Raw genomic sequence first — 115,343 nt, 5'->3', positions numbered from 1 at the left:
TTTACCGCCAATTTATGCTTGTGTCAATGCAATTACTGCATTAATATTGGTGTTAGCATTCATTGCTGTTCAAAATAAAAAAATAAAACTACATGAGCGTTTAATAAAAGTAGCCATTGGGCTTTCAGTGCTGTTTTTATTAATGTACATAGTGTATCATATAACCAGTGATTCTACAAAGTTTGGTGGAGAAGGTTCTATAAAATATCTGTATTATTTTATTTTAATAACACACATAATACTATCTGTAGCTGTCATTCCTTTTGTACTTATTACTTATGTTAGAGCCATAACAAATAACATTGAAAAGCATAAAAAAATAGCAAAAATAACATTTCCTTTATGGTTATATGTTGCAGTAACAGGCGTTGTTGTTTACATTATGATTTCGCCTTACTATTAATACATTTAATTAAATGAAGCGAACTACTATTTTATATATAACATTCTTATTCTTTTTTATAAAAAGTAATGCACAATGCGCCATGTGTAGAGCGGTTTTAGAAAGTGAAGAAACAAAAAGTGTTGCCGAGGGTATTAATGATGGTATTGTATACTTAATGGCAATACCATATGTACTTGTTGGAGGTATTATTTTTGTTATTTATAAGAAATTCAGAACGTTAAAAAAATAATAAAAACTTTTTAGCACGGTTTTTGTAACATTTCTTTGTGTTGGTAGTCTAATTTTTAAGTGCGCTAATAACACCATAACCAATCAAGAAATGTTAGAAATAAAAAACTTGCACAAATCCTATCCCATTGGAGATTCTAGTTTACACGTTTTAAAAGGCATTAATCTTTCTGTAAAAGAGGGCGAAATGGTAGCAATTATGGGGTCTTCGGGCTCAGGTAAATCTACACTTTTAAATATTATTGGTATGCTAGATGAAGCAGATTCAGGAGACTATATTCTTGATGAACTTCCAATTAAAAACCTTACCGAAAAAAAAGCAGCTGTTTACCGTAATAAGTTTTTAGGGTTTATTTTTCAATCTTTCAATCTTATAAATTATAAAAATGCCCTAGAAAATGTGGCTTTACCACTTTATTATCAGGGTATGAAGCGTAAACAACGACAAGAGAAAGCCTTGTTTCATTTAGAAAAAGTAGGGTTGGCAGATTGGGCACATCATTTACCAAAAGAACTTTCAGGCGGACAAAAACAACGTGTAGCCATTGCACGTGCTTTAGCAGCAAACCCTAAACTACTATTGGCCGATGAGCCAACAGGAGCTTTAGATACTGCAACATCTCATGAAATTATGGCGTTTATTCAGCAGTTAAATGACGAAGGAAAAACCATTTTAATGGTTACACATGAAGAAGATATTGCAAGTATGTGCAAACGTATTGTTAGGCTAAAAGATGGCGTAATAATGGAAGATAAACCAGTAACACAAGTTAGAGCTAGCCAATATGTTTGATTTAGACCTTTGGAGAGAAATATTTCAAAGTATTAACAAAAACAGAACCCGTAGTTTACTCTCTGGGTTTACAATAGCATTTGCTATTTTGCTTTTTGCCATATTGTTTGGTATAGCAAACGGGTTGCAAAACACATTTAAAGAGGCATTTGGTTCTGATGCCAGAAATGCTATTATGATTTTTCCTGGTAGAACAACCAAAGCGCATAAAGGGTTACAAGCAGGCAGACGTATTCAGTTTAAAGATGAAGATTATAATATGCTTTTAGATGAGTTTGGAGATAAAGTGCAATACATCACATCAAAAGTAAACCGAAATGCAAGCGCATCATACAAAGGCGAGAGAAACAATTATGAGCTTAGAGCAATTCATCCAGAATATATGTTTATTGAAAACAATAAAATTAAATCTGGTCGCTACATTAACCAACATGATTTAGATAATAAAACCAAAGTAGTTGTAATAGGTAAAGTAGTTGAAGAAGAACTTTTTATAAAAGAAGACCCTATTGGCAAATACATTGATTTAAGTGGCATACCTTATAAAATAGTAGGTGTTTTTACTGATGATGAAGGTGATAATGAAGAAAGCGTAATTTACATGCCTTTAACTACAGCACAATTTGTGTATGGTAATAATGATTTTGTAGATATGATGCACCTAACATATAACCCAAAGTTAAGTTATGATGCTGCCATTAATTTTGGAAACTCCATCACAAAATCTTTAAAAGATAAATTTAGTGTTGCAGAAAATGATCAACGTGCCATAAGGCTTTTTAATTTAGCAGAAGGCACAAAAGCTGTTAACCAAATGATGGTAGGTTTGAGCTTTATAATATTAATAATAGGTTTTGGTACCTTAATAGCGGGTATTGTTGGGGTAAGTAATATTATGATATTTATTGTTAAAGAACGTACAAAAGAAATAGGAATTAGAAAGGCGTTGGGTGCTTCGCCAAAATCTATAGTATCCATTATTTTAATAGAATCTATTTTAATAACGGCCATAGCGGGCTATTTCGGTTTGCTAATAGGTATGGGTGTTTTAGAGTTGGTTGCACCCTATTTAGAGGCCTATTTTATAAAAGACCCCAGCGTTAGTAGTGGTTTAGTAATTGGCGCCACATTAACCCTAATATTAGCAGGTGCATTGGCAGGTTATTTTCCAGCCAAAAAAGCATCAAGAATTAAACCAATAGTAGCCTTAAGAAACGATTAATATGTTTAAGTTTTTATTTGATAGAGATACTTGGCAAGAAGTTTTTGATAGCTTTAGCAAAAACAAATTAAGGTCTGTGCTAACTATGGTTGGCGTTTGGTGGGGTATTTTACTGCTTATTGGGTTATTAGGTTCTGCCAGAGGTTTAGAAAATGCATTTAACAGGCTATTTGGAGATTTTGCAACAAACAGTGTGTTTATTTGGGGGCAAAGTACTGGTATACCCTTTAAAGGGTTTCAAGAAGGCAGACGCGTTCAACTATCGTTAACCGATACAAAAAAGGTTGAAGAAAATATTGAAGGTATTGAGTTTGTAGTACCCAGAAACTTAAGGCAAACAAGTGTAACTCGTAAATTTCAATCAGGTAATTTTAGAGTAGCGGGCGATTATCCGTTACTTGATATGGTTGAAAAAAAACGACTGCTAAACGGACGCTTTATCAATCAAAATGACATTAATAACAAACGCAAAGTGGCTGTTATTTCCGAAGATATTTACAAACAACTCTTTGAAAAGAAAGAACAAGCTGTAGGGCAATACATTTTAATAAACAACATAAATTTTAAAGTTATTGGTGTGCACAAACTATCAAATGTAAATATGGGGCCGCCCATAGATATGCACATACCCTTTACCACATTTCAGCAAATATTTAATCAAGGTGACAAAATAGGTTGGGTAATGATTACCGGAAAGCCAGATTATGACATTGTTCAAATTGAACAAGACAGTAAATTATTACTTAAAAATTTAAACAACATTCACCCAGATGATAAACGTGCCTTTGGTAGCGCCAACGCAGGAAAAGAGTTTGGTAAAGTAACAGGTTTTTTAACGGGCATGCAGTTTTTAACATGGTTTGTTGGTATAGCAACCTTAATAGCTGGTGTTTTTGCTATTGGTAATATATTACTAATAACCGTTAGAGAGCGCACCAAAGAAATTGGTGTTAGGCGTGCTTTAGGGGCAACACCTTTTGAAATTAAAAGACAAATTGTGGTTGAAGCCGTTTTTTTAACATTAGTTGCGGGTATTTTAGGTATTATAACAGGCGGGTGGATATTAATACTTTTAGATCATCTTTTTGGTCAAGGTGATGATGCTGCCATAGTAAACGCATCAGTATCAATTTTAGTAGTTTTTATAGCATTATTTATATTGGTGGTATTAGGTACATTAATTGGTTTAATACCAGCCTTTAAAGCAACAAGCGTAAAACCAATAGAAGCATTAAGAGAAGAATAAACAATCAAAAAAAATGAATAAAACAGTAAAACTTATTTTTGTTTTAGTAGCCATTGTGCTACTGGCATTTGTGTTAAAGTATTTTGTAAGTGCCAACTCTAAAGCTATTGAAGAGTTTAAAGTACAAGAGCCATTTTACACAGCAATTAATACAAAAGCAGTTGCAACAGGTAAATTAAATCCAGAAGAAGAAATTGAATTAAAACCACAAATTTCGGGTATTGTAGACCAAATTATTGTTGAAGAAGGTGATGTTGTAAAAAAAGGAGATTTAATTGCAAAAATTAGAGTAGTACCTAATGAACAAAGTTTAGCAAATGCTAAAAGTAGAATTGCAACAGCAAAATTATCATTTGAAAACGCTTCAACTAGATATTCAAGAGATAAAAAACTATTTGATAAAGGTGTAATTTCAGTACAAAACTTTGAAGATAGTGAGTTATCATACAACCAAGCAAAAGAATCTTTAGCTCAAGCACAGAATGATTACCAAATTATAAAACGCGGGTCAATATCTGGTGGCGGTTCTGCAAACACAAATATTATAGCTCAAATATCGGGTACAATTTTAGAAATTCCTGTACGTGAAGGTGATCAAGTTATTCAAAGTAACAATTTTAACGCCGGTACAACCATTGCAACTATTGCCGATATGAGCAATATGATTTTTGAAGGAAAAGTTGATGAATCTGAAGTTGGAAAACTAGAAGAAGGCAAAAAAATTAGTGTGGTACTTGGTGCTATTGATGATAAAGAATTTCCGGCAACCTTAACCTTTGTTGCTCCTAAAGGTAAAGAAGAAAACGGTGCCGTACAGTTTACAATTAAAGCTAACGTTACAATAGACGAAACCACTAATGTAAGAGCTGGTTACAGTGCCAATGCCGAAATTGATATTGAAGGAAAAGACAGTGTTTTAGCCATTAAAGAAGCTTTATTACAATACAACCGAATTACCGATAAACCCTTTGTTGAAATTCAGAAAGAAGATGGGGCTTTTAAAAAGAAAAACGTAAAGACAGGTATTTCCGACGGGATAAATATTGAAATTATTGAAGGTGTTGAAGAAGGAGACAAAATAAAGGTTTGGAACAAAGCCTCTGAAGAAGACAATAAAAAGGAAGATGAAGATAAAGACTAACACATCAATGAAAAAACAACTTTTTATAGCGCTATTTTGCATGTTTATAGCACAAACATTTGCGCAGCAAAAAAAATGGACATTACAAGAATGTGTAAATCACGCTTTAGAAAATAACATTACCATAAAGCAAAGTGAAAACAATTTGTTGTCTGGTGAGCAAGATGTAATTGCGGCAAAAGGGCAATTTTTACCATCGGTTAATGCAAACATAAATCAAAATTTAAGTTTGGGAAATAGAGAATTGTTTCCAGGTCAATTTGTTGATAGAACAGATAATAGTACCAGTATAGGTTTAGGTGCTAACCAAACAATATTTAATGGGTTTAGGTTAACTAACCTTTACAAACAGTCTAAATTAAATCTAGAAACAAGTAAAATAGAATTAGATAGAATTAAGGACGATATATCATTAAACGTTGTTAATTCGTATTTAAATGTTTTATTTAATATTGAGAATTTAGAAGCTGCTAAAGCACAGTATGAATTTTCAAAAAAACAATTAGAACAAGTAAAAGAATTGGTTGATGCCGGTGTGCAACCAAGAGTTAATATTTATGATACTGAGGCTACTTTAGCCAATGATGCACAAAATGTTACGGTGGCAGAAAATAATTACACCCTAGCATTACTAACATTATCACAATTATTACAGTTGCCTTTTGAAGGTTTTAATGTAGAATTATTAGAAATAGATACACCTTCAGAAGCCTTGTTGTACAGTGATATTAAACCAATTTTAGCATATGCACTAGAGAATAGAAATGAAATAAAAGCAGCCGAAAAGCGTGTTGAAAACGCAACCTTGGGTACAGAAATTTCAAAATCTGGTTATTTCCCAATATTAAGTTTTAATTACGGGTTTGGTTCAAATGCTTTCTTTTCAAACTTATTAGAAAATGAAGCATCGTTTTTTAGGCAATTAAATGATCAGAAATCTCACCGGTTTTCTTTAAGTTTAAATGTGCCTATTTTTTCAAGATATCAAAATAAAACATCGGTAGCTAAATCTGAAATTCAAGAAGAAAATTCAAAATTAAATTTACAGCAAGCTAAAATAGATTTAGAAGCTAATATACAACGCGCTTTTACTGATGCCCAAGCAGCTTTTAAAACGTATGAAGCCAGTAAAAAATCATTAGAATCGCAAAAATTAGCCTTTAATAACGCTCAAGAACGCTATAATATTGGGGTTATGAATGTTTTTGAATTAGAGCAATCTAGGGTTCGTTTTATTAATGCACAATCATCTTTAATAAATGCTAAATACGATTTTGTTTTTAAAACAAAAATTTTAGACTTTTACATGGGTAAAACGTTATTAAATTAAAAAGAAATTGGCTTTAATACTTAGCATAGAAACGGCAACTACAAATTGTTCAGTGTCTGTTTCAAAAGAAGGAAAAACCATTGCGTTAAAAGAAGATAGTAGAAACGGATATTCACACGCCGAAAAATTACATGTATTTATTGATGAAGCTTTAAAAGAAGCTAATATTGAAAAAACAGATTTAGATGCCATAGCGGTAAGCAAAGGCCCAGGTTCATATACAGGCTTAAGAATAGGTGTTTCTGCAGCAAAAGGTTTAGCCTTTGCGTTAAACATACCTTTAATTTCAGTACCAACATTATCTGTTTTAGCACAACAAGTTAATATTGAAACGGGTGTCGTAGTTGCCATGTTAGATGCCAGAAGGTTAGAGGTATATTCAGCAATTTTTAATGCAGCACAAAGCCAAATTAGAGACACACAAGCACAAGTTTTAAATGAGGCATCATTTGTACAGTACTTAAATGAAGGTACAGTGCATTTTATTGGTGATGGTGTAACTAAAACAAAGGAACTTATAAGTAACCCTAATGCAGTGTTTATAGAAGGTAAGTTACCATCGGCAAATGAAATGAGTGTGTTGGCGTTTGAAAAGTTTAAAAATAATGCTTTTGAAGATGTAGCTTATTTTGAACCTTATTATTTAAAAGATTTTGTGGCTATTAAGCCAAAACAATAAAAAAAAGACCTGAAATTTCAGGTCTTTTTTGTTTAGAGCACATTTAAAATTACTCTTTATGTATTTCAACTTGATGTGGGTAAGGAATTTCAATTCCAGCAGCATCAAGCGCTTCTTTGGTTTGCTCAGTTACATCAAAGTAAACAGTCCAATAATCATCTGTTTTACACCAAGGTCTTACGGCAAAATTAACAGAACTATCGGCAAGTTCTAATACAGTTACGGCAGGTGCCGGATCTTTTAATACTTTTGGGTGCGATGTTAACACATTCATTAAAACCTCTTTGGTTTGTTTAATATCGGCATCATAGCTTACGCCAAAAACTAAGTCTACACGTCTTGTGCCTTCTGTAGAATAGTTTATAATATTACCGTTAGATAAAGCACCGTTAGGTATAATTATTTCACGGTTTGATAAACCGGTTAATTTAGTTGTAAAAATTTCAATTTCTTTAACTACACCAATTTGACCTTGTGCTTCAATTAAATCTCCAATACGTATAGGTTTAAAAATCATTAATAACACACCTCCAGCAAAATTTCCTAATGAACCTTGTAAAGCCATACCAACAGCTAAACCTGCAGCAGCTAAAATGGCAGCAAATGATGTGGTTTCAACACCAAGTTTTGCAAGTATTGCTAGAATTAGTAATATTTTTAAAACCCAACCAAGTAAGTTTAGTAAAAACTTTTGAAGGCTTTCTTCGTAATTGCTTTTAGCCATTACTTTTTTTGTGGTGTTTAAGAGTCTTTTAATTACCCACGAACCCACAATCCAGATAACAATAGCAGCAACTACTCTAAGGCCATATTCAGCAGCTAAATTTATCCATTTTTCGGTATCAATGTTGTCAAAATTCATAATTTGATGTTTTTGTTAGTGTTTAAAATTAATAACTATTATATGTTTTATAGATTTTACAACGTGAAAATATTGTTAAATGAAGTGTTTAGCTTCAATGTGAATTAAGACACAAAATCTTTTAAATTGTCACGTTTAAGGTTATTCTTTTATAAACTCAATAGCTTTTTCAACAGCGCTTACAGGTAATTTACAAGCTTTGTTAACACATACATAAATTAGTGTAGCGTTTGGGTTGTAGCGGTTTAAAAGTAATGGCATATTACTTTCAGTTGTGCTTCCTGCAATTAATTTATTGGGTAAATATGTTTGGTTTAATGCTGCAATTTTTTGTGGTGCATTTGTACCTACAACGGCAACTTCATAATATGGGTTTGTGTAGTTTAGCATTAAATCTAACCAATTTGAGTAGCCTGAAGCATAATCTTGTATTTCGGGTTTTATATTATTAAGCATTGTAATTGCTGTTTTATTGAAATGCTCATTATCAAAATAATGACCAAGTTTAAATAAATTTTTAGCCATTATAGAGTTGCTTCCAGGAATTACATTATCTCTGTATTCAATACTTCTTGATACTAATGATGCATCTTCATTTGATGTAAAAAAGAACATATTACTGGTTTCATCAAAAAAGTGATCAAATGTATAGTTGGTTAAATCTCTGGCGGTATTAAGCCACTTAGTATCTAAAGTATTTTCATAAAGCGCAATAAAAGCATCAATAACAGTTACGTAGTCTTCCATATAACCATTTATTTTACTTTTGCCTTCTTTGTAGGTATGATATAAGCCACCATCAGTTTTCATCATTTTATTACTAATAAAATTAGCATTTTTTAAGGCAGTTGCTAAATACTCTGGATTTTGAAAAACACGATATGCATCAATATAACCTTTAAGCATAAGTCCGTTCCATGAGGCTAAAGTTTTATCATCTAACCTTGGTTTTGGGCGTTTATTACGGGTTTTTAAAAGTAAGCTTTTCCAATGGCTAACTTTTTCTTGTAAAGTTTCAAGAGTAATTTTATGTTTTTTAATGAATGTAGCATCATCTTCATTTCTAATTAAAACATAGTTATTGTGCTCCCAAATACCGTAGTTGTTAATGTTGAAATAATCTGAAAATAAATCAAAATCATTACCCAAAAGCATTTGAAGTTCGGGTTTATTCCATACATAAAAAGCACCTTCTTCTAATGTGCCTTCGGTGTTATTGCTATCGGCGTCTAATGAGGCGTAAAAAGCACCTTCATTGGTTGTCATTTCGCGCGCTATAAAAGCAAGTGTTTCTTCAACAGTTTGTTTGTAAAGGTTGTTTTTTGTTAGCAAATAAGCATCGGCATACAAACTTACCAATTGTCCGTTATCATAAAGCATTTTTTCAAAATGAGGAACATGCCATTTAGTATCTACAGAATAGCGAGCAAAACCACCCCCAACATGATCAAAAACACCACCATGTGCCATTTTAGTAAGTGTAAGGTTTACGTAGTTTAAAAGTTTTTTATTATTAGTTTGGTGGGCATAGCGCAATAAAAAATGATAGTTATTAGGCATCATAAATTTAGGCGCTCTGTTAAGGCCTCCCAATTGATGGTCAAATTGCTGAGACCAAGTGTTTACAGCGTTTTCAATAAAAGCAGTTTCAAAAGTAGGGGCGTTTGTATTAAGCGTTACCATATCAAGGCTTTTTAAGCCTTTGGCAACATTATTGGCTTGTTGTAAAAGTTTTTCGGGGTTTTCTTGGTGTAGTTTAGTTATTTGTTCTAAAATGCTTATCCATTGTTCTTTTGGAAAATATGTGCCGCCCCAAACGGGTCTGCCATCGGGTAAAGCTACTACATTTAAAGGCCAACCGCCACTACCTGTCATTAATTGTACCGCATTCATGTAAGCTTGGTCTACATCAGGCCTTTCTTCTCTATCAACCTTAATATTTATAAAATTTTTATTCATTACTGCAGCAACTAAACTATCTTCAAAACTTTCGTGTTCCATAACGTGGCACCAATGGCAAGCCGAATATCCTACACTAATTAGCATAAGTTTTTCTTCGGTTTTTGCTTTTTCTAAAGTTGCATTATTCCAAGCTTCCCAATTAACGGGGTTGTGGGCATGTTGCAGTAAATAAGGGCTTGTTTCGTTTATAAGGTTATTAGTAAATTTATGTGTCATTGTATCAGACGTTTTGTTTTTGCAGCCCCAAAAGGCCATACAAAGTACAGAGGTTATTAATATTAGGTTTCGCATAGTTTCAAAAGTAAACATAAATAAATGAAAAAAGCACTCCGTAGAGTGCTTTAAATATATATATGATTTGAGTAGATTGGGGGCAGCTATTCTAGTTCAAATGTTATTTTAAGATTTACTCTAAAATCTGTTACTTCACCGTCTTTTACACTTGCACTTTGATCTTGCACGTAAACCGAACGAATGTTAGTTAAACTTTTTGAAGCTTTTTTTACTGCTTTTTTTGTGGCATCTTCCCAACTTTTTTCAGAGTTAGATAAGACTTCTATAACTTTTAATACTGCCATGACATTTTATTTAAATTATACTTTTGTGTTTACTGTTTAGAAACAAAAAGAATAAAAAAGTCACATAAAAAGTTTAGCCATTTATAGCCTCTACCATTTCTACTTTACCAGGTAACATTTGTTTTAGCATATTTTCAATGCCATTTTTTAGTGTAAATGTTGATGATGGGCAACCACTACAAGCACCTTGTAGCAATACACTAACGTTTTTTGAAGTTTCGTTGTATGATAAAAACTGAATGTTTCCGCCATCACTAGCTACAGCGGGTTTTACGTATTCTTCAAGTATATTTACAATTTCTTTTGAAACATCGTCTAAAGCTTCAAAATTTGAATCTTTTTGTGCAGATGTTTTTTCTAATGTTTCGGCTGCTTCGGGTAACACAACATCTTTACCACTTTCAATAAATGTTTTAATGTATTCTCTAATTTCAACTGTTACATCTTGCCATTCAGCCATATCATACTTTGTGATAGACACGTAGTTTTCTTCAATAAAAACACTTTTTACAAATGGGAAATGAAAAAGCTCAGTTGCTAAAGGAGATAGTTTTGCTTCATCTATAGAGGTAAATTCAAATAAAGCTGTTACAATTTTTTTGTTGGCAACAAACTTCATAACAGCGGGGTTTGGTGTTGCTTCGGCATAAACGGTTACAGGTACTTTTTTAGGAGCCTCCGTTTCAGTTATTACAATGCCTCCGTTATTTAAATAGGCTTCAATTTGTTGAGCTACTTCGTCTTGTACATCGTTCCATTCAACAATATCAAAACGTTCAACAGCAACAAAGTTTCCTGAAATGTAAACCTTTTTTACAAACGGAAGATAAAATAATTGTTGTGCCAATGGCGAAGGTTTAGCGTCATCAATATTTTTAAATTCAAAGCTTTGATGCTTTGTTATAAATTGATTTACTTCAAATTTTATTATGGCTTTATTAGATGTTTCTTGCACAGAAACCTTGAAAGTATTCATTTTAGCTAATTTTTTACAAAAATACTAAAAGAAAACTTTAGATATCCATATATTTGATTGCTATGCTATAGATTTTTAACATAGCATAATAGAGTAAAACTTTATATGTTTTTTGTGTAATTTTTTAATAATCAAGACGTTTGATGTATACCAAACCTACTTGGTGAAAAGTTTATGAAATTAAAAAATATTTTTACATTGGCTATTGTGGTTATATTAACCAATATTGCCGTTTCACAAGAAGGCTTGCCTATTTATACTGATTATTTAACCGATAATTATTATTTAATACACCCTTCAATGGCCGGAGCCGCTAATTGTGCTAAGGTAAGGCTTACAGCACGCCAACAATGGTTTGGTCATGATGATGCTCCAAAACTTTTAACTATGAGTGTTAATGGTAGAATAGGAGATTCGCCATCAGGTATTGGAGGCATTGTATATGCTGATAAAAATGGGTTTCATTCGCAAAAAGGGGCTTATGCAACGTATGCACACCATATAATGTTTTCTAGAAGTGAAGTAGATTTAAATATGCTTTCATTTGGTTTAAGTGCTGGGTTTATTCAGTATCAATTAGATGAAACATCATTTTTATTTGATGGTCCAGATCCGTTAATTGATGGTATTGTGCAAAATGCCACTAATTTTAATATGGATTTTGGGTTTTCATATCAGTTTTTAGATTACTATGCCCATGCCACTGTTAAAAATATTCTTAATAACGAAGGGATAAATAAAGACCCCAATATAACCAGTAATTTAAGACGTTATTTAATTTCTGTTGGTGGTGTTTTAGGTAAATATGGAAGCCCATGGAGCTACGAGCCTTCTGTAATGTTACAATATAGAGATGCTACTGAAGAGGCTTCTATTGATATTAATGCTAAAGTGTATAGGCAAATGGATTTTGGTTCGCTTTGGGCAGGTTTATCATACCGAAATAGTTTTGATGGCGCCGAATATATAAGTACTAACACTGTAAATAGCCAAAGATTACAGCAAATAACACCGCTTGTTGGTGTAAATTATAAAAACTTTATGTTTGCTTATACGTACACACATCAGGCAAATTCTGTGGTTTATACCAATGGCGGATTTCATCAGTTTACTTTAGGTATTAATTTTGGTTGCCGAAGAGAACGTTACGATTGTAAATGTCCGGCAATTAATAATTAAATAATACTAACAATATAAAAAAGGCTCGTTTTAAAACGAGCCTTTTAGTTTTTATTTCCAAGTATAATTTTTCTTTTTGGCTTGGGTTTTTATAGCTTTTGTCATGGCGTTTTCTAAACCATTACTTGAATTAGCTTTACTTTTTTCAGAAATGTATCTACTGCGTTTGGCATGTAAATCTTGAATTTTTTTCTGAATTTCGGTTCTTTCTGCTTTCTTTTTAGCAATGTAAGCTTTAATTTCAGCTTTGTTTTTACCTTTTAAAACATCAGGCAGAGCTTCTTCTTTTAAAGTTTCAACAACTATTTCTTCATCTTCAACAGCATCAACTAAATCCCATGATTTATTTTTATATAAATGAGAACTTTTACTAATAGTACGTTTTACAGCATTGGCTTTACTGTAACCTTGGGCGTTAGCATCCTGTTCAGCCTGTAATGCCATTTTTGTAACGCCACGTTTACCGTAAGCAATGTATGTTTTGTTTAGTTGTTGGTTTAAAATTAATATAGCATCATCATACGGCGATGCTATGTGTACGGTGGCCTTATTGTGGTCTATAGCCATATAATTACCTTGTGTTAATTGAGCACCATCTTTCCAGTATGATGTTATGCCTTGGTTATAATTTCCGCAGAAAATAGTATTAACCGTTATATCTTTTTCATTAGCGTTTGTAGCGGCATCTTTATAGTTTATGTTGCCTTGTGTAAAAGGTTCGTTACCAGCAATAAAAATTCGTTTTAAATCATCAGGATTATTACCCCAATGAAGCTGATTTATGGATGTTTGAATAACCGCACCGCAATACTCATTACCGCCGTTTGTTGTTAATGAAAATAATTCTTTTGAAATATCATCTAAATCATCACTAAACGGAAGTACTTGCCTAATATAACCTTCGTTACTGTTAAGGCGGTCGTTTCCATATTCGTATAAAGCAATTTTTAAGTTAGGTTTTTTAGTGCCGCATTTAGCGTATGATAGTTCATTAACAATATCCCAAAGTTGTGCTTTTGCTTGGTCTATTAAACCATCCATACTGTTGCTAGTATCTAATAACAACGCTACTTTAATGAATTGCTTGTTAGGCTCAGAGTGTTGTGTTTTTATGGTGTTTGCTACAAGTTTAGTAGCTTTTTTGTTATGGCTATTACAAGCTAAAAAGCTAGATAATGCAATGCATAAAAATGCAAACTGAATACGTGTTTTCATAAGATTTGTTTTTTGATTTTTTTTCTGAAAGAATTTTTAATAGTACAGTAAAACTATAATTAAACATTCCTAAAAAAAATCAACAATGCGTAAACAGGCGTTTTGGGTGAGTTAAAACCTTAACGCATTTTGTAAGCATGCCTTTTTAATACTAAAAGACCCATAAAATGCAGATAGGCCATTTTATAAAACCAATTTAAGTGCGTAAGTTTAGCTGATATAAATTTGCACATGCACCAAGTTTTAAAAAATATAGGTTTTTTGCTCATAATATTCAGTGTAGCTATAATACATGGGCAAGTTTTACAAAACCAAACCAAATTTACGGTTAGAGGTAAAGTACTTGAGAGTGATACCCGTAACCCAATAACCAATGTTAATGTTGAAGTTAATGGCGGCGCTTACACAACTACCGATAACTTTGGTGAATTTAGAATTGAAGTCCGTATTGGAGATGAGCTTACAATAAGGCATAAAGATTTTGAAACCATTTATTATACTATAAAAAGTAGTGAACGTATTTTGGTTGAGGTTGAACCCGAAATTAATGCAATAACAGATAACGAATACCTTAGTAAACGCTCAAAAAAAATACAACCTCAGTTTAATTGGTATATAGACTCAGCCGAGGTGTATTTAAAAAACGATGCAAAAAAAAGCATCAATTTTGTAACACAAGCTTTAAAATTAAGCAATTCAAAAAAAGAAAATGCTCAGGCTTATGAAGTTCTAGCCGATGTTAACATGTACTGGAAGCAGTATGATTTAGCCATTTCTAACTATAATATAAGTTTAGAAAACGCAACAACCAATGCAGTTAAACTAAAACTGGCAAGCGCCTATAAAGAAAATAAAAATTATCAAGAAAGTATTCAGGTTTATAATAACATAAATAAAAGAGAGCTTTCAAATTATCAGTTGGTTACTTTACATGAAGGTTTGGGTAACGTTTACAAGGCAACCAAACAGTTTGATAAAGCTATAAGTGCCTACAATGTAGCTTTAAGCGTGGCTCAAAAACATATAATTACACCTAAAATAACCAATTTAAATTCTAAAATTGCTGAAGTTTACACAGAAAAAGGTGCTTTAAATGAAGCTGAAGGATTTTTTAATAAATCACTTAAACTGGCCGAAAGTGAAAACCCAAAACGTGCGGTTGAAGAAAAAATTAAAGTAGCCGATTTTAAAAACAAAAACAATAATTTTTCAAGCGAAATAAACCTAAGAAAACAAGCTTTAAAAGAAATTGAATCTATAGCGCAAGATACTGTTTTAAATAACCAAAGCCCGTTAACACCCCAACGTCAAAACTACAAAATAGGAAGCGCATATGCTTACCAAAATGATATTGGAAACGCTATTAAATATCTTGAAAAAAGTATTGAAGAAGCTGATGATAAAGAAGATTTAATTGTGCAAAAAGATGCTACCAGAAAGTTATCTGAAATTTATCGTGATGCCGGACAATTTGATAAAGCATTAATTGCTTATCAAAGTTATGTAGATTTGGTTGATAAGCTTTACATGAAAAAAGAGCAAGAAATATCGCAAGCCACAAAATTTAGTAAAGATTTGGTGGCTAAGCAAAATAGAATTAATAGTTTAGAGAGCCAAAAAACACTTGCAGATACTAAATATCAACTAAATACCGAGCAAACAAAACGTCAAAAACTTATAATTTACTCATTAATTGGTGGTTTGGTATTATTACTTATTGCAGCATTTTTAATGTATAAAAACATTAGGCAACAGCGTTTTGCAAATAATTTGCTAGCATTAAAATCGTTACGTAGTCAAATGAACCCGCATTTTATTTTCAATGCATTAAATTCTGTAAATAGCTTTATAGCTTTGAATGACGAACGGACGGCCAATAAATACCTATCAGATTTTTCAATGCTCATGCGCGCTGTTTTAGAAAATAGCGAGAAAGATTTTATTCCGTTAGAAAAAGAAGTTGAACTGCTTCAGCTTTACACAAAATTAGAGCATTTCAGGTTTAAAGATAAGTTTGATTACAATATACATGTTGATGAAAATATAACTATAAAAGATTTTGTAATTCCACCAATGTTATTACAACCTTACATTGAAAATGCTGTTTGGCATGGGTTGCGTTACAAGAAAACTGAAGGCCAGTTAAATATTGATATTTCACAAAAAACATCCAATGAAATAACAATTACAATTACAGATGATGGTATTGGTAGGGCTCAAAGTAAAGCCTTAAAAACACAAAATCAAAAAAAGCAAACCTCAACAGGAATGGGCAATATTAAAAAGCGTGTATCTATTTTAAATGAAATGTATAAAGATAAAGTAGATGTAGTTGTATCTAACTATAAAGCGTTAGAAGATACAGGAACCAAAGTAGTTGTAACACTAAAAAAATATTAAAGCCACAAACAAAACACCCATGAAACTAAACGCTATTATAGTTGAAGATGAACAAACTAGTAGAGATATTTTAAAAAGTTATCTAAATAAATACTGCCCAAATGTTACCGTTTTAGGTGAAGCTGAAAATATTGATGAAGCTTTAATTTTAATTAGAAACAACCAACTAGATGTGGTTTTTTTAGATGTTGAAATGCCCTATGGTAATGCCTTTGATTTATTAGATAAATTAGGCAGTGTAAATTTTGAAACTGTTTTTGTAACAGCCTATAATCATTATGCCATTGATGCTCTAAATGCCCATGCATCTTATTACTTAATGAAACCTATTTCAATTGATGAGCTTATAAAAGCTGTAGATTATGTAACAGATATTAAGATTAAAGAAAACGCCTTACAAGATCAGGTTTTGGTACCAAAAACAAATAGTGTTGAAGGTAAAATAACCATCCCGCAGTTAGATGGCTTTGAGGTTTTAAACACTCAAGATATTCTATTTTGTAAAGCCGATGATAATTATACCGAAATTCATTTAAATAACAGTAAAAAGAAAATAGTAAGTAAAACACTTAAATATTTTGAAGAAGCTTTAAACAATTCTAGCTTTGTAAGAGTACATAAAAGCTACTTGGTAAATGTAAAAGAAGTAGTAAAATATGTAAAAGGAAAGGGTGGAAGTGTTATTTTAAGTAACGGACAAGAAATTATAGTGTCAGCTTCAAAAAAAGCCAGTTTACTAGCTTATTTTAAGTAATACAGTCATTTACCATATCTTAAATAACAGAAAATAATAATATATCTATGCCCGTTTAAACACCAATAAAATAAAATGAAGTTATGCCAGTAATATTACCAGTAAGAGGTAAAACACCTCAAATACCCCAAGATTGTTTTGTAGCGCCAAATGCCACTATTGTTGGCGATGTTATTATGGGCGCCCAATGTAGTGTTTGGTTTAGCGCCGTTGTTCGTGGCGATGTCAATTTTATAAAAATGGGCAATAAAGTTAATGTACAAGACGGCGCCGTTATTCATGGCACTTTTGAAAAAGCGCCAACCACCATTGGTAATAATGTGTCTATTGGCCACAATGCATTGGTGCACGGTTGTACAATACATGATAATGTTTTGGTTGGCATGGGCGCCATTATTATGGATGGTTGTGTTGTTGAAAGTAATACTATAATAGCAGCTGGTGCTGTTATAACTCAAAACACTAAAGTGGAAGGGGGTAGCATATATGCAGGTGTGCCCGCTAAAAAAATAAAAGATATTAGCAAAGAACTTATTTCGGGTGAAATTAACCGTATAGCAGAAGCTTATATAAAATATTCTAGCTGGTTTAAAGAGTAATTGGGCGTTACCCAAGGGTCGCGCTTTCACTACTCAATCTTTTTGCGAAAAAGCAAAAAGGATTTCAAACAAACCGTTCAATCGCTAACGCAAAAGCCACTAAAAATCTAAATAATTAAGGTTGTAATCTTTTTCTAAAAGTAATTTTAAAACCTCTAAATTACCATTGGTGTAAAACGTATTAGCAGTGTTTTTTTCATAATTTAACAGGTCTAAACGCGTTAAAACAGCTTTAGTTTGTTTAGCTACCGCCTCACCAGAATCTATAATTTTCACGTGTTTTGGTAGTAGTTTTATAAGCTGTGGCATTAAATACGGGTAATGTGTACAGCCTAAAACCAAATAATCAATATTAGCCTGTATCATTGGTTTTAAGTATAGTTTTAAAAGCGCTGTCATTTCATTTGAGTGTAGTTTGCCGTTTTCAATTAAATCAACCAAACCTTCACCAACTTGTTCAATTACTTTTATATGGCTAGCAAATTTACCTGCTGTTTTTGAAAACAGTTCACTACTTAACGTACCCTGAGTTGCTAAAATACCAACAGCATTATTTTTGGTTTGTAAAGCTGCGGGTTTAATTGCAGGTTCAATACCAATAAAAGGTATGTTATAGGTGTTTCTTAAATAATCTATGGCATTAGTTGTTGCCGTGTTGCAAGCAACAACAATTATTTTACAACCTTTTTTTAATAGCAACTCTGTATTTTTAATAGAGAGTTTGGTAATGGCTTCTTTTCCCTTTGGCCCGTAAGGCGCATTAATACTATCAGCTAAATAAATAGTGTTTTCATTTGGTAAAAGTTTATGTATTTCTTTCCAAATAGATGTGCCTCCAACACCCGAATCAAAAATGCCAATAGGTTGTTTGCTCATAGGGTTCAATTTATAATAAATTTATTAAAATAAATGCTAATTAGGGGTTGTTTTGTTTAAAAGTAAACAAAAAAAAAGCAGCTATTAAAAGCTGCTTTTAGTTTGTTCAAACAAGGTTTTGTTATAGGCCTAATTCTTTCTTTACGTCATCTAATAAGTTTTTACCATCGGCTAAAATAGTAACACCAACAGATGAGTCTAAAACGTAATCATACCCTTGAGCTCTTGCTACTTTTAATATAGCAGCTTTTGCTTTCTCAGTAATAGGTTGTAATAAATCTACACGTTTTTTATCAATATTTTGAGCTGCATCTGCTTGAAATTGCTGAATGTTTTGTTGCATTGCTTGAATTTCTTGCCCTCTTTTAGCATTCTCTTCATCGGTTTTAGTGGCAGCTTCAGCTTCGTATTGTTTTACTTTGTTTTGAAACTCTGTAACAGAAGCTTGGTAATCTGTTTGATAAGTTTTTTGTAAAGCTTCAAGCTCTTTTTGAGCATTTTTCATTGCAGGCATTGCGGCAATTAACTCTTGAGTATTTATGTGGGCAACTTTACTTTGTGCTTGCGAAAAACTAATACTCCCTATACATACGGCCGTTGCTAATAAAATAGTTTTTAAGTGTTTCATCATTTTCTAAATTGTATTAATGTGTTATAAAATTATTTGTTTTGGTTTATACTATCGTTTTGTTTTTGGCGTTCTTCTAACGCTTTTTTACGTTCTTCTAATATTTGTTTTTTCTTTTCTTCTAATGCTTTTTTTCTAGCTTCTCTTTCGGCTAATTTTTTTTGCCTGTTTTCTTCTATTAACTGTTCTCTTGTTTTGGTTTCAGTTTTACCGCTTGTTGCTTTTTCTGCTTCAGTTTTATCTGCAGAGTTGTCTTTAGCGTTTAATTTATCTTGTTTAGCCTTTTCGCGTTCAGCTAATATTTTTTGACGTCTTTCTTCAGCAGCTTTAACTTTGGCTTCTCTTGCGGCAAGTTTTTCTTGTCTTGCTTTTTCAATAGCACTTTCGCGTTCTTTTTTCTTTTCTTCTAATGCTTTTGCTCTTGCTTCTTGTTCTAAATTTATTTCAGGCACTAACGTTTCATCTTTAGCTGCTTTTCGTTCAGCTTTAGATTGTGCTTGAGTTCTTTTAGAGGTTCTTGTTATGCTTCGTATTACGGTTTCGCTTACATCTAATACTTTGTTTGAAAATAGCATTGTACCGTTTGATGATTTATCAAAAATGAAGTCATACTTTCTGCTTGAAGCTATATCTTGTACTGCGGCAAAAATTTGGTCTTGAACGGGTTGCATAAGCTGTTTTTGCTGAATAAACAAATCGCCATTTGGTCCAAAACGTTTTTGCTGATAGTCTAAAATTTCTTTTTCTTCAAAGAAAATATCTTCTTCACGCTCATCAATAAGCTCTTTTGTTAAAAGTGCTTTTTCATTGCTTAAATTTTTGCGTTTTTGCTCAATAGCACTAAGTTTTTCTTGAATTTCGTTTTTCCAGCTATCAGCTTTTTGATTTAATTGAGCTAAGGCTTCTTGGTATTCAGGAACATTTTCTAAAATATACTCAGTGTCTACATAGGCAACTCTTACGCCACGTTGTGCGTTTAAAGATAAGCTTAGTAAAACCAATATCAGTAAATAAAGAACTTTGTTTTGCATCCTGTTTGTTTTTTTAAAATTGAATAACATCTTCAAAATTAACGAATTTTAATTGTAAAAATTTTAATTCTTTTGCAAAACATCAAACTGTTATTAGAAAATATCGTGCCAAAACTATTTTAGGGTTAAAATTGCTGACCAATTATGAAGTGTGTTTCCCAACCATTTTTCTCTGTTAACCCAGGAAGAGCGTCAAATCCATGACCAAAATCTATACCTAATAAACCAAAGGCAGGCATAAAAATTCTAACACCTAAACCAGCAGAACGTTTTATATCAAACGGACTGAAATCTCTAAAATTATTAAAAGAGTTTCCGCCTTCAATAAAAGCTAAACCGTAAATTTTGGCTGATGCTTTTAAGGTAATTGGGTAACGTAACTCTAATGAAAATTTGTTGTAAATAGTACCACCGTCTCTTGAAGCTTGCCCAGTTTGTTCGTCTAAAGGAGATAGTGATTGGTTTGGGTAACCACGTAATTGTACAGCTTCTCTACCATCTATTGTAAAGGTGCCTAAACCATCACCCCCAAGAAAAAAGCGTTCAAAAGGAATAACACCTCTGTTATTGTTATAGGCGCCTAAAAATCCAAACTCAACAAGTGGCCTTAATACTAAATTTTTTGCTAGTTGGTTGTACCATTCTCCTCTAAAGTTTATTTTGTAAAATTCTAGCCATTTATATTTTTCTTGGTCAATTTCAGATTGCCTGTTAACTGCATTATTGTATTCTGCCGTTTGCTCAACTGTTGGAGATGCTATGGCACCAAAATTATTAATAATGTCTTGTTTTGCATTACGTTCATCATCTAAAGCTTCGTAGTCTACACCATTTACTAATGAATACGGGAATGTTAGTTTTGCAGTTACTGAAAATTTAGAACCACCTGTAGGGAAAATAGGGTCTACAGAAGTGTTATCTCTACTTAAACCAACAGTATAAGCTAAGTTATTAGAGTACCCATCGCCAAATGTAAATAAGCCTACATTATAGTTGTTTAAATCATAACGTTGGTAGCTAATAGCGTTTGATAGTGTGAAGAAATCATCAGGCACTGTTAAGCGTTTTGCTAAACCAAAAGTAATACCAGTTATGTTAAAACTTCTGCTTTTATCTGCTCTACCATTAAAACTATTAAAAGAAAATTGTTTTGTATGTGATATTGATGTTGAAAACTGTACAGGTTTTTTACCACCTAGCCAAGGTTCAGAAAATTGAAAGCTATATGTTTGATACAATCTACTGGCTTGTAAACGCAATGCTAAACGTTGGCCATCGCCCATTGGTATTGGTTTGTAGGCTTCTTTTTTAAAGATATTTTTTAAAGAGAAGTTATTAAAAGACAGCCCCAAAGTACCAATAAAACCACCGCCACCGTAACCACCTTGTAGCTCTATTTGGCTAGATCCGGTTTCTTTTACAGAGTACTCCATGTCTATAGTGCCTTCAACAGGGTTTGGGTTGTTAAAGTTTGGGGCTATTTCTTGGGCATCAAAAAAGCCTAATTGCCCAAGCTCTCTAACGGTTCTTACAACATTTTGTTTGCTGTATAACATACCAGGGCGCGTTCTAAGCGTTCTGTAAATTACGTGGTCATTAGTTTTATCATTACCAACTACAGATACACTGTTAAAATAAGCGGGTTTGCCTTCTGTAATTCTAATTTCCATGTCAATAACATTGTTATCGGCACTGGTTTCAACTTGTCTTATGTTAGAAAATAAATATCCGTTGTTTTGGTATAGGTTTGTTAAATCATTACCATCGGGTTTAGAGTTGTCTGCAATACGTTTTTGTAGTAAAACACCATTGTATGTATCTCCTTTTCTTATACGAAGAATGTTGCTTAATTGCCTGTCTGTATATACGGTGTTTCCTATAAATTTAATGTCTCCAAAAGTGTAAAGTTCGCCTTCATTTACATCAATGTTTAAGGAGATTGTACCGTCGTTGTTGTAAATAATACTATCAGATATGATACGTGCATCTCTATAGCCGTTTTCTTTCATTTTATCTACAGCACTTGATAAATCGGCTTGATAAGCAGAATCAATAAACTTAGAACGTTTAAAAATGCGTAGTCTATTAATTTTTTTAGTGCTTTTCATGGCTTTTCTAAGCTGTTTATCACTTACAGCATTGTTACCATTAAAAGCTATGTCTTTAATTTTTACTTTTTCGCCTTTATCAATATTTAAAACCATATTAACACGTGATGTTTGTGTAGAATCTGTAACATCAATAGTGTTAATGTGTACTTTAGTATTTAAAAAGCCATCTTTTTTGTATTTTTTTGTAAGGAAGTTTTTAGTGTTTGTTATAAGGTTTTCAGTAACTTTTGTTCCTTTTTTAAGGTTGTTGTCTTTAATTATTTCTTCAACCTTACTTTTTTTAACACCATTAACTTTAAGCTCATTAAGTTGAGGTAAATCGGCTAATCTTATTTCAAGGTAAGCTATATCTTTTTCAATGTTTTTTACATAAACTTCAATGTTATTAAAAAGTTTTGTACCCCAAAGTTTTTTTATTGCCGCCCCTATTTCTTCACCAGGAATATTTATTTCTTTTCCTTCGCGTAAGCCCGAAAAATTTACAATTGTTTGCTCACTAAAGCTGGTATTACCTAAAACAGAAATACCACCAATAGTGTATTTTTTACTGGTGTCTAGGTTTTGAGCTTGTAATTTAACGCTACTTATTGAAACGGTTAGTAGTATTAATAAGAGCTTTAAGTATGTTTTATAAGGTATATAATTAGTTAAGTTGTTCACTTGTTTTCCCAAATCTTCTTTCTCTTTTTTGAAATTCAATAATAGCTTCATACAAATGTTCTTTTGTGAAATCTGGCCATAGTACATCTGTAAAATATAATTCTGCATATGCAATTTGCCAAAGCAAAAAATTACTAATGCGCTGCTCGCCACTGGTTCTAATAAGCAGGTCTACATCAGGTAAATCATGCGTGTAAAGATGCTCATTTATAATTGATTCGTCAATAGCTGCCGGCGAAATTATATTATTTTTAACTTTATTACTAATCTCTTTAACAGTATTTAATAATTCTTCTCTAGAGCCATAGCTTAATGCTAAGGTTAAAGTCATTCTAGTATTGGTTTTGGTTTTGTTTATAACCTCTAAAAGTTCGTTGTGCACTTTAGTTGGTAGTAAGCTTAAATTGCCAATAGCAGAAAGTTTTATGTTGTTGTCTTGTAGTGTGTTAATTTCTTTTTTTAGTGAAGAAATTAATAGTTTCATTAAGGCTTGAACTTCTAATTTCGGACGGTTCCAGTTCTCTGTTGAAAAGGCATAAAGGGTTAAATTTTGTACGCCAAGTTCGGCACAGTTTTCAACAGTTGTTCTAACCGATTTAGTGCCATTTTCATGCCCGAAAGCACGCATCATTCCTTGTTTTTTTGCCCAACGGCCATTGCCGTCCATAATTATGGCTATGTGTTTAGGAAGCGTTTTGCTTTGTATGCTTTCTTTTAAATTCATTTTTTAGTTTACGCAGTAACATGGGTTTTCGCCAAAGGTATAGGTTAGGGTTATACCAGAAAACATGTACCAATCGTTATTATTTATGTTACCAAACCTATATGGTTGGTTGCTGGCTTCGCTGGGTGTGCTACCTTCAATTTCATCAGTAAAGGTGTAGCGTGCACCAACTTCAACGCCAATTACAATATTATCAATAAACGTGGCTTTGTACCCAAGTGTCATGGGTATGCCTAACGTCCAGCTAGAAACATTTTCAGATGTTTGAATGCCATTAGCCGGATAGTAATAATTATCAAATTTAGTAGCAACCAAGCCCGTGTGTAGGTAAGGTGCGCCTATTTTTCGTTCATTATGTAAATTAAACTCGGTAAAGGTAAATTCCATACCAAGTGATACTTCTAGTAGGTTAGAGTCAAACTCATAGCCTCTTTGAATACGTCTTGGGTCATCGGCATCAACATCCATCGCTTTCAAATCAGAATATATAACACTGGCTCTCCACGAGTGTCTTGAGCTAGCATTCCATTTATACAAAAATCCTAAAGCGGGTGCGTTAGGGGCAATGTATTTGGTTGAACCTAAATCTCCAATAAAATTACTACCACCAACGTATATGCCAATTTCATTAATTTGAGCATGACTTACATGAATGGTTAAAACACTAATTACTAATACTATTAAATGCTTCATAGGTGTTTAAAAGTTTGCAAATATAATAAATAAGATTAGCCAATTGTAATTTGAGCTAAATTGTATTAGTGTTAAACAGTAATTCTTGTAAAATATTGTGAAATATAGGGTTAATTACGCTTATCTTCTCCCCAAAGTAATTTTTTACGTAAGGTGTTTAAAAAGCTTTCATTCAATAAATCTATCATTTTTATTTTGAAATTGGCCTTTTTAATTTTTATTATGGTGCCATTATCTAGGGTTGCAATTCTAGAATCTAATGATATTAAGTGTTGTTCTTCTCTACTATCTACCTTTAATTGAATTTCAGTGTCATCAGGAATTACAAGGGGTCTTGCTCCTAAATTATGTGGTGCAATAGGTGTTAAAACAAAATTGCTAGCACCTGGTGTTATTACAGGGCCACCACAACTTAATGAATAGCCTGTTGAGCCTGTTGGTGTGGCAACAATAAGGCCGTCACTCCAATAGGAGTTTAGGTAGGCGCCATCTAAATAGGTTTCAACAGTTATCATTGATGTTGAATTTTTTCTGCTTACTGAAACTTCGTTTAAAGCAAAGTTTAATGATGTTATATCGGTGTTTTCAGGGCTAGTTTCAACAGATAATAAACTTCTTTCAGATATTTTATATTTGCCGTCAATTATGTTTTGAATGGCGCTTTCAATTTCATCAACATGAATAGTTGCTAAAAAACCTAAACGCCCTGTATTTATACCAATTACAGGAATACCTAAATCTTTAATAAACATGGTTGATCTTAAAATTGTACCATCGCCGCCAATACTTACCAAAAAATCAAAAGTAGTATCTAACTCTGTAAATGTTTTGTAGTTGTTAAAATCTTTTATATTGTGATTTTCAACAGCAATAAGCTCATGAAAATGCGTTTCAATGTAGGCATCAATATTTTTTTTAACTAAAAAGTTAACTAATGTTTCAACTGATGCTGGTGTTGTTTTGTTATAGTATCGTCCAAAAATGGCAACTTTCATGTGGGTGCGTTTTGTGTTGTTTAGTGTTTAAATGTTTAGGTATTTGTTTAAATAATCTGAGCGTTCTTTTAAATTTTTAATATAGCTATCCTCTTCATGGCCAGCTGCAATTTTGTAGCTGTAGCGCCTAAAGGTTTGTATAATATCGTTTAAGCCAGTGTTGCCTATTTTTATAGTTATTTGTGCAATATCATTAGTCATTTTTGAAATAAATGCACCTAAAAGTTTTCCGTTGTTAGATTCTACTATTTGACTAATTTCACTAAAAGAATAGTCGTTTATTCCCTTTTCAACCACTAAAACACCGCCTGCGTAGTTAAAAAAAGGCGCTTCATTAAAAAGGCCAATAATATCGTTTAATTCATAATAGCCTAAATAGTTGTTGTTTTCATCTAAAACCGGCATAATGTTAGATGAGTTTTGAGCAAAAGCCTCTAAAACATCAAGCCATAAGGTGGAGTCTCTTACAAAAAAATCTTCCGAAGCATATAAATATTCGCTAATACTTTTGTTGCTATCAAAGCAATGTACATCCGTTTCAAATAAAACGCCCATAAAAACACCGTTGGCATCATTTACAGGAATGTGTGAATAGGTAAGCTGATTAAATAAAAGCTGTAAATCTTCAACTTTACTTGTGCTTTCAATTGGTTTTATGTCGTTTATAATGAATTCTTGTAGTTTCATAATACTGTAATATACTCACGCAAATTAATTAAAAAATAGTACTTAAGTTGATTAAGCCTTGTGATTTTCTTGTTAAAAAACATACAAACTAAGTTTTATACTTCAAAATTTAGTTCTATTTAAATAAATACTGTGGTAGTAAATGAATTTTTAAATGAAAAAAATCATATACTTTTGTGTTTTAAAATTGAATTTATGGCAAAGTTAAGTGTAAACATTAACAAAATAGCAACTTTAAGAAATTCTAGAGGCGGTAATGTGCCCAATGTAGTGCAATTTGCAAAAGATGCGCAGCGTTTTGGGGCTCAGGGCATAACTATACACCCAAGGCCAGATGAAAGACATATACGCTACCAAGATGCACATGATTTAAAAGAAGCTGTTTACACCGAGTATAATATTGAAGGCAACCCAATACCTAAGTTTATAGATTTGGTGTTGCAAGTAAAGCCAACCCAAGTTACGTTAGTGCCCGATGCTGAAGATGCTATAACAAGTAACGCTGGTTGGGATACCATAAAACACAAAGATTTTTTAGTAGATGTTATAAAAGAATTTAAGCAAAATGGTATTAGAACATCTATTTTTGTTGATCCGGTTTTAAACTTAGTTGAAGGCGCCAAAGAAACAGGAACAGACAGGATTGAATTGTACACTGAAGCCTTTGCGCATAATTATGTACAAGGCAATAATGAAGGTGTAAAACCATATACCGCATGTGCTGAATTAGCCAATAAATTAGGAATGGGTGTAAACGCAGGACACGATTTGTCTTTAGATAACATTCAATTTTTTAAAGAACATATTCCGGGGCTTTTAGAGGTCTCTATTGGTCATGCTTTGGTGGCTGAAAGTTTGTATTTAGGCGTAGAAAACGTAATACAAATGTATTTAAGAAAATTAAAGTAGTGGTTTTTCATTTGGCTCAATGGCGTGTTCGGTTAATTTTTTCGAAATTTTAAACCTTAGAAATTAAAAATGATATTACATTCAAATATAATAGGAGAGGGCAAACCATTTGTGATTTTACACGGTTTTTTAGGTATGAGTGATAACTGGAAAACATTAGGTAAACAGTTTAGCGAACAGGGTTTTCAAGTGCATTTAGTAGATCAGCGCAATCACGGGCGTAGTTTTTGGGATACTAATTTTAGTTATGAACTGCTAGCTGAAGATTTAAAAAACTATTGCGAAGCTCATAATTTAACCAACATTACATTGTTAGGGCACTCCATGGGAGGTAAAACAGCTATGTTGTTTGCTTGTACGTATCCAGAATTTGTGTCAAAATTAATGGTAGCCGATATTTCACCTAGGTTTTATCCGGTACACCATCAAGATATTTTAGAAGGGTTGAGTGCTTTAAATTTTTCAGAAATAAAAAATAGAACAGAAGCCGATGCGGCACTAGCCAATTATGTAACCGATTTTGGAACACGCCAATTCTTACTCAAAAATTTATATTGGGTTGAAAAAGGTCAGTTAGGTTTACGTATTAATTTAGAGGTTTTAAAGGCAGAAGTGGCTGAGGTTGGAGAATCATTAGCAGCCCATTTGCAATTTAATGGCAGTGCTTTGTTTTTAAAAGGAGACAGATCTGAATATATTAGTGCTGAAGATGAGCGCCTAATATTAAACCAGTTTCCAAACGCCAATATAGCAACCATTGCCAATGCGGGTCATTGGTTGCATGCCGAAAACCCTAAAGACTTCTACAAAGCAGTTTTAAAGTTTCTTGATATTTTGTAAATTGTAAAAAACAAACATTGTAGAAAATGAAACTTATAATAAAACTTTTACTAAACGCCTTAGCTGTATTTGTGTTAGCACATGTGTTTACGGGTGTTGAGGTTAATAACTATGTAACCGCGTTAATTGTGGCTGTAGTATTATCAGTATTAAACTTATTTGTAAAGCCTATTTTGGTAATTCTTACATTGCCAATAACCATAGTTACATTAGGTTTATTTTTATTGGTAATTAACGCCTTTATTATTTTGTTAGCCGATAATTTAATTGATGGTTTTTCAGTAAGTAGTATCTGGACGGCTATACTTTTCAGTATTCTGCTTTCAATATTACAATCTATATTACATTCATTACTAAAAGAAGATAAAAAATAGCCTTATAATCAGTAGGTTAAAAACTTTGTTAGGATGTAAAAATGTATTACTTTTGCATCCCAATTTTAAGCACTTAAACATTACAAGCAATTTGCTAAAATGGTTTTTGTTTAAAGTTGAGTTTCCCTAGTTTGTCACTACACTATTTTAAAGTGCCAAAGGAAATTAATTAATAATAATTGCCAAAAGGCTATATATCATTTAAAAATGAACATTACAAGAGAAAACGTTGATGCATTAAATGCGGTAGTAAAAGTAGATATTGCTAAAGAAGATTATAGCGATAAGGTTGAAAAAATATTATCAGATTACCGTAAAACAGCAAACATACCAGGTTTTAGAAAAGGGCATGTGCCAATGGGTATGGTAAAAAAACAATACGGTAAAGCTGTATTGGTTGATGAGGTAAACAAACTTTTACAAGATGCTTTAAATAAATATTTAACCGAAGAAAAGTTAGATGTTTTAGGGCAACCATTACCAAAACCTCAAGATGATATAAATTGGGATGCTGAAGCTTTTTCGTTTGAATTTGAATTAGGCTTAGCACCAGCATTTGATGTAAACATCAAAGGAAAAAAAGCCATTACGCACTACAATATAGTTGCCGATGATAAAATGATTGATGAGCAAATTGAGCGCATACAAAAACAGTACGGTAAATTAGTATCTCAAGACACAGTTGAAAAAGACAGTGAAATTACCGGAACTTACAAAAACGAAGAAAAAGAAATTGATAACACAGTTACAATAACTTTAGATAAGTTTAAGGGTAAAACAACCGAAAAACAGTTTGTAGGCGCAAAAGTTGGTGATGTAATTACACTAAAAACTAAAGGCTTGTACAATGATGAGCATGAATTAATGCATGCATTAAAATTAGGCCATGATGAAGTACACGGTTTAGATATTGAAGTAACATTTACAATTACTGAAATTAACAAACGAGAATTGGCAGATTTAGATCAAGATTTATTTGATAAACTTTTTGGGGAAGGCGTTGTAAAAACAGTTACAGAATTAAAAGATAAAATTAAAGAAGATGCAGAAAAGCAGTTTGCGCAACAAGCAGACCAAAAGCTTTTAAACGACGTAACTGAATATTTAGTTGAAAACACAAAATTTGATTTACCAGCTGAGTTTTTAACCAAATGGTTACAAACAGCAGGCGAAAAACAATTAGATGACGAGCAAGCTAAAGAAGAATATGAAAAATCTGAAAAAAGCTTACGTTACCAATTAATTGAAGGTAAATTAATTGAAGAGAACGACGTTAAAGTAACTATGGATGATATAAAAAATCATGCAAAAGAAATGATAAAAGCTCAAATGGCTCAGTTTGGTCAAATGAATCCTTCTGATGAAGAATTAGATGGTATTGCAGCACGCGTATTATCAAACCAAGATGAAGCCAGAAGAATTTCTGAGCAGTTAATAAGCCAAAAATTATTAGAAGTTTACAAAGAAAAAGCTAACTTAAAAGTTAAAGAATTAAGTTATGAAAACTTTGTTAAAGAAGTGTATGGCGATAAATAATTAAGAGAATAATTCCTTATATTTAGGCGCTTAAACGGTATTGTTTAAGCGCTTTTTTGTTAAAAAACATACCTGTTATATTATAATTTAATTATATCTAGATGTAAATCAGGTATTTAAATAAAAACAACTATGGATTACGCAAAAGAATTTGAAAAATTCGCAATAAAAGACCAAGGTATTAGCAGTACATACTACAATAAAATTATGAGTAGCATGTACCCAACAAACTTAACACCTAATATAATTGAAGAACGCCAAATGAACATCGCTATTTTTGATGTGTTTTCGCGTTTAATGATGGACAGAATCATCTTTATGGGTACCGCCATTAATGATCAAGTAGCAAACATCATACAAGCACAATTATTATTTTTAGAAAGTACAGACCCTAATAAAGATATTCAAATATACATAAACTCTCCAGGAGGTAGTGTTTATGCAGGTTTAGGTATTTATGATACCATGCAATTTATAAAGCCTGATGTTGCTACCATTTGTACAGGTATGGCAGCTTCAATGGGGGCAGTATTATTATGTGCCGGTGAAAAAGGTAAGCGTAGTGGCCTACCACACTCTAGAGTTATGATTCACCAACCACTTGGCGGCGCACAAGGGCAAGCAAGCGATATTGAAATTACAGCCAGAGAAATTTTAATATTAAAAGAAGAGCTTTACAAAATTATTAGTAAGCATTCAGGGCAAGATTACGACAAAATATACCAAGATAGTGATAGAGATTACTGGATGAAAGCCGATAAAGCTAAAGAATACGGTATGATTGACGAAATTTTAACAAGAGATTAAAATAAAAATTTGTAACTTTAATTTATTGTAAATTAAATGTTTACAATTAATTTTATCAAAACCAAGATTGATTAATGGCAAAAGAAGAGTTAGAATGTTCATTTTGTGGTAGAAAAAAATCAGAAACCAACTTATTAATAGCTGGTTTAGATGCTCACATTTGTGATAGATGTATTGAGCAAGCACATGGTATTGTGTTAGAAGAATCTAAACAAAATGAAAGTAATGATTTATCAGCAGAATTAAAACTACGCAAGCCTCAACAAATAAAATCGTTTTTAGATGAGTACATAATTGGGCAAGACACTACTAAAAAAGTAATGGCTGTTGCAGTTTACAATCACTATAAACGTTTATTACAAACGCCAACTCAAGACGATATTGATATTCAAAAAAGTAATATCATTATGGTTGGGCAAACCGGTACAGGTAAAACATTAATGGCTAAAACCATTGCAAGAATGTTAAATGTGCCGTTAGCTATTGTTGATGCTACTGTTTTAACAGAAGCTGGTTATGTAGGTGAAGATGTTGAAAGTATATTAACACGTTTATTACAAGCAGCAGATTATAACTTAGAAAAAGCACAAAAAGGTATTGTGTTTATTGATGAAATAGACAAAATTGCTCGTAAAAGTGATAATCCATCTATTACGCGCGATGTTTCAGGTGAAGGTGTTCAGCAAGCTTTATTGAAACTTTTAGAAGGAACAGTAGTTAACGTGCCACCAAAAGGAGGACGTAAACACCCCGATCAAAAGTTTATTGAAGTTAACACTGAAAATATTTTATTTATTGCGGGTGGTGCTTTTGATGGTATTGAGCGTGTTATTACAAAACGATTAAACATGCAAGCCGTTGGTTATAGCGCATCAAAATCTGATGATGTTATTGATAATAATAACCTGTTACAATACATTATTCCAAAAGATTTAAAAGACTTTGGTTTAATACCCGAAATAATTGGGCGTTTACCTGTGCTTACACACATGGATCCTTTAGATGCTAAAACACTTAGAGCTATTTTAACAGAGCCTAAAAATGCCATTATAAAACAGTACAAAAAACTGTTTGAAATGGATGAAATAGATTTTTCTATTACTGATGGTGCTCTAGAATTTATTGTAAATAAAGCTATAGAATATAAATTAGGAGCCAGAGGTTTACGTTCACTTTGTGAAGAAATATTAACCGATGCTATGTTTGAGTTACCAAGTTCTGATGAAAAGAAACTAAACGTAACAAAAGCTTATGCGGAAGATAAACTAACAAAAACTACATTAAAAAAGCTTAAGGCTGTTTCTTAAAAGTAGTTTTAAACGAAAAAAAACCACGCAATTTGCGTGGTTTTTTTGTTATATGGATGTTTTAATTAATAATAAACATTATGGAATTAGTTCCTAGTTTTTTGCTTATTTATTGTAAATGTATGTTTAAAATCTTTGTGAGCAAAGCTACTTTTAAGTGTTTTAGATGATTAGACCAAATACTCGTTTAAAAACTTAAAAGGTAGTATTTTAATTGGTGTTTTAACGATTAAAATTTTTAAACATTCAATTTTAAAAGCTCATCTAAATAATCTCGGGTATTTGAAAGCCTTGGTATTTTATGTTGTCCGCCTAATTTATTATTCACTTTAAGCCAATCATGAAAAAGTTGCTGTCGTGCAATATTAATTTTGGGTTTATTAAGTGTAATATTATTGTAGCGTTTAGCTTCGTAATCAGAGTTTAATGCTTTTAATGCATTATCAAAAAGTTCACTAAAATAATCAAAGTCGTTAGGTGGTGTTTTAAATTCAATAAGCCATTCATGGGCGCCTTTTTCTTTACCTTCCATAAAAATAGGAGCAGCTGTAAAATCAACTATTTCAGCTTTTGTGCGTTTGCAAACTTTTTTTAGAGCTTGTTCAGCGTTTTCAATAATAAGTTCTTCGCCAAAAACATTAATATGATGTTTGGTACGCCCCGATATTTTTATTCGATAAGGGTTTAATGATGTAAACCTTACAGTATCACCAATTTTATAACGCCATAAACCAGCGTTAGTTGTTATAATTACTGCGTAGTTTTTATTTAGTTCTACTTGGCTAAGTGGTATGGCTTTTTCTTCTGAAGTAGCATAAATATCCATAGGTACAAACTCATAAAAAATACCATAATCTAACATAAGTAGTAATTCGCTAGAGTTGTTTTGGTCTTGTATAGCAAAAAAACCTTCCGAAGCATTATATATTTCATAATACCTAAAATCTTTTTTTGGCAGAATTTTTTTGTACTGGTCTTTGTATGGAGTAAAGCTTACGCCGCCATGAAAATAAACTTCTAAATTTGGCCATACGTCAAACAAGCTGTTTTTACCCGTAGTTTCTAAAACATTGTTAAGTAATACTAGCATCCATGATGGTACACCCGCTAAACTTGTAACATTTTCATTAATAGTTTCATTAACAATGGCTTGCATTTTGTGTTCCCAATTGCTCATTAATGAAACTTTATTGCTTGGTGTGCTGCTAAATTCTGCCCAAAAAGGCATATTATCAATTAAAATAGCCGATAAATCACCAAAAGCAGTACCGTTTTCTTTGTATAATTCTTTGCTGCCGCCAAGGCGTAAGCTTTTGCCTGTAAATAGTTGAGAGTTTTCATTATTGTTTAAATACATACACAGCAAATCTTTACTGGCAGCGTAATGGCAATCTTCTAAAGACTCTGTACTAACAGGAATAAATTTACTTTTAGCTCTGGTGGTACCGCTAGATTTTGCAAACCATTTTATAGGTGTTGGCCAAAATAAATTATTTTCGCCGCGTCTAGAGCGTTCAATAACATCTTGCCATCCGTCATAATTTTTTATAGGAATACGTTCTGCAAAAGTTTGATAGTTGTTAATAGAAGCAAAATCATATTGTTTGCCAATTTCGGTGTCTTTTGCAATATCTAAAAGGTTTAAAAGTAACTCGTTTTGTACTTCATTAGGGTATTTTAAGAACAATTCAATTTGATGAAAACGTTTCTTAAGAAACCATGAAGCAATAGAATTAACTAAAGGAATTGGCATATTTATTCTATCTTTATTTTTTTAAAAATAATATTTTTTTTCATGTTCTACCAAGGTGTTTTAACAAAAATGGCAACGGAGTTTTCAAATCCAATTCAATACTATTTAGTTTTTGAAAACGATTTTATCAATATAAACCAATTGCTTAACAAAACAATTACAATGCAGTTTGTTAAGTATCAATGTTTAAACTGCGGATTAGATAAGCCTATTTACCGCCAAGGTTTTGATAAACAATGCTTTTTTGAAGTACCACAAGCAGCCGATTGGATTATGAGGCCAGAGTTAAGTAAAGCACATTTGGGTATTGAAGACCGTGATTTAGCCTATGAAAAAAAGGCACAGCTACAACCACACATTGTATATTTAGCTAATTCAAGCAATGTAAAAGTAGGTGTAACCAGAAAAAATCAAGTGCCAACACGTTGGATTGATCAAGGTGCACACGAAGCTATTGAAATTGTTGAAGTGCCAAACCGCTATTTAGCAGGAATTACCGAGGTGGCGTTAAAAGAGCATGTTGCGGATAAGACCAATTGGCGAAAAATGCTTAAAAATGATATTGAAGATGAAAATTTAGTTGAATGGCGTGAAAGGTTAAAAGATTTAATACCTGATGAAGCTAAAGACTATTTCATTCAATCTAATACAGAAACTAACTTAGAGTTTCCTGTGTTTAAATATCCGGAGAAGCCTAAAAGTTTAAATATTATAAAGGCACAAACTTATACAGGTAAACTTGTTGGAATAAAAGGACAGTATTTAATTTTTGAAGACGAAACTGTTTTTAATGTTAGGGCCAATGAAGGTTTAGTGGTTAAAATTAGCGTATAAAAAAAGTTCGTGTTTTAATCACGAACTTTTAATTGTTTTCACGAAGCATTTTAAACTTCTTCTTGGTCTCTTAAGTTTTGAATATAAGAGGCTTTTTGTATTTCACGACGTCTTTTTACTGATGGTTTTGTGTAAAATTGACCGTCTCTTAAATTCTGCATTACTTTTACATTACGGTGTTTTCTTTTGTAGCGTTTTAAGGCACGCTCTATGTTTTCACCTTCTTTAATAATAATTTTTAACATTAATATGTTTTTGAGTTGTTACCGCAGTATAGGTTTTTCCTTTTGCGCAGGGTACAATGTAAACTTTTTAATGTAATAACCTAATAATATTTAATATACTTTTAGTTTACGGTATCTTTTTTCTTCTTTTTTAATAAACCACCTAAAACATTTTTTACGCTTTCTTCAATAGTGGGTTTAGGTGTAGTTGTGGCGTTTGTGTTGTTATTTTGTGCTTGTGTAGTAGTAGTGGTATCGGTAGTTGTTTTGGTTTTGTTGCCTAAAAGTCCGCCTATTAAATCGGTTACTTTGTCTTTTCCTTTGTTTAATAATTTTTGCTTTTCAATTTCAACTAATTGTTTTGTTAGGTTGGTAACAGCCGATTTTAAATCGGTTTTAACCGTTGGAGACGTGTAGCTACCAACAATATTGGCTGTAACAGGTACGGTTATGTTTTTAACATCATCAGTGTTTATTTTGCCTATTAACTGGTTTACTTCACTGCCTAAATATTTAGCAGGAATATTAAATACGGCATTATAGTTTAAAGTTTTGTCAAATTTATGGTCGCCAGAAACGGTTATAGAAATATCTTCATATTTTAAATTAAATGGTTTTACACTTACGCCACCATTAGCAAACTCTAACTTTGTTTTAATATCTTTTAAATTTAGTTTTTCAAAATCAATAAAATTTAAATGGCTTTCTAAGGCATTAAATAATTGCCCTTTGTTAGCATTTACTTTTGTACTTAATAATTCGGCTAAGGCAGATCCTGAAATACTGGCTAAATCTGGTGTAAATTCTTCGTTTAAATTACCTTTAAAATGTAAGGTAGAATTTAATTTGCCTTGTAATAATTTGGCAATAGGCGCTAGGTTTTGAAGTAGCTCCATGTTGGTGAAAGATTGCGCAATATCAAACCCGTCAATACCTAAATTTAAATCGAATGTTGGTGTTTTTTCTTTTGTTGAAACATTGCCTATTAACGCAATAGAACCATCAAATAAGCTAGATGTAACATCTTTTAAAGTGGCTTGTTGGTCTTTAATAACTAATGAGCCAGTAACATTTTTTAAATTTAAATTATCATACACTACGGTTTTAGCGTTGGCATTTATGGTACAATCTAAAAACGCAGGAATTTTTAATGATTCTTCATTACTTGTTGTTTTATTACTGGTTTCAGCAGTGGTGTCTTCAGTCATAAAATCGCTTACTTTAAAAAGGTTGGCGTTTACATTGAAGTTGCCTTTTAACGTGTTGTTGCTTAATAAAAAACCTAATAAGTTTTCAATTTTACCTGTTGCATTTAAATCGCTTTCGCCAGTTTTAGCATTGAAATTATTTAACAAAACGGTGCCAGGATTAAATGTTATGTTGGCTGTTGAAATGTGAATTGGATTTACAATATCTTCAGAAGAAAACACAAAATCTTTTATACTTGCAGAGCCATTGTTTTTAATGCGCTGATAAGCGTTGGTTTCAATGGCATTCATATCAAAAGCAGTGTTTAGTTTAGCTTCTAAAATGCCGCTAAGTGTTTTGTTAAACTCAACAGGGTAAACCTTAGTTATGTTTCCTAAATTTAATTTACCATCAACATGGGCGTTTACAAACATGTTTTTAGTAATGTTTTTTAGGGTTGCCGATGCTTTAAAAACATCTTCATCAATTTTAAAGTTTAATTTATCAATATTTATGTACGTATCATCAATATTGCCTGTTGTGTTTTTTATGCTTGTGTTAATGGCAATTTGCTCAACGCTTTTGGGTAAATTAGGGTATTTAAAAGAGGCGTTGTTTGATGTAATATTAATATCTAAATTGGGTATGGTTTCTTCTGAGCTTAAGCCTTGTATTTTTCCTTTAATTTTAAAATCGCCAGTGGTTGTAATATTGTCTAGGTTTTGCGTGTATGCTTTGGGCATTACACCTAAAAAATCTTTAAATGAAGATTCAGGGTTTTCAAATGTAATATTAATAAGTTGTCCGTTTTCTTTTTGTTGTACAGAGCCATTAAATTTTAAGGGTAGTTTATTTATAAACCCTTTGTTGTCTTTAAAGGTGTAAATACTATTTTTTAAATCTAGGCCAATAATAGCATCAAGTTTTAGTGTGTTGTTTTCTAAGTAGTTGGTGCTATCCATTTTAAAGCTAATGTTAGCTTCGCTAGTTGTGTTTAATTCAGAAGTTTCAGCAGAAAAAACACCATTTCCTTTGTGGTTTAGTTCAGATAAGTGCATGTGCATATTTGAAGCTTCATCAATATAAGTTAATGCACTATTGTTAATGCTATAGTTTTCAATACTGAATGAAAAACTGTCTGATTCTTCGTCTTGCGCCGGAATATTTTCGGTTTTTTTTACAATATCATAATTGGTATTACCAAACTTATCGGTTTTTAGTGTTAAAAGCGCTTCGTCAATATTAAAAGCATTTACAGTAATTGGTGCATCGGCTGCTTTTTTAAACACTTCATTAATAGGCATTGAAAACGCAATACTTTTAACGGTGGCTAGGGTTTCGTCTTTAAAAGGTTCAAAATTTGTAATAACCAAATCGTTTACAGATACGTGTGCTTGCGGAAAATCTTTAATAAAGCTAAGGCTAACATCGCTAAATTCTACATTAGCATTTAGGTTTTGGTTAATGTAGCGTTTTACTATTTCAGCAATTTGCGATTGAAAAGCAAAAGGCAACGCAATTAGTAAAGCTATGATTATAAGTGTAATTATGCCGGCAATTTTTAGGGCTTTTTTCATACAGAAAAATCTTTTTATTAAATATACGGAAGACGTTTCAGTTTGGTTGAGTTTTTAAGAAAGTTTAATATAAATTTAATTTTTTCTACATAAAATCAATCTCTTCGTCTACTTTCAAATTAAAACGTTTTCTAAACAAATACACGCCTAAATACATAAAAGGCGTATCAAAAGCAGCAACAATTACCTTAAATAGAAAGCCGCTTAGTAAAAGACCTAAAAATTTATCCCAAGCAATAATATTAAAAATGCATAGTAAACCAACAACCGTAAATGTATCTACAAATTGAGATAACCATGTAGAAAAGTTATTGCGCAACCACAGGTGTTTTCCTTTGGTGAGCTGTTTCCAGAAATGATAAATTTGAATATCTACAAACTGTGCAAATAAATAAGCCATCATACTAGCAAATACAGCTAAAATAGTATTGCCAAAAACGGTGTTAAACATATCATTGCTTACCGGAGACCACGGTGTTGCAGGTGCTAAACTTGAAGCATACACTATTAAAAGCGAGAAAAAAGATGCAAAAATACCTGTAACTACCACTTGGTTGGCCCGTTTTTTACCATAAATTTCGCTTATTAAATCAGTTATTAAAAAGGTTATTGGATATGGTAAAATGCCTACTGAAATTTCAAAAAGCTTGCTTCCAAAAATTTCAACATCAACTGGATACCAATAAAAAAATTTTTGAAATATTAAATTTGATACTACTAACGAAGTGATAAAAAGCGCACCCAAAAGCATATATATACGTTGGGCGGCTAGTTTGTTTTTAAGTTCCATGTGCATTGTGAATAAATACCTTTTGCAAATGTAAAATAAACCATTTACTTTTTTTTATTTTGCCTAATCTATGATGCAGCCCACTACATTTTACATAGCTTTAGGAAGCAATAAAGGCAATAAACTTGAAAATTTACAAACGGCAGTAAACACAATACATGCGCAGGTTGGTAATGTTAAGCTTATATCAAAAGTATATAAATCGGCTGCATTTGGTTTTGAAAGTGATGATTTTTTTAACGCCTGTTTGGTGCTTGAAAGTTATTTTACACCAAGTAAAGTACTGAAAAAATTATTAGCTATTGAAACAACTATGGGGCGCGTACGTACAAAAACTTCAGGTTATGAGGCCCGTGTGATAGATTTAGATGTTATTTTAGCTGAAGACCAAATTATTGATACAAAAACGCTAAAAGTACCGCATCCTGAAATGCAAAAACGCAAATTTGTATTGCAGCCACTGCATGATATAGCATCAAAAGTAAAACATCCTATTTTTAATAAAGATATAGCCCATTTGCTACAGGTTTGTGAAGACGAATCGGTTTTAGAACCCATTCAAATTTGGCTAAAAAACCCAAGGAAAGACTATAATTTTTCAAAGTTTAATTATATTGCTATTGAAGGTAATATTGGTGCAGGTAAAACAAGTTTGGCTACCATGATGGCGCAAGATTTTAACGCTAAATTAATTTTAGAGCGGTTTGCCGATAATCCTTTTTTACCCAAGTTTTATAAAGATGCGGTGCGTTATGCGTTTCCGTTAGAAATGTCTTTTCTTGCTGATAGATATCAGCAGATAAGTGACGATTTATCGCAGTTAGATTTGTTTAAAGATTTTATTGTAAGTGATTATGATGTGTTTAAATCATTGATTTTTTCAAAAATAACACTGCAAAATGATGAGTTTAAACTATACCGAAAACTTTTTTATTTAATGTATAAAGACATTGCAAAGCCAGAGTTGTATGTGTATTTATATCAAAATACCGAGCGGTTACAGCAAAATATAAAAAAGCGTGGTAGAAGTTATGAGCAAAGCATTGAAAACAATTATTTAGAAAAAATAAACGAAGGATATTTAGAATTTTTAAAAACACAAACCGATTTTAATACCAAAATTATTGATATTTCAAATATTGATTTTGTAAAAAACAGAGCCGATTATTTATGGCTTTTAAAGGAAATTTGTGATGTTTAAGTGTTTAGGTTTCTAAAAGAACTGTTGTTATTTTTCCTTTGCCTTCTTTTAAAAAATAGTTGTTTAAAACGGTTTGTTTTTTTGCCTTAAAATTAAAGGGATCTTGTAAAATATCTACACCACTATTGTGCTTAATTCTTATGCCTTGGCCAGAAATAATATTAATATTTGGGGTAAAATTACCCGTTGGTAAATGCTCAGTAATTATAAGGTATTTGTAATTTTTAAGTTGTTTGCAAATATGTGCAATTTCTTGGTTTGTTATGTGTTGTAAAACTTGCCTTAAAATAATACAATCTGCTTTTGGTAGAATTTCTTTAGAAATATCTAAACAATAAAACTCTAAATTTTCAGCCTTAAAAATTTGTTTGTTGCGTGTAATAAGTGGTTCAACAATATCAATGGCAGTGTATGTTTTGGTGTGTTTTACTAAGTTTTTGCCAATATTAAAATCGCCACAGCCTAAATCGCACACTGTTAAAGGTGTTTCAAAACTTTTTAAAAAGGTTAGTACACTATCTAAATAAGGCTTAATAATTTCGGGTAAATGTGAGCCTTCGCCAGAGTAAAAATCAAAATTATTACCACCCCAAAGATGTTGGTTGTAAATCTGCGTCATAGCAGCTTTTGTAGGCCATGGTTTTTTGTTTTTACGTTTCAAAATATATTGTAATAGTGCAAATATAGTGTTTCAGTAAAAAAAAGTAAAGGTATCTATTTTACAGGGGTTTTGGCTGTTTATTAAGTTGTGTTTTTATGAAGTGGAAGAAAAATGGCATAAAAATTGATTTAAAACTCATGTAGTTGTTAATCAGCTACATATAAATACCAAATCAAAATACAATATAAAATGAAAATTAAAACTACTTTAACCTACTTATTGTTACTTTTTTGCGCTATAACGTATGCTCAGCAAGAGCGCGGTATTACAGGCGATGATAATTGGCTAGACTATTGGGCAGAATTCAATCCAAAAACTGTAAAATATGGTGAGCCCAATTATATACTTACCGGAAGTATTGAAGAAAACATGACTTTAACTAAAAGAAACGTGTATTTGTTAAGCGGTAATGTGTTTGTAACCAATAATGCTACATTAACTATTGAGCCAGGAACCATAATTTTAGGTGATGTAGATTCTAAAGCTACACTTACAATTACTAGCGGTTCTAAAATTATGGCCCAAGGTACAGAAACCGATCCTATAGTTTTTACATCTAGTAGCTCTTTTAAAAAAGCGGGCGATTGGGGTGGAATAATAGTGTTAGGTAATGCGCCAACTAATAAGTTAGGTAAAGGTTCGGCAGTTGGGTATTACCCAAGCATAAGTGGTTCAGATTATGCCCAAACATTATTTGGAGGAACTGATGCTGATGCCAATTCAGGAGTTTTTAAATATGTTAGAATAGAATATGCGGGTAAAAAAACAAAACAAGCTAAATCATCAAATGCCTTAACTTTAGCGGCAGTAGGCAATAAAACACATTTTGAAAACGTAATAGTAAGTTTTTCTGGAGCTAATGCTATTAATGTGGTTGGGGGTAGTTTTAATATGGCGAAAATAGTATCATATAAATCAAAAGGTAGCGACTATAGTTTTAATACCGGCGCACAAGTAAATATTAGTAATTCGTTAGCGGTAAGGTCTCCTTACATATCTGGTTCTAGTGTGGCAAGGTGTATAAATGTGCTTTCTTTTGATAAAAACAAAGAAGCTATTTTAAGTGATGTTGAAACAACTGTTGTAGCTAAAAATATGACTGTATTAACTGATACTAAAGATTTAGAGTTTGATTTAAAATCGGGCCTAATTAGAGAAGCCATTTACGTTGGTGCAAATACGCGTTTTAAAATTGAAAATAGTGTAGTTTCTGGTTTCAGTAAAGCTGCTATTTTAGATGAGAATATTAAATTAAACACAGTAAACCTAGAGAAAATACAATTTGTAAATTCATATTTTAATAAATGTATAGGTAATATATATCAAGGCTATAGTGAGAATAATGAAGATTTAGAAAATTGGTACGGCAATCCAATATTTCAAAATCTATATTCTAAAGGAATACATTCAGAAACATTTATTAAGGTTGATGGGAACAAACCAGATTACAGATTACGTATAGAAAAAATTATTGCTATGCGAAAAAACTAAACGTTTGCCAGTAGTTGTAATTTAGAAAAAACATCCCAAACTACAACGCCACAACTCACTGATATATTTAAAGAGTGTTTTGTGCCATATTGCGGTATTTCAATAACAACATCACTTTGGTTTACTATGCTTTGTTGTACGCCTTTAACCTCGTTACCAAAAACAAGCGCGTATTTGGTATTAGGTTTAACTTTAAAATTATTTAGCATTGTAGCATTTTCTGCTTGTTCAATAGCGCAAACACTTATGTTTTCGGTTTTAAGTTTTTCAATAACATCAAGTGTGTTTTTTGCATATTCCCAAGTTACAGTTTCAGTGCTTCCAAGGGCGGTTTTATGTATGTCTTTATTTGGTGGTGTGGCAGTAATACCACACAGGTAAATTTTCTCAATTAAAAAAGCATCACTGGTTCTAAAAACCGAGCCAATATTGTTCAAACTTCGTATGTTATCTAAAACAATAATAATAGGTGTTTTTTCGGCATTTTTAAAAGCATCAACACTTAATCTATCTAATTCGCTATTTTTTAGTTTTCGCATTTATATATCTTCATTTAAAGCTATGTTGTAACATTGTTGAAAATCTGTGTGTAATTGTAAATAACTTGTGTTTTTTCAACTTAAATAACCCTGAAATTAATGGTACATTGCATGCTACAATTTTCACAAAAATAATATTAAAAAATTACTTTACCATTGGTAGATGCATGCCTAAAAAGGCAATTGAATAGTTATGGCAAAAAAAGCAAAGAAAGAAACTCCGTTAATGAAACAGTACAATGCCATAAAAGCAAAGTATCCTGATGCTTTGTTGCTGTTTCGTGTGGGCGATTTTTATGAAACCTTTGGTGAAGATGCTGTGAAAACTGCAGGTATTTTAGGTATTATTTTAACCAAGCGTGGTGCAGGTAGTGATAGCGAAACTGAGTTGGCAGGTTTTCCGCACCATTCATTAAATACGTATTTGCCTAAATTGGTTAAAGCGGGCGAGCGTGTTGCTATTTGTGATCAGTTAGAAGACCCAAAACAAACAAAAACCATTGTTAAACGCGGCGTAACTGAACTGGTAACACCTGGTGTAGCTTTAAATGATGAGGTTTTAGTATCAAAATCTAATAACTTTTTATGCTCGGTTTATTTTGATAAAAAATATATTGGTGTTTCTTTTTTAGACATTTCTACGGGTGAATTTTTAACCTCGCAAGGTAATGCAGAATACATTGATAAGTTGTTACAAAATTTTAATCCAAGTGAAGTGTTAGTGTCTAAACAAAAACGCAGTTTGTTTAATGATACTTTTGGAACAGATTTTCATACGTTTTATTTAGAAGATTGGGTATATCAAACCGATTATGCTTATGAAACTTTAATCAAGCATTTTAATACAAAAACCCTTAAAGGTTACGGTATTGAAGATTTGCACGAAGGTATTATAGCATCGGGTTCAGTTTTACATTATTTAGGCGAAACCCAACACCACAAGTTGCAACATATAACATCAATATCTAGAATTGCTGAAGATGATTACGTGTGGATGGATAAATTTACCATCAGAAATTTAGAGCTTTATCAATCTACTAACAACAATGCAGTTACCTTGCTTCAAGTAATTGATAAAACTATTTCTGCCATGGGTGGCCGTATGTTAAAACGTTGGTTGGCATTACCTTTAAAAAAGTTAGATAAAATAAAACAGCGCCATGAGGTTGTTAGTTTTTTAGCTTCAAACACACAAGTACATGAAAAAATACAGCATCATATAAAACACATTGGAGATTTAGAACGCTTAATATCTAAAATTGCTACCGCAAAGGTAAATCCGCGCGAGGTTATTCAGCTAAAAAATTCGTTAGAAGCCATTGTGCCCATTAAAGCCTTAGCCTCAAACAGTAGTAACGAGTCCCTAAAAATTATTGGCGAAAATCTTCAAAGTTGTGATATTCTTAGAAATAAAATTAAAGAAACCTTAAATGAAGATGCTCCAGTAAATGTACTTAAGGGAAATACTATTGCAGCGGGTTTTTCATCAGAGCTAGATGAATTAAGAAGCTTATCACAATCTGGAAAAAATTATTTAGATGATATGCTGCAACGCGAAAGTGAACGTACAGGTATTCCGTCACTAAAAATAGCATCAAATAATGTTTTTGGGTATTATATTGAAGTACGTAATACACACAAAGATAAAGTACCAGCAGATTGGGTTAGAAAACAAACCTTAGTAAGTGCAGAGCGCTATATTACCGAAGAACTAAAAGAGTATGAGGCTAAAATTTTAGGCGCTGAAGATAAAATACAAGCCATAGAACAACAATTATTTGCAGATTTAGTGGTTTGGATGGGGCAATACATAAAAGCAGTGCAACAAAACGCCCATTTAATTGGCCAATTAGATTGTCTTTGTGGTTTTGCACAATTAGCAAATGAAAATAATTACGTGTACCCAACAATTGATGAATCATTTGATTTAGAAATTAAAAACGGACGTCATCCTGTTATTGAAAAACAATTGCCTCTAGGCGAAGCGTACATAGCTAACGATGTGTTTTTAGATAGAACTGTACAGCAAATAATAATGATAACAGGGCCAAACATGTCTGGTAAATCGGCCATTTTAAGGCAAACAGCGCTTATTGTTTTATTGGCACAAATAGGAAGTTTTGTGCCTGCCGATACAGCTAGAATAGGGGTTATTGATAAAATATTTACACGAGTTGGTGCCAGTGATAATATTTCTATGGGAGAATCTACCTTTATGGTTGAAATGAATGAAACCGCTTCTATTTTAAATAACATGTCTGAAAGAAGTTTGGTACTTTTAGATGAAATTGGGCGAGGTACAAGTACCTATGATGGTATATCAATAGCTTGGGCAATAAGTGAATATTTACATGAGCATCCTGCCAAAGCAAAAACATTATTTGCAACCCATTACCATGAGCTTAATGAAATGACAGATACTTTTGAACGTATAAAAAACTTCAATGTATCAGTAAAAGAGTTGGAAGATAATGTGTTGTTTTTAAGAAAGTTAGTAGAAGGTGGTAGTGCGCATAGTTTTGGTATTCATGTAGCTAAAATGGCAGGCATGCCACAACAAGTACTGCACAAAGCCAATAAAATTTTAAAGAAATTAGAGCAATCACATTCTAGTGAAGAGTTAACAGATAAAGTAACAGCTGTTGAAAATGATATGCAACTTAGTTTTTTTAATTTAGATGATCCATTACTAGAAAATATAAAAGACGAAATTTTACACACTGATATTGATACACTTACACCTGTAGAGGCGCTTATGAAACTTAATGAAATTAAGCGTATGTTGGTAAAGAAAAAGCAAGCTTAAAATATTTTTTATTTATTTTTACAAAAAGGCTTTGTAGTTTATATAAAAGTTTTAAATTTGCATCCGCAATCGAGAGGTTGCACGCCTGACAAAAACAGGTTAGTTCATAAATAAATTGCGAAAGTAGCTCAGGGGTAGAGCATCACCTTGCCAAGGTGAGGGTCGCGGGTTCAAATCCCGTCTTTCGCTCTGAGAAATTCTTGAAAATATACCAATGTCGATTTGCTTTATGCAATCGAAGTGAGCTGAAGTGGTGGAATTGGTAGACACGTTGGACTTAAAATCCAATGGACATTAGTCCGTGCGGGTTCAAGTCCCGCCTTCAGTACAGAGAAAAAGCCGAAACATTTGTTTCGGCTTTTTTGTTTTATAATTGTTTGTGTTTTTTAAATATTAAAGTGTTTGTAAAGCTTTGGTAATTTCAGTAGGTTCTGCTCTATTTCTGTAATCAGCATCTAAAAAGGCATAAGTTATTTTACCATTTGTGTCAATTATATAAGTGGCAGCTAGCGGCAATTCATTTGAATCATCGCCATTAAATTCTTCTAAACTAAAATGATTTTTATAGTTGCTGGCTACATCATTAGGTAGTTTAAACATGATACCAAAATCTTTAGCTACTTTGTTTCCAACATCACTTAAAACTTCAAACTCTAAATTATGCTTTTCTGAAGTACTCAAAGATTTATCTGGTAATTCAGGCGTTAAGGCAAGTAGTGTGGCGTTGTTAGCTTTAAAGTTAGGTAATTCTGCTTGTAATGCACGTAAGGTTAAATTACAATATGGGCACCAGCCGCCTCTATACCAAGTTAACACTACATTGCCTTTTGCTAAGTAGTCTTTAAGCTCTACATTATTTCCTAGCGCATTATTTAGCTTGAAATTAGGTGCTTTATCGTCCACATTTTTAGCCTGGTCTAGTATGCCACTTTGGGCTACATTGTTAACGCCATTATCATATAACTCAATAACTGATGCATCAGCATTTGCTTCAAAATTTTGCTTTATTTTATTTAATTCTTCTTGTAACATAATTTATTATTTATAGTTAATATTTTAATTAAGTGTAGGGTAAGTTGTGTAACCCTCTTCACCTGGTGTATATAAGGTGTCTTGGTTTGCTTCATTAAAATGGGCATCTTGTTTTATGCGTTCAATTAAATCTGGGTTAGCAATAAAAGGGAAACCAATAGATATGAGATAGTTATTGTTTTCTGATACTATTTTTTCGGCTTGTTCTAAGTTGTTTCCATAACCGCCGTTAAAAATAACATTGCCATTAAATTTTGTGGCCAATGCTTCTAAAAAGCCTTCAGGAATTTTGTCAGATAGCGCAGCCATATGTAAGTATGCTAAGTTTAAGTTGTTTAGTTGTTTTACTAAATAGTTGTAAGTTTCCGGTATGTCATTATAAAGAGCCATATCATTAAATACGCCAAAAGGTGAAATACGAATGCCGGTTTTTTCGGGCCCAATAACGGTTGAAATTTTTTCTGCAAGTTCTAGAACAAAACGTGTTCTGTTTTCAATAGATCCGCCATAATTATCAGTTCTGTTATTAGAGCCTTTATTTAAAAATTGATTGGGTAAATAGCCGTTTGCAGCATGAATTTCAACACCGTCAAAACCAGCTACAATAGCATTTTTTGCCGCCGTAACATAATCGTTTTGAATTGTTTCAATGTCATTTATAGTCATTTCACGTGGCTTGCTATGAGGTTTCAAACCTTCAGAGGTGAAAATTTCGCCAACAGCTTGAATGGCAGAAGGTGCTATTACATTAGCGCCTTCAGGTAAATTTAATTGGTGTGCAATTCGGCCAGTATGCATAATTTGTAAAAATATTTTACCATCTTTTTTATGAACAGCTTCAGTTGTTTTTCGCCAACCTATTGTTTGCTCATTAGAGTATATTCCGGGTATGTTAGGGTAGCCTAAACCACTTTTTGATGGAGAGGTAGCTTCGGTTATAATTAAGCCCGTTGAAGCGCGTTGTTTATAATATGTAGCCATTAAATCATTTGGTAAGTTGTTAATGGCTCTAGAGCGGGTCATTGGTGCCATTACAACATGGTTGTTTAGTTTTAAATGATTTAATTTAAAAGGAGATAGTAATTTTGAATGTTTCATGATGTTTTATTTAACAGATTGACTATCAATCTAAAATTTTATAATTCTATTGAGGTTACTTTACAGTTAAACTATGTTTAATACTTAATAACTAAATATTTATTTAGTTATGGGTTAAATTTTTTTAAATTTTTTTGAATGTGGTTTCTATAAAATCTTCAATCTCATTTTTACAACTTACTCTGCATGATGTAACTAGTGCGTTTTTAGCAAGCATTAAAAAATTAGCTTCTCTTTGAATAGTTGCCTCATTTTTTGTTGGGTCTTTTCTTAATTTTTCAATAAAAATAGTTTTGAATGTTTTTAAATGAGGCTCTATAGCAGCGTTTATTAATTGGTCATCTTTTTTAGCAAACTCGTAATGTGTATTAACAATTAAACAGCCATTTTGGTTTGCCGTAGTGTAATTTGAATTTGCCAACTTATAAAATAATTGTTTAATATCTTCAACACCGTTATCAGCATTTTTTAAATCTTCAAGTAGTTTTTTAGATTTTTCTTTATAGGCTTTTATACATGCTAAAAAAACACCTTTTTTACTACCAAACCTTGCGTAAATTGAAAACATGTTAATACCCATAGCTTTTTCTAAAGCTTGTATTGATGTGTTTGAATAGCCATTACGTAAAAATAAATGCATAGCTTTATCAATTACTTCAGCTTCTATGTATTGTTTTTTTCTTGGCATTTAGCATTAAATTCTGCTCAAAACTAAATATATATTTAGAAACAAAATAATTTTTAACGTTTATTTATATTTTGAATTACATAGTTAACTATCAGGTAAAATATTGGCAATGTAATTTGTTAAACTGTCTTTTCTGTTTAAGTTTAGTTTTTTTCTAACTCTAGAGCGGGCTGTATGAACACCATGAGTAGATATGGCTAAAATTTCAGCTATTTCTTTACTGTCAAAATTCAGTTTAATTAGGGCGCAAAGTTTTAAATCGGTTTGGGTTAAATGTGGATGAAGCTTTAATAAACTCTCATAAAATTTATTGTTAATTTGCTTAAACCGAAGGTTAAAATCGTCCCACAATTTTTTATTACTTTTTCTGTATTTACTGCTAAGTTCTTGGTGTTTTTTTGGGTCTATATTCTTAATAGCTACCAATAATTCTTTTACTGAATGTTCTTTTTCTATAATTTGCAATGCATTAGCTGTTAACTCTTTATTCTTAATTTCTAAAATAGCATCATTCTTTTCGTTTATAATAGATTGTTCATACTGCAATTTTTTCATTTGAGTTTTTAATTTGTACGTAATTAAGGTAATAAAGCTTATAATTAAAAGCGCAGCAATAAGTAATTTTAATCTAAAACTAGCTTTATCTTTAGTTTCTAATAGTTTGTTTTGTGCAGCAATAAGTTCTTGTTGTTTATATATATCTTCTTGGTACTTATTTTTAATTTCAAATAATGCATTGTTTTGCCTACTTTGGGTGTTAAATAAGCTGTCTGACATGAATTTAGCACCTTGCATGTATTTAAATGCTTCGGTTTTATTGTTTTTAGCAAAATATAAAAGCGCTAGTTTTTCCATTACTTCAGGTTTAATTTCTGGGTGAACTGTTAAAGAATCTATAGCTTTGAGAGATTTTTGGTAATAAAACATGGCGCTGTCTTGTTGCCCAATAGCATGTTTTAAATTACCAATAAACATATTTACTTTTGCTTGGTAGCCTAAAGCATTATTTTCAAAATATGGTACTATGCCGTTTAAATACTTTTCTGCTTTTATGAAATCGCCTTTTTCAGTATGTATTAATCCGTATAATGCATTAACGTAAAATTGCTTTTTGTTTGAAGAATTTACAATATAACAAGAGTCTAAATATTGTAATGCAATATTGTAATCTTTCATTTTTATGTACTGATTTGCAATACTAAAATAGCTGTTTGATAGTTTGTTGCTGTTAGTTTTAGGTTGACTGTAGTATGCTTTAGCAATGTCTAATCCTTCTTGTAAATAATGTAAAGCTATGCTGTCTTTTCCGTAGTTGCCATATAGCAGTCCTAATTGTCTGTATAACTTTAAAACAGGTGCTTTATTATTAATATGTTTACCTTTAGGTAAGGTGTTCCAAATAATATCAAAAGCATTATTGTAACGGCCTCTAGCTTGCTCAATATAGGCTAAGCCAACCATACAATGTATATAATTAGCAGTATCTTTTTGAGTTAAATAGTATGACGCCTTCGTTTTAAAGTATGCTTTAGCTTTACCTTGATCTTGCATAGAAATTGTAAAACCTTTTTCTGGGAATTTTTTAAAAGAAAATATAGTACTGTCAATTACTTGTGCATTTAAAATGTTAATAAAAAGTGATGTTAAAATAAATATTATACTATGCTTTTTTGTTTTTAACGTATTGATAATCATTGTGTAATATATTCTTTTGTTCAATTGTAACGTAATATATTAAATGCATTTTACATGTAGTAGTTAAAAAACCATATGTAGTAATAAACACTTAAATATTTGTATAATTTGTGAAAGCAAACTTGATAATTTTAAATAATAAATATTAATAATGAAAAGAAATCTATTAGTAGCTGCTTTTTTGCTTATGCTAGTTTTTGTAAATGCGCAACCTAATGCACCTAAAGGATTTAAATGGGAAAAAGTTGAAGCCTTAAGTGATGAATTTGAATTTTTTGATACCAACAAATGGGTATATTCTTTATGGAATTATTCACCACCAAATATTATGAAGAAAAGCCAAGTTTCAGTAAAAAATGGTAAGCTAAATATTAAAGCCCAAATTAATAATGATTCATTACGTTGGATGAAAACAGGACGTATAATGAGTAAATCTCAAATTAGTTATCCTATGTATACTGAGTGTAGCATGAAAACAGCCAGTATTTCAGCATATAATACTTATTGGCTAAATAATGGAGATGCTGAAAATAGAAATGAAATAGATATTTGCGAAAATAATGCTAACCCATCTAACCCCAATGTAGGTCACGGTGTTGCTTATAAACCGTATATTATGCAATCAAATATTCATCATGCTGTAAATGGTGAAAATAAAACAGCGCCTAGTTTTGCATCTACACAATTGTTATCAAATAGTAATGTAAACAAAGGGAGAAGAACCGATGAAACATATCATACCTATGGTTTATATTGGGAAGATGATAGAAAATGCCATTTCTTTCTAGATGGTGAATATGTAGGCGCATCATTAGCTCCAAGACAATTTACAAGAGCTCTAAACATATATTTTGGGTTATGGACAAATAAATGGGATGGTTTTGCTAAAAAGGAAAATGTTATCAATGATACCAAAAATACTATGTATGTAGATTGGGTTCATACATACAGGCTTGTTAATAAAACAAATTAGTACAAATTAAAACTGTTATTTTTTGTTTATTTCAAGAATTGTAGGTGTTAACTCCATACGGTCTATACCTTTAACTTCAAAAAGCACTTCGTAATACGCAGGTATACTTCCAAATTTAGAAATCATTCTAGTTTCTAAGTTTTCAAGTAAGGTATCATCGGTAAAGTATTTTAAACTTTGCGAAGCACCAGTATCCCAAATACCGCCAAAAAGATATATGTTATTGCTGTTTGGTCCTGGAATTTTCATAATTATGCCATAGTCTGTATGGTATTCATTAGGGTTACCAAAAGGTTTTAAAACCTGTTTTGAATTAGTACTATCGGTGTAAATAATAGCATCTTGTTTTGGGGTGTACGGAAACGCTGTTGTTTCAGTATATTCCCTAAACAAACCAAAGGTTTTTAGCATACCCAAAACTATAAAATCGCCGTCTTGAAGCGCCTTAGGGTTAAAGCGTGCCATATTTCTAACGGCAAAATTCTTATTGTTTTTTGTGAAAATATGACTCAAATCTTTTATCCAAAGCGCACTATTGTAAATTAAGAAAGTGTAATCAGCGGGTTGAAAACTCACCTTAGAAGTTTCATTTAAAGATTTGAATTCTTCAAATTCTTCCAAAGAATTTACTCTAGAATTTCGTGTGGTTCTATTGGCTTTGTGCAAAGAATCTAATTCTTCGTAAAGAAATAAATCTCCAATTACAACCGTTAAAGGTTGATCTTTATGTAAAAGATCTTTCCACAATTTAGAAGAGCTTTTTTTTGATGTTTTTTTAGTGTTATTAAAGGCTATTATATTGAAGAATAATGAAACGATTAACACTAAAATAGTGCAAGCTATAACCGTTTTAAATGGAAATACTTTTTCTTTTTTTTGGGTTTCAAATTTTCGGTCAATCAACAATACCTCATAGCTTCCCTTAGGTATTTTTAAAATTTTTTTGTCGTGTTTACCTTCGTTTTTATAATAAGCTTCAAGTTTTTTTCTTAGGTTGTAAACATACACTCTAACCAATGTGCTTTGGGTTGGGTCAAAATCTCTTTTTCTAAAAATATCAGAAGCAATAGTGGTTTCTTTGGGTACATTTCTATTTAAAGTACAATCTGCCAAGTAGCTAAGTAGGTTAGCATAAGTGCTTGATCTTCCAAAGGATTTACTTGAAGTTATTTTATTAACTATTTTCTTATAATCAGGAATTTTCTCCATGTATTTGTTATAAGTTTTAAATGTAATAAATAATTTATTAACAGTTAATAAAACAGTTTATTCACTTATTAACTGTTAAAAATGGTTTCTATATTTGATAACACAGGTATTTATTAGGTATGAGAAACAATGCATTAATTTTTTTAATTTTAATGTTGGCTTATAGCTGCGGGTATAAAGTTCCGGAGCATTTAATTCCAGCATATGAGCACACGCCAAATGTGGTAGACTTTAACTATCACATAAAACCTATATTATCTGATAAGTGTTTTGCTTGTCATGGTCCAGACGCAAAAACTCAAAAATCTGAGTTAAGATTAGATACTCCAGAGCATGCTTATGCAGCTTTAGGTGATGCAGAACTACATGCAATAATGCCCCAAAAACCTGGTAAAAGTACGCTTGTTGATAGAATTTTAACAGATAATGCATCTGAACTTATGCCGCCACCAGAAGCTAATTTAGCATTAACAGATGCTGAAAAAGTTTTGTTAATTAAATGGATTGAGCAAGGAGCAGAGTACAAACCTCATTGGTCTTTTATTGCTCCAAAAAAGTATGAATTGCCTAAAACAACATATAACTATTGGCCAAAAAACAGCATTGATTATTTTGTTGCAGCCAACTTAGAAAAGCATGATTTAAAACCATCTGAAACAGCAACAAAAGAAACATTAATAAGGCGTTTGTACTTTACTTTAACAGGTTTGCCGCCAACTATTAAACAAATTGAATATTTTGTTAATGATACAACAAATAAAGCCTACGAAAATGTAGTTGATAAACTGTTAGCATCTTCTACCTATGGAGAACGAATGGCAGCAAATTGGATGGATGTTGCTAGATATGCTGATAGCGATGGTTACCTTGATGACAAACATCGAGATTTTAGTCCGTATAGAGATTGGGTCATTAATGCGTTCAATAAAAACATGTCTTATGAAGAGTTTGTAACCAAGCAATTGGCAGGCGATTTATTACCTAATGCCAATGTAGAAACCGTATTACCAACCGCTTTTAATAGGTTGCATAAGAAAAATTCTGAAGCAGGTATTGTTTACGAAGAGTTTAGGGCAGAATACGTGGCAGATAGAACAGCAACCATGTCTAAAGCATTCTTGGGGCTTACTGTGGAATGTGCCCGTTGTCACGACCATAAATACGATCCTATTAGTCAAAAAGACCATTATAAATTAGCGGCATTTTTTAATAGCACCAATGAAATTGGCACCGCTGTATACGGACCAGATCAAACACCAGGACCATCTTTACTCTTAACGAATAAAGAACAGGAAGATGTTATTAAATTTTTAGAGCAGCAAATTGGAGAATCAACCCGCAAATTAAAGACGATACTTAATCAAGGAAATTCGGACTTTAATAACTGGCTACAAACTGATAAGGTAAAGATTCAAAATACCATTTCAAAAACTATTAAAACGCATGTAGTTGCAAATTGGTCTTTTGAAACATTCCTAAAAAAGGAAAAAAACAGTTATAATATACCTGGTTTAAATAATGGTGGAATAGCAACTGCTAATGACCCTGTTATAAAAGAAGGCGCTTCTGGAAAAGCACTGTTTTTAAATGATTTTACAGCATTTAAGCTACCAAAAAACATAGGGTGGTTTGATCATACAGATCCTTTTTCAGTGCGTCTTTCCATCTTTCCAGATAAAGTATATGATGATGCTATGGTGTTTAACCATTGTGAAGATATTCGAAATGGATATAAAGGGTATTCTCTTCATTTAGAGGAGAATCACTTAAAATTTATTATTGCCTTTTCTTGGCCATCTAATGCAATTCAGGTAACTTCAAAAGAACCAATAACCGAAAAGGAATGGGCTAATGTAACGGTGTCTTATGATGGTTCTGGTAAAGCAAAAGGCATTCGCTTATTCAAAAATGGTAAAGAAATATCTGTAAAAGTTGATATTGATAATTTGTATAAATCCATACTTTTTAAACCCAATATCCATACCTATGGTTTTCATGGTTTTAGAATTGGAAGACGTGACGGGATGAAATCTTTTGTTGGTGGAGGTGTTGATAATTTAAAAATTTTCAATAAAGCATTATCAACCATTGAAGTTGCATTTATTGAAAACAGAAAAAGATTTAATTCGCTATTAGCAAATAAAACATCAGAAGAAAGCACATCGTTATTGTCAGAGTTTTACTTTGCTAACTTGCACAAACCAAGTAATACCGAAAAATTAAAAATACAAACCCTTAAAAAAGCGCTAACACAACATGTAGACAGTATTCCAGAAATTATGGTACTTGGCGATTTACCTGAACCAAGACCAACTTTTGTTTTAGATAGAGGGCAATACGATGCTCCAACTGATGAGGTATTTCCTGGAGTGCCCACAGCCGTTTTACCATTTAATAAAAGCTTACCTAAAAACAGACTAGGCTTATCTAAATGGTTATTTGATAAAAACAATCCTTTAACCGCAAGAGTGTTTGTTAACCGAATTTGGCAAATGCATTTTGGTAAAGGTATCGTTGAAACATCTGATGATTTTGGTAGCCAAGGTAGTTTGCCTTCACACCCCAAATTGCTAGATTATTTAGCAGTAAGTTTTATGGAATCTGGATGGGATATAAAAGCATTGCATAAACAAATTGTAATGTCTGAAACCTACAAGCAAAGCTCAAAAACAACCGAAAAGCTATTAGAAATAGATTCTGATAATGTATTGTTGGCACGAGGTCCAAGTTTTAGGTTGCCAGCTGAAATGATAAGAGACAACGCGCTTTCAATTAGTGGATTGCTTTCCGATAAACTAGGAGGGCCAAGTGTATACCCATATCAACCAGAAGGCCTCTGGGACGAATTAAGTAATAAAAAGTGGCGTTATAAGTATTTGCAAAAACCAGGAGAAGGGTTATACAGAAGAAGTCTATATACCATTTGGAAACGCACTTCGCCACCACCAACAATGAGTATTTTTGATGTGGCAGACCGTGGTGTTTGTGCAGTAAAGAGAAGACAAACAAGTACTCCCTTACAAGCATTAGTATTGTTAAATGATCCGCAATATATTGAAGCTGGACGCGTATTGGCAGAAAACTTAATTGAGCAATATCCAAAAAACATAACAAAACAGCTCAATACTGCATTTAAACTGGGCACAGGAAGAACTCCCATAGATGGAGAATTACAAGTACTAATTAAATTTTATAAGAATGAATACGAACGATTTGAAGCCAACAAAGCCAATGCTGTAGCGTATTTAAATATAGGAGCATCTCCAATAAAATCTACCGATAATTATACAGAAACAGCAGCTTTGGCAACAGTTATAAATGGAATTTTAAATACAACCGACGCTTTTACACTTAGATAAAAACTAAACCATGGACGACATAAAAAAACAACTACAATTTGCAGAAACCAGACGCGGATTTCTTAAAAAGGCTTCTTTAGGATTTGGTTCTATAGCATTAAGCTCAATGTTGGCACCATCTTCGGCATTTGCCAATAATGCACTATTAAATAATGACAAATTAGCACCGCATTTTATGCCCAAAGCAAAACGGGTTATTTATCTATTTCAAAGTGGTGCGCCCTCGCAAATAGAAACGCTAGACTATAAACCAGCATTGGCCAAATGGCATGGTAAAGAAATTCCACCGTCTGTTAAAGGTACACAACGAAATTCGGGTATGGTTACAGATCAATCTACATTTCCATTAGTGCAGTCAATTTTCAATTTTAAACAGTACGGGCAATCAGGTGCTTGGGTAAGTGATTTATTTCCGCATACAGCGCAGGTTGTTGACGATTTGTGTATTATTAATTCCATGTATACAGATGCCATAAATCATGAGCCTGCAGTTATGTTTTTACAAACAGGTTCTCAATTAAGCGGTCGTCCTTCAATTGGGTCATGGCTAAGCTATGGTTTAGGTAGTGATAATAAAGACTTGCCCAACTTTGTAGTGCTAGTTTCAAAAGGCGGTGGTTCCCAGCCCTTAAGCTCAGCGGCATGGGGTAATGGCTTTTTACCTTCACATCATCAGGGTGTTCAATTTAGGTCTGGTAAAAATCCTGTATTGTATTTAAACAATCCCCATGGTGTGCAAGATAATGACCGTAGGCGCGCTCTAGATTATATTAAAGCATTAAACCAGCAACAATATAGTTTATGGAATGACCCTGAAATTCAATCTAAAATCAATCAATATGAAATGGCTTATAAAATGCAAAGTTCAGTTCCGGAAGCTGTAAATACAAAAGAAGAACCAGAATATACTTATAAATTATATGGTGAAGATGCACGCAAACCAGGAACATATGCCGCAAATTGTTTACAAGCAAGAAGGCTAGCAGAACGTGGTGTAAAGTTTATTCAATTATATCATACCGGTTGGGATCAGCACGGAAATTTACCAGGAGGCATAAAAAGACAGGCCAGAGATACAGATCAAGCCACAGCGGGGTTGATTCAAGATTTAAAGCAACGGGGTTTATTAGATGATACCTTAGTAGTTTGGGGCGGAGAATTTGGTAGAACTAGTTTTTCACAAGGAAGGTTAACAGCAACTAGTTATGGTAGAGACCACCATCCAGGGTGTTTTAGTATGTGGATGGCAGGCGCTGGTGTAAAAGCAGGAATGGTGTATGGCAAAACAGATGAATTTAGTTATAACGTTGTAGAGAACCCAGTTCATATTCACGATTTTCAAGCTACACTATTACATTTACTAGGTATAGATCATGAAAGGTTAACCTTTAAACATCAAGGAAGACGATTCCGTTTAACCGATGTACATGGTCATGTAGTAAAAGATATTTTATCATAAGTATAATGGAAAGACGCACATTTATCAAATCATCTACAAAAGCTATAGCAGCTTCTACTTTGGTTTCGTCAGTGCCATTTTATATAATGGCATCTAAACCAAAATTAAGCGAGACAATTTTAGGTCACGGTAATTTTAAGTATCGTTTAGAGTTAGAATGGGGAAATCTAAACCCAAAAAACCATCCAGTAAAGAATTGTCATGAAATGGTAATGGATAAAAAAGGCAGATTATTTATGCTTACCGATCATGTTAAAAATAACATACTTATTTATGATAAATCTGGAAAGCTTTTAGATAATTGGACGCTGAAACTTCCAGGAGGTCATGGATTGACTTTACATGATGAAGGTGATGACGAATATTTATATATAACAGATCCTAACTTAGGCAAGGTTATAAAAACAACTTTAACAGGAACCATTGTTAAAACTTTCGATTCGCCAAAAGATAATGGCGCCTACAAATCTAACATGCATTTCCGTCCAACAGAAACAGCTATTGGGCCTAATGGCGATGTGTACATTGCTGATGGTTATGGTTCTCAATTTATTTTACAGTATGATGCCAAGGGTAATTTTATTAGGAAATTTGGCGGCGATAGTTTTCTGCAAGAAGCTAAGTTTAAACAGGCTCATGGCGTTGCGTTAGATACGCGAGATCCCAATAACCCAACTCTACTATGTTCTGCACGTATTAAGAATGCCTTTAAACGATTTACTTTAAATGGTAAATTCATAGAAACCTATTATTTACCAGGAGCTTATGTAAGTAGACCTGTTATTAATGGAGATAACCTATATTCTGGTGTTTGCTTTGGTATGGAAGAAGGCAATTATAACATGAAAATGAATAGAGGTTTTGTAACAATTCTAGACAAAAACCATAAAGTAGTTTCAAATCCCGGAGGTACAAAGCCAAAATATAAAAATGGAAAGCTGAAAATAATGTATCAGGATGCCCCCATTTTTAAGCACTGTCATGATGTGTGTGTAGACAATGATAAAAACCTGTATGTATGCCAATGGAACGCAGGAAACGTTTATCCTTATAAATTACACAGAGTATAATTATTGTATATCTAAAATTAAGGTGTAATCATTTATAAAAACCATTTCAGTACAAATCTAAATCATTTGTAATTCCCCTATTTCAATAGTTGACATAGCTTTGTTAATATTCAAAAAATGTATGGATATGTGTTTTAAAAAGTTATGCGTATGGGGGCTTTTTGTAGTGTTAAACGGTGTTTATGCTCAAAAAAATAATGAGTCTTTTTTCAAAAAAATAAAAAGTGAAAGAGTAACATCAGATCAATCTGTGGAGTGGAAAAACTTCGGGCCAGGAATGTCTGGTTACAACGAAGAGTTTTGGTGCCATCCTACAGATACTAATGTGATGTTTATGGGGCCAGATATGCATGTTAGTTATGGCACATGGGATAATGGTAAATCATGGCATTCTATTAAAGATTATGACGGTGATGGAAAATGTTTAGAGCGCGTTCTAGACATTGCCTTTTCTAAGAAGAATCCAGACTTTGGCTTAGCTTTAGAAAGACGCGGAAAAATATTTAAAACTACAAACCGCGGAAGAAACTGGGAATTAGTATATACCATACCGAGAGCCGAAAAATCGGCATATAATGCCCATACAAAATTAGCTATTCATCCAGCAAATGACGCTATTTGGTTTGTAGGGGCTGGAGATTTTTGGAATGTAAAATACAATCATCGTTCACAAAAATTAATCCGTGGTAAAAAAAACAAAATAGCCAGTTATGGCTATGTTTTAAAAACCACAGATCATGGTAAAACATGGAAAAAGGTAGCCAATACTATTTCAAAAGATTTAGATGTTGCCCGTATCATTATTAATCCTGTAACACCAAATCAAATGTACATTGCTACTAATTATGGTTTTTTTGTGAGTAATGATACCGGAGAAACTTGGAAACCTAGTGCAAAAGGGTTGCCAAATAATTTACCTAGAGACCTTTCATCTTATTACAATTCAAAAACTAAAGAGTTTGTTTTATATCTATTAGAACAAACGGTGTATGAACCTAATGGAAAAACTATTACAACAAAAGGCGGTGTGTATAAAAGTACAAATGGTGGAAAAACTTGGGAGAATATTACCGGTAATTTGGGTGTAAACTATAATATGATAACTGATAAATATCACAGAAATAACTACCACCGTGTGTTAAGTTATTGGTTTGATACGGACTCAAGAAAAGTGTACCCAAAGTTTCCAGAAAACACCTATTCCATTTTCAACAGAATGGCTGTAAACCCTTTAAATAAAAATGAGATTTATTTAGTTGCTAACCAGCGTCATGATAAAAGTTTTGGTCCGGGTGATGCTTGGAAAACGGAAGATGGAGGCAAAACTTGGAAAATTTGTGCACGGGCAGGAACGTACTGGGATCAAGAAAAAGATAAGGCATATTGGCTAAGTAAGGGGTTTAACATAGGGGCAAATGTTGATTTTTCGCATGTGGCTAAAGCAAATGCTGAATTACACGAAGTAAGATTTGGCAGTAGAAGTTTAGCAATAAATGCTAAAGGCGAAGTGTTTATTGGCGTACAACAACAAACACAACGTTCAAATGATGGTGGTAAAACTTGGCAACAAATTGATGATTATGAAACGGCACCAGGTAGTAATACATGGGTTGGTAGAGGTAATAGTAATTTACCAGGGCGTTTTATGCTGTTAGAAACAGGAATTAAAGACAGATACTTACTTTGTAGTGGCGAGCATGGTTTATGGCAAACAGCACCACTAGGCAATTATCCTGACAAAAATGCAGTAGCTGTAAAACAAATTGAAGGGCAAGTGCATGACCATAGCGGTAATCATGCCTCTCATTCTACATCAACAGTAGCTGTGCATCCAAAAAAACCTAATACAATTTATATTTTAAGTTGGAGGCAAGAGCACCGAGGAAAACTGAGAAGAACAACCAATGGCGGAAAAACTTGGGAAAATATAGCAACAATTTTTGAAGGAAAAAACCCTGAGTATAGGGGTATTGCTTTTCAAGGTTCGTTAATTATAGACCCTGAAACACCAAATAGCATGTATTTCACAGCCATTAGGCATGTAGTACAAGAGGTTGGAGTATCTCCAAAGGAAGACGTCATGTCTAAAGGGAAATATGGTGTGTACAAATCCAATGACGGTGGTTATAATTGGACGCTTAGTAATAAAGGTTTGCCAGAATTAGGTAGCGTGCGAAGGCTAACAATGGATCCTAAAAACCCAAAAATTATGTATGCCTCAGTAAACCAAAGAAATAAACACCACGTTGGCGGATTGTACAAATCTACAAATGGTGCTTTAACTTGGGAAAAGATGAAAATTCCATCTCAAATAGAATCCGTTAACAACCTGTTTATAGATAGAAATACTAAAGCAATGTATCTATCAGCGGGCTCTAATTTCGGACCCTATGAAGCCGGTGGTGTATGGAAGAGTACAGACAATGGTAAGAATTGGAAAAAGTTTTTCAAAGCACCATATGTATGGCAAACAGAAGTGTCTCCAGTTAATTCAAATATCATAACAGTAAATGTGCCTTACCATAAAAACTTTAAAAATCCGGGGTTATACATAACCAAAGACAATGGCGAAAGCTGGAGTAAGATTAACAAAGGTATAGGGCAGCCTGATAAAATGACCGACTTTAAACCAGACCCATACAATGAAAATGTGCTTTGGTGCGCAGCATGGGGAAGCGGCTGGTTTAAGGCTTTAATAAACAACAATTAATAAAATTAAATAGCATGAAATTAAAAGTGTTTTTAAACGTTTGTATGCTTTCTTTTTTAATAGGAAATGCGCAAAAACAGCCAAATATTGTACTCCTTTTTGCAGATGATATTAGCGCTAGAGAATTACCAATTTATGGGTCAACAGTATGGAGTCCGCCTAAAGGCGGAACAACATCAGATGTGAAATATAAAGCAAAAACGCCTACGCTTGATAAAATAGCTGAAGAAGGCTGTTATGTGAAAACGGCTTGGGCAGCTACAGTATGTGGGCCAAGTAGAGCTATGATGATGACGGGGCGTTATGCACATTTACACAAATGGTGGCATAATAAAGACAAAGGAAAAGCGCCTAATGGAAAAGGCGTATGGGATTTATATGATAGTTCGCCACATAGTATTGCTCATGTAGCTAAAGCGGGTGGTTACGCAACATTTTGGGCAGGAAAAACTCAAATGAGTATTGAAGGGTTTCCTTTTGATGAAGGTTGTTTTACTCCAGGAGAAGGATCATATAATACAGCTATTCACACCACAGATTTTAGGTTAGAAACAAGAAAGAAAGCGGGTAAAAAAGTAATTTATAATGCCGATACTAATAAGCCAATTCATAAAAAAAGTTATGTGCAATCTGGGTGGTACTGGCAACCTCATGTGCAGTTAATGAATCACCCTGATACCAAAGAAAAATTTGTTTGGTGGCCAAATGATAAAAAATCAGAAAAGGAATTTGGACTTAACACTTTTGGTCCAGATGTAGAATTAGAGTTTACTTTTGATTTTATAGAACGTAAAGCTAAAGAAGGAAAACCATTTTTTGTATATCATACAAGCCATTTGGGGCATGATGCTTGGGATTTTCTTCATCCAAATAACGAAGGTAAATGGCCAGGGACACCTAAAATTAACTGGGATGGAAAAAAATACACACGTACAAAACCAAAAGTAACAGGTGATAATGGTGTTTATAATGATTACGGAACTATAACTGAAAATGGTATTCACACGCATATTAATTATCTAGACTACCAAGTGTGGCAATATTTAAATAAGTTTAAAGAATTAGGTATAGAGAATAATACTGTTTTCATTTTTTGTGCAGATAATGGTACCAGTGGTTATGGTAAGTCTAGTCCAGTTTCACAAAAAGGAACACATGTGCCTTTAATTATTTATGCCCCTGGTATGAATTTAACTAAAAAAGGAGCGCAAAATGTTTTGGCAAATATATCAGATTTAATTCCAACAATAGCCGATTTAGGTGGTGTTACAATTCCAGATTCTTATGAGATGAATGGAGAAAGTTTAATGCCTTTCTTAACCACAAATAAACCAAAACATAGAGATTGGGTGTATGGCTATCATAAAGAAACTACCATTATTAGAGGAAATTTAGTAATGAAAGATGGTAATAACGTATGGTATGACGTTAGTAAATATCCAAAAGATTTAATAAGCTTTCCTAAAATTAAAGATTGGAGTAAAGTATCTGAAGCGCACAGAAAAGAGCGCGATGAACTTAAAAAAGTCATCCCAAGATTTGATCAACACGCAACCGCTCATGATGCGCCCAAAGGCGGCTATGGTAAAGTTGCCCCATTAAAAACTAAATAAACATTAAACTAAAATGAAAAAAATAACCACTTTTTTGCTGTTTTTTAGCTTGCTTTTTATAGCTAAACCCAATGCGTTTGCACAAGAAAAACCAAATGTACTTTGGATAGTAACTGATGATCATAGGTATGATGCCGTTCGAGCATTTAATAAAATGTTAACTGGAAATGAAATGAGTGAGCTTGGGTATGTAGAGTCTCCAAATATAGATCGTTTAACAGAAATGGGTACCACGTTTATTAATACCTATTGTCAGGCTTCAGGCTGTGCGCCATCAAGAGCGTCTATGCATTCAGGAAGGTATCCATTTCGTTCTGGAGTATATGAATTTGAATACCACCATAATAAGGCAGAACATAGTAAGCCTACTTTTCCAGAACAACTGGCTAGCTTAGGATATCAAACACTGCGTATTGGAAAATTAGGGGTTAGATTAAAAACGGTTGAAAACGGGAAGTCTAAGAATTACAATATTTACCAAAATAACTTCGATTTTAAACAATTAAGAAAAGATGGGTTTACAGGATGGGGAAAAGATTGGTTCTATGAAATGGATGGTAAAAAGTTAGACAAGCCATTTAAAAGTATGGAGTATTTTGTGACTCCTAAAGGAGAGTTTGAGTATATATCTGAACGTTTAGAAAATGAATTTCCTAAGTACAAAGGCACTGCCCAAAAAGCGCATGAAAAATATGATTTGCTAAGACATTATAATGAAAAGAAAGGGCCTCAAACACCATTTTCTCCAGGTATTTTAGCTGGTGTAAGCTCCAGAAAAGCAGGTGAAACTAGAGATGGGTATTACGTTAAAATTTTTGATGAATATTTAAAAAATGAAGAAGAAACTTTTTCATTCGGATCTCAAACTGTAAATGGCATTAATGAAAATAAACCTCAGTTTTTCTATATAGGTTTCGATTTTCCACACACACCAGTATTGCCTCCGGCATCCTACAGAGAGCGTTTTAAAAAACACACATACAAAATTCCTGAGTTTAACGAAAAGGAATTAAAAACTATGCCCAAACAATTTTTAAAGCAAGTAAAAAGTAGTTATACAAATCATTTTACAGATGAAGAAAAACAAAAAATGATTCAAGATTACTTTGCCTTTTGTGCTTATGGAGACAATTTGATAGGTAAGGCAGTAGATGATTTTATAGCCTACAACAAGAAAAAAAATAAACCGTATTTAATAGTATATGTAAACGGAGATCATGGTTGGAAATTAAACGATCACGGAGCAGTTTCAAAATTTACACCATGGAATATTGATTCACACAATCCTATAGTTGTAATTTCTTCAGATGAGAATAAATTTCCAGCAGGAAAAGTGGTTGAAGAATTTACTGAGTTTGTAGATATAGCGCCAACAATCCTTTCTGCTGCTGGTGCTAATATTAAAACTGAAACGTTTAAATATTTAGATGGTATGGATTTAGCTAAAGTAGCTGCTAATAAGGCGCCAAAAAGAGATTATGTTATTGGAGAAGCCCATGCGGTAACTGGCCCAAGAGCATTTATTCGTACCAAAGATTTTATGTTTTCTATACAAACCCGCCCAAACAAAACCAGAGGTGAAAATATGGAATGGGCGCTTAATGCATCTTATGAAGATTTAGATCCAGCTTTATACGATACAAAAAATGATCCTCATGAAGTTAATAATTTAGCCTTCAACAAAAAGTATGAAAAAATTGCTGAGAAAATGAAAGAAAAACTCATCAATATTGTATTGGGTGATAACCGTGTTGAAGTTGGTTGGGGTAAAGGAAGTCGTGTTACAGGTAAAGAAATATACAGAAGCAATTTTGCACCAGGTGCACATGATTATAAGTTAAAATTATAGCTATGCGTGTAAAATTTAAGTTTGGGTTGCTTGCATTATTGTTGTGTGTTTTGGCTTGTAATAGCCCACAAACTCTTAATACAAAAGAGAATTTTGATTTTAATTGGAAATTTTACGCTAATGATATTTCAAATTCTGAAGATGTAAATTTTAATGACACTTTGTGGCGTAATGTAAATTTACCACATGATTGGAGTATTGAAGGCAACTTTAGTAAAAACAACCCATCATTCTCTCGCGGCGGTTGGTTGCAAACAGGAAAAGTAACTTACAGAAAAACATTTCAAGTAGCCAAAGAAGATAAAAACAAGCGCTTTGTTATTTATTTTGATGGCGCTTACAGAAATTCGGAGGTATTTATAAATGGGCACTCTCTTGGTAAAAGACCACTAGGATATATTGCATTTCATTATGATATGACCAATCATATCAAATTTGGAGGAAATAATGTTATTACAGTTAAGCTAGATAACTCAAGTCAACCAGGGTCAAGGTGGTATACTGGTACCGGTATTTATCGTCATGTGCATTTAATAAAAACAAACAAGCTGTATGTACCAATTTGGGGCAATTATATTGTGGCAGATAACTATACTTCTAAAAAGGCCGAAATAAAAATTGAAACTTCTGTACAAAATGATTTTTCTGAAGAGAAATCAGTAATTATTCGTCATACCGCTTATGCTCCAAATGGTGAAGCGGTTGCTACTATTTCAAATGGTGTCATTATTGCTTCAACAAGAAAAGAAACAGCGCATAGTGTTTTAGAAGTGCCTAATCCGCAAGTTTGGAGTCAAGAAACACCTAACCTGTATACTATTAAAACAGAAATTTTAGAAGCTGATGTTGTGGTGTATTCCGAAGAAAACAAAACAGGTATTAGAACATTAGAATTTAGCAAGAACGAAGGTTTTAAACTAAACGGAAAGGTAACAAAATTAAAAGGTGTTTGTTTACATCATGCGGGCGGACCTCTAGGGGCTGCAATTTATAGACGAACAGTAGAACGCCAGTTGGAAAAACTTCGTGAAATGGGAAGTAACGCCGTTCGTACCGCTCATAACCCATTTTCTGAAGAGTTTTTAAAAGTGTGCGATAGTATGGGCTTTTTGGTAATGAATGAGGCGTTTGATGAATGGGAACTTATTAAAGAACCAATGACAACTCAAAACGGTAAAAAAATAAGAATTCCTGTAGATTTCTATGCCAATAAATTTAAAGAATGGGCAGATATAGATTTACAAGATATGCTATTAAGAGATAGAAATCACCCATCTGTTATTATGTGGAGTATTGGTAATGAAATTCATCAAATGAGTAAAGATGAAGGGGTTGCTATAGGTAAAAGATTGGCCAATATTGTGCATAATTTAGATTACAGGCCAGTAACAAATGGTGTGCATGGGTATTGGAGCCCAAATAGGCCAAACCAAGAAGCCGCTGCAACAAGTGATATTTATGGGTTTAATTATATTACTGAAGAACGCTATTTAAACGAAATAGATCTTTTAAAAGATATTAAAAGCGTAATAACAGAACATCAATCTGCGCAATCATTTTACCCACGTTCTACATATTTATATAATGAAGAAAAAAAAGCATGGTGGGATAAACTGAACTACGAGCATAACGATGCTTATGAGTGGGTTGAAAGTAGAGGTATACTTGGTGAACCTGGTATGGAAGCATGGCGTATGACAAAAAAATATCCAAACATCATGGGAATGTTTATCTGGACAGGTTGGGATTATTTAGGCGAAGTAATACCCTTTGGTTGGCCTGCGCGTTCATCATGTTTTGCACCTATTGATTTGGCTGGTTTTCCAAAAGATGGTTACTATTTTTACCAAAGTCAATGGTCAAATAAGCCTATGGTTCACATATTTCCGCATTGGAATTTAAAAGGAATGGAAGGTAAAAAGGTAACGGTGCATAGTTATACAAACGGTGATGAAGTAGAGCTGTTTCAAGATGGGAAATCTTTAGGTAAGAAAAAAAATAATTTAAATGCTGTTGAATACCAAAGTTGGGATGTTGTTTACCAACCAGGAGAGCTAAAAGCAGTGTCTTTTAAAAACGGAAGTATAATAGCCGAAAAAGTGGTTAAAACCGCAGGAGCTCCAGCAAAAATTAAAGTTGAAACCAGAAGAACTGAAATGAAGGCCAACGGGCAAGATGTAATTTATGTGGAATGTACAATTCTAGATAAGGACGGAAACGAAGTGCCCACGGCTAATAATACATTAAAATTTAATGTTGAAGGACCAGCAATTATTGCAGGTGTTGGTAATGGCAACAGTATGGGTTTAGAGCCCTTTAAAGCAAATAAACGCTCTGCTTTTCACGGTAAATGCTTAGCAATTTTACAATCTACTCAAGAGGCAGGAAATATTACATGTACAATTACCTCAGAAGGATTAGAAACGGTTAGTGTAGCATTAATTTCAAAATAAAAAAATGAGAAGATATTATCTGTTAATCAGTGTTGTTTTGTTAGGGTTTAATATTCAAGCTCAAATAAATAATGATTATTTTAAAAAGTTAAATTCTGAAACCGTATTATCAACAGATTTAGTGACTTGGCGTCAAGTTGGTCCGGGTATGTCTGGTTATTGCGAAGAATTTTGGTGTCACCCAACCAATGAAAATGTTATGTTCATGTCTCCCGATATGTTTAATACCTACGGAAGTTGGGATGCTGGAAAAACCTGGCATACCGTTAAAAATCCTGATGGCGATGGTAAAGATTTAGCAAGAGTACGTAAGTTTATGTTTTCCTACCAAAAACCAAATTTTGGTTTTGCAATTACTGGTGGTGGGCAGTTGTTTAAGACTCAAGATACTGGCAAAACTTGGACATTTGTTAGAAAATTTAAAGGAAGGTCAGCTGAAATAATGGTAGATCCTTCAAATGATAAGGTTTGGTATGTAGGACAAGGCGATTTCTGGAATGTTAAAGCCAACCATCGTCATAAAGACGGGCAATCACGCAAGTTCAAAAATGAAGGTGTTTACAGAAGTGTAGATTCTGGAAAAACTTGGGAACTATTCAAAATAGGAGAATTTAAGAATTTAGATGTTGGAAGAATAGTTGTAAACCCAAACAATTCAAAAATAGTTATTGCTATTACTAACCAAGGGGTTTTTAGAAGCGAGGATAAAGGAAGAACTTGGAAACCTAGTGGTGATGGCTTGGAGGTAAATCGTCCCAGAGATTTAGACTTTTATTATAATAAAAAAACCAAGGAATTTATATTATATCTTGTAGATCAAACGGCATTCATTCCAAACGGAAAAACCCTAACCACCAAAGGTGGCGTTTACAAAAGTTCAGATAGCGGAAAAACCTGGCAAAACATTACAGGAAATCTGCCTGTAGATTTAAGCAAAATTACAAGTAAAGCATTACAAAATAGATATTGGAAAGCGGTTGCGTTTTGGTTTCAAAAAAGTGTAGCAGAAGTTAAGGCCAAATATCCTAAGTATCCAACCCAAGTTTTAGATGTATGGCACCGAATTCAAGTAAACCCTAAAAATAAAAATGACATTTACTTGTCTCATAATACAAAACATGATAAGTCATTTTTAACAGGTGATGCTTGGAAAACTAGTGACGGCGGAAAAACTTGGATAGCGGTAGCTAGAACAGGAAAGTATTGGATAGATAATACCGATAAAGCTTATTGGGAATCAAGAAATAACCCAACTAATACCAATACGTTTTTTTCGCATTTACAGCCAGAAATGGACAGAAGAGAAGATGTTTGGGGTAACCGTTTTCTAGAGATAAATACAAATGGAACTGTTTATATTTGTTTAGACCAGCAAGTGCTACAATCTAAAAATGGAGGAGAAACTTGGCAACAAATAGATGATAATGAAACAGCATTAAACTCTAAACATTGGATTGGTAAAGGCGATAGTAATTTACCAGGACGCTATATGCTATTAGAAACAGGGATAAAGAACAGATATTTATTGGGAAGCGGAGAACATGGCTTATGGCAAACAGCTCCTTTAGGTAATTATCCAGATAAAATGGCGGTTGCGGTAGAGCAAATTGAAGGACAGATACATCATGGAGGAGCACATTCTACAGGGCCAATTGCGGTACATCCAAAAGACCCCAGTAAAATTTACTTTTTACCGTACCGTCAAAATCATAGAGGTAAATTAAGGCGTTCCTTAGATGGCGGTAAAACTTGGGAAAGTATAGCAACCATTTTTGCTGCAGACACCCCAATGCACGAAAGATTGGTGTTTATGAATTCCTTAATTTTTGATCCTGTAAATACTAAAAACATGTATTTCTGTGCTACCAAAACACCTATTTCTCAAGTAGCAGGGCCATATGCTAAAACCTTAACAAAAGGCGAGTTTGGTTTTTGTCGTTCTTTTGATGAAGGCCATACATGGCAACTTAGTAATAAAGGTTTTCATGAAGGCGCAAGTGTAAGACGGGTGGTTTTAGATCCTGATAATCCTGAAATTTTATATGCCGCAGTTAATGACGACAATGGCGGATTATTCAAATCAACAAATAAGGGTGGCGATTGGAAAGAAGTTAAAATTCCTTCTGAAATTAAAAATGTAACCAATATCTTTATAGATAGAAATAATAAATACATGTATCTGTCTGCCGGAAATGAAAATGCCACAGACACAGGTAGTGGTGTATGGTTGAGTAAAAATAAAGGAAAGTCTTGGGAAAGGATTTTTAAGTTGCCTTATGTTTGGCAGTGCGAAACCTCACCCTTAAACCCTGATATTTTAATAGTAAGTGCTCCTTTACCGCACAGAGCAAAAAATGCCAAAGCAAAATTAAATCCAGGAGTTTATATTTCTATGAATGGAGGAAATACTTGGAACAAAGTTAATATTGGTTTAGGGCAACATGATAGAGTGGTTGATGTAAAACCAGACCCTTACAGGCAAGATGTGTTTTGGGCTTCTCAAAAAGGAAGTGGATGGGCCATTGGTTATTTAAAAGGCACAACAAAAGGATGGTATAAACAATAAAATAAAAAGTAATATGAAATCGGTCTCATTAAAAGGGTTTGTTTGTTGGTTAATGATTTTTTGGGTGTTTCAATTGAATGCCCAAGTAACATTGTCAAATATGTTTTCGGACCATATGGTACTACAGCAGAAACAAATAAACCCTGTTTGGGGAAAAGCATCCAATGGTGAAAAGATATCGGTTTCAATTGCAAATCAAACACATCAAACTATTGCAGATAAAAATGGCCGTTGGATGGTAAAGTTAAGTCCTATTGATGCAGGAGGCCCATTTGTTTTAACCGTACAAGGGAGTAACAAAATCGAAATTCAAGATGTTTTAGTAGGCGAGGTTTGGATGTGCTCTGGTCAGTCCAATATGCAATTCTCCTTAGGAAGTTCTAATCATGCCGATGTAGAGGTTGCATCAGCAAATTACCCCAATATAAGATTGATGAATGTTCCAAAAGTAGGGAGTGAGAAACCCACAGATAATTTAGATGTAAGCTGGAATCTTTGTACACCAGAAACTGTTAAGAATTTCTCAGCTATAGGTTATTTGTTTGGAAAACGTTTACACAATACACTAGGTGTACCCATAGGATTGATAAATAATGCTTGGGGAGGTTCGGCAATAGAAGCGTGGATTCCAAGACAAGTTTTAGAAGAAGAAGGGCATGATGAACTTGTAAAATCTTGGGATGATCAAATTGCAGGTTATTCCGATGCCGTTTTTGAGAAAAAGAAAGAAGCGTATAAATACTGGTTAGCAAATGGTAAGCCAGGAAAAAAGAAGTGGCCGCCAGAAGATATTCGAATTGGAAGAAAGCGCCCTGGTAGTATTTATAAGGGTATGGTAAATGCCAGTGTTGGTTACGGCATAAAAGGTATTATATGGTGTCAAGGCGAAACCAACGCAGGTAGAGCTTATCAATATAGAGAACTATTCCCGTTGCTAATTAAGACTTACCGAAATTTATGGGGACAGGGAGATTTCCCGTTTTATTGGGTGCAAATGGCAGATTTTCTTGAGGAATCAAAAGTCCCAACCGGGGGTTCTTGGGCAGAATTAAGAGAAGCACAAACCATGACCCTGTCTTTACCCAATACAGGAGAGGCTATAGTTACAGATGTTGGAGAAGCTAAAGATATACATCCCAGAGATAAACAAACTCCGGCTAACAGGTTAGTGCGTCATGCTTTAGCCAATGACTATGGTTATGCAATGGCATCAGATAGTCCACGATTTTCTTCAATGGAAATTAAAGGAAACAAAGCTATCATCTCATTTAGCCATATAGATAAAGGGTTGTGTACTTTTGATTTTGACGAAATTAAAGGATTTGCTATTTCCGGATCTGATAAAAAATTTGTTTGGGCCAAAGCCAAAATTATAGGTAAAAACAAGGTTGAGGTCTATTCAGATAACGTAGAAAATCCCGTTGCTGTTCGTTACGGTTTTGAAAACAATCCTAGAGTTAATTTATACGATAGAAACGGACTTCCAGTAACGAATTTTAGAACTGATAGTTGGCAAGGTGTCACTGAAGGAAAAGTAGTGCCGCCTAAGAGCTACTAATATTTTACCCAAGTTTGAGTGTTTTTTTATCTCCTTTAAATAAGCAAGAATTAGATATGAAAACACTTAAAATTATAACTTTCATATGCTTTGGCTTTGTGTGTGGCCTAGAAAATTGTGCATCTCCAATAGAAGATTGGGGTGCTGTTTTTAGGGATTAAAATTATATACTTAAAAAAAACAACTTTACAAATACTATATAAATAGACTATATAGAACATACCTGCTATATATTTAGACATTTGCTTTAGCAGAATACCTGTAAAAAATAGATTTTTATAATGAAATATAACAATCTATGAAACAGTACCATACAATTATAAAGCTTTTTATTTTAGTGTTATTGGTGAGTTTTGGAGGTTCCTTACAAGCGCAGTCAGGACCTCCAAAGCCTCCAGTTGGCAAACGTTGGGTATTAAATCCAGATTTTTCAGATGAGTTTAATGGTAATAAACTAGATGCAACCAAATGGTTAGACCATCATCCAACATGGAAAGGTAGAGCCCCGGGGCTTTTTATGGCTTCTCAGGTAAAAGTGGCAGATGGCTATCTGCAACTTAAAGGCGAAAAAATGGAAAAAGATACTTTGGTTAAAACAGGTTCAAAAGAAGTAATGTTTAATATTAAAGGTGCCGCTGTAGTATCAAAAAAAACAGCGCTTTTTGGTTTTTATGAATGCAGAGTAAAGGCAGCAGCAACAACCATGTCAACCACATTTTGGTTTTCTGGAGGTGGTGGTAAAGGCCCTAACGGGTGTGATAGCTATCACCAAGAATGGGACATTCAAGAATGTATTGGGCGTACAGGAGATTTTAAAGGCCAATACTTTGCAAAAGGTATGCACTCTAATGCGCATTATTGGTATAGTGATTGTGAAGGAGAAAGACATGATTATAGAGCTGCTCAAGTAAGATATGAAGATGATGAAGTAGCTTCAAATGATTTTCATGTTTATGGCGGTTGGTGGAAAGATGAAACACAAGCTAGTTACTACTACGACAACCAAGAGCCTAAACACCAAAAATTTTACGACAAGATTACCAATAAACCCATGGATAAACCCATGTATATGCGCTTGGTACACGAAACATACCCATTTCCTTGGATTTCTTTGCCAACAGATGAAGAATTAGCTGATGATACTAAGAACACAGTTTATTATGATTGGGTTCGTGGATATCAGTTGGTTGATGCAAACAAAGAGAATAACTCAAATTTAGAAGCTGAAATACAATTATATAATGAAGCTGTTTTTTTTGAAACAGCCGAAATATTTGTAAAAGCATCAAAAACTATTGAGTTTCCTTTAAGTTACAAAACAAACGCAAACAAAAAAATTGTATTACAATTGATTAATGCTGATGATAAAAAAGTTGCAGAAGTAACTATAAATGCATTAGCAGGTTATGCTAACTTAAAGCAAACATTAGTTTTTAAAAATATACCTGAAGTAGGTAAATATAAACTGGTTTCAAAGTTGTTAGCAGAAAATGATACAAAATCTGTATTAGATAATAATACATTAATTATTAATATAACTCAATAATCACTTTACAAAATCATGAAATTTTATTTCAAACTAAACACAATAATTTGCTTATTTACAGTTTTTATTTCGTTAGTAGCATGTTCACAAGCTAAAAAAGAAACAAAAACAGAAATACAGAATTCTCAAGGAGGTTTTCCTTATAAATTACCAGAAACAAAACCAAATAGGCCCTTAAGTGCTGCCCTTGAAAGAAATTATGATGCTTATATGGGGCCGCGTCAAGAAACCAATGAGCTTTTTACTCAATTTAAATATACCAAGTTAAAAGGATTCGATTATAATGATGGCGATGGTACAATTTCCCGCAGAGACCCTTCAAAAATTATTTTTGCAAATGGTAAATATTACATGTGGTATACACACCGTGAAACCGCAGCAGCACCAGTTGGGGTGTCTAATGCGCATTTAAGCAATGATTCTATTCCATCGGCAGATTGGGATTTAGCCGATATTTTCTATGCTACTTCAAAAGATGGTTTTACATGGGAGGAACAGGGTGTTGCAGTTCCAAGAGCCGAAAAACCTAACTTGGGGCACCGTTCTGTTACTACTACAGATATTTTGGTTTGGGAAGGTAAATACTACTTGTACTATCAAGCGTTTTCAGTAGCTCCAGGTAAAAACGGAGGTGATAATTGCCCAGTGGCAGTATCATATGCAGATTCTCCTGATGGGCCATGGAAACCCTATAATAAAGAGGTAATACCCAATGGAGCACCGGGTGAGTGGGATCAATTTTCTATTCATGATCCATATCCAATTGTTCATAATGGTAAGATATACTTGTATTACAAATCAGATTTTAAAGGTAGTAAGGGAATTAATACTGTTCGTATGCACGGACTGGCTATAGCCGATAATCCGTTAGGACCATTTGAAAAGCATCCATTAAATCCAATAATGAACTCTGGTCATGAAACTACATTATTTCCTTTTAAAGAAGGTGTAGCCGCGTTTGCAATAAGAGATGGAAATGAAATGAATACCATACAGTATGCAAAAGATTGGGTGAATTTTGATGTAGCTGCTAATGTAGAAATGATGCCAGATGCTGCAGGACCCTATATTCCAGATGTGTTTACAAATACAAAAGACGGTAGAGGAATAACTTGGGGTATATCGCATTTTACTGTACCACATGGTAATTGGAAAAAGAATCATGCTGTATTACTTAGATTTGATTGCGATTTAAGTTTAGATGTACATGATCCAAAAATGAAAAGACATCATAATAAGCCAAAGATTCAAACTTTATACAGGCATGGTTTAAGTAAAGAACAGCGCCAAAGAATAGACAAGGCAAACAAAACGCTTTTAGAGCATTCAAAATAAGATTGAAACAAAATATATATGTAATATATACTACCCCTATACAAATAATGTTTAGGGGTGTTTTTTTAACCATTTATTGTGTTTTTCAATGTATTTCTGTCCTTTTTGCAGATTCTAATCACTTAATTTTGAGAAGCTAGGTAACCTAACAAGTCTAAACAACCAAAACCAATTAATATAGAACTTTGCAAAATTTTAGAACGCATATTGAAACATTGTCTATTTATGCCTTAATGGGGTGTTGTTTTGTTTTTTTTCAATGTGAAAATAATGAAGAAAATAAAACGCTTATCCCAAAACAAACCAACAACTATAAATGGATATATAAACCAGAGGGCGACTATTTTTTTGGTCCAGACACCAAGCAATTAAAGGAGGGAAAATGGTACACAAATTGGGTGCCTAATGATCATACATTTGTAAAAGATAGTTTTGGTAAATGGCATATTTTTGGAATTACGCACCCTTTAGTTGAAGCCGAAAGTTTAATAGGAAATGTGCATCAAGGAGAATATGCTTCATTTCATGCTGTATCATCAAAAACAAACTTTAACGAAACCATAGAAAGACATCATTATCAAGATTTGCCTAAAGTATTATCACCAAAAGAAAGACCAGGAGAAATGCTTTCAAACCATGCGCCTTATATCTTTAAAAAAGACGGACTTTACCAAATGATTTATGGGCCAAGTCCAATACGGTTAGCTACATCTTCAGATTTGTATAAATGGGAAACAAAAGGAAAATTGTTTCATGAAATAGAAGGCGCTAGAGATCCTAGCTTATTGTTTCATGATGGTACGTACTATATCGTTTATTGTTCTAAGAAATGCGTAAAAATGCGTAAATCTTCAGATTTAAAAAATTGGAGTGAAGCCGAAACTATTTTGGTAACTAATAAATTTGATCCAGAATCGCCATCATTAATTTTTCATAACGATGCGTTTTATCTATTTGTGTGCTCTTGGGATGGTAATTGGGATGGTAAAGACATAAAGGGCGCTTATCAAAATACAACATATGTATACCATTCTAAAGATAAAATAAGGTTTGGTACAGACCATGAAAAAGAAATAACCACACTAAAATCTCATGCACCAGAAATATTTAAAGATGAAAATAACCAATGGTATATTTCTAGTGTAGAATGGCCATACAGAGGCGTGAGTATAGATAAACTTAATTGGGAATAAAAACAATTTTATATAATTAAATACAAATGAGAAAATTACTAGTTTTACTTCTAGCTTTAATGATAGCAGATGATTTAAACGCACAAAACACCAGCAAAAAACCAAATGTAATTGTGTTTATGGCAGATGATATGGGGTATGCCGATACGGGCTTTACGGGAGCAAAAGACATTTTAACGCCAAATTTAGATGCTCTAGCAGCTAATGGTGTAATTTTTAAGCAAGGTTATGTAAATCATGCGTTTTGCGGACCTAGTAGGGCAGCTTTAATGTCGGGTAGATATCCTTACAGATTTGGTTTTGAAACCAATCCTGCTTATGACCCAGCTAACCCTCATATGGGAATTGATACAAACGAAAAACTCTTCCCAGAACGCATGCAGGAAGTTGGGTATACAACTGGAGCAGTAGGCAAATGGCATTTAGGTGCGGCACAAGAATTTCATCCAAATAATAGAGGTTTTGACTATTTCTATGGATTTCTTGGAGGAGGGCATGATTATTTTAAAATAGACTTAACAAAGAAAGTTTGGGAAGCCTATTTACAAGGATTGGTAAGAAATAAGAAACCTGCAAGTTTTGACGGATACTTAACTACGGCCTTAAGTAAAGATGCTGCAAAATTTGTAGCTGATAATAAGGATGAACCTTTCTTTTTATATGTAGCTTATAATGCCCCGCATCAACCACTACAAGCACCAAAGGAAGATATAGAAAGGTACAGCCATATAAAAGATAAGAAAAGACGTGTTTATGCTGCCATGGTAGATGTAATGGATAGAGGAATAGGCGAAGTGGTACAATCTTTAAAAGACAATGGGATTTACGAGAACACTTTAATATTCTTTCTTAGTGATAACGGAGGTCCGCAACCATCAACTCAGAATCCAAAAGGTGGTAATGCCTCAAGTAATAAACCTTTTAGAGGCGGTAAAGGTAATATGTATGATGGTGGTGTTCATGTGCCGTTTATTGCCTGTTGGCCTAATAAAATAAAGGCAGGAACTGTTTATGATTATCCTGTAAATTCATTAGATATTTCTAGAACAGCTGTTGAGGTAGCAGGAGCAGATGCCTACAAAACAACAAAAATGGAAGGTGTTAATCTAATTCCTTTTGTTACTGGTGAAAACAAAGAAGCGCCACATGACTACATGTACTGGCGCGGAGGTAGTAAATGGTCTGTTTTAGCATCAGACGGAACTAAGCACGTTAAAGAAACTAAAAACCCAGAAATGTATTATTTGCCAGATGATGTTTCTGAGGCTAACAACATATTAAATAAAAAGTCCGAACTAGCTAAAAAGATGTACTCAAAATGGGTTGAATGGAACGAAAATAACATACCATGTGTCTTATTAGGTTACAAAGACTATCATAAAAAGAGAGATGCGTTTTATGAACAAGCCATACCGCCAAAAGCAAAAACTTATAACAACAAATGAAAAAGTAGTATAGGTTTATTATCAGAAGTAAAACCAAGGTTATTCTGTTGTAAGAGAGTAGGGTTTAGTTTTACAGCACTGTATTTTTTATCTAAACATTTGATTTTAAAAGGGTTTGGGTTATTGTGTATTAGTGGTGTGTAGTTAAAATGTAGTGCTGTGTATGGCTAATGTAGTTATAATGTATCCGTTTTTTAGTTGTTTTTATCGTTGAATCATAATTTTAAAAACACATTTAATATTAACTAAATAAGATGAAAAATTTAATAGCTTTTTGCTTGTTAGGATTAATGACGTTTCAACTACAAGCTCAAAGAAAAAAGAAACCAAATGTTTTAGTAATTTATACAGATGACCATAGGTATACAGGTGTTCATGCCCTTGGAGGTCAAGCCGTATTAACGCCAAATCTAGATGATTTGGCGCATAATGGTATCACATTCACTAAAGCCTATTTAATGGGTGCTTTTTCTGGTGCAACCTGCGTGCCTAGTAGAGCCATGCTACTTACAGGACGAAATTTATTTCAATTAAAAGGAAGAGGTTTTGATATTCCAGATACGCATACAACTATGGGCGAGATGTTTATGAAAGAAGGTTACTATGCTTATCATGTTGGTAAATGGCATCAAGACATGAAATCTTTAGCACGTTCATTTAATGATGGTGCAAAAGTTTCTGGAAAACCAGCATATTTAACAGATCAGTTTAGAATGCCTTATCACGATTGGGAACCAAAAGGTGATTATAAACGCGAAAACTGTTACCTATTGGAATATAATGACAAAGGCGAAGTTGTAAGTCGTCCATTAACAAAAGATGATAAACGAGGCCCCACAGGAACGGAAAAAACTGGGCCACATGTATCTGAAGTATTAGCAGACGCTAGCGTTAAGTTTATTTCAGAATATAAGCAGAAGAAACCTTTCTTCCATTATTTGGCATTCCCAACACCGCATGATCCACGTCAGGCTCCTAAAGAATACAAAGATATGTATCCCGAAGCCGATATTGCTTTACCACCTTCGTATATGCCGCAACACCCTTTTGACAACGGACATATTGTATTGCGTGATGAGTTACTCGCAGAATGGCCAAGAACTAATGAAATAGCAAAACAACATTTATCAGATTATTATGCGATTATTAGTCATTTAGATGCGCAAATAGGGCGTGTAATTAAAGCTTTAAAGGATAGCGGACAATATGAAAATACCATAATTGTTATGGCAGGAGATAGCGGTTTGGCTGTTGGAAACCATGGTTTAATGGGTAAGCAAAATATCTATGACGAAGACGGTATCCATATACCCTTTATTCTTTCAGGAGGTTTAGTAGATGAAGAAAACAAAGGAAGAAGAGAGGATGCCTTTTGCTATAACTACGATATTTTACCAACACTTTGCGATATGATTGGAATCAAAACTCCAGAGTCCTCATCGGGTAAAAGCTTATTGCCAATTATAAATTACGAAAAAGAAGGCGTAAGAGATTATACCTATCACGCTTATCGTCAACATCAAAGAGCTTATCGTAAAGGGGATTATAAACTTATAGAATATGTAAGAGCTCCAGATAAAGATAGAAAACGAGGTGCGTTTATTTCAGGATCAAGAGTAACACAACTTTTCAATATTACAAAGGATCCTTGGGAAACCTTCAATTTAGCCGATTTTCCGGAATATGCAGAAAAAGTTGCCGAAATGAGAAAAGAAATGAAGCAAAAGGCCATTGAATTAAAAGACAAATCTCATGATGAGTTGGTTAATGTTGATTTTTGGAAATATTATAACACTTCAAACTAAACATCATGAAACTAAAAATAACCTTGTGTTTGGCGTTTCTTCTTAGTTTAAGTTTGAACGCCCAGGAATTTAATATTCTAGATTATGGGACTAAAAAGTCTCACAAAGAATTAAGCACAAAAGCAATTCAAAAAGCTATAGACGAAGCTCATAAAGTAGGAGGAATCGTAATAATTCCAAAAGGAACTTACGTTACAGGAACTTTGTTTTTAAAAAGTAACATTACTTTAAAATTAGAAGCAGGCGTTGAACTTTTTGGGAGTTCCAGTTTAAATGATTACGCAGAAGTGCCCGTAGCTACAGAAGAACCACATTTTTCAAAATGTCTGTTTTACGCAAAAGGGCAGGAAAATATTACAATTATTGGTCATCCACGTTCAGAGATAAATGGCAAAGGTTATATGTTTAAACATAGTCATGAACGTCCTAAATTATTTAGAATTGAAGAATGTAAAAATGTACGCTTTGAGCAAGCAATTATTAAAAATTCAGGGTCTTGGTGTATGTATTTTAGAGAGTGCGATTCTATTTATATTAATAAGTGCCACGTTTACAACAAGGAGAACCGTAATAATGATGGCATGAATTATGATGGTTGCTCTAATGTATGGATAACAGATACCAATTTACAAGTTGAAGATGATGCCATTTGTTTAAAAAGTAGTGTAGATAAAATCACCGAAAATATTTTTGTAGATAACTGTACCGTGAGCAGTTATTGGGCATCTGTAAAATTTGGAACTGCATCAAAATCTGGATTTAGAAATGTAAAGGTTACCAATTCTCAGTTTTTCGATAGTCGTCACGGTACCATAAAACTATTAGCGGTAGATGGTGCTATACTTGAAGATGTTCTTTTTGAAAACATTAAAATGTTCAACTGTGGAGGGCCAATATTTTTAAGGCTGGGTAATCGTGGTAGAGATTACTCTAAATCTATTGAACAAGTTTACGAAACTGATGTAAAACCAGAAGGACGTCCTGTAGGGAAAATGAGAAATATTACTTTTAGAAATATAGAAGCTAGACTAACAGGAAGAATAGATCCGCCTACCGAAGGTATAATGTTTACAGGTTTGCCTGGGCACTATATTGAAAACGTAACCATGGAGAATGTTCATTTTTCGTACACTGGTTTTGGCAATACAGGGGCTAAGAATAATGTAATTGCCGAAGATGAAGCAAGGTATCCAGAACAATTGTTTTTTGGAGTATTGCCAAGTTACGGCATGTATGCTCGTCATGTAAAAGGTCTAAAAATGAAAAATGTAACTTTTAAACTAAGAGGAGAAGACGATAGGCCAGCTATTGTTCTTGACGATGTTCATAATAGTAGTTTTAATGAAATGAATTTAGATTTAAAAGCAAAATCTAGTTCTGTAATAACCACTAAAAATGCAACAAAAGTTAAATTCAATAATATTAAAGTCAATAATAAACTTAAAAAAATAAAGTAAAATTATGAGAAATAGTATAATAAAAGTATGCACTTTAATAATTTTATTTATTACCATGTCTTGTAAAAAACAAACAGAGTGGAATATTAAAGATTTCGGGGCAATTGACGATAATAAAACCGTAAATACAGAAGCTATTCAAAAGGCTATTGATGCATGTAACAAAGCTGGGGGAGGTACGGTAGTTGTTGATGGGCAAACTTTTATTTCAGGAACATTGTTACTAAAAGATAATGTGACTTTAAAAGTCACCGAAAATACAGTGCTTCTAGGAAGTGTTAACCCAAATGATTATCCGGTGGTAGATCCATTTATAGATGCAACTGGGCAATTTAGAGGGCAGTGTTTTATTGGAGCTGTTGATGTTGAAAACGTGGCCATAACAGGTAAGGGAACCATTAATGGGCAAGGTGAAATGTTTACACCTAAGAATGTCAAAAAAACCATTAAGGAACTCGGAATTGAAATTAAAATTCCTGATTTCAAAAAAATAATTTCAGAAGGGAATAAATATGTAAACAACAACATAAGGTATTCAAACCGTCCATTTTTAATTAGAATGGTTCGTGCTAAAAATGTAAAGTTAAAAGACATTCATTTACGTCAGCCAGCCGCTTGGACACTTCATTTTTATCAATGCAAAGGGTTTGAGGTAGATGGCATTGATATTCATAGTCACGCTAATAAAAACAATGACGCCATTGATATAGATTCTAGTATTAACGGTGTTATTAAAAATTGTACAATAGATTCTGGTGACGATGCTATTTGTTTTAAAGCTACAAGTCCTGAACCTTCGGCTAATGTTTTAGTAGAAAACTGTAAGCTAAAAAGTCATTGGGGAGCCATTAAATTTGGTACAGAATCTATGGGAGATTTTAAAGATATCACTATTAAAGATTGCTTTATTCATGATACCAAAGGAGGCGGCATTAAAGTGCTAAGTGTTGATGGCGCAAACATAAATAATATAGTGATTGATAATATTGAAATGGAAAATGTAGAAATGCCCATTTTTGTGCGTTTAGGAGAGCGTGGTCTTACCTATAGAGGCGCTCCTAAAAAGCCTGTTGGTTCTATAAATAATGTAAGCATAAGCAATATTAAAGCTACTGTTAGAGATCTAAAAGATTGTAGGTTAAAACCAACAGCTGGGTTCTTTTTTACTGGAACACCAAATCATAAAATAGGACACATAAAGTTTGAAAATATTAATGTTACACTGCCTGGTGGCGGAACAGCAGAAGATGCTAAAATTGTGGTGCCAGAGAATGAAACACAATATCCTGAATTTACAATGTTAGGTGCAGTTCCTGCTTATGGTATTTATGCCCGACATATTGAAAAATTAGAAACAAACAATATAACCTTCAATTTAAAAACAGAAGATAAACGAGAAGAAACTGTTTTTATTGATGTAAATTAATATGATTTTATGAAGAAAAAAGCGTTATTGATTATTATGTTTTTTGGTGTTCTCTCAATAGGTTTTTCCCAAAAAAAGGATATGCCAAAAGATTCTTGGATTACAAAAAGTATTGCAAGCAGCAAGGGAAAATTCATTCTAGAAAGTAATGATAGTATTGTTTGGGGTTGTGCGCCAATTTATGATGAATACGGAAAAGTGCATGTTTATTATTCAACATGGGCAAAAAATGAACATTGGTTAACACACAGTAAAATAGGACATGCAGAGGCTAACCACCCTGAAGGACCTTATAAAAAAATGGGAATTATTTTAGAGGGTAGAAAAGGTAAATGGGATGCTAATACAATACATAACCCAAACATAACAAAGGTTGATGATAAATATGTGCTTCTTTACATAGGAACGGACACTTTAAAACAAGAAAATTGGCAATTAAAAGCCAAGGCAGCAAATACACAACGTATTGGTATGGCTATTTCAAATTCGCCTTATGGCCCATGGAAACGATTTGATGAACCTATAATTGACGTATCTAAAGATTCATTGGCATGGGATGGGTATTGTGTTGTGAACCCTTCATTTATGAAACATCCAAATGGTGAATATTGGATTTACTACAGGGCATGGGATAGACGTAATGATGAAAGGCGAAAAACAGGTGTTGCAATCTCCAAAACTTTAGAAGGCCCTTATGAAAAATATAGCGGTAATCCCATTATTGATTTTCCGGAAAGAGGAGGGCAAACTGAAGATCCTTATTTTTTCTTTTATGATGAAAAATTTCATTGTTTGATACGAGATATGGGTAATTATGATTGGTTAAGTGGTTTGTATTTAGAATCTGAAGATGGCTTAAGTTGGGGTGAATATTTTAGAGGACATCACAAAGGCAGTAAATATTTTCCAGTATGCGATGAATGTCGTTATGAGCGAGTTCAAATTTTATGGAAAAACGGAAAGCCTGAGTATTTATTCAATGCAATTAAAAAAGATCTAGAAAATAATAATGGAGCTGTTTTAAAAATTAATATTAAGTAAAATTAATCTTCTGTTTAGCTGTTTTTTTGTTTTAAAAAAAGCTGTCATTTTAGTGTTGTTTCTATACAAAAACTATACAAGCCTAATGTGTTAATATGATTTTGTGTTTTTTATCTATGCCTATTATAACATAAATTTATTGTTAATATATTTTTTGTAGTAATCATTTGTTGCCAAAATATACATATACCTTCTATTTGTTATATCCGTTTGTGCTTAATTTTAAATTCAAAAAATTAATATACCATGCCAAGCAAAATACACTTATTATTTTTGTTAAGTTTTTTTTTAAACATCTCTGTATTCGGTCAAAACACATATTACATAGCAACTAATGGCAATGATGCAAGTACTGGTGCTGTTGATAGTCCTTTTAAAACATTCAACAAAGCTATAACTGAAATGTCAGCGGGTGACACATGTATTATAAAAGAAGGTGTGTATGATGAAGAATTTGTAATTACAAAAAATGGTACAGCAAGTAATTATTTAACTTTTAAGGCAGCCGATGGTGAAAATGTTCAAATAAGAGCCACTAAGTATGTAAGTGGTTGGCAAACACACAACGATAATATATTTAAGGCAAATGTTGATATGAGCATAGAAAGTCGTTTTAGAGCTGTATATCACAATAACGCCTATATGGATTTAGCTAGGTGGCCAAATAATACTGATAATAACCGATGGACTGTAGATTGTCATCCTGTAGAAAATGGAGATGGAAGTCATTTTATTGTAAGTGGCATTCAAAATATAGACTGGACAGGTGGTTTAGTTTATTATTTAGGAGCACATTCTGGTGCAAGCTGGACTAGAAAAATAACGGCAAGCTCTTCAACCAGAATAGATTTTACAACTGTAGATACATCAAAATGGCCTTTTAGTACACACAACCCTCAAACATGGAGAAATTACCCAAGTAATAACAGAGGGCAATTGTTCTTATTCAATAAATTAGAAGCTTTAGATTATGCACGCGAGTGGTATTATGATGAGGTTGCTAAAATACTTTATTTCCAACCGGCTGATGGTGTAATTCCTGCAAATGATACTGTAGAATATGCTGCCAGAAAATATGCTTTAGAAATTAAAGGCGACTATATAAAAATTGAAGGTTTAAACTTTTTTGGTGGCAGTGTGAAAATTCATAATAATGCCGATAACAATCAAATTTTAAACTGCAAAGTAATTCATGGTAGTGAAGGGCATGATTCTTTAACAAATACATCAGCTCAAGTAGGCGAAGCTTCAATAGAAGTTTTAGGAGATAATACTTTGGTGAAGGGATGCACTGTAAACCATAGTTCTGTAAGTGGAATATTAGTATCAGGTTGGGCTGCAGATGATTGTATATTAGAAGGAAATACAATTAGTAATACAGATTATGTAGGTATACATGCATCACCAATTAGAACGAGTGGAGACAATATGAAAATCATTAAAAATACCATATTCAATACTGGTAGAGATGGTATGTATGTTGCTGGTCAAAATTGTGAAATTGCTTATAATGATGTGTCTGCCTCTCAAAAAATAAACAGTGATTCTGGGGTGTTTTATACCGTTGGTAATGCAAATTTAAAAAATAACGAAATTCACCATAATTGGTTTCATGACGCTACTGCACCAGCATACTCTCATAATCCAAGTGATCCAGCAAAAGCTGCAGGAATTTACCTAGATAATGATAGTAAAGGTTACACAGTACACCATAATGTAGTATGGAATGTATCTTGGAGCGGATATCAGGTAAATTGGAATAATACGCATTTAGATTTTTATCATAATACCATTTGGAATGCAGAACGTGCTATGGATTCTTGGGACATCAATGGTCCACAAGAGAATAACAAGATTTATAATAACTTTGCAAATACAGGAGATTGGTTTACTAAAACGGCTACTGATTTCGATATTCAAAATAGTCCAATTTTTTCAGAATCGCCTTTTGAAGATGCTAATGCCCAAAATTTCATGCCTAAAGCAGGTAGTAGCTTAGTTGATGCAGCCCAAGAAATTACTGGCTTTACCAAGCCTTTTAAAGGTGGTGGGCCTGATATAGGTGCTTATGAACGTGGTGGCACCCGCTGGACAGCAGGTGTTAATGCTATTGAAGATACAGGTGAAGGAGAAGCTTGGACAATTAATGACACCCAATTTTCAATTAAAATTAATGCTGAAAATTGTCCTAATTCAAACTCAGGTAAAGTAACTGTTGTTGCTGATATTGAAGAAAACTATGTGGTTACTTTTAACGGAACAGATTCTGAATTTACAAAAGATATAACAATTACTGATTTGGCACCAAATACCTACAGTTTGTGTATTGCTTTAAAAAGTACACCAAATGAAAGCCAATGTTATACTGTTGAAGTTAAAGAAGCACAAGAAATTACAGGAAAAACAAGTTTAAAGCAAGAAGCATATGCCGTAAATATAGCCCAAGGTACACCGCCGTTTAATGTGTCAATTAATAATGAGTTAGTATTACAAACGTATAATTATGATTTTGAAGTAAACGTAAAACAAGGAGATGAGGTTACAGTAAAATCTAGTAAAGATTGTGAAGGAGCGTTAATAGAATCAATAGATTACTATAAAAATATTACGGCATACCCAAACCCAACAGCTGGAGATTTTCAATTTACATTACCTGTAACTAATGGTAATATTTTAGTTGAAATTTATAACATGCAATCGCAAGTAGTGTCTTCTAAAATTTATAGTATTAATGCAGGAGTGGTAACCCTAAGTTTACAAGGTAAACAACCAGGAGTATATTTTGCAAAACTGGTAACTAAAGAACCTAGAATAATAAAAATAGTTAAAGAATAAGTTTTATTTTATAACGAAAAAAGACGTCTGCTAAAGACGTCTTTTTTTATTCATAAGGAATTAAATTACTATGTTTTTTTTGCTGATACCATGGGTCATTAGTTTTTTTTAGTAAACCGGCTAAATGTTTTAAAAGCACGTTTGAAATTTCAGGATTATCATTTAAGCTAATTTTATTTTTTTGATAAGGGTCGTTAATATTATCATAAAAATAGGCTTCATCAATAGTTTTTACCTTATGCTCATCCCAAGGTTTTTTGTCTTCTTTTAAACAAAGGGTGTATTTTGTTGTGTGAACACCGCGTGAATTACCTAGCATTATTAAAGCAGCTTCAGGTTTTTTTACCTTTGTTTCTGATGTAAGAAGTAAGCTTGAAAAATCGGTCCCTTCAATGTCTGATGGAATGGCGTCACCAAGTCCCGCAAGCCCCATAACAGTTGGTAAAACATCAGGAACGCTAAAAATAACATCTTCTGTACTTGTTGATAGTTTTTTTGGCCAATGTGCAATGAACGGAATGGCCAATGATTCTGTTTCAAACGTATTTTTGCCTGTTTTTGCATGACTACCCATCATTTCACCATGGTCTGAGCTAAAAAGTATAATAGTGTTATCTAATGCTCCCATTTTTTCTAGCTCATCAATAACTTTGCCCATGTACATATCTACACTGGTTATATTTGCAAAATAATGCCTTGCGTAGTTAGCAGTTTCTAAATCTACATTTTCCCTTACTACAAGCTTTTCATCAATTTCAGGGAATTTATCTTTATCATAATATTTATGTAATGTTTCCATATCTGTATTTTCATCATCCCAAGGGTTATGCGGCGGGTTCATTGCCCATATCATGCAAAAAGGTTTAGATGCATCTCTTTGTCCGTGTTCATTTTTTAGATAATCAATAATCTTTTCAGCTTCATTTTTAGCTGAAAACATTTTAGGAAGATGTAATTCGCCATCCTTTTTCCCTTCTATGGCATTTGGATCGTTAGAATATACCCTAGGATTAAAGTGTTCATCCTTTAAAGCTTGGTAAAAATATTCAATATTATGTCTAGATTTTCCTGGTGGAATGTAAGTGTCATAAGCATTAATACGATGTCCTCCTGGAGCTTCTTCACTACCAACATAATTGCCATTTTCGTCAAATAAGGGGTCATTTCTTAACCAATGGCATTTCCCAAATAGCGAGGTGTTATAGCCTGCTTTAAAAAACAAATCTGGTATGGTACTTATGTCATCTCTTAAACTTTCATTTCTTCCTTTTTTACAGTTGTTCCAAATACCATTTTGCTCGGGGTACCTGCCAGAAAGCATCATGCCCCTGTAAGGACTACACAATGGGTAGTTACTAATGGCATTGGTAAAAACAACACCGTTTTTTGCTAATTTATCAATAGTAGGTGTTACTACAGGATCTGCTTTTCCTTGGGCTAATTCTTTGTATGGAGATTCATGCCAAAAACCCGCACTGTAACGTCTTAATTGGTCAGGAAAAATAATTAAAACGTTGGGTTTTTTTGATGCTTGTTTTACTTCATTTTTTTTGTTTTGACAGCTAAATGCCGCTATAGTTATTAGTAATAAGTATAATGTGTTTTTCATAGCTTAGTTGTTTATTTCGTCTAGCCATTTAGGGAGTTTGCCTAAACGTAATTTTAATTGTTCTTCAAATAAAGACTCGGGTTTGACAGGAGTTCCTAGGCTTTCAAGTATTTGAACTTCGTCTTTTTTAAATGTAGTTCCCGTACCATGAAATCCTACTATAATAGGTGGTACTATTCGCCAATACCAAGTGTCAGTAGCCACAAACCTAAAATCTGTTTCGGCACTATCAGTTTCTTTATAATTCCAAAGTACTAAATGCCTTCCGTGGTTTGGCAAATTAAAACGGGCACCACCGGCTCTTCCTTGAAAAAAACCACCTTCAACATTATCAAAAAGAGTAGCACGTGGTTGCGATGCATGAGCCTCAAAACTAGTGTGGGATGGATGTTTAGAACGCCAAATAACGGTTCCTGTATTACTACCACCACCAACACCTGTAGTATGGTGCATGCCAGCTACGTCATTTATTTTAGCTAGTAAAACATGGGTAGACCCCGATGTGTTTACTGCAGAATGCCCAATGGCACCATTAATAGTTATATTTAATGCTGTACAGGCTGCAGACGAAGAGAATGTTAACACTCTATTCACATTCTTAAAGGTGCAATTTTTAACCCAAGAATTAACACTTTTAGTTATTGATAGTATGCTCCAACCACCATCATCTTGTGCAGAGCGATGATGCACAAATTCTTTTGTCCAGTTCCCTTCAAAAGTTAAATGCTCAAAGCCTACATGGTTTACATGAGCAAAACTATATACTTGCCAGTTGTGTTTTGCCGCAATATCATAATGAATAGGAGAAACCAAGGTAATCTTATTGCCTTTTACAGAAGCTACTTGGTGGCGTTCATTTACTTGTACACCTTGGGCTAAAATAGCTGTCCATTCTTTATCTGGAACCAATGGTGCTATATCATAATTTATTAAATCTTTGCTATTGTTTTTTACTTGTATAATTAACCAATCGCCTTGTTTTATTTTTGAAGCGTCTTTTACATGAATTGTAAAGGTTTCGCGTTTTGAGTTTGAAATTATTTTGGTTAAAAAATCATCTTTTTTATTAGAGGTTACTTTAATTGCCGAAGGGCATGTCCATAATTTTTCAGGATGAGCTGGTGGTAAGTCTCTATCAAAAAATAAGGTTGTATTAGCTTCATTTTCGCCTCTAAAAACAATTTTAGATGATGAGATTGTGATTATGCTGTTATCATCATTTCCAGTATTAATATAATATTTACCTTTCGGGAAATAAATGATACCTTCACCATGTTTTTGGGCAGCAGCAATAGCTTTTTTTATAGCTTCTTTATCTGAAATAGTATCGTTAGGGTTTGCTCCAAAGTTTGTAACGTTAAAGGTTTTATAGTTAACTGTTGGCAATGGAACTTCACTGTATTTATATCCTGCAAACGAAAAATCTGGTAAAATAGGTGTCTTACCTTTTTTTTTAGATTCTACAAAATTTTCCCAAACAGTTGTTTGCTGTTTTAGGTTTGTTTTTTCTTGACAATTTATCAATAGAACAGAGAAAAAACTTAGTATATATAATGGTTTCATAATTATTATTGTTCTATAGATTTATAACGACTTAGGGCTTCTAAGTAATAATAATCAGCATAGTTTAATGGCACATCAATTTCATTTCCATGCGGAATGCTTCCAACACTATGTTTTAAAATAAAGTGCTTGTTTTTACCAATTGAGGCAGTGTACTCTTTAGTGCCTAATGATGCCATAATTTTATTTATTGCTGGCAAATAATTGTTTTTTGAATATTTGTTTAGTTCTAATAACGCAGATGCTGTTATGCTTGCAGCAGAAACATCACGAGGTTCGTTAGGAATTTTAGGTGCATGGTAATCCCAATACGGTATACCATCATCAGGTGTGCCATTAAAGTTTAATATGTATTGTGCAATTTTTTCGGCTTGATGTAAATATGTTGTGTCTTTTGTAAACCTGTAACATACTGTATAACCATAAAGCCCCCAAGCTTGTCCGCGTGCCCAAGAACTTTCGTTTGCAAACCCTTGAGCTGTGTATTTACCTCTAACTTCTCCTGTAACAGGGTCATAATCTACCACATGAACAGAGCTGTTGTCGTTTCTAAAATGATTATTTAGTGTAGTGTTAGCATGCGTTATGGCGGCTTGTTTGTATTTGTTGTTGCCGGTAAACTCACTTACTTTAAATAACAATTCTAAATTCATCATGTTATCTATAATAACAGGATATTTCCAGCCGCGTTCAGCTTGCCAACCGGTGTTAACATCCCAACTTTTAATACATCCTACTGTAGGGTTAAAACGTGTTAGCAAAGAGTTTGCTGCAGTTATGAGTATTTCTTTAAAATGTTCGTTTTTAGTTAATTCGTATCCTTTGCCATACGAACAATTAAATACAAAACCTAAATCATGATTTGTGGTTAATGTTTTATGGCTTTCAAATTTTAACTGAAATTTTTCAGCGGCATTTTTCCATTTTCTGTTTTTTGTTTGCTCATAAAGAAACCAACAGCTCCCAGGAAAGAATCCTTCTGTCCAATCAAAATCAGTATTGGTCCAGTGCATATGTCCATGTTCGTTTAGTGTGCGTGGTATTCGGTTGGCTTGTTCAGCATCCTTTAATAGTAATGACATTTGTTTTTCGGCATTTATAAAGCTAGTATTAAAGTTTATGTTTTTTGAATTTACAGATGGGTTTACACAAGCTAGATTAATACATGCTAGTACCAAGAATGTTAGTTTAGCTATTTTCATGTTTTTTTATTTAGTTAGCAAATTCAAATATCAAACTTAATTGTAGTTTTAAAGGGTGGTTTTTAATTTGAATTTAGGGGGTAATGCGCTTTAATGCCCTATTTTATTGGGGTTTTGTTATGTTGCGAATTTTAATTATTTGTTAAGGCATTTTGGGTTATGTTATTTTTTCGGTAAACAGATGGTGTTACTTCAAAAGCTTTTTTAAAACATCTTCTAAAGTATTTAAGATCGTTAAAGCCAACTTCATAAGCAATTTCGGCAATACCTAAATCTGAATTTATAAGTAATTGACTTGCGCGTTTTAGCCTAATAGTTCTTATAAATTCTGAAATAGATTGACCTGTTAAAACTTTAAGTTTTCTGTAAAGTACAGATTGACTCATGTGTACTTTTTCTATTAGTGTTGAAGCCATGAATGATGATTCTGATAGGTTGTCTTCAACAATTGTCATAACCTTTTTTAAGAAAATTTCATCAGCAGATTCTAGCTCTAATTCTTTGGGCTCTAGGAGAATATTTTTTCTGAATTTTTCTATTAAATGCTGTCTAGATTTTAGCAGGTTTTGTACTTGCATTTTAAGCAAATCGGCCTCAAAAGGTTTGGTTATGTAAACATCAGCCCCTTCGTTAAAACCACTTTTTTGAGCTTTTGATGATGAACGTGCCGTTAATAAAATTATAGGAATATGGCTAGTGGTTAGGTTTGTTTTAATAGTATTGCAAAATGCTAAGCCATCCATTTTTGGCATCATTACATCGCTTATAATTAAATCTATTGGTTTGGTTTGGGCTATGGCTATGCCTGTAGTGCCGTTTTCGGCTTCTATAACATTGTAAAGGTCTTTAAAAATATCTTTAATAAATTGCCTAACTTCTTTATTATCTTCAACATGTAAAAGTGTTGGTAGTGCCTCGTCAATTGTAATGTCTTGTATTTCGTCTTTTTCGCTTACCCAGCCAATATTAATTATAGATGGGTTGTATGGTAACGAAATATCTGTGCCATTACTATAATCTGTGTCAACAACATTCAGTTGTTCTTCATTAAAATGTGCATTTCCTGTTGGTAGTAGTATTGTAAATTTAGTGCCTTTACCAAGAGTGCTTTCTGCTAAAACTTCGCCATGGTGTAGTAAAACAATATCTTTTGCTAAAGCTAAACCAACGCCGGTTCCCGATCTTAATTCGTGGTGTTGACCAAGCTGAAAGTACCTATCAAAAACATGCGGAATATCTTCTTTTCTAATGCCTTTGCCAGTATCAGAGATTACAATTTTTAACCTATTGTTAGTTTCTGAAACTTTTAGTTTTATTGAGCCGCCTTCGGGTGTAAATTTAAAAGCATTAGATAGTATGTTGAGTATTACTTTTTTCATTTCAATTTCATCAAACCACATAGTGTAATTAGTGTTTTTTGTTTGAAATTGATATTGAATGTTACGTTGTTCTGCTAACTCATCAAATGATAGCTTTATATTTTCAAGAAAGGGCACAATATTTCTACTACTAACCGATAATTTAAGTTTACCTGCTTCACTTTTTCTAAAATCTAGTAGTTGGTTTATAAGCTGAAGTAAAGTATTGGCATTACGGTACATGCCAGCTAATTGTTTTTGTAGTGTGCCGTTGCCTTGGTTGGTGTCTATTAGGCGTTTTAATGGACCAATTATTAAGGTTAATGGTGTACGGAAATCATGAGAAATATTTGTGAAAAGTTGTAATTTTAATTGATTAACTTCTTCTACTTTTTCTCGGTCTTCTCGTTCTTTTTTTAATTGGTTTTTATCATTTATTCTTAAAAGAGTATATTTTCTAATGGTTAGAGTTAATGCGGTTGCAATTAAAAAATAGCCTAGGTAAGCCCACCAAGTTTTCCAAAATGGTGTTTTTATATTGATGGTTATTTTTTTTGGTATTTGTGTCCATGCGCCATAACCGTTTGATGCTTTTAAATTAAAAACATAGGTACCCGGGTTTAAGTTGGTGTATGTTGCTGTACGTTTGTTGCCAATATATTTCCAATCATTATCAAACCCATCAAGTTTATAGGCAAATTGATGTTTTTTAGGATGTGCAAAACCTAGTGCTACAAAATCAAAACTAAAATCGTTTTGGTTGTGGGCAAGCTCAATATTTTTAAGGGTGTTTACTTGTTTTAAGTACGGTTTGTTTCTAACTTTAAAGTCTATAATTTCTACAGGTGGAATGTACGTGTCATTTTCCTTAATGTCATTAGGGTTAAATAATGTAAAACCAGAAGTACCACCAAAAATGAGTTGCCCGTTTTTAGTTTTTAAACAAGCACCATAGTTAAATTCATTGCCTTGTAGGCCATCGGTTTCATCAAAATTTTTAATTTCATTTGTATTAGTGTTTATACGGCTAATACCTTTATTGGTGCTTACCCAAATGTTTTGTGAATTATCTTGTAATATACCGTAAATAACCTTGTTGGGCAAGCCTTCAGCAATACCATAATGTGTGCTTTTTTGCGTTTTAATATTAAAATTATAAAGGCCATCACCTTCTGTACCAATCCATAAGGAGTTTATTGTAGGTTGGTAAATACTTATAACTTGGTTTAAAACAAAAGGTTGATTTTTATTGGTGTTTTTATAGGGTACTTTTTCAATATTTTGAGTGTTGGTATTTATAGCTAAAAGCCCATTTTGGCTACCAACATAAATAATGTTATTAACCAATGATTTTTTAATAGTATAAATAGAGTTGCCTATAATTTGTTTAGGGTCGTTTATTTTTGTGAATGCATTTAATTTAGTATTAAATACATGTAAGCCGCCTTTGTTGGTGCCAATCCAAATGTTATTGTTGTGGTCTTCTACTAAACAGGTTATTTTATTATCTTCAATAGTATTTACATGGTTGTTTAGGTTTTGAAAATGTGTAAATGTTTCGGTTTTAGGATTAAATTTGCTGAAACCTTCACCATGTGTGCCTATCCAAAAATTTTTATTCTGACCTAAAACCAGCGCTTTAATATTATTTGAGTTTAAACTTTTAGGGTTATTGGGGTGGTGTGTGTAAAATTTAAACTGTTGTTTTTTTGTATTAAAAAAATTTATACCACCACCTTCGGTAGCAATCCATAAGTTTTCATTTGCGTCTTCAACAATAGCACTAACTACTTTGTAATTTAGGTGTTTGTTGGTGTTGCCAACAGTATATGTTGTAAAATTGTTTGAACTTCGGTCAATATAATTCACGCCACCTGCCCAAGTGCCCACCCATAAATCGCCTCGGGTATCTTCAATAATACTATAAACAGAATTTTGACTTAAGCTTTTAGGGTTGTTAACCTCATTCTGGTATTTGTTAATGTTCTTGGTTTCTAAATTTAACTGATACAGGCCATCATAACTACCTACCCATAAATACCCATGTTTGTCTTGGTTAATAGTTCTTACTGGTGTGCTAAAAACTTTATTTTTGTTTATAGTATAATCTTCAAACGTTTTGGTAACGTTATTAAAAAAAGCAAGACCACCATTGTAACCTAACCAAATATTATTTTCGTTGTCTTTAAATAATGCAGTAGTATAATTTTTTGTTGTATTGGGGTTAGCGTTATTGGGATAGTTATATGTTTTTAGTAATTTATTTTTTTCGTTTAATAATTGAATTTTTTCAGCATTACAAATCCATAAAATATCTTTTTTTTCTGAAAGGATAGAGGTTATGTTATTTGAAGCAAGACCATTTTTTGTAAAATTAGCAACGCTGTAGGCCTCATTAGTTTTTGTGTTGTATTTATCTAAGCCGTTGTTTGAAGCTATCCAAACAAACACACTATCACAACCAACTATATCTCTAATACTGCTAGTGTAGTATGTATTTAAACTTTTAGATTTTTTTACACGAATAAAATTGTCTTCTTCATTATTATAAATATTAGCTCCAGTTTCTGTGCCTACCCATAAATTGCCCGTTTTATCTAATGATAAAGAAGTAATGCGGTTATGGCTTAAACTAGTACTATCATTAGTGCTAAAGTTGTAAACCTTAAATTCGGTGCCATTAAATTTATTAAGGCCATATCTTGTGCCAAACCATAAAAAGCCTTTTTTGTCTTGAAGAATTTTAACTACAGACCTTTGCGATAAGCCATCATTTGTGGTAATATTTTTAAAAATTAGCTGATTTTTAAATGCAGTATCACTTTGGCTGAAACCCCAAAAAACACAAAATAATAATAAAAACAGCCACATAAATTTAATCTTGTGTTTTGGTGTTGAACTGTTTTTTATTTTTAATATATACGTCATTTATATTTTTTGAAGGTTTATAAATATAAAAATTTAACAAGAATAAACCCTATACTATAATTTAGAATAGGGTTTATTACATTAACTAAAACTAACTTACAATTGCTTAAAAAAAAGTGTTTTCATGTTTTTAAGTGTATTAATATCCAGGATTTTGGTCTAACTCAGGGTTTCTGTCCATTGCAGCTTGAGGAATAGGCATTAAATAATTTCTGTCATTCCATATGTAGGCTCTTCTAAAGTTTGTGTATGGTTCTCTAAAAATTTCATCACCAGGAGCTAACACATCATCTTTGGTGCTTGGTGTTAAATACATAATAGAGCCATCGGCTTGTTTTAGCGGATAACAACAAGAAACGTAGCCCCCTTCTTGTGGGTTTAAAGGATTAATAGGTACACTACCATTACAAATTTGATCTCCAATTCTCCAACGGCGAATATCCCAAAAGCGATGTCCTTCAAAAGCTAATTCAACTTTACGTTCGTGTTTAATTCTTTCAAACATTCCTGTTTTGTCCAATCCTGGATAATTTACTTCTAAATCTGGCATGTTTGAACGGTTTCTAACAACATTTACTGCATCATATACAGATTGGTCTGGGCCAGCAGCTTCATTTTGTGCTTCGGCGTAGTTTAGGTATACTTCACCTAAGCGCAGCACAATCCAGCTTTGAGATGACATACCAAAATCTCCAACAGCTACATCCGGATCCATAAATTTACGTAAGTAATAGCCCGTAATTGTAGCTAAACCTTGGGCATGAGGCGCATCAGTATTAGCTATTGGCCCCCAAGTGTTATTGCTGTTATCATAAACCCAAGCAAAATCATAAGTACGCCCAAAAAACGTAGAGCCGTGGTGTAGTACTGTTTGGCTTAATCGTGGGTCTCTGTTTACATATGGGTTTTGTGGATCGTGACCATTTTCAATGGTTGCTGGTAAACCGTTTGCAAGCTCATATGACGCAACTAAGTCTTCGGTGGGGTTGTGTTGTCCGCCCCAAGAGCCTCTGTTACTTGGCGGGCGCGAAAAATTGTCAACTGTACCGCCTTTATTTACACCATCAAAAAGTATTTCAAAAAGTACTTCTTTATTATTACCTTTAGATATGAATAATGCTTCGTAATCTGCGGCCATTTCACGGTCACTTTCACCACTATTTACAGCATCAATTACTTTTTTAGACATAGTAGCAGACTCTGCATATCTTTTAGCATGTAACAACATGCGCCCATGAAACCCCCAAACAGCTTCTTTACAAACACGCCCCCATTTTGAGCCTGCTGCGTTAATGTTTTTTGCTAACGGAAGCATTTCGACTACCTCAGTAAATTCAGTATTTATAAAATCATAAATTTCAGATTCGGCTGTTCTTGCTCTGTATAAGGTTTCAACGTTAGATATGTCTGGTACTTCGGTAATTAAAGGTACGCCTCCATATCTTCTCACTAAATCAAAGTAAAAAAATGCACGTAAAAAACGGGCTTCAGATTTTATTAATTGCATTTTAGGGCTGTTAGACAGTGAAGATCCATTTATACCTTCAATTAAAGTGTTACATTCAAAAATGGCTGTGTAGTTTTCATTCCAATTGCTAAACTCCCAACTTTGTGTGGCTGATTGTCCTGCTTCTACATACCTCCATGCTTCAACATAACCACTTTTATTTGCAATAATATCTGTTGTGCAATCTAAAAAACTGCGTCTGCCATAGCCACGTGCTTTGTGCCCTGTAGACTCCCAGCCAAAGCCATTAGGCATGTAGCTATAAATATCATACAAAAGAGCTTCGGTGTAGCCTTCGTTTTCAAAAACTGCTGCGCTAGATATTTTATTAAGAGGCTCTTTTTCAAGATAATCTTCGGCACAACCAGCTAGTGTTAATGCTGATAATGCTATAAAGAATACTATTTTTATATGTTTCATCATTTTCAATTTTTTTAGTTTAAAAAGTTACGTTTATAGCAAAACTTACGGTTCTCATTTGCATATAGTACCAAGGGTGTGTGCCGAGGTCTGATGCTTCAGGATCCCAAAAATCTATATTAGATACAGATAAAAGGTTATTACCTGTTACAGCTAAACGTAAGGCATCAATACCTAAGTTTTTTAAAACGGGTAGGTTGGGTACGTTATAGGCTAACTCAGCATTTCGTAATTTTACAAACCATCCATCAGTTAACCAATAATCAGAATTGGCATCATTATTACTTGAGTTTCCTTGGTACAGTCTTGGTAACCATGCGTTGGTGTTTTCTGTTGTCCAAGCATCAGTAAAAGCTGCAGGCCCATTACTATCATTAACAAAAGGCGAGGGTTTCCATCTGTGCGTAAAACGTGTTCCTCCCTGAAAATCGGCACTTAATTCAAAACCTTTGTAGGCAAAATAGGTGTTTAGCCCAAAAACAATTTCAGGTACACCACCGCGCCCAATATAAGTTCTATCGTTGGCATCAATTTTACCATCGGGCACGCCATCGGGCCCTGAAATATCTTTGTACTTAATATCACCTGATTGATAATCACCAAAGAATGATTGGTCTGGTGAGTTTGCTACATCATCAGCATCTTTAAAAAGCCCTAATGAAACGTAGCCGTAACGCGAATCAAACGGACGGCCTGTTTGCCTTAAACCATCAGGAATGTTTGCAGCTTCAGACATTTCAATAATTTCACTTGTTGCATAAGTAAAGGTTCCTTGTAGGCTCATGTTTAAATCGCCAAAGTTATTTTTGTAGCGTATTGATGCTTCAATACCTCTATTTTCAACAATACCTAGGTTTGAAGGTGCAAGACTAGCCCCAACTTCTCTTGGAATATCTCTTCTGGCAATAAGTAAATCTTCTGTTCGTTTTTTAAATATTTCTAAATCACCAGTTATTTTGTTGTTAAGCAAACCATAATCTAACCCAATATTGTAAATTTTTGCTCTTTCCCATGTAACAAAAGGGTTTGGAATAACATCGGGTGAAATAGCTTGTTGATAGCCATCGGCAGTTACGGTACCTGATGGGTTGTTGCGGTTTTCACTAAATTCAAACAGCGATAAGTATTGATATGGCGTAATACGGTCATTACCATAAATACCCCAACCAAAACGTAGTTTTAAATTAGATAACCAGTCTGTATTTTCCAGAAAAGCCTCGTTTGAAATTCTCCAAGCAGCAGATAAAGCAGGAAACCATCCACCGGCATTATCTTTTGGAAAGTTAAAAGACTTGTCATAACGTGTGTTTAATTGAAATAAGTATTTGTCTTTGTAGTTGTAATTACCACGAATAGCGTACCCTAAACGAGCGTTTTCATTGGCTGAACCATCATTTCCAATACGGTTTGTTGAGCCAGCAAATATTTGGTCTATAGATTCTGAAAGGAAGCCATCTCTAAACACCTCAATCCATTCATTAAAATAATCTGAATGTTCAAAAACAAATAAACCGCCAAATGAATGATCTCCTAATGTTTTTTGATAGTTTAAGGTAAATTGCCCTGTTTTACGTGTTCTTTCCGTCATGCGTTGGGTAAGTTCTGTTGAAGGAATGGATTGTTTTTTATCAGCAATAGGGTCACTTCCTGTGTAAAATGTATACGGTGTTTTAAATTGTTTGCGTTTTAGTACATCTCTATCAAAAGAGTATGCATATTTAGCAGTTAAACCTTCAATAAAAGGAACTTTATATGTAAAGCTTAGGGTGCTTTGAAAACTAGAATTTTTGTTTCTGTTATATCCTGAATTGTTTAAAGTTCCTATTGGTGAGGCATTTAACCCGTTCCAATGTAATTCACGTTGGCCATTTATATCAATATAAGGTTCAAAAGTTGGGTAACTTTGGTTAATTAACCCGAAGTTTTCATCGGCCGATTCGTTCCTGTCGTCAACACGTCCGGCAAGATTTAAAGACATGCTTAAGTTTTTAGAAAGGTCACTATCAATATTTGCTCTAAAATTATAGCGTTTGTATGACGAAATATCATATAAACCATCTTGTTTTAAATATTCTAAAGATGTTAAATAGCGTATGCTTTTATTACCGTTAGAAATAGTAAGATTGTGTGTTTGAATAGGTGCAGTATCATTCATAGCTTCTCTCCACCAATCTGTACTAGTGCCTGTACCGTCCTTAAAAGCTGCTAATTGTTCATCTGTAAATTCAGGAACATATTCGCCTCCAGAACGTTCAGCAAGATTAAAAAGAGCTTCATTTAAATGTGTAGCATACTCATAAGAGTTCATTCTTTTAGGTAAAAAAAGCGGGTCTTGTACACCAAAACTACCAGAGTAGCTAATTTGAGCAACACCTTCTTTAGCACGTTTAGTGGTAATTAAAATTACACCATTTGCACCTTTTACTCCGTAAATTGCAGCCGATGCAGCATCTTTTAAAACAGTTACACTTTCAATATCATTTGGGTTAATGCGGCTCATACCACGTTCAACCCCATCAACTAAAATTAAAGGTGAGTTGTTACCGTCATTAAAAGTACTTTTACCTCTAATGAAGAAATCAATATCTTCAGAACCTGGGCTACCAGATCTAGACATGGCTGTTACACCAGTAATTTTACCCGCTAAACTTGCATTTAAGTTAGGTGTAGCTGCTTTTGTAAATGAGTTACCTTTAATTGTAGAAACTGAGCCTGTTAAATCTGCTTTTCTTTGGGTGCCGTAACCTACAACTACCACTTCGTCTAAAGATTGGTTGTCTTCCTCTAAAGCTATATTTAAAGTAGTTTGGTTTCCAACGGTAACTTCCTTGGTTTTATAACCTAAAAAGCTAATTACTAATATGTCACTATTATTAACGTTGTTTAGGGTGAAGTTACCATCAAAATCTGTTTGAGTACCATTACTAGTATTTTTTACAATAATATTAGCTCCAGGTAAAGGGCCACTGCTATCAGAGATTGTTCCCTTAATAGATTTTTGAGCAATAGCAGTCATGCTTGTTAAAAGTGCAAAAAAGCACAGCAAAACATAATTGCTTACTGATGTTTTGAGTTTAGTTTGTTTCATAAAATAATTAGTTAATTGTTGGTGTTTCAAAGAACATTAATAATTAACTAAAACCGAGGTAATATGAATTTTAATAAAGGGGGTAAATCATTCGCGAATACTGAAAACGTGTTGGTTAAGTTTATTTAGTTTTGTTAAGTTAAGCACTAATAACGCAACTATTATTTTCTTTTAAAATACATAATACATACCCCAAAAAGCACAATAAATACCCTGTTAAAACCCTAAAAAAAATAGATATTGCATAACCAAACTTTAAAGCCAATAAGCATTATGAAATTTATATACCCCATAAACTTAATAACTATTCTGTTAATATCTTTTAGTGTGATAAACCAAGCAGTAGCACAAAAAGAGGCTAAGGTTTGGAAGGCTTATAAGAAAGATGTAAAAAAAGGAAAGAAATCTGTTTTAATAGATTATTCTCATGCTGGTTATGCTTTTGGTAATGAAGGCATACCCGAAGTTTCTAAATTAAGTTACAAATATTTTGATATAACTCATTACGGAGCCAAAGCCAATGATACCATTGCTGATGATGATGCAATTCACGCAGCAATACGTGCCGCCGAAAATGCTAAAGGAGGTGTTGTATTTATTCCTAAAGGGCGTTATATAGTTAGTAAAGGGGTTAATTTTAAAGGATTTGAAATTAATCATTCTAATATTGTGATTAAAGGCGAAGGCGCTTGGGCAGGCGGAACAGAAATTTTCATGCAAGATTATATGCGCCATGATAAAACAATTTTTAAATGGATAGGGCCTCATATGTTTACATTTAGGCCCAAGGGCTTAGATTATGATGCATTTTGCTCAACAACCACATCTTCTAGACCCTATAAAATAAAAAGTAAGGTTGTTAAGTTTGCTGCTGAAGGAAGTTATGAGATTGAGGTAGATGATGCCAGTAAATTTAAAAATCAGCCTTATATTATTTTGGTTATGCCATATAACACAGAAAGTATTACAGATTTTTTAGGAAACGTACCAACACGCCCACAATGGGAACGATTAAATAATAAAGGTATTACCGCCAATGAAATTCATAAAATAAAAAGAATTAAGGGGAATACCATTGTTTTTGAACACCCTTTGTTAACTGATGTAAAGCCTGATTATAACTGGTATGTAGCACCGCATCAAGTAATATCAGAATGTGGTTTTGAAGACATTCATGTTATTGGAAATTTTCAAGAACCATTTGTTCATCATAAAAACAAAATTCATGATAGTGGCTGGAAAGGTGTAAATATGGCGCATATAGCTAATGGTTGGGTACGCCGGTGTGTATTTACAAATGTAAATAGTGCTGTAAGAATAACTGGCAGTATATCATGCTCAGTTATTATGAATATAATAGATGGTAACCAAGGACATGGTTCGGTAGAAATGACGTTTGGTACCCGTAATTTTACAGGCTTATGGTTAGATAAAACAAACCTTGGGCAATGGCACGGAATTGATGCCTCGCATATGGCGGCCGGTAATGTAGCATGGAGAATATCGGCACCACAGGGTAGAGGTTTTGATTTGCATTCGGGGTACACCAGAGCTACGTTATACGATTGTTATGAGGCATACAACATGTCTGGTAACGGTGGTAATTATAAAGTGGAGCCACACCACTTAAAAGGTTTTACATTATGGAATTTTAAACAAACAGGGCCTGCCGTTAAAAATTATAATTATTGGTCTTTGAAACCAAAAAGCGAAGCACCAAAAAGCTTGTATTGGGGTTTTGCTATAGCACAACCAGTAGTAGTTGGGTTTCATGGCTCTAAAACTACGTTTGTAGCATCTAGTATTGGTTATAAAGAGAGTTTAGGTAAAAAAGTGTATCCAGAATCGCTGTTTGAAGCACAATTAACATATAGACTTGGTGAAAGACCCACTTGGTTAGATGATGCCTTAAACAACTGGGAAATTTGGAAACAACAAGTATTACAATAATTATGTAAATTTAAAAAGTTTAAAGTACAGTAAAAAACTACTTAATAAACAATTCCTAATGAAAATATCTATAAAAAATTACTGTTTAAGCGCCATAATATTTGTTGTTATTTCTTGCCATAAACAAGTTGAAAATAATCATACAGCCAGTACAAATTTTTCAGATACTGAGGCAACTAGGTGGCAAGATGCGCTTATAAGTGGTAATGGTGAAATGGGTATAATGGTGTATGGAAATACACATAAAGAAAAAATTATTTTTAACCATGAAATGCTTTACGAATATATTGGTACTGAGGCAATAGAGCCACCGGTGGTTGGCGATATTATGCCAAAAATTAAAAAATTAATTAAAGATACTAAATACAAAGAAGCTAAAAACGAAATACTACAACTGGCTAAAAAACGAGGATATCAAGATATTTTATGGACAGATCCATACCATCCGGCATGTGTGTTAAACATAAACCAAGATTTTGTTGGTGAAGTTTCAAAATATAAAAGACTATTAAATTATGAAAATGGTGAAATAACCATACAATGGCTTGCAAACAATATAAAATATACAAGAACATCGTTTGTGTCTAGGCCAAACAATGTAATAGCAACCAAACTTAAAAGTAGTAAATCACAAGCTATTAATGCATCTTTTACACTAGCACATCAAATTGATACAAATCAATCTGAAAAAGCAAAAGAGTCTGGTATTGAGGAAAATGTAAAAATGTTATTTCCAGATAAATGGCAGCAACTTAATAATCCCTTAGTAGAGTTTCCAGAAACAAGTTTAAATGAAAATTGGATAACTTTCCGTAGCAAATATCAACTAGTAGATAGAGGGTATGAAGTTATTATGTGTGTTAAAAATGAAGGCGGTAAGCTATCATCTAATGGTAAAAAAATTTCGGTTAAAAATGCCAATACTATTGAAATTATTGCAAAAGTAATACCCGTTGAGCCTTATTCAAAATCTGTTATTTCAAAGGCAAAAGCAGAAATAAATAATTTGTCTTCTTATGATAATCTTTTAAAATCACACGCCAAAATTCATGGTGAAATGTTTAACCGTATAACATTACATTTAGATAAAACAGGGTTTCATGATGGTTCAAACGAAGCATTAATAAACAATCAAAAATCTGAAACAGACATTAACCCTTATCTTTTAGAAAAAGTTTTTAATATGGGTATTTACGGTTTAATTTCCAGTAGCGGCAAAAACCCACCAAATTTAATGGGTATATGGAATGGTACTTGGAGGCCTAGGTGGTCTGGAGATTTTACACTTGATGCTAATATAAATTTACAAATTGCAGCTGCTAATTTAGCCAACCAGAAAGAAGCTATTTATAGCTACATGTCTTTATTAGAGCGCATTGCACCAGATTGGGAAATAAACGCTAAAAATCTTTTTGGTTGCCGTGGTTATGTCTCTGGAACCAGAACATCTGGAAGACGTAATTTGCATACACACTTTGGTGAGTGGCCAGGGAATTACTGGACAGCAGGAGTTGAGTGGTTGTTATTACCTTGTTTTGAATATTACCAATGTACAGGTGATACACGCTTTATGAAGGAAAGATTGTATCCTATGATGAAAAAAACAGCTTTGTTTTATGAAGATTTTTTAGATACTTATGATGCTAATGGCAATTATTTAATTGGGCCATCATACTCACCAGAAAACAAGGCAATTTTGCCTAATGGTGAAAAAATTGGTGCTGTGGCAAATGCAACCATGGATATTGCAGTTATAAAAGAACTGCTTTCAAATTTAATTACTATTAACAATGAACTGCAGTTAAATGATGAAAAAGTAAACCTTTGGAAAGCTATTCTAAATAAACTACCACCGTATTTAATAAATAACGATGGGGCACTAAAAGAATGGGCAAGAGCAGATTTGGCAGATAATTATAACCATAGGCACATTTCACATTTATATCCTGTTTGGCCTGGTCTAGAAATTTCTCCTGAAAATAAAACACTTTTTAACGCATCTAATATAGCCATTGAAAAGAGAGGGAAAGGTAATGGTAGTGCACATGGTTTAGCACATACCGCATTAATTGCAACCCGATTAAAAAAGGCTAATTTGGTATATGGTAATTTGCTATTTTTAATGAAAAATAATTACCTCTATAATAGTTTGGTAACATCGCACAATCCAGGAATTATTTATAATACAGATGCACTTCATGCTATTCCTGCAGTTGTTTTAGAAATGTTAGTGTTTTCAAAACCTGGTGTTATTGAGTTTTTACCAGCATTATCAAATAAATTTCAAAAAGGGAATATATCAGGTATTTTATGCAGAACACAAGCTAAAATTAAATATTTAGAGTGGAATATGCCACAAAAAACATTACTGGCCAAAGTTGCTAGTGGTAAACAGCAAACAATTACATTTCAATTACAAAAAAAAATAACCCAAGTTAAAGTTAACACTAAAATACATAAAGTAGAAGATAATAATTTTACACTTAATTTTAGTGCAGGTGAAACCAAAACCATAAAAATAACATGGTAGTTTTAAACTTTTTTATGTTGAGAAGATTGCCTAACAATTAATTCAACATCTAAAACCTTTGATGTTTTTTTAAATGATGTATCTTGTATTTGTTGTATTAATAAAGATGCAGCTGTTTTTCCCATTTCAAAATCAGGCTGATTAATAGTTGTAAGTGAAGGCTCAATAACCGATGATATAGGGTCGTTATTAAAACCCACTACAGCTATATCTTTGGGTATATTAACACCTTTGCTTTTTAAATACTGAATTGCAGCAATAGCAGCAGTGTCATTTGATGAATAAATACCATCAATATGCCCCATTTTTATTATTTCTTTAGCAAATACAATACCATCATTCTCTGATAATTTAGACTCTAAACAATAATTTTCATTAAAATTTAAACCATGCTTTTTTAAGGCATCAACATAGCCACGTTTTCGGTTTTTATATAGCGGATTTATTTGTGGCCCCGAAAAATGAACAATATTTTTACAGCCATTTTCTATTAAATGTTCGGTAGCCATAAAGCTGGCTTTGTAATCATCAACACTAATACTAGAGCAATTTTCAATATAGCAAGGTCTATCATAAAAAACAATAGGGCCACCATGGTTTAAGTAGGGCATTAAATGATCAAACGTTTCGGTTTGCATTGATATTGAAATTAAAACACCATCAACTCTATTTGATAATAAAGTTTCCATCAGTTTTTGTTCTTTTTCAAAATCTTCAAAAGATTGGCAAATAATAACATTATAACCGGCTTTTTGTGCCGTTTCTTCAATACCTGAAATAACACTAGAAAAGAAATTACGTGAAATTCTTGGTACTATAACACCAATGGTATTGGTTTTATTGGTTCTTAAGTTTGAAGCTAAAGTGTTGCGTTGGTACCCAAGTTCAGTAGCCTTATCAAGTATTTTTTGCTTTGTTGTTTTTGAAACACGCGTACTATTATTTAAGGCTCTAGAAACCGTAGAACTATCAATGCCTAAAGCTTTAGCTATGTCGTGTATAGTTACTTGTTCACCTTTTTTCATACTTAAAAGCCTAAGTGTTAGGTTAAATAAAAAGAGCCTTTTTTAATAAAGTGGCTAATATATGTAAATAGATGTTTAATATAGTGAATTTTAAAAATACAATCGATTGTATTTTTAAAATAAATTACTAATTTTACAATCATAATCAAACAAAACTAAAATGATAAACAATAGCCAGGTAAGATATGCGACTTCTCCAAGAGAAGTAAAACAAATGGATACAAAAGCACTCAGAGATGAGTTTTTGGTAGAAGACGTTATGACGGTTAATACCATAAAATGGGTGTATTCGCATTATGATAGGTTTATGGTTGCTGGCGTTGTGCCTAAAAACGAAGTAACACTTGAAACTGTAGATGAATTAAAATCTGAGTTTTTTTTAGAACGAAGAGAATTAGGTATTATAAACATTGGCGGAAAAGGAGCCGTAAATGTAGACGGCACTGTTTATGAACTAGAAAACAAAGAAGCACTTTACTTGGGGCAAGGCAATAAAATAGTGGTATTTTCTAGTGCCCATGCTAATACCCCGGCTAAGTTTTATTTAAACTCAACACCTGCGCATAAAGCATTTCCAAATAAAAAAATAGGAATTGAAGATGTTGAGGTAGTTGAACTAGGCGCCAATGAAACAGCAAATGCCAGAACGCTAAGAAAATACATTGTAAATAGCGTTGTTGATGTATGCCAATTACAAATGGGAATGACATCTTTAAAAACAGGTAACGTTTGGAATACAATGCCTGCACACGTGCATGACCGCCGTATGGAGGTGTATTTTTACATTGAAGTTCCTGAAGGGCAATCGGTTTGTCATTTCATGGGGCAGCCTAATGAAACTAGACATATTTGGATGCAAAATGAACAAGCAGTAATATCGCCACCATGGTCTATACACTCTGGGGCAGGAACCAGTAATTATACATTTATTTGGGGAATGGCAGGCGAAAATTTAGATTATTCAGATATGGATATGGCCAATATTTCAGAACTAAGATAACAACTAAAATAAACAGATATGAAAGCTTTAAAGGTATTAACCGTTGCATCTATTTTAAGTATGTTTTTTTCTTGTGAAAAAGATAATAATACAACATTTCAAGTTGAAAACACCCTTGATATAGACCGAAGTTTTGAAACCATAGAGCTTTCAAAATCTGTTTTAAACCTTCAGAATTTAGAAGGCTTAGCAATAAAAAATATTGAAAACAACAATGTTGTAACATCACAATTAGTTGATACAGATGCAGATGGTGTGAACGATTTGTTGCTTTTTCAACCCAAAATAAAGGCAAAACAAACAAATACATATAAAATAGTTAAAGCAACTAAAAATGATAGTGCTGCTGTTATATGCTATTCAAGATTTGTTCCTGAAAGAACTGATGATTATGCCTGGGAAAACAATAAAGTGGCTTTCAGAATTTTTGGCCCAAATGCTCAATACCGATTTGAAAATAATCTGCCAGAACCCACTTTATCTAGCGGAGTTGATGCATGGTTAAAAAAAGTAGAATACCCAATTATAAATAAATGGTATAAAAAATATACTGAAAAAACAGGTAGCTATCATGAAGATACTGGTGAAGGTTTAGATAATTTTCATGTTGGTAAAAGTAGAGGTGTTGGTGGTTTAGCCTATAAAAAAGATAGTATATATTATATTTCAAAAAATTTCATAAAACATAAAACCATCACCACAGGGCCTATAAGAACAAGTTTTTATGTTGAATATGATTTGTGGGGGCCAGAAGGTACACCAATTAAAGAATCTAGAATTATAAGTTTAGATTATGGTAACAATTTATCAAAGTTTGAAGTAAATATTCAAGGTATTGATACAATTTCGGCAGGTTTAACATTACATGAAAATGATGGTGTTGTTACATCAAAAAACGGAGAAACTTGGCTTAACTACTGGCAACCTCATGCCAATGCAGAGTTAGGAACAGCCCTAGTAGCACCGTCAATTTATTATGCTGGTAATGAAAAATACGAAACAGATAAAAAAGATTTAAGCAATGCTTTTATACACTTAAAAGCAGTTAATAATAGTGTGGTTTATTATGCAGGTTTTACATGGAGTAAAAGCAATCAGTTTAAAAACCAACAAGCTTGGGAGCAGTATTTAAGTGCGTTTGCTATAAAAGTAGAAAACCCATTAAAAGTAAAGCTAATTAACAATTAGTTTTATTTGAAGACATTCTAATAATCAATTCAGTATTTAAGGTAATTTTATTTAAAGTTACCTTTTTATTTGGAGCATCAATACGTTTTAAAAATGTTTCGGCAGCCAATTTTCCCATGGCTTCACTATGCTGATTTACCGTTGAAATAGCCGGCGACACAAACGATGTAAAAGGTTCATTACTAAAACCAATTAAAGCAATATCTTCAGGTACGTTTATATTGTTTTCTTGCATTACTTGCAATGCGCCCAAAGCGGCATAATCTCCTGAAGCATACACGGCATCAGGTCTGTCTTTTAACTCTAAAAGCTGTTGCATAATACGTCTGCCATCTTCCAGCCTCAAACTGCTTTCAACTATAAGTTCGTCTTCAATTGGTAAATTATGCTTTTTTAACGCATCTCTATAACCAATTTCACGTTCTTTGTAAATTCTAATATGTTTTGAACCAGCAATATGCGCTATACGTTTGCAGCCTTGGTTAACCAAATGTTCAACTACTTTGTGGCTACTATTATAATCGTCAATACAAATATAATCAACGTTTAAATCATTTTCACCTCTATCAAAAAGCACCAGAGGTGTGCCTTTTTCTTTAATTTTTTCGTAGTATTTTAAATTAGTAGTTTCGTTAGCCATAGAAGCAATAATACCATCAACTTGAGCGCTTAAAAGTGCATCAATACAATCACATTCTTTTTTGTGTGATTCGTTAGATTGTGAAATGATAACATTATAGCCTTTTTCATTTAAAACACCTTCAATATTTTCAACTACCGAAGAAAAGAAATTACTATTATTTCTAGGAATAATAACCCCAACCAAGTTACTTTTGCCTTTACGTAAAGCTGTAGCTAAACGGTTAGGTTGGTAGTTTAGTTTCTTTGCCATTTTGCGCACATCGTCTTTAGTTTTATCACTAATTCTTGGATGATTATTAAGCGCTTTTGAAACTCCCGATGGTGTTAAACCTAAAGCTTCAGCAATATCTTTTATGGTTGTTTTTTTCTTGATTGTAAAATATTTTTATATTTTTGTTCAAACGTTTGAACAAAAATAGTAGTTTTTTTAATATAAACAAAACTACGCATGTAACCTTAAGCCTTGTGTGTTGTAGGTTTTTTGTGTTTTTGTTCTTTTTTGAGGTTACTTTGTTCAATCGTTTGAACTTAATAAGAATTTGAACCGAAAGAGCGTGCTCCATTCGGGCTAATATTATAAACATAAACTAATGAAATACATTGTTTGCGAAAAGCCAGGTGAGTTTCTTTTAAAAGAAAAAGAAGCACCGGTAAGAAAAGAAGGTGAAGCGTTATTGAAAATTAAAAAAGTTGGTATTTGTGGTACAGATTTGCATGCTTATGCAGGAAATCAGGCATTTTTTACATACCCAAGAATTCTAGGGCATGAGTTAGCTTCTGAAGTACTTGAAATTGGTGAAAACGAACGCGGTATTAAAGCAGGCGACAAAGTAGTGGTTATGCCTTACGTTAGCTGTGGAAAATGTATTGCTTGCCGCAACGGAAAAACCAACTGTTGTACAAACATTACAGTTTTGGGTGTGCATGGTGATGGCGGCATGCAAGAACAAATAACAGTGCCTGCAAATATTTTATTACCAGCAAACAATTTAAGTGATGATGAAATGGCTATTGTTGAGCCTTTAGCTATTGGTGCACATTCTATAAGAAGAGCAAATATTAAACCAGGCGAAACTGTAGCAGTTGTTGGTTGCGGACCAATAGGTATTGGTATTATGAAACTTGCCCAAATAGCAGGAGCTAAAGTAATTGCAATTGATATGAATGAGCAGCGTTTACAATACGCTAAAGAAAAAATAGGCGTAGATTATATTGTTAAAGCGGGCGAAAATGCAGTAAAAGAGGTTGAAGATATAACAAACGGCGATTTATGTACGGCGGTTTTTGATGCATCAGGTAACAAATATGCCTTAGAGGCTTGCCCTGATTATATGTCGCATGGTGGTCGTTTTGTATTAGTTGGTTTATCAAAAGGTGAATTAACATATACACACCCAAAAGTACATGCAAAAGAAATGACATTAATGTGCAGTAGAAACGCAACTACCGAAGATTTTGAGCATGTAATTAGCGTGTTAAATCAGTTCCCAACAGAATCATTTATTACACACAATGTGCCATTTACTGAAATGATTGAAAATTTTGATAGTTGGTTAAAGCCAGAAACAGGCGTTATGAAAGCCACAGTAAATTTTAATTAAGAAAGCGAAAAAGAAAAAATGTCAGCAAGTTACGTTCAAATAGACCCAAAAGACAACATTATTGTTGCTATTACACCTTTAGAAAAAGGGTTAAAAACTCAAGTAGCAGGTAAAGAAGTTGTTTTAAAAGAAGATATTAAACAAAAACACAAATACGCTTTAAATAATTTTGAAGTAGGCGACCAAATTTACATGTACGGTGTTTTAATTGGTAAAGCAACAAAGCCAATTCAAGAGGGTTGTGCTATTACTATTGATAATGTTAAACATGCTTCGGCAGCATTTCAAGATACCAAAGAGGCTTACAGTTGGTCTGCACCTGATGTGTCAAAATTTGAAGGCAGAACCTTTAACGGATATCATAGAGAAGATGGTAAAGTAGGTACTGCAAATTATTGGTTAGTAATTCCTTTAACGTTTTGTGAAAACAGAAATGTTGATGTTTTAGAAGGCGCACTTTCTGAAAAATTAGGCTATCAAACTAAAAAAGATTTTGCTGTAAATACAGATGCACTAATAGAGCAATACAAAGCAGGCGCATCAAACGATGCCATTTTAAATACACCGATTATTACTACAAAAGAGGAAATGACTAAAAACAGATTGTTTCCAAATGTAGATGGCATAAAATTTTTAAAACACGATGGTGGTTGCGGTGGTATTCGTCAAGATTCTGAGGTGTTATGCCAATTATTAGCAGGATATATAGCAAACCCAAATGTAGCTGGCGCAACTATTTTTAGTTTAGGCTGCCAAAACGCACAAATTAGCATGTTACAAAATGCTATTAAAGCTATTGCACCAAACAATACAAAACCGGTTCATTATTTAGAGCAACAACAAAGCTCAAGTGAGCGTGCTTTAATTGAAGAAGCCGTAAAGCATACGTTTTTAGGTTTAGTTGAAGCCAATAAATTAGAACGAAAACCAGCACCGTTAAGTAAGCTAGTTTTAGGTTTAGAGTGTGGCGGATCTGATGGTTTTTCAGGCATTTCAGCAAACCCAGCACTTGGTTATGCCTCAGATTTATTAGTCGGTTTAGGTGGGTCACCAGTATTAGCAGAGTTTCCTGAATTGAATGGTGTAGAACAAGAGTTAATCAATAGATGTAAAACCGAAGAAGATGCTAAAAAATTCTCTGGTTTAATGCGTGCTTATTCGGCTGCTGCTGTGGCTGTGGGTTCTGGTTTTGAAAACAATCCATCACCAGGAAACATAAAAGACGGCTTAATTACAGATGCTATGAAATCTGCTGGGGCTGCAAAAAAGGGCGGCACATCGCCAGTAGTTGAGGTGCTAGATTATGCAGAACAAGTAACAAAACCAGGTTTAAATTTATTGTGCACACCAGGTAATGACGTAGAGTCCACCACAGGTTTAGTAGGCTCTGGTTGCAATGTGGTAGTGTTTACCACAGGTTTAGGTACGCCAACAGGTAACCCCGTTGCACCCGTTTTAAAAATGTCTAGTAATACCAATTTATACGAACGTATGAATGATATTATTGATATTAACGCAGGTACAGTAATTACCGGAGAAGATACCATAGAATCTATGGGCGAGAAAATATTAGACCACATTATTAAGGTAGCTAGCGGCGAAGTACCATCAAAAGCGGTACTACATGGTAATAACGATTTTATTCCTTGGAAAAGAGGCGTTTCATTATAAAAAGTAAAGACATAGAATGAATTTATTAAATAGAAATACAGCATCTGTAAATACATATACAGAAAGAATAGTTCAATTTGGAGAAGGTAATTTTTTAAGAGCCTTTGCCAATTGGATGATACACGAAATGAATAAACAAGCTGGTTTTGATGCCGGTGTTGTAGCCGTTCAGCCAATTAATCAAGGTTTAATTAAAATGCTAAACGACCAAGATGGTTTGTACACACTTTACCTTAACGGTATTAAAAACGGTGAAGCTATAAGCGAACATCAAATTGTAGATTGTATTCAGAGAGGTGTTAATCCGTATGAAAATCCTGCCGATTATTTGGCAATTGCTGAAAACCCAGAACTTCGTTTTGTAATTTCAAATACTACAGAAGCGGGTATTGCTTACAATGAAAACGATAAATTAGATGATGCGCCACAATCAAGTTTTCCTGGTAAATTAACAGCGCTTTTATACAAGCGTTTTCAAACATTTGGTGGAGCTTCAGATAAAGGACTAATTATTATTCCTTGTGAATTAATTGATAGAAACGGAGATAACCTAAAGCGCATCATACTTCAATATGCAAATGATTGGAATTTAGGAGCCGAATTTACAGAGTGGATTAATGATGATAACATTTTCTGCAATACATTGGTAGATAGAATTGTGCCAGGGTATCCGCGTGATAAAATGGATAAAATAACCGAAGAATTAGGTTACAAAGATAATTTAGTAGTTGAAGGTGAACAGTTCCATTTATGGGTAATTGAAGGACCCGAAGCTGTAAAAGAAGAAATTCCAGCTGAAGCTTGTGGTTTAAATATTGTATTTACAGATAATATGGAACCATACAGAACACGAAAAGTACGTATTCTTAATGGTGCACACACCAGTTTGGTGCCAGTTGGCTATTTATATGGTATTGATAAAGTGCGTGAATCATTAGAAGATGACGTTGTTGGTGGTTTTTTAAAAGATGCCATTTTTGAAGAAATTTGCCCAACTTTAGATTTGCCTGAAGCAGAACTAAATCAGTTTGCTAATGATGTTATTGATAGATTTAGAAACCCATATTTAGAGCATGCTTTAATTAGTATTTCATTAAATTCTACTTCAAAATATAAAACAAGAGTATTACCATCGGTGTTAGAATATATTAAAAGAAAAGGAGCGCTGCCACAACGTTTACTATTCTCTTTAGCATCATTAATAGCGTTTTATAAAGGTGATAGAAACGGAGAGAGTATTCCGTTAAAAGATGATCAATCTGCTTTAGATTTCTTTAAAACACAATGGGCAACAGGTAACGTTGCTAACGTAGCAAAAGCTACACTACAAAATACTGATTTTTGGGGTGAAGATTTAACACAGTACAACGGGCTTTTAGAAACGGTTACTAAAAACCTTGAAGATATTGTGAATAAAGGCATGAAAGCAACTTTAGAAAATTTTGTAAAGTAAGTAATGGTAATAGATTCGCACCAACATTTCTGGCATTACGAACCTAAAAAGCACGAATGGATTGATGAATCTATGAAAGTGATTCGTCGCGATTTTTTACCATCAGATTTAGAGCAAGTTTATAATGAAAATGGTATTGATGGGTGTGTAGCTGTTCAGGCAGATCAAACATTAACTGAAACCAATTTTTTAATACAACTTGCCAAAGAAAACGCATTTATTAAAGGTGTTGTTGGTTGGGTAGATTTAAGAAATGATGCTATTGAAAGCACTTTAGAAACCTACGCTAACACTAATATTTTAAAGGGGTTTAGGCATGTTGTCCAAGGTGAGCCAGATCATAATTTTCTATTACGTCCAAACTTTTTAAGAGGTATTTCAGTTTTAGAAAAACATAATTATACGTACGATATTTTAATATTTCCGCACCAATTAGGAGCAGCTTTAGAGTTTGTTAAGTGTTTCCCTAATATGCGCTTTGTTATAGATCATATAGCAAAGCCCTATATAAAAGAAGGGTTTTATAATGGTTGGGCAACTTTAATGAAAGAAATAGGCAAACATGATAACGTGTATTGTAAAGTATCTGGTATTGTTACTGAAGCCGATTTTAAAACATGGACACCAGCGCAAATTAAACCATATTTAGAACTGGTTTTTGAAGCCTTTGGGGCAGAAAGAATTATGTTTGGTTCAGATTGGCCTGTGTGTTTGGTAGCCGGAAATTATAAACAAGTAAAAGCATTAATTACAAATTTTATAGCAAATTTAAGTGCTACCGAACAAGCTAAGGTTATGGGGCAAAATGCTATAGAGTTTTATAACTTATAGAATATGGATTTAGGATTAAAAAATAAAGTGGTTGTTGTAACAGGAGCAGCTGGTATTAAAGGAAGCATTGGCGAAACTATTGTACAAGCTTTAGCCAATGAAGGTGCAACACCTGTTATTGTAGATAGAAACGATAGAGGTTTTGGCTATGCCGAAGCATTACAAGCTAAAGGTATTGATAGTGTTTTTATAAAAACAGATTTATCAGATTATACACAAATTGAAGCTGCAGCAAAAAAAATTGAAGAAAAATATGGCAGAGTAGATGCTTTAATTAATAACGTTGGAGTTAATGATGGAGCAGGCTTAGATGCATCAATGGATGACTTTATGTATTCATTAAAGCTAAATATGGTTAGCTTTTTTGCCATGACCAAATTTTGTTTACCAATGATAAAAAAGGTAAAAGGAAACATCTTAAATGTGGGCTCAAAAGTAGCGTTAACCGGCCAAGGAGGCACATCGGGTTACGCAGCAGCTAAAGGTGGCGTTTTAGGTTTAACAAGAGAATGGGCTGTAGATTTAATAAAAGAAGGTATCCGTTCTAACGCCATCATTATTGCCGAAAGTTGGACACCAGCTTATGATGCATGGATTAAAACTTTAGAAAATGGTGAAGAAAAACTAAAATCTATTGTTAAAAAAATTCCTTTAGAAAATAGAATGACAACACCACAAGAAATTGCAGATCAGTGTTTATTTGCTATTTCAGAAAAATCATCACACACCACAGGACAGTTCATCACAGTTGATGGTGGTTACGTACATTTAGACCGATCTTTACTAACCGAATAAAACATTTGTTGTCTAATAAAAGACAAAGAAGCCAAAATATATCTTTTGGCTTCTTTATTTTGCAACAAGTAATTCTAACTAATTAAACTAAAAAATGAATAAACTAAAAAAAATACCAGTTGTTAAAAAGGAGTTGTTGTTTCCTTTTATAATTATAACATCGTTATTTGCCCTTTGGGGAATTGCCAACGATTTAACTAACCCTATGGTATCGGCATTTAAAAAAGTTATGCCAGAGCTATCAAATGTACAAGCATCATTAGTACAATTTGCATTCTATTTTGGGTACTTTTTTATGGCATTACCAGCAGCACTTTTTATTAGAAAATACAGTTATAAATCGGGTATTATTTTAGGGCTGTGTTTATATGCAATTGGAGCGTTTTTGTTTTATCCTGCAGCAGCAAATGAAGAGTTTAACTACTTTTTAATTTCATTATGGGTTATTACTTGTGGTTTGGCTTTTTTAGAAACCACGTCAAATCCATTAATTTTAGCGTTAGGTGATAAAGAAACAGCTACACAACGTTTAAATTTAGCTCAGGCCTTTAACCCAATAGGCTCATTAACAGGAATGATAATAGCGCAGGTTTTTGTAATTGGCGCATTACGTTCAGATGATTATACAGCTGAGGCTTATAACGCATTATCTTCGGAAGAATTAGCTGCTATTAGAGAAAATGATTTGGGCGTTATTAGTGTGCCATATATAGCTTTAGGTGTTTTAGTATTAGTTATTATGGGAATTATTATAGCTACAAAAATGCCTAAAACGGCTGAGGAGGATAAAATGTCTTTGTCTGAATCTTTCAAAAAATTATTTGCTAACAAAAATTATTTACAAGGTGTTTTAAGTCAGGCATTTTACGTGGGTGCACAAATTATGTGTTGGACCTATATTTTTCAATATGTAGATAATTTAAATATTACCAACGGTACTGAGTATACGGCAACATACTTTAACATAGCTGCTATGATTTCATTTTTATGTGGCCGTTGGATTGGTACAGCTTTAATGAAAAAAATAAACCCATCAAGACTATTAATGCTATTTGGTGTTGGTGGTGTTGTAATGTGTGCAGGCGCCATATTATTACCAGGCATTGCAGGGTTACTATCTTTAGTTGGTATTTCAGTATTTATGTCTATTATGTTCCCAACCATTTACGGTATTGCCCTAAAAGATATGGGTGACGAAGCTAAAATTGGTTCTGCTGGATTAGTTATGGCCATTGTTGGTGGGGCTTTAATGCCAGTGGCGCAAGGTGCTATTTTAGATTGGGGTGGTGATGGTTTTGCCGATGTACAAGTATTAGGTTTTATACCAGAGGTTAACTTTTCGTTTATTTTACCTCTAATATGTTTAGCTGTAGTTGCATTATATGGTTACGCTAGTTACAAAAGAAATTTAAAAAACTAAAAAATGAGTACAAAAAGATATTGTTATTCTTGCGATTTAAAGGATAACCCAAAACTAATTGAAGAATATAAAGAATACCATGCAGCAGGTAATGCATGGCCCGAGATTACTAAAAGTATTAAGGATGCTGGTATTGTTGATATGCAGATTTATTTAACAGGTAACCGTATGTTTATGATTATGGAGGTTGATGAAACGTTTAACCCTGCTAAAAAGGCCCAAATGGATGCTAATAACCCTAAGGTGCAAGAATGGGAAAAACTTATGTGGAATTACCAACAAGAACTACCATGGGCTAAACCAGGTGAAAAATGGATTGAACTTGAAAAAGTTTTTCAATTAGTTTAAAAGCTAGTATTTTAACGTATAAAAAAAAGCAGCCTTTTGGCTGCTTTTTTACTTACTAACATAAAAATAGAAAATTAAAACTAACTATAAATTTTTAAAAGCGTTTGCCCAAAGGTTGTTTTGGTATTGGCTTAGTGCTTTATTTAAATATGTCTCATAATCGGTTTTATTACCTAAGCCTTTGTAGCCCAAAGCTTCTAGGTAATAAGCGTGCGACAAAAATTTGTTATTAGTAGCTTCGCCTTCTTCAACTGCAATTAAAGTGTTATCAGAGCCTTTTTCTCTGTAGGCTTTGGCTTTTTCAATTAAATCATTAAATAATTCATTAGCTTTTTCAATGTTTCCAAGCTTTTTGTGTGCTGCTGCTTGAAAATATAGTAAGTCATACATACGCCAATTATTAATGGATTGGGTGCTTTTTGTATAACTAGCGTTGGCTTTTTTAACATCATTCATTTTGCTATAAACTTCACCTTTAAAAAAATGTATCATAGCATTTTTTTCATCGTGTGTAGGTTTACCAACTTCTAAGTTTTCAGGGTATAGCATAGCAGCATCTAAGTGTAATAAAGCTTCAGTGTATTTTTTGTTTTTTGTTAGTTGTAAAGCTTTTAAAACGTTGGCATCAACGTAATGCCAATAAATGTCTCTTCCGCCTTCCCAAGTTCTAAACTGGTGTGATTTTAAAAACGCAAGTGCGGCATCATAATTTCCATCTAAATTGTAAAGCGCAACAAGTGTTTTAGGTGCTTGTACATCTTTTTTAACCGTTTCAATATTTTTTTCTAAAATGGCTAAGCATTTTTTATAGTTGCTTTTTGAAACATCAAAATACTTTGATAATTCTGAAAACCACAGCGGTATTTTGTTATTAATAGTAATAGCTTTACTAATGGTGTTTATGGCTTTTTCTATATTTTTTTCATGGTAATAAGCACTAAAAGCTAGGTTTCTGTGGGCCATGGCAAAATTTTCATCAAACGTTAC

The 115,343-nt window shown here is 33.2% G+C and carries 85 protein-coding genes and 2 tRNA genes (2 of these 87 cut by a window edge); 54 read left to right on the top strand and 33 right to left on the bottom strand.

Annotated elements, in window-relative coordinates; translation table 11 throughout:
- The 8 genes from FUA26_RS15415 to tsaB form a co-directional block, all read left to right on the top strand.
- On the top strand, positions 1–403 hold the 3' portion of the coding sequence (locus tag FUA26_RS15415; RefSeq protein WP_147138189.1) for a DUF420 domain-containing protein. It extends 125 nt beyond the left edge of the window; only the last 403 of its 528 coding nucleotides appear in the window; its start codon lies beyond the left edge, outside the window; its stop codon occupies positions 401–403.
- A 13-nt stretch (positions 404–416) separates the two neighbouring features.
- A complete protein-coding gene (locus tag FUA26_RS15410) occupies positions 417–635 on the top strand; it encodes a hypothetical protein (protein WP_147138187.1) in 219 nt (72 codons plus the stop codon).
- 90 nt (positions 636–725) lie between these two features.
- Positions 726–1,427: an ABC transporter ATP-binding protein gene (locus tag FUA26_RS15405; RefSeq protein WP_147138184.1), complete on the top strand. Its 702-nt coding sequence runs from the start codon at positions 726–728 to the stop codon at positions 1,425–1,427.
- Positions 1,420–2,649, top strand: a complete 1,230-nt coding sequence (locus FUA26_RS15400; RefSeq protein WP_147138182.1) for an ABC transporter permease — start codon at positions 1,420–1,422, stop codon at positions 2,647–2,649. The genes FUA26_RS15405 and FUA26_RS15400 overlap by 8 nt, the downstream gene beginning before the upstream one ends.
- Before the next feature lies 1 nt (position 2,650).
- Positions 2,651–3,895 carry an ABC transporter permease gene (locus FUA26_RS15395; RefSeq protein ID WP_147138179.1) on the top strand — a complete coding sequence of 415 codons (1,245 nt, stop codon included), beginning with the start codon at positions 2,651–2,653 and terminating at the stop codon, positions 3,893–3,895.
- Positions 3,896–3,908: 13 nt separating this feature from the next.
- On the top strand, positions 3,909–5,036 hold the full coding sequence (locus FUA26_RS15390) for an efflux RND transporter periplasmic adaptor subunit (RefSeq protein ID WP_147138176.1): 1,128 nt from the start codon (positions 3,909–3,911) through the stop codon (positions 5,034–5,036).
- Positions 5,037–5,043: 7 nt separating this feature from the next.
- Positions 5,044–6,366, top strand: coding sequence for a TolC family protein (locus FUA26_RS15385; protein ID WP_186826930.1), 1,323 nt, complete (start codon positions 5,044–5,046; stop codon positions 6,364–6,366).
- 7 nt (positions 6,367–6,373) lie between these two features.
- Positions 6,374–7,045 (top strand): tRNA (adenosine(37)-N6)-threonylcarbamoyltransferase complex dimerization subunit type 1 TsaB, encoded by a 672-nt coding sequence (gene tsaB, locus FUA26_RS15380; protein ID WP_147138171.1) that lies wholly within the window; start codon positions 6,374–6,376, stop codon positions 7,043–7,045.
- A 49-nt stretch (positions 7,046–7,094) separates the two neighbouring features.
- Here tsaB and FUA26_RS15375 read toward each other — a convergent pair whose 3' ends face one another.
- The 4 genes from FUA26_RS15375 to FUA26_RS15360 form a co-directional block, all read right to left on the bottom strand.
- Positions 7,095–7,907: a mechanosensitive ion channel family protein gene (locus FUA26_RS15375; protein WP_147138169.1), complete on the bottom strand. Its 813-nt coding sequence runs from the start codon at positions 7,905–7,907 to the stop codon at positions 7,095–7,097.
- 141 nt (positions 7,908–8,048) lie between these two features.
- Positions 8,049–10,085, bottom strand: coding sequence for a thioredoxin domain-containing protein (locus tag FUA26_RS15370; protein ID WP_147138166.1), 2,037 nt, complete (start codon positions 10,083–10,085; stop codon positions 8,049–8,051).
- Between the two features lie 161 nt (positions 10,086–10,246).
- Positions 10,247–10,447 carry a dodecin family protein gene (locus tag FUA26_RS15365; RefSeq protein WP_147138163.1) on the bottom strand — a complete coding sequence of 67 codons (201 nt, stop codon included), beginning with the start codon at positions 10,445–10,447 and terminating at the stop codon, positions 10,247–10,249.
- A 73-nt stretch (positions 10,448–10,520) separates the two neighbouring features.
- The gene (locus FUA26_RS15360) at positions 10,521–11,423 is read right to left on the bottom strand and encodes a NifU family protein (protein ID WP_147138161.1); all 903 of its coding nucleotides are present in this window, start codon (positions 11,421–11,423) and stop codon (positions 10,521–10,523) included.
- A gap of 174 nt (positions 11,424–11,597) precedes the next feature.
- Here FUA26_RS15360 and FUA26_RS15355 point away from each other — a divergent pair, with 174 nt between their 5' ends.
- On the top strand, positions 11,598–12,602 hold the full coding sequence (locus FUA26_RS15355) for a PorP/SprF family type IX secretion system membrane protein (protein WP_147138158.1): 1,005 nt from the start codon (positions 11,598–11,600) through the stop codon (positions 12,600–12,602).
- Positions 12,603–12,653: 51 nt separating this feature from the next.
- Here the strand turns inward: FUA26_RS15355 and FUA26_RS15350 are convergent, their stop codons facing one another.
- Positions 12,654–13,817: a vWA domain-containing protein gene (locus FUA26_RS15350; protein WP_147138156.1), complete on the bottom strand. Its 1,164-nt coding sequence runs from the start codon at positions 13,815–13,817 to the stop codon at positions 12,654–12,656.
- Between the two features lie 261 nt (positions 13,818–14,078).
- Between FUA26_RS15350 and FUA26_RS15345 the strand changes: the two genes are divergently transcribed.
- The 3 genes from FUA26_RS15345 to FUA26_RS15335 all read left to right on the top strand — a co-directional run bounded on the left by FUA26_RS15345 (position 14,079) and on the right by FUA26_RS15335 (position 17,570).
- Positions 14,079–16,217, top strand: a complete 2,139-nt coding sequence (locus FUA26_RS15345; protein WP_246109156.1) for a histidine kinase — start codon at positions 14,079–14,081, stop codon at positions 16,215–16,217.
- 19 nt (positions 16,218–16,236) lie between these two features.
- Complete coding sequence (locus FUA26_RS15340; protein ID WP_147138151.1) at positions 16,237–16,971, top strand: LytR/AlgR family response regulator transcription factor; 735 nt, start codon at positions 16,237–16,239, stop codon at positions 16,969–16,971.
- Between the two features lie 83 nt (positions 16,972–17,054).
- Positions 17,055–17,570 carry a gamma carbonic anhydrase family protein gene (locus FUA26_RS15335; RefSeq protein WP_147138148.1) on the top strand — a complete coding sequence of 172 codons (516 nt, stop codon included), beginning with the start codon at positions 17,055–17,057 and terminating at the stop codon, positions 17,568–17,570.
- Between the two features lie 99 nt (positions 17,571–17,669).
- Here FUA26_RS15335 and murI read toward each other — a convergent pair whose 3' ends face one another.
- From murI to FUA26_RS15295, 8 genes are all read right to left on the bottom strand, one after another.
- Entirely contained in the window at positions 17,670–18,446 is a 777-nt protein-coding gene (murI, locus tag FUA26_RS15330; protein ID WP_147138145.1) for a glutamate racemase, read from the bottom strand.
- A 121-nt stretch (positions 18,447–18,567) separates the two neighbouring features.
- A complete protein-coding gene (locus tag FUA26_RS15325) occupies positions 18,568–19,077 on the bottom strand; it encodes an OmpH family outer membrane protein (protein WP_317131287.1) in 510 nt (169 codons plus the stop codon).
- Between the two features lie 29 nt (positions 19,078–19,106).
- Positions 19,107–20,105 carry an OmpH family outer membrane protein gene (locus tag FUA26_RS15320; RefSeq protein WP_147138142.1) on the bottom strand — a complete coding sequence of 333 codons (999 nt, stop codon included), beginning with the start codon at positions 20,103–20,105 and terminating at the stop codon, positions 19,107–19,109.
- A gap of 125 nt (positions 20,106–20,230) precedes the next feature.
- Positions 20,231–22,927, bottom strand: coding sequence for a BamA/OMP85 family outer membrane protein (locus tag FUA26_RS15315; RefSeq protein WP_147138139.1), 2,697 nt, complete (start codon positions 22,925–22,927; stop codon positions 20,231–20,233).
- A complete protein-coding gene (locus tag FUA26_RS15310; protein ID WP_147138136.1) occupies positions 22,860–23,600 on the bottom strand; it encodes an isoprenyl transferase in 741 nt (246 codons plus the stop codon). Before FUA26_RS15310 ends, FUA26_RS15315 begins: the two co-directional genes overlap by 68 nt.
- Before the next feature lie 3 nt (positions 23,601–23,603).
- Positions 23,604–24,293: a type IX secretion system protein PorG gene (porG, locus tag FUA26_RS15305; protein ID WP_147138133.1), complete on the bottom strand. Its 690-nt coding sequence runs from the start codon at positions 24,291–24,293 to the stop codon at positions 23,604–23,606.
- A 110-nt stretch (positions 24,294–24,403) separates the two neighbouring features.
- On the bottom strand, positions 24,404–25,288 hold the full coding sequence (locus FUA26_RS15300; protein WP_147138130.1) for an NAD kinase: 885 nt from the start codon (positions 25,286–25,288) through the stop codon (positions 24,404–24,406).
- Positions 25,289–25,315: 27 nt separating this feature from the next.
- The gene (locus FUA26_RS15295; protein ID WP_147138127.1) at positions 25,316–25,975 is read right to left on the bottom strand and encodes a CBS domain-containing protein; all 660 of its coding nucleotides are present in this window, start codon (positions 25,973–25,975) and stop codon (positions 25,316–25,318) included.
- 195 nt (positions 25,976–26,170) lie between these two features.
- On the opposite strand from FUA26_RS15295, the gene FUA26_RS15290 reads away from it, so the two are divergent.
- The 6 genes from FUA26_RS15290 to clpX all read left to right on the top strand — a co-directional run bounded on the left by FUA26_RS15290 (position 26,171) and on the right by clpX (position 31,748).
- On the top strand, positions 26,171–26,884 hold the full coding sequence (locus tag FUA26_RS15290) for a pyridoxine 5'-phosphate synthase (RefSeq protein ID WP_147138125.1): 714 nt from the start codon (positions 26,171–26,173) through the stop codon (positions 26,882–26,884).
- A gap of 69 nt (positions 26,885–26,953) precedes the next feature.
- Positions 26,954–27,724 carry an alpha/beta fold hydrolase gene (locus tag FUA26_RS15285; protein WP_147138122.1) on the top strand — a complete coding sequence of 257 codons (771 nt, stop codon included), beginning with the start codon at positions 26,954–26,956 and terminating at the stop codon, positions 27,722–27,724.
- Between the two features lie 26 nt (positions 27,725–27,750).
- A complete protein-coding gene (locus tag FUA26_RS15280) occupies positions 27,751–28,098 on the top strand; it encodes a phage holin family protein (RefSeq protein WP_147138119.1) in 348 nt (115 codons plus the stop codon).
- Between the two features lie 207 nt (positions 28,099–28,305).
- Positions 28,306–29,634, top strand: coding sequence for a trigger factor (gene tig, locus FUA26_RS15275; protein WP_147138116.1), 1,329 nt, complete (start codon positions 28,306–28,308; stop codon positions 29,632–29,634).
- A gap of 132 nt (positions 29,635–29,766) precedes the next feature.
- Positions 29,767–30,441, top strand: a complete 675-nt coding sequence (clpP, locus tag FUA26_RS15270) for an ATP-dependent Clp endopeptidase proteolytic subunit ClpP (protein ID WP_147138113.1) — start codon at positions 29,767–29,769, stop codon at positions 30,439–30,441.
- Between the two features lie 74 nt (positions 30,442–30,515).
- Positions 30,516–31,748 (top strand): ATP-dependent Clp protease ATP-binding subunit ClpX, encoded by a 1,233-nt coding sequence (gene clpX / locus FUA26_RS15265; RefSeq protein ID WP_147138110.1) that lies wholly within the window; start codon positions 30,516–30,518, stop codon positions 31,746–31,748.
- Positions 31,749–31,986: 238 nt separating this feature from the next.
- On the opposite strand, the gene FUA26_RS15260 is transcribed toward clpX, so the two are convergent.
- Positions 31,987–33,501 carry a GH3 auxin-responsive promoter family protein gene (locus FUA26_RS15260; protein WP_147138107.1) on the bottom strand — a complete coding sequence of 505 codons (1,515 nt, stop codon included), beginning with the start codon at positions 33,499–33,501 and terminating at the stop codon, positions 31,987–31,989.
- Between the two features lie 42 nt (positions 33,502–33,543).
- Between FUA26_RS15260 and FUA26_RS15255 the strand changes: the two genes are divergently transcribed.
- Positions 33,544–34,335 carry a DUF2797 domain-containing protein gene (locus FUA26_RS15255; RefSeq protein ID WP_147138105.1) on the top strand — a complete coding sequence of 264 codons (792 nt, stop codon included), beginning with the start codon at positions 33,544–33,546 and terminating at the stop codon, positions 34,333–34,335.
- A 50-nt stretch (positions 34,336–34,385) separates the two neighbouring features.
- On the opposite strand, the gene rpsU is transcribed toward FUA26_RS15255, so the two are convergent.
- From rpsU to FUA26_RS15240, 3 genes are all read right to left on the bottom strand, one after another.
- A complete protein-coding gene (gene rpsU / locus FUA26_RS15250) occupies positions 34,386–34,580 on the bottom strand; it encodes a 30S ribosomal protein S21 (protein WP_147138102.1) in 195 nt (64 codons plus the stop codon).
- Between the two features lie 101 nt (positions 34,581–34,681).
- Positions 34,682–37,324, bottom strand: coding sequence for an AsmA family protein (locus tag FUA26_RS15245; RefSeq protein WP_147138100.1), 2,643 nt, complete (start codon positions 37,322–37,324; stop codon positions 34,682–34,684).
- Between the two features lie 85 nt (positions 37,325–37,409).
- Entirely contained in the window at positions 37,410–38,114 is a 705-nt protein-coding gene (locus FUA26_RS15240) for a queuosine precursor transporter (protein ID WP_147138097.1), read from the bottom strand.
- Positions 38,115–38,184: 70 nt separating this feature from the next.
- On the opposite strand from FUA26_RS15240, the gene folK reads away from it, so the two are divergent.
- Complete coding sequence (gene folK, locus FUA26_RS15235; protein WP_147138094.1) at positions 38,185–39,315, top strand: 2-amino-4-hydroxy-6-hydroxymethyldihydropteridine diphosphokinase; 1,131 nt, start codon at positions 38,185–38,187, stop codon at positions 39,313–39,315.
- A gap of 4 nt (positions 39,316–39,319) precedes the next feature.
- Here the strand turns inward: folK and FUA26_RS15230 are convergent, their stop codons facing one another.
- The gene (locus FUA26_RS15230) at positions 39,320–39,976 is read right to left on the bottom strand and encodes a class I SAM-dependent methyltransferase (RefSeq protein ID WP_246109155.1); all 657 of its coding nucleotides are present in this window, start codon (positions 39,974–39,976) and stop codon (positions 39,320–39,322) included.
- A 189-nt stretch (positions 39,977–40,165) separates the two neighbouring features.
- Here FUA26_RS15230 and FUA26_RS15225 point away from each other — a divergent pair, with 189 nt between their 5' ends.
- Positions 40,166–41,467: a hypothetical protein gene (locus FUA26_RS15225; RefSeq protein ID WP_147138088.1), complete on the top strand. Its 1,302-nt coding sequence runs from the start codon at positions 40,166–40,168 to the stop codon at positions 41,465–41,467.
- On the opposite strand, the gene FUA26_RS15220 is transcribed toward FUA26_RS15225, so the two are convergent.
- Positions 41,464–42,006: an RNA methyltransferase gene (locus FUA26_RS15220; RefSeq protein WP_147138086.1), complete on the bottom strand. Its 543-nt coding sequence runs from the start codon at positions 42,004–42,006 to the stop codon at positions 41,464–41,466. The two genes, FUA26_RS15225 and FUA26_RS15220, sit on opposite strands and share 4 nt — an antisense overlap.
- A 193-nt stretch (positions 42,007–42,199) precedes the next feature.
- Between FUA26_RS15220 and mutS the strand changes: the two genes are divergently transcribed.
- From mutS to FUA26_RS15205, 3 genes are all read left to right on the top strand, one after another.
- Positions 42,200–44,812, top strand: coding sequence for a DNA mismatch repair protein MutS (gene mutS / locus FUA26_RS15215; protein WP_147138084.1), 2,613 nt, complete (start codon positions 42,200–42,202; stop codon positions 44,810–44,812).
- A gap of 117 nt (positions 44,813–44,929) precedes the next feature.
- Positions 44,930–45,001, top strand: a tRNA-Gly gene (locus tag FUA26_RS15210).
- 55 nt (positions 45,002–45,056) lie between these two features.
- Positions 45,057–45,140: transfer RNA gene (locus FUA26_RS15205), tRNA-Leu, on the top strand.
- A 65-nt stretch (positions 45,141–45,205) separates the two neighbouring features.
- Here the strand turns inward: FUA26_RS15205 and FUA26_RS15200 are convergent.
- The 4 genes from FUA26_RS15200 to FUA26_RS15185 all read right to left on the bottom strand — a co-directional run bounded on the left by FUA26_RS15200 (position 45,206) and on the right by FUA26_RS15185 (position 49,325).
- Positions 45,206–45,844, bottom strand: a complete 639-nt coding sequence (locus tag FUA26_RS15200; protein ID WP_147138081.1) for a peroxiredoxin-like family protein — start codon at positions 45,842–45,844, stop codon at positions 45,206–45,208.
- Positions 45,845–45,868: 24 nt separating this feature from the next.
- Positions 45,869–46,942, bottom strand: coding sequence for an alkene reductase (locus FUA26_RS15195; RefSeq protein WP_147138078.1), 1,074 nt, complete (start codon positions 46,940–46,942; stop codon positions 45,869–45,871).
- A 124-nt stretch (positions 46,943–47,066) separates the two neighbouring features.
- On the bottom strand, positions 47,067–47,630 hold the full coding sequence (locus FUA26_RS15190; protein ID WP_147138075.1) for a TetR/AcrR family transcriptional regulator: 564 nt from the start codon (positions 47,628–47,630) through the stop codon (positions 47,067–47,069).
- Positions 47,631–47,714: 84 nt separating this feature from the next.
- On the bottom strand, positions 47,715–49,325 hold the full coding sequence (locus FUA26_RS15185) for a transcriptional regulator (protein ID WP_147138073.1): 1,611 nt from the start codon (positions 49,323–49,325) through the stop codon (positions 47,715–47,717).
- Between the two features lie 151 nt (positions 49,326–49,476).
- Here FUA26_RS15185 and FUA26_RS15180 point away from each other — a divergent pair, with 151 nt between their 5' ends.
- Positions 49,477–50,298, top strand: a complete 822-nt coding sequence (locus FUA26_RS15180) for a family 16 glycosylhydrolase (protein WP_147138070.1) — start codon at positions 49,477–49,479, stop codon at positions 50,296–50,298.
- Positions 50,299–50,313: 15 nt separating this feature from the next.
- Here the strand turns inward: FUA26_RS15180 and FUA26_RS15175 are convergent, their stop codons facing one another.
- Positions 50,314–51,507, bottom strand: a complete 1,194-nt coding sequence (locus FUA26_RS15175; RefSeq protein WP_147138067.1) for a hypothetical protein — start codon at positions 51,505–51,507, stop codon at positions 50,314–50,316.
- Positions 51,508–51,626: 119 nt separating this feature from the next.
- On the opposite strand from FUA26_RS15175, the gene FUA26_RS15170 reads away from it, so the two are divergent.
- From FUA26_RS15170 to FUA26_RS15085, 18 genes are all read left to right on the top strand, one after another.
- Positions 51,627–54,866: a DUF1553 domain-containing protein gene (locus tag FUA26_RS15170; protein ID WP_147138065.1), complete on the top strand. Its 3,240-nt coding sequence runs from the start codon at positions 51,627–51,629 to the stop codon at positions 54,864–54,866.
- A gap of 10 nt (positions 54,867–54,876) precedes the next feature.
- Entirely contained in the window at positions 54,877–56,325 is a 1,449-nt protein-coding gene (locus tag FUA26_RS15165; RefSeq protein ID WP_147138062.1) for a DUF1501 domain-containing protein, read from the top strand.
- 5 nt (positions 56,326–56,330) lie between these two features.
- Positions 56,331–57,395 carry an NHL repeat-containing protein gene (locus FUA26_RS15160; RefSeq protein ID WP_147138059.1) on the top strand — a complete coding sequence of 355 codons (1,065 nt, stop codon included), beginning with the start codon at positions 56,331–56,333 and terminating at the stop codon, positions 57,393–57,395.
- Positions 57,396–57,522: 127 nt separating this feature from the next.
- Entirely contained in the window at positions 57,523–60,105 is a 2,583-nt protein-coding gene (locus FUA26_RS15155) for a sialidase family protein (protein ID WP_147138056.1), read from the top strand.
- Positions 60,106–60,119: 14 nt separating this feature from the next.
- Complete coding sequence (locus tag FUA26_RS15150) at positions 60,120–61,718, top strand: sulfatase-like hydrolase/transferase (RefSeq protein WP_147138053.1); 1,599 nt, start codon at positions 60,120–60,122, stop codon at positions 61,716–61,718.
- Between the two features lie 13 nt (positions 61,719–61,731).
- Positions 61,732–63,567 carry a sulfatase-like hydrolase/transferase gene (locus tag FUA26_RS15145; RefSeq protein WP_147138050.1) on the top strand — a complete coding sequence of 612 codons (1,836 nt, stop codon included), beginning with the start codon at positions 61,732–61,734 and terminating at the stop codon, positions 63,565–63,567.
- Positions 63,568–63,569: 2 nt separating this feature from the next.
- Positions 63,570–66,020 carry a glycoside hydrolase family 2 TIM barrel-domain containing protein gene (locus FUA26_RS15140; RefSeq protein ID WP_147138047.1) on the top strand — a complete coding sequence of 817 codons (2,451 nt, stop codon included), beginning with the start codon at positions 63,570–63,572 and terminating at the stop codon, positions 66,018–66,020.
- 4 nt (positions 66,021–66,024) lie between these two features.
- Positions 66,025–68,586, top strand: a complete 2,562-nt coding sequence (locus FUA26_RS15135) for a VPS10 domain-containing protein (protein ID WP_147138044.1) — start codon at positions 66,025–66,027, stop codon at positions 68,584–68,586.
- 13 nt (positions 68,587–68,599) lie between these two features.
- Positions 68,600–70,144, top strand: coding sequence for a sialate O-acetylesterase (locus FUA26_RS15130; protein ID WP_222611775.1), 1,545 nt, complete (start codon positions 68,600–68,602; stop codon positions 70,142–70,144).
- Between the two features lie 298 nt (positions 70,145–70,442).
- Positions 70,443–71,690, top strand: a complete 1,248-nt coding sequence (locus tag FUA26_RS15125) for a family 16 glycosylhydrolase (RefSeq protein ID WP_147138041.1) — start codon at positions 70,443–70,445, stop codon at positions 71,688–71,690.
- Positions 71,691–71,705: 15 nt separating this feature from the next.
- Positions 71,706–73,025 (top strand): glycoside hydrolase family 117 protein, encoded by a 1,320-nt coding sequence (locus FUA26_RS15120; protein WP_147138038.1) that lies wholly within the window; start codon positions 71,706–71,708, stop codon positions 73,023–73,025.
- A gap of 185 nt (positions 73,026–73,210) precedes the next feature.
- Entirely contained in the window at positions 73,211–74,218 is a 1,008-nt protein-coding gene (locus tag FUA26_RS15115; protein ID WP_147138035.1) for a family 43 glycosylhydrolase, read from the top strand.
- A gap of 26 nt (positions 74,219–74,244) precedes the next feature.
- Complete coding sequence (locus FUA26_RS15110) at positions 74,245–75,663, top strand: sulfatase-like hydrolase/transferase (protein ID WP_147138033.1); 1,419 nt, start codon at positions 74,245–74,247, stop codon at positions 75,661–75,663.
- A 254-nt stretch (positions 75,664–75,917) separates the two neighbouring features.
- Positions 75,918–77,468, top strand: coding sequence for a sulfatase-like hydrolase/transferase (locus tag FUA26_RS15105; protein ID WP_147138030.1), 1,551 nt, complete (start codon positions 75,918–75,920; stop codon positions 77,466–77,468).
- Positions 77,469–77,473: 5 nt separating this feature from the next.
- A complete protein-coding gene (locus tag FUA26_RS15100; protein WP_147138027.1) occupies positions 77,474–78,925 on the top strand; it encodes a glycoside hydrolase family 28 protein in 1,452 nt (483 codons plus the stop codon).
- Positions 78,926–78,929: 4 nt separating this feature from the next.
- Positions 78,930–80,351 (top strand): glycoside hydrolase family 28 protein, encoded by a 1,422-nt coding sequence (locus tag FUA26_RS15095; RefSeq protein WP_147138025.1) that lies wholly within the window; start codon positions 78,930–78,932, stop codon positions 80,349–80,351.
- 9 nt (positions 80,352–80,360) lie between these two features.
- Positions 80,361–81,392: a glycoside hydrolase family protein gene (locus tag FUA26_RS15090; RefSeq protein ID WP_186826929.1), complete on the top strand. Its 1,032-nt coding sequence runs from the start codon at positions 80,361–80,363 to the stop codon at positions 81,390–81,392.
- Between the two features lie 246 nt (positions 81,393–81,638).
- Entirely contained in the window at positions 81,639–84,227 is a 2,589-nt protein-coding gene (locus tag FUA26_RS15085; RefSeq protein ID WP_147138020.1) for a right-handed parallel beta-helix repeat-containing protein, read from the top strand.
- A 46-nt stretch (positions 84,228–84,273) separates the two neighbouring features.
- Here FUA26_RS15085 and FUA26_RS15080 read toward each other — a convergent pair whose 3' ends face one another.
- The 6 genes from FUA26_RS15080 to FUA26_RS15055 form a co-directional block, all read right to left on the bottom strand.
- Positions 84,274–85,836, bottom strand: a complete 1,563-nt coding sequence (locus FUA26_RS15080) for a sulfatase family protein (protein ID WP_147138017.1) — start codon at positions 85,834–85,836, stop codon at positions 84,274–84,276.
- Positions 85,837–85,839: 3 nt separating this feature from the next.
- The gene (locus FUA26_RS15075; RefSeq protein ID WP_147138015.1) at positions 85,840–87,399 is read right to left on the bottom strand and encodes a DUF4955 domain-containing protein; all 1,560 of its coding nucleotides are present in this window, start codon (positions 87,397–87,399) and stop codon (positions 85,840–85,842) included.
- A 5-nt stretch (positions 87,400–87,404) separates the two neighbouring features.
- On the bottom strand, positions 87,405–88,601 hold the full coding sequence (locus tag FUA26_RS15070; RefSeq protein WP_147138012.1) for a glycoside hydrolase family 88 protein: 1,197 nt from the start codon (positions 88,599–88,601) through the stop codon (positions 87,405–87,407).
- A gap of 131 nt (positions 88,602–88,732) precedes the next feature.
- A complete protein-coding gene (locus FUA26_RS15065) occupies positions 88,733–92,887 on the bottom strand; it encodes a hybrid sensor histidine kinase/response regulator transcription factor (RefSeq protein ID WP_147138009.1) in 4,155 nt (1,384 codons plus the stop codon).
- Positions 92,888–93,026: 139 nt separating this feature from the next.
- The gene (locus tag FUA26_RS15060) at positions 93,027–94,817 is read right to left on the bottom strand and encodes a RagB/SusD family nutrient uptake outer membrane protein (protein WP_147138006.1); all 1,791 of its coding nucleotides are present in this window, start codon (positions 94,815–94,817) and stop codon (positions 93,027–93,029) included.
- A gap of 16 nt (positions 94,818–94,833) precedes the next feature.
- The gene (locus tag FUA26_RS15055) at positions 94,834–97,902 is read right to left on the bottom strand and encodes a SusC/RagA family TonB-linked outer membrane protein (protein WP_147138003.1); all 3,069 of its coding nucleotides are present in this window, start codon (positions 97,900–97,902) and stop codon (positions 94,834–94,836) included.
- A 273-nt stretch (positions 97,903–98,175) separates the two neighbouring features.
- Here FUA26_RS15055 and FUA26_RS15050 point away from each other — a divergent pair, with 273 nt between their 5' ends.
- Positions 98,176–99,852: a DUF4955 domain-containing protein gene (locus FUA26_RS15050; protein WP_147138000.1), complete on the top strand. Its 1,677-nt coding sequence runs from the start codon at positions 98,176–98,178 to the stop codon at positions 99,850–99,852.
- Between the two features lie 58 nt (positions 99,853–99,910).
- A complete protein-coding gene (locus FUA26_RS15045; protein WP_147137998.1) occupies positions 99,911–102,382 on the top strand; it encodes a glycosyl hydrolase family 95 catalytic domain-containing protein in 2,472 nt (823 codons plus the stop codon).
- 2 nt (positions 102,383–102,384) lie between these two features.
- On the opposite strand, the gene FUA26_RS15040 is transcribed toward FUA26_RS15045, so the two are convergent.
- Positions 102,385–103,407 (bottom strand): LacI family DNA-binding transcriptional regulator, encoded by a 1,023-nt coding sequence (locus FUA26_RS15040; protein ID WP_147137995.1) that lies wholly within the window; start codon positions 103,405–103,407, stop codon positions 102,385–102,387.
- A 160-nt stretch (positions 103,408–103,567) separates the two neighbouring features.
- Between FUA26_RS15040 and kduI the strand changes: the two genes are divergently transcribed.
- Both kduI and FUA26_RS15030 read left to right on the top strand, forming a co-directional pair.
- Positions 103,568–104,407 (top strand): 5-dehydro-4-deoxy-D-glucuronate isomerase, encoded by an 840-nt coding sequence (gene kduI, locus FUA26_RS15035; protein WP_147137992.1) that lies wholly within the window; start codon positions 103,568–103,570, stop codon positions 104,405–104,407.
- An 18-nt stretch (positions 104,408–104,425) separates the two neighbouring features.
- On the top strand, positions 104,426–105,595 hold the full coding sequence (locus tag FUA26_RS15030; RefSeq protein ID WP_147137989.1) for a DUF4861 family protein: 1,170 nt from the start codon (positions 104,426–104,428) through the stop codon (positions 105,593–105,595).
- Here FUA26_RS15030 and FUA26_RS15025 read toward each other — a convergent pair.
- On the bottom strand, positions 105,585–106,583 hold the full coding sequence (locus tag FUA26_RS15025; protein ID WP_317131289.1) for a LacI family DNA-binding transcriptional regulator: 999 nt from the start codon (positions 106,581–106,583) through the stop codon (positions 105,585–105,587). The two genes, FUA26_RS15030 and FUA26_RS15025, sit on opposite strands and share 11 nt — an antisense overlap.
- A 244-nt stretch (positions 106,584–106,827) precedes the next feature.
- Between FUA26_RS15025 and FUA26_RS15020 the strand changes: the two genes are divergently transcribed.
- The 7 genes from FUA26_RS15020 (at position 106,828) to FUA26_RS14990 (ending at position 114,356) form a co-directional block, all read left to right on the top strand.
- Positions 106,828–107,838, top strand: a complete 1,011-nt coding sequence (locus FUA26_RS15020; protein ID WP_147137983.1) for a zinc-binding alcohol dehydrogenase family protein — start codon at positions 106,828–106,830, stop codon at positions 107,836–107,838.
- Positions 107,839–107,856: 18 nt separating this feature from the next.
- On the top strand, positions 107,857–109,509 hold the full coding sequence (locus FUA26_RS15015) for a UxaA family hydrolase (protein ID WP_147137980.1): 1,653 nt from the start codon (positions 107,857–107,859) through the stop codon (positions 109,507–109,509).
- Positions 109,510–109,525: 16 nt separating this feature from the next.
- Positions 109,526–110,962, top strand: a complete 1,437-nt coding sequence (locus FUA26_RS15010) for a tagaturonate reductase (protein ID WP_147137977.1) — start codon at positions 109,526–109,528, stop codon at positions 110,960–110,962.
- Between the two features lie 3 nt (positions 110,963–110,965).
- Positions 110,966–111,793 (top strand): amidohydrolase family protein, encoded by an 828-nt coding sequence (locus FUA26_RS15005; protein WP_147137974.1) that lies wholly within the window; start codon positions 110,966–110,968, stop codon positions 111,791–111,793.
- A gap of 3 nt (positions 111,794–111,796) precedes the next feature.
- Positions 111,797–112,588 (top strand): SDR family oxidoreductase, encoded by a 792-nt coding sequence (locus tag FUA26_RS15000; protein ID WP_147137971.1) that lies wholly within the window; start codon positions 111,797–111,799, stop codon positions 112,586–112,588.
- Between the two features lie 94 nt (positions 112,589–112,682).
- Positions 112,683–114,008 carry an L-fucose:H+ symporter permease gene (fucP, locus tag FUA26_RS14995; RefSeq protein WP_147137968.1) on the top strand — a complete coding sequence of 442 codons (1,326 nt, stop codon included), beginning with the start codon at positions 112,683–112,685 and terminating at the stop codon, positions 114,006–114,008.
- A gap of 3 nt (positions 114,009–114,011) precedes the next feature.
- The gene (locus FUA26_RS14990; RefSeq protein WP_147137966.1) at positions 114,012–114,356 is read left to right on the top strand and encodes an L-rhamnose mutarotase; all 345 of its coding nucleotides are present in this window, start codon (positions 114,012–114,014) and stop codon (positions 114,354–114,356) included.
- A gap of 84 nt (positions 114,357–114,440) precedes the next feature.
- Here the strand turns inward: FUA26_RS14990 and FUA26_RS14985 are convergent, their stop codons facing one another.
- On the bottom strand, positions 114,441–115,343 hold the end of the coding sequence (locus tag FUA26_RS14985; RefSeq protein WP_147137963.1) for a DUF5107 domain-containing protein. 2,409 nt of this gene lie beyond the right edge of the window; only the last 903 of its 3,312 coding nucleotides appear in the window; its start codon lies off the right edge, out of view; it ends in the stop codon at positions 114,441–114,443.

It is taken from the genome of Seonamhaeicola algicola (genome assembly GCF_007997385.1).
GTDB classification, from domain to species: Bacteria; Bacteroidota; Bacteroidia; order Flavobacteriales; family Flavobacteriaceae; genus Seonamhaeicola; species Seonamhaeicola algicola.
This window is presented reverse-complemented; position numbering and strand designations above follow the sequence as displayed.

Bases quoted from the DNA above. Each gene is read 5' to 3' on its own strand.
- FUA26_RS15130 (WP_222611775.1), top strand. From the start codon at position 68,600: ATGAAATCGGTCTCATTAAAAGGGTTTGTTTGTTGGTTAATGATTTTT.
- FUA26_RS15260 (WP_147138107.1), bottom strand. From the start codon at position 33,501: ATGCCAATTCCTTTAGTTAATTCTATTGCTTCATGGTTTCTTAAGAAA.
- FUA26_RS15140 (WP_147138047.1), top strand. From the start codon at position 63,570: ATGCGTGTAAAATTTAAGTTTGGGTTGCTTGCATTATTGTTGTGTGTT.
- FUA26_RS15280 (WP_147138119.1), top strand. From the start codon at position 27,751: ATGAAACTTATAATAAAACTTTTACTAAACGCCTTAGCTGTATTTGTG.
- FUA26_RS15155 (WP_147138056.1), top strand. From the start codon at position 57,523: ATGTGTTTTAAAAAGTTATGCGTATGGGGGCTTTTTGTAGTGTTAAAC.
- FUA26_RS15370 (WP_147138166.1), bottom strand. From the start codon at position 10,085: ATGACACATAAATTTACTAATAACCTTATAAACGAAACAAGCCCTTAT.
- FUA26_RS15010 (WP_147137977.1), top strand. From the start codon at position 109,526: ATGAATTTATTAAATAGAAATACAGCATCTGTAAATACATATACAGAA.
- FUA26_RS15355 (WP_147138158.1), top strand. From the start codon at position 11,598: ATGAAATTAAAAAATATTTTTACATTGGCTATTGTGGTTATATTAACC.
- FUA26_RS15295 (WP_147138127.1), bottom strand. From the start codon at position 25,975: ATGAAACTACAAGAATTCATTATAAACGACATAAAACCAATTGAAAGC.
- porG (WP_147138133.1), bottom strand. From the start codon at position 24,293: ATGAAGCATTTAATAGTATTAGTAATTAGTGTTTTAACCATTCATGTA.
- FUA26_RS15110 (WP_147138033.1), top strand. From the start codon at position 74,245: ATGAGAAAATTACTAGTTTTACTTCTAGCTTTAATGATAGCAGATGAT.
- FUA26_RS15285 (WP_147138122.1), top strand. From the start codon at position 26,954: ATGATATTACATTCAAATATAATAGGAGAGGGCAAACCATTTGTGATT.
- FUA26_RS15365 (WP_147138163.1), bottom strand. From the start codon at position 10,447: ATGGCAGTATTAAAAGTTATAGAAGTCTTATCTAACTCTGAAAAAAGT.
- FUA26_RS15055 (WP_147138003.1), bottom strand. From the start codon at position 97,902: ATGAAACAAACTAAACTCAAAACATCAGTAAGCAATTATGTTTTGCTG.
- FUA26_RS15340 (WP_147138151.1), top strand. From the start codon at position 16,237: ATGAAACTAAACGCTATTATAGTTGAAGATGAACAAACTAGTAGAGAT.
- FUA26_RS15240 (WP_147138097.1), bottom strand. From the start codon at position 38,114: ATGGAACTTAAAAACAAACTAGCCGCCCAACGTATATATATGCTTTTG.
- FUA26_RS15180 (WP_147138070.1), top strand. From the start codon at position 49,477: ATGAAAAGAAATCTATTAGTAGCTGCTTTTTTGCTTATGCTAGTTTTT.
- FUA26_RS15145 (WP_147138050.1), top strand. From the start codon at position 61,732: ATGAAAAAAATAACCACTTTTTTGCTGTTTTTTAGCTTGCTTTTTATA.
- FUA26_RS15335 (WP_147138148.1), top strand. From the start codon at position 17,055: ATGCCAGTAATATTACCAGTAAGAGGTAAAACACCTCAAATACCCCAA.
- FUA26_RS15165 (WP_147138062.1), top strand. From the start codon at position 54,877: ATGGACGACATAAAAAAACAACTACAATTTGCAGAAACCAGACGCGGA.
- FUA26_RS15220 (WP_147138086.1), bottom strand. From the start codon at position 42,006: ATGCGAAAACTAAAAAATAGCGAATTAGATAGATTAAGTGTTGATGCT.
- FUA26_RS15020 (WP_147137983.1), top strand. From the start codon at position 106,828: ATGAAATACATTGTTTGCGAAAAGCCAGGTGAGTTTCTTTTAAAAGAA.
- FUA26_RS15000 (WP_147137971.1), top strand. From the start codon at position 111,797: ATGGATTTAGGATTAAAAAATAAAGTGGTTGTTGTAACAGGAGCAGCT.
- FUA26_RS15120 (WP_147138038.1), top strand. From the start codon at position 71,706: ATGAAATTTTATTTCAAACTAAACACAATAATTTGCTTATTTACAGTT.
- FUA26_RS15255 (WP_147138105.1), top strand. From the start codon at position 33,544: ATGTTCTACCAAGGTGTTTTAACAAAAATGGCAACGGAGTTTTCAAAT.
- FUA26_RS15200 (WP_147138081.1), bottom strand. From the start codon at position 45,844: ATGTTACAAGAAGAATTAAATAAAATAAAGCAAAATTTTGAAGCAAAT.
- rpsU (WP_147138102.1), bottom strand. From the start codon at position 34,580: ATGTTAAAAATTATTATTAAAGAAGGTGAAAACATAGAGCGTGCCTTA.
- FUA26_RS15390 (WP_147138176.1), top strand. From the start codon at position 3,909: ATGAATAAAACAGTAAAACTTATTTTTGTTTTAGTAGCCATTGTGCTA.
- FUA26_RS15350 (WP_147138156.1), bottom strand. From the start codon at position 13,817: ATGAAAACACGTATTCAGTTTGCATTTTTATGCATTGCATTATCTAGC.
- tig (WP_147138116.1), top strand. From the start codon at position 28,306: ATGAACATTACAAGAGAAAACGTTGATGCATTAAATGCGGTAGTAAAA.
- FUA26_RS15310 (WP_147138136.1), bottom strand. From the start codon at position 23,600: ATGAATTTAAAAGAAAGCATACAAAGCAAAACGCTTCCTAAACACATA.
- FUA26_RS15090 (WP_186826929.1), top strand. From the start codon at position 80,361: ATGAAGAAAAAAGCGTTATTGATTATTATGTTTTTTGGTGTTCTCTCA.
- FUA26_RS15195 (WP_147138078.1), bottom strand. From the start codon at position 46,942: ATGAAACATTCAAAATTACTATCTCCTTTTAAATTAAATCATTTAAAA.
- folK (WP_147138094.1), top strand. From the start codon at position 38,185: ATGATGCAGCCCACTACATTTTACATAGCTTTAGGAAGCAATAAAGGC.
- FUA26_RS15040 (WP_147137995.1), bottom strand. From the start codon at position 103,407: ATGAAAAAAGGTGAACAAGTAACTATACACGACATAGCTAAAGCTTTA.
- clpP (WP_147138113.1), top strand. From the start codon at position 29,767: ATGGATTACGCAAAAGAATTTGAAAAATTCGCAATAAAAGACCAAGGT.
- FUA26_RS15325 (WP_317131287.1), bottom strand. From the start codon at position 19,077: ATGATGAAACACTTAAAAACTATTTTATTAGCAACGGCCGTATGTATA.
- FUA26_RS15030 (WP_147137989.1), top strand. From the start codon at position 104,426: ATGAAAGCTTTAAAGGTATTAACCGTTGCATCTATTTTAAGTATGTTT.
- FUA26_RS15015 (WP_147137980.1), top strand. From the start codon at position 107,857: ATGTCAGCAAGTTACGTTCAAATAGACCCAAAAGACAACATTATTGTT.
- FUA26_RS15150 (WP_147138053.1), top strand. From the start codon at position 60,120: ATGAAATTAAAAGTGTTTTTAAACGTTTGTATGCTTTCTTTTTTAATA.
- FUA26_RS15385 (WP_186826930.1), top strand. From the start codon at position 5,044: ATGAAAAAACAACTTTTTATAGCGCTATTTTGCATGTTTATAGCACAA.
- FUA26_RS15160 (WP_147138059.1), top strand. From the start codon at position 56,331: ATGGAAAGACGCACATTTATCAAATCATCTACAAAAGCTATAGCAGCT.
- FUA26_RS15005 (WP_147137974.1), top strand. From the start codon at position 110,966: ATGGTAATAGATTCGCACCAACATTTCTGGCATTACGAACCTAAAAAG.
- FUA26_RS15080 (WP_147138017.1), bottom strand. From the start codon at position 85,836: ATGAAAAACACATTATACTTATTACTAATAACTATAGCGGCATTTAGC.
- FUA26_RS15315 (WP_147138139.1), bottom strand. From the start codon at position 22,927: ATGAAGCTATTATTGAATTTCAAAAAAGAGAAAGAAGATTTGGGAAAA.
- FUA26_RS15135 (WP_147138044.1), top strand. From the start codon at position 66,025: ATGAGAAGATATTATCTGTTAATCAGTGTTGTTTTGTTAGGGTTTAAT.
- FUA26_RS15170 (WP_147138065.1), top strand. From the start codon at position 51,627: ATGAGAAACAATGCATTAATTTTTTTAATTTTAATGTTGGCTTATAGC.
- FUA26_RS15185 (WP_147138073.1), bottom strand. From the start codon at position 49,325: ATGATTATCAATACGTTAAAAACAAAAAAGCATAGTATAATATTTATT.
- FUA26_RS15225 (WP_147138088.1), top strand. From the start codon at position 40,166: ATGAAAATTAAAACTACTTTAACCTACTTATTGTTACTTTTTTGCGCT.
- fucP (WP_147137968.1), top strand. From the start codon at position 112,683: ATGAATAAACTAAAAAAAATACCAGTTGTTAAAAAGGAGTTGTTGTTT.
- FUA26_RS15320 (WP_147138142.1), bottom strand. From the start codon at position 20,105: ATGCAAAACAAAGTTCTTTATTTACTGATATTGGTTTTACTAAGCTTA.
- FUA26_RS15085 (WP_147138020.1), top strand. From the start codon at position 81,639: ATGCCAAGCAAAATACACTTATTATTTTTGTTAAGTTTTTTTTTAAAC.
- FUA26_RS15045 (WP_147137998.1), top strand. From the start codon at position 99,911: ATGAAAATATCTATAAAAAATTACTGTTTAAGCGCCATAATATTTGTT.
- FUA26_RS15075 (WP_147138015.1), bottom strand. From the start codon at position 87,399: ATGAAACCATTATATATACTAAGTTTTTTCTCTGTTCTATTGATAAAT.
- FUA26_RS15105 (WP_147138030.1), top strand. From the start codon at position 75,918: ATGAAAAATTTAATAGCTTTTTGCTTGTTAGGATTAATGACGTTTCAA.
- FUA26_RS15245 (WP_147138100.1), bottom strand. From the start codon at position 37,324: ATGAAAAAAGCCCTAAAAATTGCCGGCATAATTACACTTATAATCATA.
- FUA26_RS15065 (WP_147138009.1), bottom strand. From the start codon at position 92,887: ATGACGTATATATTAAAAATAAAAAACAGTTCAACACCAAAACACAAG.
- FUA26_RS15070 (WP_147138012.1), bottom strand. From the start codon at position 88,601: ATGAAAATAGCTAAACTAACATTCTTGGTACTAGCATGTATTAATCTA.
- FUA26_RS14990 (WP_147137966.1), top strand. From the start codon at position 114,012: ATGAGTACAAAAAGATATTGTTATTCTTGCGATTTAAAGGATAACCCA.
- FUA26_RS15190 (WP_147138075.1), bottom strand. From the start codon at position 47,630: ATGCCAAGAAAAAAACAATACATAGAAGCTGAAGTAATTGATAAAGCT.
- kduI (WP_147137992.1), top strand. From the start codon at position 103,568: ATGATAAACAATAGCCAGGTAAGATATGCGACTTCTCCAAGAGAAGTA.
- FUA26_RS15290 (WP_147138125.1), top strand. From the start codon at position 26,171: ATGGCAAAGTTAAGTGTAAACATTAACAAAATAGCAACTTTAAGAAAT.
- FUA26_RS15405 (WP_147138184.1), top strand. From the start codon at position 726: ATGTTAGAAATAAAAAACTTGCACAAATCCTATCCCATTGGAGATTCT.
- FUA26_RS15360 (WP_147138161.1), bottom strand. From the start codon at position 11,423: ATGAATACTTTCAAGGTTTCTGTGCAAGAAACATCTAATAAAGCCATA.
- FUA26_RS15395 (WP_147138179.1), top strand. From the start codon at position 2,651: ATGTTTAAGTTTTTATTTGATAGAGATACTTGGCAAGAAGTTTTTGAT.
- FUA26_RS15100 (WP_147138027.1), top strand. From the start codon at position 77,474: ATGAAACTAAAAATAACCTTGTGTTTGGCGTTTCTTCTTAGTTTAAGT.
- murI (WP_147138145.1), bottom strand. From the start codon at position 18,446: ATGAGCAAACAACCTATTGGCATTTTTGATTCGGGTGTTGGAGGCACA.
- FUA26_RS15095 (WP_147138025.1), top strand. From the start codon at position 78,930: ATGAGAAATAGTATAATAAAAGTATGCACTTTAATAATTTTATTTATT.
- mutS (WP_147138084.1), top strand. From the start codon at position 42,200: ATGGCAAAAAAAGCAAAGAAAGAAACTCCGTTAATGAAACAGTACAAT.
- FUA26_RS15400 (WP_147138182.1), top strand. From the start codon at position 1,420: ATGTTTGATTTAGACCTTTGGAGAGAAATATTTCAAAGTATTAACAAA.
- clpX (WP_147138110.1), top strand. From the start codon at position 30,516: ATGGCAAAAGAAGAGTTAGAATGTTCATTTTGTGGTAGAAAAAAATCA.
- FUA26_RS15050 (WP_147138000.1), top strand. From the start codon at position 98,176: ATGAAATTTATATACCCCATAAACTTAATAACTATTCTGTTAATATCT.
- FUA26_RS15125 (WP_147138041.1), top strand. From the start codon at position 70,443: ATGAAACAGTACCATACAATTATAAAGCTTTTTATTTTAGTGTTATTG.
- FUA26_RS15175 (WP_147138067.1), bottom strand. From the start codon at position 51,507: ATGGAGAAAATTCCTGATTATAAGAAAATAGTTAATAAAATAACTTCA.
- FUA26_RS15375 (WP_147138169.1), bottom strand. From the start codon at position 7,907: ATGAATTTTGACAACATTGATACCGAAAAATGGATAAATTTAGCTGCT.
- FUA26_RS15410 (WP_147138187.1), top strand. From the start codon at position 417: ATGAAGCGAACTACTATTTTATATATAACATTCTTATTCTTTTTTATA.
- FUA26_RS15060 (WP_147138006.1), bottom strand. From the start codon at position 94,817: ATGATGAAACATATAAAAATAGTATTCTTTATAGCATTATCAGCATTA.
- FUA26_RS15300 (WP_147138130.1), bottom strand. From the start codon at position 25,288: ATGAAAGTTGCCATTTTTGGACGATACTATAACAAAACAACACCAGCA.